Source organism: Streptomyces sedi, assembly GCF_006335015.1.
Classification (GTDB): domain Bacteria; phylum Actinomycetota; class Actinomycetes; order Streptomycetales; family Streptomycetaceae; genus Streptomyces; species Streptomyces sedi.
In genome coordinates, this window is record NZ_VDGT01000017.1 from 1 (window position 1) to 115,343 (window position 115,343).

91 protein-coding genes, 4 pseudogenes and 1 riboswitch (1 of these 96 running past the window's edge) are annotated in these 115,343 nt (G+C 72.6%); of the genes and pseudogenes, 21 read left to right on the plus strand and 74 right to left on the minus strand.

The genetic code is table 11. The features are described from left to right. The 6 genes from FH715_RS20445 to FH715_RS20470 form a co-directional block, all read right to left on the minus strand. Positions 1-10,523: type I polyketide synthase (locus FH715_RS20445; protein WP_139647476.1), on the minus strand; the 10,523-nt coding region annotated here is incomplete at its 3' end. 217 nt (positions 10,524-10,740) lie between these two features. Then, positions 10,741-12,087, minus strand: a complete 1,347-nt coding sequence (locus FH715_RS20450; RefSeq protein ID WP_139647478.1) for an NAD(P)/FAD-dependent oxidoreductase — start codon at positions 12,085-12,087, stop codon at positions 10,741-10,743. Between the two features lie 8 nt (positions 12,088-12,095). Further along, the gene (locus tag FH715_RS20455; protein WP_139647480.1) at positions 12,096-12,380 is read right to left on the minus strand and encodes an acyl carrier protein; all 285 of its coding nucleotides are present in this window, start codon (positions 12,378-12,380) and stop codon (positions 12,096-12,098) included. 62 nt (positions 12,381-12,442) lie between these two features. After that, positions 12,443-13,945, minus strand: a complete 1,503-nt coding sequence (locus FH715_RS20460) for an amino acid adenylation domain-containing protein (protein ID WP_139647482.1) — start codon at positions 13,943-13,945, stop codon at positions 12,443-12,445. Further along, on the minus strand, positions 13,942-15,084 hold the full coding sequence (locus tag FH715_RS20465; protein ID WP_139647484.1) for an acyl-CoA dehydrogenase family protein: 1,143 nt from the start codon (positions 15,082-15,084) through the stop codon (positions 13,942-13,944). The genes FH715_RS20460 and FH715_RS20465 overlap by 4 nt, the downstream gene beginning before the upstream one ends. 728 nt (positions 15,085-15,812) lie before the next feature. Further along, a complete protein-coding gene (locus FH715_RS20470; RefSeq protein WP_246108866.1) occupies positions 15,813-16,229 on the minus strand; it encodes an ArsR/SmtB family transcription factor in 417 nt (138 codons plus the stop codon). A gap of 272 nt (positions 16,230-16,501) precedes the next feature. On the opposite strand from FH715_RS20470, the gene FH715_RS20475 reads away from it, so the two are divergent. The 3 genes from FH715_RS20475 to FH715_RS29580 all read left to right on the plus strand — a co-directional run bounded on the left by FH715_RS20475 (position 16,502) and on the right by FH715_RS29580 (position 19,553). Next, positions 16,502-17,296, plus strand: coding sequence for a 4'-phosphopantetheinyl transferase family protein (locus FH715_RS20475; protein WP_139647486.1), 795 nt, complete (start codon positions 16,502-16,504; stop codon positions 17,294-17,296). Between the two features lie 547 nt (positions 17,297-17,843). Then, positions 17,844-18,209 (plus strand): ArsR/SmtB family transcription factor, encoded by a 366-nt coding sequence (locus FH715_RS20480; RefSeq protein ID WP_139647488.1) that lies wholly within the window; start codon positions 17,844-17,846, stop codon positions 18,207-18,209. Between the two features lie 933 nt (positions 18,210-19,142). Further along, a complete protein-coding gene (locus FH715_RS29580; protein WP_170184780.1) occupies positions 19,143-19,553 on the plus strand; it encodes a hypothetical protein in 411 nt (136 codons plus the stop codon). 12 nt (positions 19,554-19,565) lie between these two features. On the opposite strand, the gene FH715_RS20485 is transcribed toward FH715_RS29580, so the two are convergent. The 3 genes from FH715_RS20485 to FH715_RS20495 all read right to left on the minus strand — a co-directional run bounded on the left by FH715_RS20485 (position 19,566) and on the right by FH715_RS20495 (position 23,033). Next, entirely contained in the window at positions 19,566-20,471 is a 906-nt protein-coding gene (locus FH715_RS20485) for a recombinase family protein (protein ID WP_139647490.1), read from the minus strand. Positions 20,472-20,643: 172 nt separating this feature from the next. Then, positions 20,644-21,066 carry a (2Fe-2S) ferredoxin domain-containing protein gene (locus FH715_RS20490; protein WP_139647492.1) on the minus strand — a complete coding sequence of 141 codons (423 nt, stop codon included), beginning with the start codon at positions 21,064-21,066 and terminating at the stop codon, positions 20,644-20,646. After that, positions 21,063-23,033 carry a heavy metal translocating P-type ATPase gene (locus tag FH715_RS20495; protein WP_139647494.1) on the minus strand — a complete coding sequence of 657 codons (1,971 nt, stop codon included), beginning with the start codon at positions 23,031-23,033 and terminating at the stop codon, positions 21,063-21,065. Before FH715_RS20495 ends, FH715_RS20490 begins: the two co-directional genes overlap by 4 nt. Before the next feature lie 95 nt (positions 23,034-23,128). Between FH715_RS20495 and FH715_RS20500 the strand changes: the two genes are divergently transcribed. Further along, complete coding sequence (locus FH715_RS20500) at positions 23,129-23,518, plus strand: ArsR/SmtB family transcription factor (RefSeq protein ID WP_139647495.1); 390 nt, start codon at positions 23,129-23,131, stop codon at positions 23,516-23,518. Between the two features lie 15 nt (positions 23,519-23,533). On the opposite strand, the pseudogene FH715_RS29585 reads toward FH715_RS20500, so the two are convergent. Together FH715_RS29585 and FH715_RS29075 are read right to left on the minus strand one after the other, a co-directional pair. After that, positions 23,534-26,464: pseudogene (locus FH715_RS29585) on the minus strand (Tn3 family transposase). A 134-nt stretch (positions 26,465-26,598) separates the two neighbouring features. Beyond that, positions 26,599-26,762, minus strand: a pseudogene (locus FH715_RS29075) (SDR family NAD(P)-dependent oxidoreductase); the annotation flags it as partial. A gap of 237 nt (positions 26,763-26,999) precedes the next feature. Here FH715_RS29075 and FH715_RS20515 point away from each other — a divergent pair. Together FH715_RS20515 and FH715_RS28335 are read left to right on the plus strand one after the other, a co-directional pair. After that, positions 27,000-28,209: pseudogene (locus FH715_RS20515) on the plus strand (IS110 family RNA-guided transposase). A gap of 397 nt (positions 28,210-28,606) precedes the next feature. Next, positions 28,607-28,771, plus strand: coding sequence for a cyclophilin-like fold protein (locus tag FH715_RS28335; protein ID WP_170184781.1), 165 nt, complete (start codon positions 28,607-28,609; stop codon positions 28,769-28,771). On the opposite strand, the pseudogene FH715_RS20520 reads toward FH715_RS28335, so the two are convergent. Further along, positions 28,753-28,953 (minus strand): annotated as a pseudogene (locus tag FH715_RS20520) (transposase); the annotation flags it as partial. The gene FH715_RS28335 and the pseudogene FH715_RS20520 overlap by 19 nt on opposite strands. Before the next feature lie 175 nt (positions 28,954-29,128). Between FH715_RS20520 and FH715_RS20525 the strand changes: the two are divergent. Then, entirely contained in the window at positions 29,129-30,244 is a 1,116-nt protein-coding gene (locus FH715_RS20525; RefSeq protein ID WP_139647498.1) for a tyrosine-type recombinase/integrase, read from the plus strand. Here the strand turns inward: FH715_RS20525 and FH715_RS20530 are convergent. Next, entirely contained in the window at positions 30,222-31,601 is a 1,380-nt protein-coding gene (locus FH715_RS20530; protein WP_139647500.1) for a peptidase C39 family protein, read from the minus strand. The two genes, FH715_RS20525 and FH715_RS20530, sit on opposite strands and share 23 nt — an antisense overlap. Positions 31,602-31,803: 202 nt before the next feature. Here FH715_RS20530 and FH715_RS20535 point away from each other — a divergent pair, with 202 nt between their 5' ends. Further along, a complete protein-coding gene (locus tag FH715_RS20535) occupies positions 31,804-32,388 on the plus strand; it encodes a uridine kinase family protein (RefSeq protein ID WP_139647502.1) in 585 nt (194 codons plus the stop codon). Between the two features lie 51 nt (positions 32,389-32,439). Beyond that, a complete protein-coding gene (locus FH715_RS20540; protein WP_211367722.1) occupies positions 32,440-34,311 on the plus strand; it encodes an AAA family ATPase in 1,872 nt (623 codons plus the stop codon). A 22-nt stretch (positions 34,312-34,333) separates the two neighbouring features. Here the strand turns inward: FH715_RS20540 and FH715_RS20545 are convergent, their stop codons facing one another. Further along, entirely contained in the window at positions 34,334-35,185 is an 852-nt protein-coding gene (locus tag FH715_RS20545) for a helix-turn-helix transcriptional regulator (protein WP_139647506.1), read from the minus strand. Positions 35,186-35,284: 99 nt separating this feature from the next. Here FH715_RS20545 and FH715_RS20550 point away from each other — a divergent pair, with 99 nt between their 5' ends. Both FH715_RS20550 and FH715_RS20555 read left to right on the plus strand, forming a co-directional pair. Further along, positions 35,285-36,085, plus strand: a complete 801-nt coding sequence (locus tag FH715_RS20550; protein ID WP_139647508.1) for an SDR family NAD(P)-dependent oxidoreductase — start codon at positions 35,285-35,287, stop codon at positions 36,083-36,085. A 272-nt stretch (positions 36,086-36,357) separates the two neighbouring features. Further along, positions 36,358-37,467 carry an ABC transporter substrate-binding protein gene (locus FH715_RS20555; protein ID WP_139647510.1) on the plus strand — a complete coding sequence of 370 codons (1,110 nt, stop codon included), beginning with the start codon at positions 36,358-36,360 and terminating at the stop codon, positions 37,465-37,467. Between the two features lie 26 nt (positions 37,468-37,493). Here FH715_RS20555 and FH715_RS20560 read toward each other — a convergent pair whose 3' ends face one another. After that, complete coding sequence (locus FH715_RS20560) at positions 37,494-38,087, minus strand: TetR family transcriptional regulator (RefSeq protein WP_246108869.1); 594 nt, start codon at positions 38,085-38,087, stop codon at positions 37,494-37,496. A 75-nt stretch (positions 38,088-38,162) separates the two neighbouring features. Here FH715_RS20560 and FH715_RS20565 point away from each other — a divergent pair, with 75 nt between their 5' ends. Beyond that, positions 38,163-39,044 carry an SDR family NAD(P)-dependent oxidoreductase gene (locus tag FH715_RS20565; protein ID WP_246108870.1) on the plus strand — a complete coding sequence of 294 codons (882 nt, stop codon included), beginning with the start codon at positions 38,163-38,165 and terminating at the stop codon, positions 39,042-39,044. Between the two features lie 176 nt (positions 39,045-39,220). Here FH715_RS20565 and FH715_RS20570 read toward each other — a convergent pair whose 3' ends face one another. The 8 genes from FH715_RS20570 to FH715_RS20605 form a co-directional block, all read right to left on the minus strand. Next, positions 39,221-39,739 (minus strand): PH domain-containing protein, encoded by a 519-nt coding sequence (locus tag FH715_RS20570; protein ID WP_342782183.1) that lies wholly within the window; start codon positions 39,737-39,739, stop codon positions 39,221-39,223. Beyond that, on the minus strand, positions 39,736-40,584 hold the full coding sequence (hisG, locus tag FH715_RS20575) for an ATP phosphoribosyltransferase (RefSeq protein WP_139647513.1): 849 nt from the start codon (positions 40,582-40,584) through the stop codon (positions 39,736-39,738). The genes FH715_RS20570 and hisG overlap by 4 nt, the downstream gene beginning before the upstream one ends. A gap of 143 nt (positions 40,585-40,727) precedes the next feature. Further along, on the minus strand, positions 40,728-41,000 hold the full coding sequence (locus FH715_RS20580; RefSeq protein WP_097229946.1) for a phosphoribosyl-ATP diphosphatase: 273 nt from the start codon (positions 40,998-41,000) through the stop codon (positions 40,728-40,730). Positions 41,001-41,013: 13 nt separating this feature from the next. Continuing rightward, positions 41,014-41,520, minus strand: a complete 507-nt coding sequence (gene ribH / locus FH715_RS20585) for a 6,7-dimethyl-8-ribityllumazine synthase (RefSeq protein WP_139647515.1) — start codon at positions 41,518-41,520, stop codon at positions 41,014-41,016. Positions 41,521-41,750: 230 nt separating this feature from the next. Next, positions 41,751-43,088, minus strand: a complete 1,338-nt coding sequence (locus FH715_RS20590; protein ID WP_139647517.1) for a bifunctional 3,4-dihydroxy-2-butanone-4-phosphate synthase/GTP cyclohydrolase II — start codon at positions 43,086-43,088, stop codon at positions 41,751-41,753. Beyond that, positions 43,085-43,696, minus strand: a complete 612-nt coding sequence (locus FH715_RS20595) for a nicotinamide mononucleotide transporter family protein (protein ID WP_139647674.1) — start codon at positions 43,694-43,696, stop codon at positions 43,085-43,087. Before FH715_RS20595 ends, FH715_RS20590 begins: the two co-directional genes overlap by 4 nt. 50 nt (positions 43,697-43,746) lie before the next feature. Continuing rightward, positions 43,747-44,484, minus strand: coding sequence for a riboflavin synthase (locus FH715_RS20600; RefSeq protein WP_139647519.1), 738 nt, complete (start codon positions 44,482-44,484; stop codon positions 43,747-43,749). 345 nt (positions 44,485-44,829) lie between these two features. Next, positions 44,830-44,960, minus strand: a riboswitch (FMN riboswitch). Between the two features lie 96 nt (positions 44,961-45,056). Then, positions 45,057-46,265 carry an ROK family protein gene (locus FH715_RS20605; protein ID WP_139647521.1) on the minus strand — a complete coding sequence of 403 codons (1,209 nt, stop codon included), beginning with the start codon at positions 46,263-46,265 and terminating at the stop codon, positions 45,057-45,059. 129 nt (positions 46,266-46,394) lie between these two features. On the opposite strand from FH715_RS20605, the gene FH715_RS20610 reads away from it, so the two are divergent. After that, positions 46,395-47,654, plus strand: coding sequence for an MFS transporter (locus FH715_RS20610; RefSeq protein ID WP_139647523.1), 1,260 nt, complete (start codon positions 46,395-46,397; stop codon positions 47,652-47,654). 31 nt (positions 47,655-47,685) lie between these two features. Here FH715_RS20610 and FH715_RS20615 read toward each other — a convergent pair whose 3' ends face one another. The 3 genes from FH715_RS20615 to FH715_RS20625 form a co-directional block, all read right to left on the minus strand. Beyond that, positions 47,686-48,144, minus strand: coding sequence for a phospholipase (locus tag FH715_RS20615; protein WP_211367723.1), 459 nt, complete (start codon positions 48,142-48,144; stop codon positions 47,686-47,688). A 182-nt stretch (positions 48,145-48,326) separates the two neighbouring features. After that, a complete protein-coding gene (locus FH715_RS20620; protein WP_139647525.1) occupies positions 48,327-49,019 on the minus strand; it encodes a class I SAM-dependent methyltransferase in 693 nt (230 codons plus the stop codon). A gap of 87 nt (positions 49,020-49,106) precedes the next feature. Continuing rightward, a complete protein-coding gene (locus FH715_RS20625) occupies positions 49,107-50,546 on the minus strand; it encodes a GuaB1 family IMP dehydrogenase-related protein (protein WP_139647527.1) in 1,440 nt (479 codons plus the stop codon). A 262-nt stretch (positions 50,547-50,808) separates the two neighbouring features. Between FH715_RS20625 and FH715_RS20630 the strand changes: the two genes are divergently transcribed. Further along, positions 50,809-51,744, plus strand: coding sequence for an LLM class flavin-dependent oxidoreductase (locus FH715_RS20630; protein ID WP_139647529.1), 936 nt, complete (start codon positions 50,809-50,811; stop codon positions 51,742-51,744). Here FH715_RS20630 and FH715_RS20635 read toward each other — a convergent pair. From FH715_RS20635 to FH715_RS20650, 4 genes are read right to left on the minus strand one after another with little or no spacing between them, the layout of a single operon-like run. Next, complete coding sequence (locus FH715_RS20635) at positions 51,741-55,205, minus strand: protein kinase family protein (protein WP_139647531.1); 3,465 nt, start codon at positions 55,203-55,205, stop codon at positions 51,741-51,743. The two genes, FH715_RS20630 and FH715_RS20635, sit on opposite strands and share 4 nt — an antisense overlap. Next, positions 55,117-56,109 (minus strand): AAA family ATPase, encoded by a 993-nt coding sequence (locus FH715_RS20640; protein WP_139647533.1) that lies wholly within the window; start codon positions 56,107-56,109, stop codon positions 55,117-55,119. Before FH715_RS20640 ends, FH715_RS20635 begins: the two co-directional genes overlap by 89 nt. Further along, positions 56,106-58,271, minus strand: a complete 2,166-nt coding sequence (locus FH715_RS20645; protein WP_139647535.1) for a VMAP-C domain-containing protein — start codon at positions 58,269-58,271, stop codon at positions 56,106-56,108. Before FH715_RS20645 ends, FH715_RS20640 begins: the two co-directional genes overlap by 4 nt. 1 nt (position 58,272) lies before the next feature. Beyond that, entirely contained in the window at positions 58,273-58,587 is a 315-nt protein-coding gene (locus FH715_RS20650; RefSeq protein ID WP_139647537.1) for a trypco2 family protein, read from the minus strand. 239 nt (positions 58,588-58,826) lie between these two features. On the opposite strand from FH715_RS20650, the gene FH715_RS20655 reads away from it, so the two are divergent. Then, complete coding sequence (locus FH715_RS20655) at positions 58,827-60,131, plus strand: N-6 DNA methylase (RefSeq protein WP_170184783.1); 1,305 nt, start codon at positions 58,827-58,829, stop codon at positions 60,129-60,131. 35 nt (positions 60,132-60,166) lie between these two features. On the opposite strand, the gene FH715_RS20660 is transcribed toward FH715_RS20655, so the two are convergent. From FH715_RS20660 to fmt, 4 genes are all read right to left on the minus strand, one after another. After that, entirely contained in the window at positions 60,167-61,153 is a 987-nt protein-coding gene (locus FH715_RS20660; protein WP_139647678.1) for a sugar-binding transcriptional regulator, read from the minus strand. A gap of 108 nt (positions 61,154-61,261) precedes the next feature. Continuing rightward, positions 61,262-61,945, minus strand: a complete 684-nt coding sequence (gene rpe, locus FH715_RS20665; RefSeq protein WP_139647542.1) for a ribulose-phosphate 3-epimerase — start codon at positions 61,943-61,945, stop codon at positions 61,262-61,264. A gap of 41 nt (positions 61,946-61,986) precedes the next feature. Next, positions 61,987-63,405 (minus strand): RsmB/NOP family class I SAM-dependent RNA methyltransferase, encoded by a 1,419-nt coding sequence (locus FH715_RS20670; RefSeq protein ID WP_139647544.1) that lies wholly within the window; start codon positions 63,403-63,405, stop codon positions 61,987-61,989. Between the two features lie 97 nt (positions 63,406-63,502). Continuing rightward, positions 63,503-64,435 (minus strand): methionyl-tRNA formyltransferase, encoded by a 933-nt coding sequence (gene fmt / locus FH715_RS20675; RefSeq protein ID WP_139647546.1) that lies wholly within the window; start codon positions 64,433-64,435, stop codon positions 63,503-63,505. A gap of 310 nt (positions 64,436-64,745) precedes the next feature. Between fmt and FH715_RS20680 the strand changes: the two genes are divergently transcribed. Next, positions 64,746-65,249, plus strand: a complete 504-nt coding sequence (locus tag FH715_RS20680; RefSeq protein WP_139647548.1) for a hypothetical protein — start codon at positions 64,746-64,748, stop codon at positions 65,247-65,249. Positions 65,250-65,326: 77 nt separating this feature from the next. On the opposite strand, the gene FH715_RS20685 is transcribed toward FH715_RS20680, so the two are convergent. The 14 genes from FH715_RS20685 to pyrR all read right to left on the minus strand — a co-directional run bounded on the left by FH715_RS20685 (position 65,327) and on the right by pyrR (position 82,221). Continuing rightward, the gene (locus tag FH715_RS20685) at positions 65,327-67,489 is read right to left on the minus strand and encodes a primosomal protein N' (protein ID WP_139647550.1); all 2,163 of its coding nucleotides are present in this window, start codon (positions 67,487-67,489) and stop codon (positions 65,327-65,329) included. A 71-nt stretch (positions 67,490-67,560) separates the two neighbouring features. Then, complete coding sequence (gene metK / locus FH715_RS20690; RefSeq protein WP_139647552.1) at positions 67,561-68,769, minus strand: methionine adenosyltransferase; 1,209 nt, start codon at positions 68,767-68,769, stop codon at positions 67,561-67,563. Between the two features lie 191 nt (positions 68,770-68,960). Next, on the minus strand, positions 68,961-70,172 hold the full coding sequence (coaBC, locus tag FH715_RS20695; protein ID WP_139647553.1) for a bifunctional phosphopantothenoylcysteine decarboxylase/phosphopantothenate--cysteine ligase CoaBC: 1,212 nt from the start codon (positions 70,170-70,172) through the stop codon (positions 68,961-68,963). Positions 70,173-70,384: 212 nt separating this feature from the next. Then, a complete protein-coding gene (gene rpoZ, locus FH715_RS20700) occupies positions 70,385-70,657 on the minus strand; it encodes a DNA-directed RNA polymerase subunit omega (protein WP_097229966.1) in 273 nt (90 codons plus the stop codon). A 59-nt stretch (positions 70,658-70,716) separates the two neighbouring features. Continuing rightward, a complete protein-coding gene (gmk, locus tag FH715_RS20705; protein WP_139647555.1) occupies positions 70,717-71,268 on the minus strand; it encodes a guanylate kinase in 552 nt (183 codons plus the stop codon). A 282-nt stretch (positions 71,269-71,550) separates the two neighbouring features. Continuing rightward, on the minus strand, positions 71,551-71,868 hold the full coding sequence (locus FH715_RS20710; protein WP_097229968.1) for an integration host factor: 318 nt from the start codon (positions 71,866-71,868) through the stop codon (positions 71,551-71,553). Positions 71,869-72,208: 340 nt separating this feature from the next. Further along, on the minus strand, positions 72,209-73,057 hold the full coding sequence (gene pyrF, locus FH715_RS20715) for an orotidine-5'-phosphate decarboxylase (protein WP_139647557.1): 849 nt from the start codon (positions 73,055-73,057) through the stop codon (positions 72,209-72,211). Then, complete coding sequence (locus FH715_RS20720) at positions 73,054-74,193, minus strand: quinone-dependent dihydroorotate dehydrogenase (RefSeq protein WP_139647559.1); 1,140 nt, start codon at positions 74,191-74,193, stop codon at positions 73,054-73,056. Before FH715_RS20720 ends, pyrF begins: the two co-directional genes overlap by 4 nt. Continuing rightward, the gene (gene carB, locus FH715_RS20725) at positions 74,190-77,510 is read right to left on the minus strand and encodes a carbamoyl-phosphate synthase large subunit (protein ID WP_139647560.1); all 3,321 of its coding nucleotides are present in this window, start codon (positions 77,508-77,510) and stop codon (positions 74,190-74,192) included. The genes FH715_RS20720 and carB overlap by 4 nt, the downstream gene beginning before the upstream one ends. Further along, positions 77,503-78,648, minus strand: coding sequence for a glutamine-hydrolyzing carbamoyl-phosphate synthase small subunit (gene carA, locus FH715_RS20730; protein WP_139647562.1), 1,146 nt, complete (start codon positions 78,646-78,648; stop codon positions 77,503-77,505). Before carA ends, carB begins: the two co-directional genes overlap by 8 nt. After that, on the minus strand, positions 78,645-79,265 hold the full coding sequence (locus FH715_RS20735; RefSeq protein WP_139647564.1) for a PH-like domain-containing protein: 621 nt from the start codon (positions 79,263-79,265) through the stop codon (positions 78,645-78,647). The genes carA and FH715_RS20735 overlap by 4 nt, the downstream gene beginning before the upstream one ends. Continuing rightward, positions 79,262-80,557 carry a dihydroorotase gene (locus FH715_RS20740; RefSeq protein ID WP_139647565.1) on the minus strand — a complete coding sequence of 432 codons (1,296 nt, stop codon included), beginning with the start codon at positions 80,555-80,557 and terminating at the stop codon, positions 79,262-79,264. Before FH715_RS20740 ends, FH715_RS20735 begins: the two co-directional genes overlap by 4 nt. Further along, the gene (locus FH715_RS20745; protein ID WP_139647567.1) at positions 80,554-81,558 is read right to left on the minus strand and encodes an aspartate carbamoyltransferase catalytic subunit; all 1,005 of its coding nucleotides are present in this window, start codon (positions 81,556-81,558) and stop codon (positions 80,554-80,556) included. Before FH715_RS20745 ends, FH715_RS20740 begins: the two co-directional genes overlap by 4 nt. Before the next feature lie 90 nt (positions 81,559-81,648). Further along, positions 81,649-82,221, minus strand: coding sequence for a bifunctional pyr operon transcriptional regulator/uracil phosphoribosyltransferase PyrR (gene pyrR / locus FH715_RS20750; RefSeq protein WP_139647569.1), 573 nt, complete (start codon positions 82,219-82,221; stop codon positions 81,649-81,651). Positions 82,222-82,417: 196 nt separating this feature from the next. Here pyrR and bldD point away from each other — a divergent pair, with 196 nt between their 5' ends. Continuing rightward, a complete protein-coding gene (gene bldD / locus FH715_RS20755; protein ID WP_062215586.1) occupies positions 82,418-82,918 on the plus strand; it encodes a transcriptional regulator BldD in 501 nt (166 codons plus the stop codon). Positions 82,919-82,992: 74 nt separating this feature from the next. Here bldD and nusB read toward each other — a convergent pair whose 3' ends face one another. From nusB to FH715_RS20830, 14 genes are all read right to left on the minus strand, one after another. Next, complete coding sequence (gene nusB / locus FH715_RS20760; protein ID WP_097229976.1) at positions 82,993-83,418, minus strand: transcription antitermination factor NusB; 426 nt, start codon at positions 83,416-83,418, stop codon at positions 82,993-82,995. A gap of 2 nt (positions 83,419-83,420) precedes the next feature. Next, positions 83,421-83,987: an elongation factor P gene (gene efp / locus FH715_RS20765; RefSeq protein ID WP_139647572.1), complete on the minus strand. Its 567-nt coding sequence runs from the start codon at positions 83,985-83,987 to the stop codon at positions 83,421-83,423. Positions 83,988-84,057: 70 nt separating this feature from the next. After that, positions 84,058-85,164: a M24 family metallopeptidase gene (locus tag FH715_RS20770; RefSeq protein WP_139647574.1), complete on the minus strand. Its 1,107-nt coding sequence runs from the start codon at positions 85,162-85,164 to the stop codon at positions 84,058-84,060. 99 nt (positions 85,165-85,263) lie between these two features. Further along, positions 85,264-86,001, minus strand: a complete 738-nt coding sequence (locus tag FH715_RS20775) for an AAA family ATPase (RefSeq protein ID WP_425472758.1) — start codon at positions 85,999-86,001, stop codon at positions 85,264-85,266. Between the two features lie 71 nt (positions 86,002-86,072). Further along, the gene (aroQ, locus tag FH715_RS20780; RefSeq protein ID WP_139647575.1) at positions 86,073-86,534 is read right to left on the minus strand and encodes a type II 3-dehydroquinate dehydratase; all 462 of its coding nucleotides are present in this window, start codon (positions 86,532-86,534) and stop codon (positions 86,073-86,075) included. Between the two features lie 40 nt (positions 86,535-86,574). Beyond that, positions 86,575-87,696, minus strand: coding sequence for a 3-dehydroquinate synthase (gene aroB / locus FH715_RS20785; protein ID WP_139647577.1), 1,122 nt, complete (start codon positions 87,694-87,696; stop codon positions 86,575-86,577). After that, a complete protein-coding gene (locus FH715_RS20790) occupies positions 87,693-88,208 on the minus strand; it encodes a shikimate kinase (RefSeq protein ID WP_139647579.1) in 516 nt (171 codons plus the stop codon). Before FH715_RS20790 ends, aroB begins: the two co-directional genes overlap by 4 nt. Beyond that, positions 88,205-89,389: a chorismate synthase gene (gene aroC, locus FH715_RS20795; protein WP_139647581.1), complete on the minus strand. Its 1,185-nt coding sequence runs from the start codon at positions 89,387-89,389 to the stop codon at positions 88,205-88,207. The genes FH715_RS20790 and aroC overlap by 4 nt, the downstream gene beginning before the upstream one ends. 117 nt (positions 89,390-89,506) lie before the next feature. Then, positions 89,507-90,352 carry a shikimate dehydrogenase gene (locus FH715_RS20800; RefSeq protein ID WP_139647583.1) on the minus strand — a complete coding sequence of 282 codons (846 nt, stop codon included), beginning with the start codon at positions 90,350-90,352 and terminating at the stop codon, positions 89,507-89,509. Continuing rightward, the gene (gene mltG, locus FH715_RS20805) at positions 90,349-92,370 is read right to left on the minus strand and encodes an endolytic transglycosylase MltG (RefSeq protein ID WP_139647585.1); all 2,022 of its coding nucleotides are present in this window, start codon (positions 92,368-92,370) and stop codon (positions 90,349-90,351) included. Before mltG ends, FH715_RS20800 begins: the two co-directional genes overlap by 4 nt. Before the next feature lie 84 nt (positions 92,371-92,454). Continuing rightward, the gene (gene ruvX, locus FH715_RS20815; protein ID WP_139647587.1) at positions 92,455-92,919 is read right to left on the minus strand and encodes a Holliday junction resolvase RuvX; all 465 of its coding nucleotides are present in this window, start codon (positions 92,917-92,919) and stop codon (positions 92,455-92,457) included. Further along, positions 92,919-95,585 (minus strand): alanine--tRNA ligase, encoded by a 2,667-nt coding sequence (gene alaS / locus FH715_RS20820; RefSeq protein ID WP_139647589.1) that lies wholly within the window; start codon positions 95,583-95,585, stop codon positions 92,919-92,921. The genes ruvX and alaS overlap by 1 nt, the downstream gene beginning before the upstream one ends. Next, on the minus strand, positions 95,585-95,965 hold the full coding sequence (locus FH715_RS20825) for a DUF6167 family protein (RefSeq protein WP_139647591.1): 381 nt from the start codon (positions 95,963-95,965) through the stop codon (positions 95,585-95,587). Before FH715_RS20825 ends, alaS begins: the two co-directional genes overlap by 1 nt. After that, positions 95,962-96,375, minus strand: coding sequence for a DUF948 domain-containing protein (locus FH715_RS20830; protein WP_139647593.1), 414 nt, complete (start codon positions 96,373-96,375; stop codon positions 95,962-95,964). The genes FH715_RS20825 and FH715_RS20830 overlap by 4 nt, the downstream gene beginning before the upstream one ends. Before the next feature lie 229 nt (positions 96,376-96,604). On the opposite strand from FH715_RS20830, the gene FH715_RS20835 reads away from it, so the two are divergent. Further along, positions 96,605-98,827, plus strand: coding sequence for an ATP-binding protein (locus FH715_RS20835; protein WP_139647594.1), 2,223 nt, complete (start codon positions 96,605-96,607; stop codon positions 98,825-98,827). A gap of 58 nt (positions 98,828-98,885) precedes the next feature. Here the strand turns inward: FH715_RS20835 and rpsD are convergent, their stop codons facing one another. Beyond that, on the minus strand, positions 98,886-99,500 hold the full coding sequence (rpsD, locus tag FH715_RS20840; protein ID WP_139647596.1) for a 30S ribosomal protein S4: 615 nt from the start codon (positions 99,498-99,500) through the stop codon (positions 98,886-98,888). Between the two features lie 56 nt (positions 99,501-99,556). On the opposite strand from rpsD, the gene FH715_RS20845 reads away from it, so the two are divergent. Then, positions 99,557-100,399, plus strand: a complete 843-nt coding sequence (locus FH715_RS20845; protein WP_211367724.1) for a DUF2470 domain-containing protein — start codon at positions 99,557-99,559, stop codon at positions 100,397-100,399. Between the two features lie 406 nt (positions 100,400-100,805). Here the strand turns inward: FH715_RS20845 and FH715_RS20850 are convergent, their stop codons facing one another. The 3 genes from FH715_RS20850 to FH715_RS20860 all read right to left on the minus strand — a co-directional run bounded on the left by FH715_RS20850 (position 100,806) and on the right by FH715_RS20860 (position 103,853). Next, positions 100,806-102,155: a replication-associated recombination protein A gene (locus FH715_RS20850; protein ID WP_139647598.1), complete on the minus strand. Its 1,350-nt coding sequence runs from the start codon at positions 102,153-102,155 to the stop codon at positions 100,806-100,808. Between the two features lie 70 nt (positions 102,156-102,225). Continuing rightward, positions 102,226-102,879 (minus strand): vitamin K epoxide reductase family protein, encoded by a 654-nt coding sequence (locus tag FH715_RS20855; protein ID WP_139647600.1) that lies wholly within the window; start codon positions 102,877-102,879, stop codon positions 102,226-102,228. A gap of 257 nt (positions 102,880-103,136) precedes the next feature. Then, positions 103,137-103,853: an MBL fold metallo-hydrolase gene (locus FH715_RS20860; RefSeq protein ID WP_139647603.1), complete on the minus strand. Its 717-nt coding sequence runs from the start codon at positions 103,851-103,853 to the stop codon at positions 103,137-103,139. Between the two features lie 202 nt (positions 103,854-104,055). On the opposite strand from FH715_RS20860, the gene FH715_RS20865 reads away from it, so the two are divergent. Both FH715_RS20865 and FH715_RS20870 read left to right on the plus strand, forming a co-directional pair. Beyond that, the gene (locus FH715_RS20865; RefSeq protein WP_139647605.1) at positions 104,056-104,886 is read left to right on the plus strand and encodes a peptidylprolyl isomerase; all 831 of its coding nucleotides are present in this window, start codon (positions 104,056-104,058) and stop codon (positions 104,884-104,886) included. Positions 104,887-105,078: 192 nt separating this feature from the next. Next, positions 105,079-106,308, plus strand: coding sequence for a DUF349 domain-containing protein (locus FH715_RS20870; RefSeq protein ID WP_139647607.1), 1,230 nt, complete (start codon positions 105,079-105,081; stop codon positions 106,306-106,308). A gap of 90 nt (positions 106,309-106,398) precedes the next feature. Here the strand turns inward: FH715_RS20870 and FH715_RS20875 are convergent, their stop codons facing one another. The 8 genes from FH715_RS20875 to ruvC form a co-directional block, all read right to left on the minus strand. After that, complete coding sequence (locus FH715_RS20875; protein ID WP_139647609.1) at positions 106,399-108,843, minus strand: RelA/SpoT family protein; 2,445 nt, start codon at positions 108,841-108,843, stop codon at positions 106,399-106,401. Positions 108,844-109,068: 225 nt separating this feature from the next. Further along, a complete protein-coding gene (locus FH715_RS20880) occupies positions 109,069-109,617 on the minus strand; it encodes an adenine phosphoribosyltransferase (protein WP_139647611.1) in 549 nt (182 codons plus the stop codon). A gap of 2 nt (positions 109,618-109,619) precedes the next feature. Then, on the minus strand, positions 109,620-110,795 hold the full coding sequence (secF, locus tag FH715_RS20885; RefSeq protein WP_139647613.1) for a protein translocase subunit SecF: 1,176 nt from the start codon (positions 110,793-110,795) through the stop codon (positions 109,620-109,622). A 1-nt stretch (position 110,796) separates the two neighbouring features. Beyond that, a complete protein-coding gene (secD, locus tag FH715_RS20890) occupies positions 110,797-112,701 on the minus strand; it encodes a protein translocase subunit SecD (protein WP_425472759.1) in 1,905 nt (634 codons plus the stop codon). Positions 112,702-112,793: 92 nt separating this feature from the next. Then, complete coding sequence (gene yajC / locus FH715_RS20895) at positions 112,794-113,306, minus strand: preprotein translocase subunit YajC (RefSeq protein ID WP_139647615.1); 513 nt, start codon at positions 113,304-113,306, stop codon at positions 112,794-112,796. A 173-nt stretch (positions 113,307-113,479) separates the two neighbouring features. Beyond that, positions 113,480-114,544 (minus strand): Holliday junction branch migration DNA helicase RuvB, encoded by a 1,065-nt coding sequence (ruvB, locus tag FH715_RS20900; RefSeq protein WP_139647617.1) that lies wholly within the window; start codon positions 114,542-114,544, stop codon positions 113,480-113,482. A gap of 58 nt (positions 114,545-114,602) precedes the next feature. Continuing rightward, a complete protein-coding gene (gene ruvA, locus FH715_RS20905) occupies positions 114,603-115,229 on the minus strand; it encodes a Holliday junction branch migration protein RuvA (RefSeq protein ID WP_139647619.1) in 627 nt (208 codons plus the stop codon). Continuing rightward, positions 115,226-115,343, minus strand: the end of a protein-coding gene (gene ruvC / locus FH715_RS20910) for a crossover junction endodeoxyribonuclease RuvC (RefSeq protein WP_139647620.1). Its footprint extends 443 nt past the window's final position; the window shows 118 of its 561 coding nt (coding positions 444-561); its start codon lies beyond the right edge, outside the window; the stop codon is at positions 115,226-115,228. The genes ruvA and ruvC overlap by 4 nt, the downstream gene beginning before the upstream one ends.

Genomic DNA, 115,343 nt, shown 5'->3' on the forward strand with positions numbered 1-115,343 from the left:
AACACCCCATACAACTCACGCCCCATACCCACCCACTGCGAACCCTGACCAGGGAACATCCCCACCACACGCCCACCACCACGCACCACACCCTCAACCAGACACTCCGCAGACTCCCCCCGCGCCAAAGCACCCAACCCGCCCAGCAATTCCTCCCGACCCTCACCCCACACCACAGCCCGGTAATCCAACCGAGCCCGAGTCACCGCAAGCGAATACCCAACCTCCCCCACCTCAACGCCCGACCCCGAAGACACAAACGACACCAACCGTTCCGCCTGACCCCGCAACGCCTCCCCCGACCGCGCCGAAATCACCCACGGCACCACCGACAACGACGAACCATCCGTATGAGAAGTCACATCAGACATGTCCTCATCCACCAACTCGGGAGCCGCCTCGACAATGACGTGGGCGTTGGTGCCGCTGATCCCGAACGACGAGACCGCGGCCCGACGCGGGCGATCAACCTCTGGCCAGGGCCGCTCCTCGGTCAGCAGCTCGACGGCGCCCGCCGACCAGTCCACATGCGGCGACGGCTCGTCCACGTGCAGCGTCCTGGGCAGTAGCCCGTGCTCCATCGCCATCGCCATCTTGATCACCCCGGCGACGCCGGCGGCGGCCTGGGTGTGCGCGATGTTCGACTTGATCGATCCCAGCCACAACGGCCGACCCTCGGGCCGCTCCTGGCCATAGGTCGCCAACAGCGCCTGCGCCTCGATCGGATCGCCCAGCGTCGTTCCGGTGCCGTGCGCCTCCACGGCGTCGACGTCCGCCGCCGACAACCCGGCCGCCGCCAACGCCTGACGGATCACCCGCTGCTGCGAGGGACCGTTCGGCGCGGTCAGCCCGTTGGAGGCGCCGTCCTGGTTGACGGCCGTGCCACGCACCACCGCCAACACCCGATGACCGTTGCGCCGCGCGTCCGAGAGCCGTTCCAGCAACAGCAGGCCTACGCCCTCGGCCGGGCCGAACCCGTCGGCCGCGTTGGCGAACGACTTGCATCGTCCGTCGGCGGCCAGCCCGCGCTGCCGGCTGAACTCGACGAAGGCCTTGGGGCTGGACAGAACGGAGACGCCGCCCGCGAGCGCCAGCCGGCACTCACCCTGCCGCAGCGCCTGCGCCGCCAGGTGCAACGCCACCAACGACGACGAACACGCCGTGTCCACCGTCACCGCAGGCCCCTCAAGACCGAAGGTGTACGCCAGCCGGCCCGAGATCACGCTCGTGGCGCTCCCGGTGACCGAGTAGCCCTCAAGCGTGTGCGGGACCTGGGGCATCCCGGTGACGTAGTCGGGGGCGACGGCGCCGACATAGACGCCGGCCTGGACGCCGCCCAGCGAGAGGGGGTCGATACCGGCCCGTTCGAACAGCTCCCAGGAAGTCTCCAACAGCAGCCGCTGCTGCGGGTCCATCGCCAGCGCCTCACGCGGCGAGATCCCGAACAGATCCGCGTCGAACTCGGCCACACCCGCCAGAAACCCACCATGCCGGCTGTACGACGTACCCAGATGATCCGGGTCCGGGTGATACAACCCCTCCAGATCCCACCCACGATCGGCCGGAAAACCCGACACCGCATCCCGACCCTCGGCAACCAACTCCCACAGCTCCTCAGGCGAACCCACCCCACCCGGGAACCGACAGGCCGCGCCGACGATCACCACCGGATCGTCGTCGGCCGCCACCGGGGCCAGTGCCGGGGCTGGCGCCGGCCGGGCCGCGCGCTCCCCGACGACCTGGGTGCGCAGGTACTCGGACAGAACGGTGGGGGTGGGGAAGTCGAAGACCAGCGTGGCCGGCAGGCGCAGGCCGGTGGCCGTCTGGAGCCGGTTCCGCAGCTCGACGCCGGTGACGGAGTCGGAGCCCTGGTCCTGGAAGGAGCGGTCCGGCCGCACGGTGTCCGGAGCGTCGAAGCCGAGGACCTCGGCGGTCTGGCCGCGCACGAGGTCGAGCAGCCGATGGAGCTGTTCCCCGGCCGACAGGTCGGCCAGCTCCCGGGCCAGGGCGGAGCCGGTCGCCTCGTCGCCGGCGGGGGCGTCGTCCAGGCCGAGCACGCGGCGGACCTCGGGCAGTTCCTCCAGCAGCGGCTGGCGGCGGGCGAGGGTGAACGCGGGGGCGAAGCGGTCCCAGTCGACGTCGACCACGGCGACCGTGGTCTCGTCCCGCGCGACCGCGCCGGCGAGGGCGGCGGTGGTGTGCTCGGGTGGCATGGCGACCAGGCCGCGCCGGCGCAGCTGCTCCGCGCCCTCGCCCACGTTCATGCCGCTGTCGGCCCACGCTCCCCAGGCGATCGAGGTGGCGGGCAGGCCGCGCGCGCGGCGGTGTTCGGCGAGCGCGTCGAGATAGGCGTTGCCGGCCGCGTATCCGCCGTGGTCGGCACTGCCCCAGATGCCAGCGATGGACGAGACGAGGACGAAGGCGTCCAGGTCATCCTCGACCAACGCGTCCAGGTGTCGGGCGCCCTCGGCCTTGGCCGCGAGGTTGCCGGCCAACTCGGCGACGCCGAGGGTGTCCAGCGGGCCGAACACGCCCACGCCGGCGGCGTGCACCACGGCGCGCAGCGGCGAGCCCTCGGCACGAACGTCGGCGAGCAGCGCCCGGAGAGCCTCCCGGTCACTGACGTCGCAGGCGGCGAGGGTGACCCGGGCTCCCAACTCGGCGAGTTCCTCGCGGAGTTCCCGCGCCCCGTCGGCGTCGGGTCCGCGCCGGCTGGTGAGCACCAGGTGCTCGGCGCCGTTGGCGGCCAGCCAGCGGGCGACGTGGGCGCCGACTCCGCCGGTGCCGCCGGTGATCAGAGCGGTGCCTCGGGGCGTCCAGCCGGAGGCCGAGGCGGTGTCGTTCGCGGGGGCGCGCGTCAGTCGGCGCACCTGGACACCGGTCTGCCGGAGGGCGACCTGGTCCTCGCTGTCGGGGTGGCAGAGCGTGGCGATCAGGTGCTGGACGGTGGTGTCATCGAACGCCTCCGGGAGGTCGACCAGCCCGCCCCAGCGCTGCGGGTGCTCCAGGGAGGCCACCCGACCGATGGCCCACGTCTGGGCCTGCGCGGGGCTGCGGAGCGGGTCGGCCTGTCCGACGGAGACCGCGCCCCGGGTGGCGCACCACAGCGGGGCGTCGATCCGCGCGTCACCCAGGGCCTGGAGCAGGAGCACGGTGCCGGCGAGGCCGTGGACGACGGCCGGGTGCGTCGGGTGCGGGGTCTCGTCGAGGGCGAGCAGGGACAACACCCCGGCCAGGTCCGGGCATTCGGCTGCCGTGTCCGCGAGGGTCCGGGCGAGCTGGTCACGCTCGGCCGTGGCCGGGTCGACGGTGACGGTCCGGGTGCGGAGTCCGCCGGCATCCAGCGCGGCGGTGAGCGCGCGTGTCCAGTCTCGCGCGCCATGGTCAACGGGCACCGCCAGCAGCCAGGTTCCCGACGGCGCTTCGGCGGGTGGCACGGCGACGGGCTTCCAGAGCACGCGGTAGCGCCAGGCGTCGACGGTCGAGCCGAGCAGGTGCCGGCGTCGCCACGCGGAGAGCGCGGGCAGGATCGCGTCGAGCGCGGGGTCGGTGTCGTCCGCCGGCAGCCCGAGGGTTTCGGCGAGGGCGGCGGTGTCCTGCTGGTCCACGGCTTCCCAGAAGCCGGCCTCGGCCGGGGAGGCGGCGGGCTCGTTCGCGGGGTGCTCGTGCGGCAGTTCGACGTGCCGGAGGGTGGTTCCCGCGAACGTGGCGGGCCAGTCCACGTTCACGCCGTGGACGAACGCCTCGGCGAGGGAGGTGGTGAACCGTTCGAGGCCGCCGTCGTTGCGGCGCAGGGTGCCGACCACCACGGCGCGACTGTCGGCGTCCTCGATGGTCTGCTCGACGCCGACGGCGAGCACGGGGTGCGGGCTCACCTCGACGAACACGTCGTGGCCACGGTCGACGAGAGTGCGGGTGACCCGCTCGAACTGAACGGTGTGGCGGAGGTTGGTGTACCAGTAGTCGGCGTTCAGTCCCCGGGTGTCCACCTCGTCGCCGGTGACGGTGGAGAAGAAGGGGACGTCGCCGGACAGGGGGGTGATGTCGGCGAGGTCCGCCAGGACGCGGTCGCGGACCCTCTCGACCTGGGGGCTGTGGGAGGCATAGTCGACGCCGACGCGGCGGACCCGGACGCCGTCCTCGGCGCAGGCGGCCGTGAACTCCTCCACGGCCGCAGTCTCGCCGGAGACGACGGTGGTGCGGGGTCCGTTGACGGTGGCGATCGAGAGCCGGTCCGCCCAGGGGGCGAGCCGCCGCTCCGTCTCGGCGGGGCTCAGGCTCACGGTGGCCATGCCGCCGAGGCCGGAGAGCGCGACCAGCGCCCTGCTGCGCAGGGCGACGACCTTCGCCGCGTCTTCAAGGGACAGCGCCCCGGCGACGTAGGCGGCCGCGATCTCGCCCTGGGAGTGGCCGACGACCGCCGCTGGGACCACGCCGTGTGCCCGCCAGACGGCGCTGAGCGAGACCATCATGGCGAACAGCGCCGGCTGCACCACGTCCACACGCTGGAGCGACGCCGCCCCCGGGGCGCCGCGCACCACGTCCAGCAGTGACCAGTCGACGTGCGGGGCGAGCGCGTCGGCGCAGGCGCTCAGCTGTTCGGCGAAGGTGGTGGAGGTGTCGAGGAGACGCGCGCCCATGCCGTCCCACTGCGAGCCCTGGCCGGGGAACAGCAGCACCGGCCGCTGTCCCGAACGCGCCTGCCCGAGGAGGGCGTTGGCGCCGGGGGTGTTACGGGAGAGGGCGTGCAGGCCGTCGAGGAGGCTCTGCCGGTCGCGGGCGAGGACGACGCCCCGGTGCCGCTGGGCGGGGCCGGCCGTGGCCAGCGACCATGCGACGTCGGCGGTGGCCGGCGCGCTGTCGACGGCGGCGAAGGCCCGCAGCCGTTCCGCCTGGTCGCGCAGCGCCGTCGCGTCGGCGGCGGACAGCACGCAGGGGACCAGCGGCGCCAGGGCGGCGCCGGCCTCGTGCAGCCAGTGGCGGCGGCGCTCCCATGGGTACGCGGGCAGGCTGACGGGGCGGCGGGGCGGGGCCGTTGCGCTGGGGGCGCCGCCGGTGACCAGGAGTTCGGCCGCGCCGAGGGCGAGGCGCAGCAGCGGGTCGGCGGCCTCGACGGACAGCCCGTGCGGGCCGACCAGCCGGGCCGGGGGCTCGCCCAGGACGACGTCGAGCACGGTGTCCAGGCGCGCGGCGGTAAGGCGGTCGGCGCACCGCGCCATCCCGTCATCGGCGGGCTGGTCGGCGGGCGCGTTGGCGCGGCTCGCCAGTTCGGTGGCGGTGGCGGCTGGTTCGGCGTGCTCGGCGGAGACGACGGGAACGCGGCCTGGCAGCAGCTTGATGTCGCGGGGGGCGCCGGTCAGCAGGCGCAGGGCCTCAGCGATGGTCAGCTGGCCGGCGGCCCAGGCCGCGCTGACCTCGCCGCCGCCGAGCCCGACGGCGCCGTGCGGGGTGATGCCGACGCTGGACCAGAGCATGGTGGCGGCCACGTGATGGCAGAAGCGGTACGCGGCACGCAGGTCGGCCGGCGGCTCGGCGGTGAGGTCGTGGTCGGTGCCGGTGACCGTCTGCAACGTGTCGGCGCAGGTGGTCAGGGCGCGGGCGTACTCGGGCGCGGTGCCGAGCCGCTGCCGCACCTCGGCGGGCGGCGGCGTGGGGCCGTACCAGAACGCGACGGTGCGCGGGCGGTCGCCCTCGGCGGTACCGACCCGGACCTGCTCGACCTCGGCGTCGTGCTCGGCTGCGGCGGCCCGGCGCAGGCGGTCGGCGAGTTCGGCGGCGTCGTGCCCGACGGCGGCCAGGCGGTGCGACAGCCAGGAGCGGCGGTGGGCGGCGGTGTACACGATGTCGTCGAGTTCGTGTGGCGCGGCGTCCAGCCGGTCGGCCATGCGGGCCGCCGCGAGCCGCAGCGCCGTCGTCGTGGCGGCGGTGACCGGCAGGACGTAGGGCGTGACGCGGGGCGGGGCGGGCGCGTGGGCCGGCGGCAGCGTGGCCTGCTCCAGGAGCACATGGGCGTTGCTGCCGCTGAATCCGAAGGCGCTGACGCCGGCCCGGGCGGGACGGCCGCGCTCGGGCCACCGCCGGCGGCTCGTCGCGACCTGGACCGGGATGGTGTCCCAGTCGATCCGGGTCGACGGCCGGTCGAGCGGGTGCGGCGGGATTTCGCCGTGGTGCAGCGAAAGGACGGCCTTGAGGAGGCCCGCCACGCCGGCGGCGGCCTCCAGGTGGCCGAGATTGGCCTTGGCCGAGCCGATGAGCAGGGCGTTCGTGGCGTCACGGCCCGGGCCGAGCGACTCGGCCAGGGCCCTGACCTCGATGGGGTCGCCGAGGGGGGTACCCGTGCCGTGCGCCTCCACGTAGTCGACCTCGTGCGGGGCCCAACCGGCCCGGTCCAGCGCCTGCCGCACCACGTCGACCTGGGCGGCGGCACTGGGCACGGTCATGCCGCCGCTGGCACCGTCCTGGTTGACGGCGCTGCCGCGCACAACGGCGTACACCCGGTCGCCGTCCCGCCTGGCCGCCGCCAGCGGCTTGAGGACGAGCGCCACGGCGCCCTCGCCCCGCCCGTATCCGTCGGCGGCGTCGTCGAAGGTCTTGCACCGGCCGTCGGAGGCCAGGGCGGTGGCCCCGGCCATGGAGACGGAGACGGTGGGGGCGACGATGACGTTGGCGCCGCCGACAATGGCGACGGAGCAGTCGCCCCGCTCCAGGCCCTGGCACGCCAGGTGCAGGGCCGTCAGCGAGGCCGAGCACGCGGTGTCCACGGCGATGCTGGGGCCGCGCAGGCCCAGGAAGTACGAAACGCGTCCGGCCGTGGCGGCGAAGGACGTTCCGGTTCCGTAGTAGTGGTCGACCTGCCGCATGTCGCGGGTGATCAACTGCTGGTAGTCGGCGGTGTTCAGGCCGAGGTAGACGCCGACGGGCTGTCCTTCGAGGGAGCCGGCCGGGTGGCCCGCGTCCTCCAGCGCCTCCCAGGCGGTCTCCAGGACGAGCCGCTGCTGCGGGTCCAGGGAGCGCGCCTCCCGTGGCGCGATGCGGAAGAACTCCGCGTCGAAGCCGGCGACATCGGTCAGGTAGCCGCCCCGGGTGGGCACGTCGGTGCCGGCCTCGGCCCAGATCGGGTGGTCGCGACGGCCGGGCGGCGGCTCGGAGGTCGCGTTGCGCCCCTCGGTGAGCAGCGCCCAGTAGGCGTCAGGGGAGTCAGCGGACGGCAACCGGCAGGCCAGTCCGATGACGGCGACGCCGCTCTCGGCGGTGTCGGCCTCGGCGGTGTCGGCCTCAGCACCGCTTGAGGAGGCGCCGTCCGAGGAGGCGTCGTCGGGCGACGCGCCGCGCGCCGCCGGCCGCGGGTCCGGCTCCTCGCCCATGCCGGCCGGCGCCGCCTGAGCCGGGATCAGGCCGGCCAGATGGGTACCCAGCGCCTCGATGGTCGGGTACTCGAAGACGACGGTCGACGGCAACGCGACCTGGAATTCGGCCTCCAGCCGGGTGCGCAGCTCCACGGCGGTCAGCGAGTCCATACCCTGCTCGAACAGCCCGCGCCTGCGCGGCAGCGGCTGGCCTTCGGAGATACCGAGGATCGCGCGAACGACGAGGTCGACGCGGTCGGTAACGTGCGCTGCCGTCGGGTGATCCGCGCCGCCGGCCGGCAGTGCGGGGGCCGGAGTCGAGGGCTCGGGAAGGGCGTTGGTGTCGGGCGCCGTCGGGGCCGGCGGCGCGGCCGGGGCGTCCGGCGCCGTGGTCGCGCCGTGCGGCTGGGTGAGCATCTCGGCAATCACGCGGCCGTTCGCGTCGAGCAGGCTGAGCCGCGCGGCGGCGGGCAGGGCCGTGGTTTCCTCGTGCCGGCGGGTCTGCTGGCCGCGTTCCACGCCGGGCAGCCAGTGCCGTTCGCCGCCCCACGAGGGTGGGGGCATACGGTGGTAGCGGCGCGGTCGGCCGGTGACCCGTTCCCAGTCGACCGGCACGCCGGCGACGTGGAGTTGGGCGAGCGTCTGGTGGAGGGCGAGTGGGCCCGGTTCCGCCCGCCGCAGGGTGTGCAGCACGGGGCCGGGTCGCCGCGCGGCGGACATGGCGGCGGTCAGCGGGCGGGCGAGGACGGGGTGGCCGCCGATCTCCACCAGGGCGTGCCGGCCGTCGGCGAGCAGCCGGTCGATGGCGGGCCCGAGCAGCACCGGCTGGGTCAGGTTGCGTTCCCAGTAGGTGGCGTCCGGACGCGGCGCCTCCGTCTCCGGGTCGACCGTGGACAGCAGGCGAACGGTGGCCTGCCGCACGTCGAGGTCGGCCAGCTGGTCGCGGAGCTGGGGACCGCAGTGGGCCACGACAGGGCTGTGGAAGGCATAGTCCAGGTCCAGCCGCCGGGTGCGCAACCCGCGGGCGGATAGGGCGGCCTGGGCCAGGTCGAGGTCCGGGTGAGGTCCGGCGACGACCACGGTGGACGGGCCGTTGACGGTGGCGATCACGGCCGAGCCGCCCAGGCTGTCCAGGGCCTCCTGCACGGTGAGCGGGTCCGCCTGGACGGCGAGCATCCCGCCGGCGCCCGCCGTGCCATGCAGCAGTTCGGCACGGCGTACGACCAGGGCCATGGTGTCGGCCAGCGACAGGCTGCCGGAGACATGGGCGGCGGCGATCTCACCGACGCTGTGTCCGACGACGGCGCTCGGCCGCACGCCGCGTTCGGCGAGCCACCGGGTGACGGCGATCTGGACGGCAACGAGGGCGGGTTGGGCGTGGTCGGTGCGGTCGAGCGCGCCGTCCTCGGCGCGGCGGAGGATGTCGACGAGGGACCATGGGGCGTGGTCGCGGATCAGCGCGTCGCACTCGTCGAGGGTGTCCCGGACGGTGGGATCGCCGTCGTGGAGGTCGACGGCCATGCCGGACCACTGGCTGCCCTGCCCGGAGTACACGAACACGGGCGCGGGGACGTCGCCGGGGGTGACCGTGCCGGCGTAGCCGCCCTGCGGCGGGTCGTGCGGGTCGCCCAGGGCGGCGGCCAGCCCGCTCGGCTCGGCCGCGACAGCCGCGTAGCGGTGGCTCTCGTGGGTGCGGCGGGTCGCGGCGGACGCCAGGAGGTCGGCCAGGCGCGGCTGTTCCGGGTCGCTCACGCGGGCGCGCAGCAGCGAGACCTGCTCGGCTAGTCCCGACGGGTGGGAGGCCGAGGCGAGCAGGACCTGTGGTCCGGTGGCGGGCGCCTCGGTGGTGTCGTCGTTCGGGGGCGCCTCGACGATCACGTGCACGTTGGTGCCGCTGAGGCCGAACGAGCTGACTCCGGCCCGCGCCGGCCGGTCCCTTTCGGGCAGGTCGTAACCGGTGGTCGGCACGGCGATGCGGCTGTTCTCCCAGCTCACCGCCCTGGTGACCTGGTCGAGGTCGGGCTGGGCCGGGACGTGGGTGGCGTTGACGATCCAGATGGCCTTGAGCAGGCCGGTGATGCCGGCGGCGGCGTCGGTGTGCCCGTACACGGCCTTGCTCGAACCGATCAGCACCGGGGGCAGGGCGGTTGAGCGCTCCTGGTAGGCCTCGGCGAGGGCCATCAGCTCCAGCTGGTCGCCCAGCGGCGTGCCCGTGCCGTGCGCCTCGACGTAGTCCACGGCATCGGGGCCGAGTCCGGCGTGCTCCAGCGCGGCCCGGTGCAGGGCGATCTGCGCGACCGCGTTCGGTGCGGTCACGCCGAGGCTGCGCCCGTCCTGGTTGACCGCCCAGCCCCGGATGACGGCGTAGATCTGGTCGTGGTCGGCCACCGCGTCGGACAGCCGCTTGAGCACGACGAACCCGCACCCCTCGCCGCGTATCACGCCGTCGGCGTCGGCGTGGAAGGGGCGGCAGCGGCCGGTCGGCGAGATAGCGCCGACCCGGCTCATGAAGACGCTGAGTTCCGGGGCGACCATCACGTTGACGCCACCGGCGACGGCGATGTCGCACTCCCCGGAGCGCAGGTTCTGGCAGGCCATGTTGACCGCGAAGAGGGATGACGAGCACGCCGTGTCGACGGCGGCGGCCGGGCCGCGCAGGTCGAAGGCGTGGGCGAGCCGGCCGGCGGCGAAGCTGAACTCCATGCCGGGCGCGTAGCTCTGGCCTATCCCCTCCACGCCGAGGGTCTTGCTGTGCAGCAGGGCGTAGTCGTTGGCCAGGATGCCGGCGAACACACCCGTGCGCGTACCGTGCCACCACTCGCGGGGGCGGCCGGAGTCGGCCATCGCCTCCCAGGCCACCTCCATGATCATCCGCTGCTGCGGGTCCAACGATCCCGCCTCGCGCGGCGCGATGCCGAAGTGCGCCGGGTCGAAGCGGTCGACGTCGTCGAGGAAGGTGCCCGTGTGGCTGGAGGTGGTGCCAGGGCGCCGCCGTTCGGGGTCCCAGTACTCGGGGCCCCAGCGGTCGGCAGGCACCTGGCGGGTGATGTCGGCGCCCGTGGCGAGAACCGTGCCGAACGCGTCGAGATCGCGCACTCCGCCCGGGTACCTGCACCCGACGCCAACGATGGCGATGGGTTCGTTCTCGTGGGCCGGAACGGCTGACTCGGCAACCATGTTGTCTGTACCTCCACGGGTCACCAACGACGTCGGGTTGGCGGAGCGGTCGCGTGTCGTGTCTCCGGCGGCGCCGGGAACGCCAGGCGGGTCTGGGGGGACCTGCCTGGGGAAGTCGGATGGGACGAGGGGTTCGCGAAGAGGGGGACGTGGCCTCGCGGCCGGCGGTGCGGGCGAGGCGGCACGTCGCCCCGTCTCCTCGCGTGGGTGGAGTGGGTCAGAACGCCGGCGCTGCGGTGGGGGCGCGCAGCGAGCCCAGGTACGGGTGCCACAGGTGCGTGGGATCGTTCTCCACGGCCTGCACGGTCTCCCGCATCACGCGCAGCACCTCGGGTTCCTCGTCGTCGTACAGGTCGCCCTGCAACAGGCGGACGACGTCGAGACGGTGCTTCGGGTCCTGCACGAACGCGGTGAACAGCACGTTCAGGCGGTAGTAGACGGAGATGAACTCGTACCAGTTGCGCACGCCGTTGCGCAGCCGCTTCTCGTAGCTGCTGAACATCGCCCGGGAGAAGTCGTCGGCCTCAAAGGCCGCGACGATGTCCTGCGAGGCGAACTTCGCGCTCGTCAGCGCGACGCTGACACCGCTGGAGAAGATCGGGTCGACGAACCGCGCCGCGTCACCGATCATCACGAAACGGTCGCCGCAGATCTGCTTCATGGCGTAGCTGTAGTCCGCCTCGACCTTGAACGGGCGGACCTGCTCGGCCTTCCGCAGCTGCTCGGCGAGTTCGGGACGCGTGTCGATGAAGTCCCAGAAGAACTTGTCGCGGTCGGTGTTGGCCTCGACGAACCGGTGCTTCTGGGTCACCACACCGACGCTGGTGATCGTGTCGGTGATGGGGATCTGCCACACCCACGTGTCGTTGATGGGCAGGAAGTGGACGTAGATGTAGTCGATCTTCTCCGGGTTGGACGTCATCGCCTTCCGGTCCAGTCCCTCGAACCAGCTGTGGATGGCGTACTGGTCGAACACCGGGTCGGGGACCTTCACGCGCAGCTGCCGCCCGAGCATGGTCTGGCGGCCGGAGGCGTCCACGAACATCCGCGCGGTGACGTCGAACTCGCCGGACTCATTGCGGCAGGTGACGGTGACCTGGTCGGGGTCGTCGAAGTCCACGTTGCGCACCCGGGTGTTCTGGGTGACCTTCGCCCCGAGTTCCTCGGCGTGCTCCAGCAGGATCTTGTCGAACTTGCCACGGTCCACGTGGTACGTGAAGTCGCGGGTGACGCCGGGCTGGTCCCGTTCGCTGAACTGGATCTCAGCGGCCCCGAACTCGTGGGCTATCTTGCTGAAATCGTTGGTGACGATGTTGCGGGTTTCCTTCGAGGTCCACGCGGCCCCGTACTTCTTGGGAAATCCGGCCCGGTCGATCTTCTCCATGACGCCGGTCTCGGTCATCACGCGGGTGGTGGCGGGCACCAGGGATTCGCCCACGTGCTCCCGGGGGAAGCTCTCGCTCTCGAAGAGGGCGACGGAAAGACCCGCCTTGGCCAGGTACGCCGCTGCGGTGGAACCCGCCGGGCCACCGCCGGCGATCACGATGTCGTAGTCAGTACTCATGCCGTTCCTCACTCCGTTCCCGCGACGGTCGCCCGCTGCGGACTTCCCAGGTCGTTGACCATCTTGGTGATGCTGCGAATGTCCTTGAAGTTCTCCGCGACGATTCCCGTGGGCGGCACGACAACGCCGAGTTCGTCCCGGAGGTACATGAGCAGCAGGGCGGTGTTCATCGAGTTGAGAACGCCCCACTCAAGCAGCGGCGTGGTGTCCTCCAGCTCCTTGTTCTCGTCCCCGCTGAGAAACCTTTCCTTGATAAAGGCAGTCACTTTTGCCGATATCTCGTCAGTGGACACGTGAATTCCCTCTCTGCGCTGACTGCGTGGAGTGTCGATGCTGGAACTGGTTATCCGGCGAATCAGTCTCGTGTGCTCGCCGAATTCTCGACCGGCCTCGTGGAACGGGTCACGCGTGCCGTGAGTGCGCCTCGGTCCACTTTCCCGTTCCGGGTTCGCGGCAGCTGAGCGACCCGGTGCACCTCGTCGACCACCATGTAGCGCGGCAGCCGTTCCGCGCTGTGTCGCTTGAGGCCGAGAACGCCTGGTTCCCGTCCGGCCCGGGGGAGCACGAAGGCCACCAACCGGGCGTCCATGCCGTGCCCGACGACGACGGCGACCGCCTCGGCCACATCGGGGTGGGCGGACAGCGCCGCCTCCACCTCACCGAGTTCGACGCGGTGTCCGCGCACCTTGACCATGTGGTCGCGCCGGCCGATGTACTCGAACCGGCCGTCCGGCAGGACCCGCACCAGGTCGCCGGTGTGGTAGGGGCCCCGGTGGGCCGGCTGGCCCCAGTACCCGAGCATCACCGTCGGGCCCTTGACCAGCAGTTCGCCCTCGTCTCCGACCTCGGCCACCGCGCCGTCGGATCGCCGGGCCCACACCAGGTCGCCGCTACAGGCCCTGCCGATCGGCACCGGCCGGTCCCGCCGCAGGTCCCGGGGCTCGACCTCGTGGAAGGTACAGACGTTGGTTTCCGTCGGGCCGTAGAGGTTGAGCAGCCTGGCCCGGGTCCAGCCGGCGAGTTGGCGCACCTGGTCGATCGCGAACGGCTCGCCTGCGAAGAGCACGGCCCGCAGGCTCTCCGGCGCCGGCCTGTCGAGCATCCCGCCGGCACGCATCATCAGCGCGAGGGCCGACGGCACCGAGTACCAGACGCTGATCCGCTCCTGGTACAGAAACTCCACCAACTGGATTGGTGCGTAGGCGAGTTCGTGCGGAACGACGTGGACGGACGCCCCACTGGCGAACGCCGCGTAGAGGTCGAGCACGGAGAGGTCGAAGGTGAGCGGCGCGTGGTTGGCGAACCGGTCCTCGGGCGTCGCCCCGAGTTCGGCAACCGCCCAGTCGACGAACGCCCTCGCGTTGCGGTGGCTGATGCACACGCCCTTGGGGCTGCCGGTTGAGCCAGACGTGTAGAGGATGTACGCCAGATCGCCGATGTCGACGGCCTCGTTGACGGGGCTCGGCGGCGGCGCGAGTTCCTCGTGGAGGTCCTGGACGGGGACGCCGGGCAGGTCCTGGGCCAGCTGCGACGTGGGCTGGGCGTCGGTCACGACCGCACGGGCCCGGCAGTCGCGGGCCATGGTGGCGACCCGCTGTCGCGGAACGTTGCGGTCGGCGGGCACATAGGCGGCTCCCAGCCGCAGCGCGGCCTGCGTCGCCGCCACCGTCTCCGGAGACTTCTCGGCCCAGACCACCACACGGTCGCCCGGCTCGACGCCGAGGTCTCGTAACCTGGCGGCCAGGGCGTTGGCGCGCCGGTCCAGTTCGCCGTAGGTGTACGCGCCCGAGGGGCCGGCGACCGCCAGGTGTTCGGGGGCCGTGGCCGCGGCGTCGATGACGTACTGGTGCAGCGTCACAGTCCGGCCTCCCGGGCCACCAGCTCCCGCTGGACCTCGCTGGTTCCGGAGAAGATGGTGGTCGGGATCGCGTCCCGCAGTTGCTGCTCGATGCCGGCGGCGGAGAGGTATCCGGCGCCGCCGAATATCTGCACCGCGTCGAGGCTGTTGGCCACCGCCGCTTCAGACACCGCGAGCTTCGCCAGGGCGATCGCCCCCACGTGATCGCGGCCGTTGTCGAGCAGCCAGCATCCCCGGTAGAGGAGCAGTCGGCCGCTCTCCAACCGCTGCTTCATCTCGGCGATCCGGTGCGATATCGCCTGGAACGCGCCGATGCGTCGTCCGAACTGCTCGCGCCGCCTGGCGTGTTCGACGCAGCGGGCGAGCTGGTGCTCCATCGCGCCCAGGTAGGCGGCGAGGAGGCAGGCGCGTTCCCAGGCCATCGAGTGCTGGAACACCGCACCGCCCTGGCCCTCCGCACCGAGCCGATACGCCTCCGGGACGCGGCAGTTGTCGAATCTCACCCGCGACGCCGGGCAGCTGCTGAGCCCCATCTTCTCCATCGGCTCGCCGACGACGACCCCGGGCAGGTCACGGGGCACCACGAACCCCGTCACGCCAAGGAACCCGGCCTTCGGGTTGGTGACGGCGTAGGTGACGATGGCGTCGGCGGCGGGGGCGTTGCTGGCGAACGATTTCTCACCGTCGAGTACGTACGCCCCGTCGTCGTCGCGCCGGGCTCGGACGGCAAGCCGGCCGACGTCGGAGCCCGCGTCGTCCTCGGTCATCGCGTTGGCCGCGATGACATCGCCGCTGGCGAGGCCGGACACCATCCCGTCGCGTATCTCCTGCGACGCGAAGTCGCGGATGGGGACGGCGCAGGCCAACAGGTGGGCGCAGACGGCGAACACGAGGCCGGTGTCGCGGCAGCCGCGCCCGAACGCCTCCAGGGACAGCGCGGTGTCCAGCGCACCGAGGCCGCCGCCCCCCTGCTCCGTGGGCAGGCAGAGGCCGGTCAGCCCCAGGGACGCGGCGACCTTCCACTGCTGGCGCGTGAAGTATCCGTCCGCGCCGGACGGTGCGTCACCGAGTTGCTCCCGGGTGGCGGCAAGGGTCTCGTCGTACCGCCGCTGTTGGTCGGCGGTCAGGTCAAAGTCCACAATTCCCCCTTCAATTGTGGAATGCGCGCCACCTGTCAGTCGCACCTACCGGGCCCCTACGGAACCCGTACCAGGGCAGCCCCGAACTGCCCTTGGTGCACTGAGCGTTGAATGTCCGCATCCCCCGTGGATCGGTGCTTCACCTGGCGCTCGTCAGGCGTGTCGCCCCCCAAGGGTCACGGGGTCGACGCCGGTCGATCTCATCGGATGTTGACGATGTTGCCGTTGATCTCTGCTGTCATCGGCAAACCTAGGACGTCTCCACGGGAACCGTCAAGGACCGAGACGAGCGGATGACATCAAATGATCTCGCTAGCATCGCCACTTTGCGATGACGTGGGAGCGGTGACCTGCGGGCTCCCGGGGCGGCTGCGGCACGTCGAGGCGGGCCGGGTGCGGCCAGACGGGCGTTCCGTGAACGTCGGTGGCACGCTGTCGACTCGGCGACCGAGGGGCCGATCTTCCCTGGAGCAAAGTGCGCACACATTCGTGCGCGGGTATCGCGACCGAGTCTCCCCGCGCTCGGCACGGTGAAGCCTGGCCGACGCCGTCTCCCGCGCCGGACCGGCCCGGCCGCCCCCGAGCCGGCGAGAAAAGTCGCAGCGGAGATCAGGGGACCACGAGGAGAAGCAAGAGGAAACGAGAGGAAAGTCGAGGCAACGAGCGAGAGGCGGGCCGGTCGAGCAGGGCCGACCGCGGGGCGCTGCGCTCTGCTCGGCCAGGGTGGGTCACGCGCGCTGGCGAGCCCGCTTCCGCGCGGCGGGGCGAGGAGCCAGCGGCACTTCCTCGGCGGAGTCGTCGTCCTCGGCGGCACCGTGCTGCGGATTGAGCGCCACCGCGTTGTCGGTGGCCTCAAGCAGCGTCTCGGCGGACGCGAGGAGGTCCAGGAGTTCGGGATGGGCGAGCGAGTAAAACATCTGCCGGCCCTCGGGCCGCGCGGTGACGAGATTGCAGTCACGGAGACAGGCCAGGTGCGCCGACACGGTGGACTGGGCGAGGTTCATCGCCGTCGTCAGGTCCACAACTCGCGCCTCGCCACGGGCCAGACGCTGCAAGATCGCCAGCCGGGTGGAGTCCGACAGACCTCGGAACATAGCCGCCGCCGGCGCGAGCTCCTCCCGGAACCCGGACGCGGTCTCGCTCATTATCGACATAGAAGAATGATAACGGCAGTCAACGGTGTGTCGATGCGGGGCGAGTCATGGTTCGGCAACGTTTCGGCCGCGCCCGGCTGTTGACGCAGGTCGTCGCAGCGTGACGCCCTGGGGCGTCAACGACGGCTCCGGCGCCCCGGCACGACGTCGTGCCGCCGGCGGCCGGACGAACCCGCTACCCAACGCCGCGCGCCGATGGTAGCTTCACCTGTCGATTTCATGGACGAAGTCGGATGGCATGGTGATCGGGGGTGGCCGGGCCGATGGATGGTGGCCACGCGGCGGCGGACGGCGGACGTTCCGCGACCGCCGTGCGCGCTCCCTCAACCGCCGGGCGCCGGCCCGCCGAGCTGGACCTCGCCGCCGGTCCCGGACCGGTGCGCACGCCAGCCCCCGGCGCCCTGCCCGCGCTGTGGATCGTGGACGCCGCCCGGCACGCGGCGTCGGCCGCGATGGCGGCGCCGACGGTTCTCGACGAGGAGGAGCAGCGGCGAGCCGCCGCCCTCCGCCGCGAGCATGACCGCGCGACCTATCTGGTCGCCCATGTGGCGCTGCGGACGCTGCTGGGGGCCTACCTCGACATCCCGCCCCGCCACGTCAACCTCGTCCGCGAGAACTGTCCACTGTGCGACGAGCCGCACGGCCGTCCGGCGGTCGAGGGCGGCGCGCCCCACTTCTCCCTGTCCCACAGCGGCTCCCTCGCGCTGCTGGCGGTGGCCGCACAGCCCGTGGGCGTGGACGTGGAAGAGGTGCCGTCCGCCCGCACGACGGCGGAGGTCGTGGGGGCGCTGCACCCACGCGAGAGGGCGGAGCTCGGCCTGCTTCCCCCGGCGGAGCGGCCCTCCGCCTGCGCCAGGATCTGGGCGCGCAAGGAGGCGTACCTGAAGGGGATCGGCACCGGGCTCGCCCGCGACCCGTCGCTCGACTACCTCGGCGCGGCGCCGGGGCCGGCGTCGGTGGCGCGGTGGCGGGTCGTGGATGTCTCCGTGCCGTCGGGCTTCGCCGGGGCGGTGGCGACCCCGGGGCGAGAGCAACCGAAGGGCGCGGCCGGCGCCTGAGAACGCCCCCGGGCGCCGACCGGGCGCGCACCCGCAGGAAATGCGATGTACCGCTGCGTAAAGGGAAGTTCTCTCCGTGAGAAGTCCCGCCGAATATCGGACACGCCCTCCACTGCGACGACGTTGTGGCGTGCGATAAACACGGACTTCACGTTCCTCCTCCGAAGTCGATTCATCTTCGTTACCGAACGGGTCGACTGCTCCGGGACGGATCATCGCGCGGTCGCGCCGGACCGGGGCCCTCGTACGTTCCCCCTGGTCGGGGGGCGCCCGGGCCGATCGGTGACGCGGCCCGGCGCCGGCGCGTCGGCCCCGTGCCTCAACCTCCGGTAACTAGCGGGCACTTGCTCGGGAGACGCCTATGTGGCACGCTGTCAGAACGAAGGGGAGTAGCCCCTAATGTCGCGGTCGACATACTGACGTCTCAACAGACGTCCGGCTGCGCGGCCTCGTTATTTCGAGGCGGGCGAGACCTTCGACTCATGGCAGTAATGCCGGGGTCGGAGTCTCGCGTCTTCCGGTCCCGGCGCGACCGGAAGGAACACAAATGGCTTTCAGCTTGGACTCGTGGGGGGACGACTCCAGCAGCGAAGCACTGGCTCCCAATGTGACCCTGTTCCGTTCCCTGGCGGACACGGCCCGGCTGGCGATCCTGCATCATCTGGCCGGCGGCGAGGCACAGCCGGACGAGTTGTCCGACGCCCTGGGTCTGGCCGACTCCACCGTCTCGGCACACCTCTCGCACCTGCGTGGCTGCGGGCTGGTGGATCTGCGCATCGAGGGGGGCGCCTCGTATTACCACCTGGCCCGGCCGGAGTTGTTGGATCTGCTCATCAGCGTCGAACTGCTGCTCGTCGCGACGGAGGGCGGGGGTGCCTGCTGCCCCCACCACGCACTGCGGGAGGTGGACTGACGTCGAGAGGGCCAACGCCGGGCCCACCGGGGTCTTCACGCGCACGTCCCATGGTGCGATGGTGCTCCGCATCGTGACCGAGTGCCACAACCCGCCGATGTGGTCTCTTCGTTCGATGTGGACGGACGGTCTTCAGCAACGGGACGGCGCCGCCCCGTGCGCGGTGTGCGGAGCCGTGCGCGTGTGCGGAGCCCTGCCTCGGTGCGGGGAGGCCCGTCGGACCACGCCCAGCACCCTCGCGGTGGAGGAGGTATCCGTGCGGGCGGACGGGCGCGCCCTGCCATGGCATCCCACGCCCGACCGGTCGGGCCCGCCCTGCCTGACGGTTGGGGGTGAGGCGGCGGACGTGGGTGGCCTGCCCAGCCGCTCCTCGCCGAGGGGCCATGCGGAAGAGGGTGGGCAGGGCTAGGGACATGGAGATCCTCGATGAGCGGCGGAAGGACGCGGAGTGAGACGGATCTGGTGCGCGCCCGTCGGCGTGAACTTCGTCCTCCGTGATCGGGATTGTCCCCTTCCTCCTCCTGTGGTTCTTTCTGGCCAACTTTCCTCTCTACGATGTGGGAATCACCGAACAGGGAACCGACCGAGAACGACGGCGTTCTTCCGTGTTGTTTCCGCCCGTCTGCCTGGTCGCCCTCTGGGCCGCGTTCTGAGCTTCGCACGAGCTGACCCCGGGGTCGGCGCGGCGGGGGTCGAGAGGCGCTCTACCCGGCGGCTGGTGGTCCCGGTAGCGTGGATGTGCGATTGTGGCCCGTGTGAGCCGGGTGACCGGGATCGGCGCGTTCCCTGTCAACGCGACTCGGGATGGTGTTTCACCATGCGCATTCCCACGGCACCGGGCAGGCTTCCCGTGGTCGGGCACACGCCGGGGTTTCTTCGGGAGCCGGTGCGTTTCATGGAGTCGCTCGCTCCGGTCGGGCCCCCCTGGCAGACATGGTTCGCACCGGCCGCCATCGCGCTCTGGCCCCCGGCTCCCGCGCCGTCAGCGCCCTGCGTGTCCTGGCCACCGCCCAAACCCGCGCCATCCGCCAGCGCACCCGAGCCGTGCACCAGCTCCGAGCCTGCTTGGCCACCTCCTACCCAGCAGCCATCACCGCCTGGCCACGCCACACCAAACTCCGCCACCCCCAAGCCCGCGCGATCCTCGCCCTGGCTCCCACACCAGCAGCAGCAGCTGCCCTCACCCGGTCGCAGATCGCCGCTGCCCTACAGCGCGCAGGCCGGTGGCGCACTGTCGACGACGAAGCCGAAAGGCTCCAGAGCCACTTCCGGCATCCCAGCCTACGCACCCACCCGACCATCGAAGTCGGCCTCGGGGAACATCGGTACAGCGGTTGGCGCTGAGAAGGATCATGGTCAGGGCGTGAGCGCGCTGACCCGGTTCTCGTACTCGCGGCGGGCCTTGCGCTGGGCCGGGACGGCGGGGACGCCCTGGCCGCCGTCGAGCGGCTGGCAGCGGGCGAGGAGCTGGCGGTGCACCGCGAGGGCGGCGCTGACGCGCAGGGTGTAGTCCTGGCCGCGGCGTACGGCCACCCCTTGGTCGAGCGCGGCCCGCTCGACGGGCTCCAGCTCGGTGGTGCGGAGGTAGTCGGCGACCTTGCCCGGCATGTCGAGCGTGACCGGTAGCTCCGGGGCGGGGGCATCCTCCTCGGTGGCGGTGTGCTTGGGCAGGAGGTCGGCGACGGCGGTCCGGATCGCGCCGCGGCTGACGCCGTGGTCACGGGCGAGGGCGGCGATGGAGCGGCCTTCGAGGTACGCGGTGCGTACGCCGACGGCCGTCGCGGCCGCGACGGCGGGGCGGCGCCCGCCCTTCGCGCCCTTGGCCTCGGCGGCGCGCAGTCCGTCGTAGGTCAGCTCGCGCTGGAGTTCGCCGGCGGCGGCGAAGGTCTGCACCATGAATTTCACGGTGGACAGCAGCTCACCGGTGCGCGGGTGGCGGGCGGTGAGGTCCATTGCGGAGAACGCGCCGTCGTGGATGCGCAGGGCGAGACGGTCGCGGTGCAGGACGTCGAGCACGTCGAGGATGTGCTGGTTGCCGCGCACGAGGCGGAACATCTCGGAGATGTGCACGGTGTCGCCCGGCCGCGCGTAGGTGAGCAGTTCGCTGAACTTCGGGCGCTCGAGAGGGTGGAGGCGGCTGGAGGTGCCGGGGTCCTCCTCGAAGACGACGGGGTCCTCGATCCCGGCCTCGGCCAGGACGAGGTCCTGCCGGGCGGTGGATTGCTGGTCGGTCGACACCCGCTTGTAGACCAGGTTCGCCACCGTGGGGCCCCTTCCGTACGGAGGATCGGACCCTATCTGTCGTCAAACCCTGTCATCAATCACCATCGGATCTGATTGGATTCGCACCGCCTCGAACCCCCGGATCGCACGGGTTCATTGGACGCGTCGGCTGCCTGTCGTCAAACGATCGTTTGACGACAGGCGGGCGTGCTTACGCGTCGCCGTGGAGTTCGGCCTGGACGCGGCGGGAGGGCTGGAACCTGTACAGGTCGAGGATGTCCGGGGCGTCGGTGACGCCGGGGCCGCCGTTCTCGACCCAGGCGGTGATGTCGGCGGTGGCGTCGGGGTCGTTGACCAGGCCGAGCCAGACGGGCCGTCCGCCGGCCTTTCGACCGGCGGCGGAGGGCTGCACGACGATCACGTTGGCGCGCTCGCACGCGTCGAGGCAGTCGGTGACGCGCACGGTCGCGATGCCGTCGAGGGCCTGGCGCAGGTCCTTCAGCTGTGCGGCGTGGTCCAGGCCGGGGACTTTGAGGGTGCCGCAGCAGCAGCCGCAGCAGACGGTGACGGTGGGCCGTGCCGCTGCCGCCCCCGGCTTGGGGGCGGCAGCGGCACGGCGGCTGCGTTTGCTCACGCGGTGTCCTTGGTCAGGCGGGGCCAGGCGGCTTCGCGCAGGAGGCGCAGGCCGTTGAGGCCGACGATGACGGTGGAGCCCTCGTGTCCGGCGACGCCGAGCGGCAGGGGCAGGGTGGCGATCAGGTCCCAGGCGACCAGGACGGTGATGAACGCCCCGGCGATGGCCAGGTTCTGGATGACCAGGCGGCGTGCGGTGCGCGAGAGCTGGACGATGGAGGGGATGGTGGCGAGTTCGTCGCGCACCACGACGGCGTCGGCGGTCTCCAGGGCGAGGTCGGAGCCGGCCTTGCCCATCGCGATCCCGGAGTGCGCGGCGGCCAGGGCGGGGGCGTCGTTGACGCCGTCACCGACCACCAGCACCCGGCGCCCTTCCGCTTCCCACGCCTTGACGGCGGCGACCTTGTCCTGCGGCAGGAGTCCGGCGCGGACGTCGGTGATGCCGACCTCGGCGGCCAGGCGCAGCGCGGCGCGTTCGTTGTCGCCGGTCAGCAGGACAGGGGTGCGGCCGGTCAGCTCGGTGAGCGCGGCCACCGTCGCCGCGGCGTCGGGCCGCAGCCGGTCGGCGATCCCGAGGACGCCCACGACCGCGCCGTCCCGCAGGATTGCCACCCCGGTGCGGCCGGTGTCCTCCAGCTCGGCCACGACCTTGTCGTGCGACGACGTGGTGGTGAGCAGCCGGGAGGGGGAGCCGACCTGGACGGTGCGGCCCTCGACGGTGGCGGTGACGCCTTCACCGGGTGTGGAGGAGAAGTCGGTGGCCTCGGGCAGGTGAAGGCCGCGTTGGCGGGCGGCGTCGACGACGGCGCGGGCGAGGGGGTGTTCGCTGGGGTGCTCGGCCGCTGCCGCCAGGGTGAGCAGGCCGTCCTCGTCCAGGCCGGTGCCGGGCAGGGGGCGGATGTCGGTGACGCGGGGGGTGCCTTCGGTGAGGGTTCCGGTCTTGTCCAGGGCCACGAGGTCGATCTGGCCGAGGCGTTCCATGACGACGGCCGACTTGGCCAGCACTCCGCGCCGTCCGGCGTTGGCGATGGCGGACAGCAGCGGCGGCATGGTGGAGAGCACCACCGCACAGGGTGAGGCCACGATCATGAACGTCATCGCCCGCAGGAGCGCGGACTGGAGGGTGTCACCGAACGCGAGTGGGATGCCGAAGACCGCGAGAGTGGCGATCACCATGCCGATCGAGTACCGCTGCTCGATCTTCTCGATGAACAGCTGGGTGGGGGCCTTGGTCTCGGATGCTTCCTCGACCATCTTCACGATCCGGGCGATCACCGAGTCCGACGGGTCGCGCTCGACCCGGACCCGCAGGGCGCCGGTGCCGTTGACCGTCCCGGCGAACACCTCGTCCCCGGCCCGCTTGGCCACCGGCAGCGGCTCCCCGGTGATGGTGGCCTGGTCGACGTCGCTCGCGCCGTCCAGGACCTGGCCGTCGGCACCGACCCGCTCACCGGGCCGGACCAGGATGGTGTCCCCGACGTTGAGGGAGTCGGCGGGCACGTCCTCCTCGCCGCCGTCGGGCAGGAGCCGGGTCGCCGTACTGGGGGCGAGGTCGAGCAGTCCGCGTACGGAGTCGGCGGTCCGGGCGGTGGCGATCGCTTCCAGGGCGCCGGAGGTGGCGAAGATGACGATCAGCAGCGCCCCGTCGAGGACCTGCCCGATCGCGGCCGCCCCGAGGGCGGCGACGACCATCAGCAGGTCCACGTCCAGCGTCTTGTCTTTCAGCGCCTTCAGGCCCTCCCAGCCCGGCTCCCAGCCACCGGTTATGTAGGTGGCGGCGAACAGCGTGCCCCACAGCCACGCCGGGCCGTCCAGCAGGTAGACGGGCAGAGCGAGGAGGAACAGCACCAGGGCCGCGAGTGCCCAGCGTGCCTCGGGCAGCGCCAGCAGCCGGGTACGGCGGCGCGGAGCCGCCGTGCGCCGTGCGCCTGCGGCTGGCGTGGGCCGCTGATCCAGGACAGAAGACATGACAAAACAACCCTTCACGGGTGAACCGGGGTGACGACACCACCATACAGGAATGCCTGAACAGGTCTTCATGTGTCACCGGTATGATGGCGTGCATGGGTCACGGAACCGGCACCACCAGCAGCGCCACCACCCGCGAGCGCCTCGACGCGGTCGGCACAGCCGAGGTCGCCGCCACCCTTCAGGCCCTCGCCACCCCGTCCCGGCTCCACATCCTGGCCCGCCTCCAGGAAGGCCCCTGCTCGGTCAGCGACCTTGCCGACGCGGTCGGCATGGAAGCCTCCGCCTGTTCCCACCAGCTGCGCCTCCTGCGCAACCTCGGCCTCGTCACCGGAGAGCGTCACGGCCGGTCGATCGTCTACGCCCTCTACGACAACCACGTAGCCGAACTCCTCGACCAGGCGCTCTACCACGTCGAGCACCTGCGCATGGGCGTGCGCGACACCCCGGCCCGCGCAGCCGAACCAGCCACCGCCGGGCAGTAGCGGCCCCCGGCCGGGTCAGTCCTGCCCGGCTTCCTCGTCCTCGTCCAGTTCCGGCGTGTCCGGGTCCCGCAAAGGGCGCAGGGCGCCGGCGGCCGGGACGGTGGCGCTGAAGCTGTAGCGGCCGAGCAGGTTGAGGTTGCGGTGCTTGAGCGGGGACAGCCGGGCGATGTCCTCGTCGCGGACCTCGTGGCCCTCGGCGCGAAGCTGTTCCACGGCGTCGTCGATGTACTTCGTGGTCCACAGCACGATGGCGTTGAGGACCAGGCCGAGCGCGCCGAGCTGGTCCTCCATCCCGTCCCGGTACGCCTGGTGGATGGTGCCGCGCTTGCCGTGGCACACGTCCCGGGCGAGCTTGTGGCGGGACTCCTGCACAGTGAGCTGCCGGTTCATCTGACGCCGGTAGGTGTCGTCCACCGGGTCGACCACCCGCAGCAGGCGCTCGGTCTTCGCGATCCGCCCGTACTCCGCGAACGCCGCCCCCAGCGGCGTCGGGCGGCCGTCGCGGCCGAACATGCGCAGCAGGTCGTAGGCCCGGACCTGGTTGGTGACCAGGGAACCGGCGACCTTCAGCATGTCCGGCCAGTGCGTGATCACCTTATTCAGGTTCACCCGGTTGCGGGCCAGGTCCTCCACCGCCCGTGCCGGTCTCGATGCCGGGCGTCGTGGCCCGCTAGAACCGCTGGTCGTCCAGGTCGCGGAACCGCAGGCTGAAGTTGTAGCCGAGGATCTTGAACAGGCCGAACACCATGTCGGAGTACGAGGCGTTGTCGGTCGCCACCATCTCCGGCTTGACCCCGCCGTCCAGGTTCAGCAGGGCGTCCAGGATGTGCAGGGAGTCGCGCGAGGTGCCGGGGACGACCATCTGCCCGATGCCCGCGACCTGGTCATTGACGGCGTTGAGCCAGGTGATGCCCCGCTTGAACCCGAAGTGCTTCGGCGACGGGGCGGCGTTGATGGTGCGCACCGGCACCTGGAAGCGCAGCCCGTCCACGGAGGCGAGCAGCCCGTCACCCCAGTACCGCACGATCGGGATGCCGGCCTAGGCGGCGATCAGAGCTGCGTTCGCGGCGGCGATGGTGTCGGCGCGCAGGTAGTACTGGTCGACGTGCACGAGCCGGGCCCTGGTCAGGGCCTCGTAGCCGGGGAGGGACTTCGGCTCGCCGAGCGCGCCGAGCTTGTCGACGTTCAGCTTCACCCGCCCGTCGTCCTGTACCTCCATGGAAACCTTCGCCGCCGGCCCCGCCTCCTCCGGGCGCGTCGCGAGCTGCTTCCATCCGGCGTCCAGGCCCCGCACCAGCTCCGCCAGGTGCTCGGTGACGGGCATGTCCAGGCTCAGGGCCGCCAGGACGTCCTCCTCGACCGCGTCCAAGTCGGGCCCGTCCAGCAGCCAGGCGCGCGGGTTGGACCAGCGGTGCGACGGGGCGGCGAACATGTCGCGGTTGTTCAGGGCCCGGTGCAGCTGCTCCAGCACGCACACCACGTAGGCGTCCCGGTCGACCGCGCCCTGCGGCAGATCAGGGTTGGCGTACACCGCCTTGCGCCACGCCAGCGGCACCAGCTTGTCGTCCACCTCGCGCGGCAGCAGCGGCTTCACCCCCACCTTCCGCCGGGCCAGCGCCGGAAGACCCCGCACCCCGGCCAGGACTCGCTTCCCGGCGCTCGCCGCGTCCAGCGCCTTCGACTCGCCCAGCAGCGCGAGGAACGGGCGCACCGTGGCGTGCCGGTTCGCGAGCGCGGCCCGCATGGCGACCTCGGCCGAGTTCTCGTCCTCGGGCACCAGGGTCACCACGGTCGCCGCCGCGCTCATCACGGCGGCGCGCGGGGCGACCTCCTCCACGGCTGCCCAGAGCGCGGCCACGTCCAGGTCCGTCTCCTGCTCCTCGACCAGCTCCAGCTCCAGCTCCTGAAGCAGCACCTTCGCCGCCCGCGCGAGCACCCGTGACGCCTTCTCCAACTGCGGCAGCGTCGACAGCCGTTCCTTCTCCGTCTTGCGCTTCGCCGTGTTCAGCAGGCGGGTGGCCATGAGGACCTGGAACAGGTCCAGGGCCTCGTCGATCGCCTTCGTCTCCAGGTGCCGCATCACCGCGGTGAGCATCGCTGTGCGCTTGGGTTCCGCCGCCCGCTCCAGCAGCGGCGCCTTCGACCCCAGCGCGTACCGGGCCAGCGCCGCCATCCGGTTCGGCGGGATCTGCGACAGCCTCAGCCGACCGAGCCAGTACGCGCCGATCTCGTCCACCCGCTCCAGCGCGCGAGCGAACGCCGTGCCCGTCGTCCGCGTCGGCGGCCGGCGCAGCCGCTCCAGCTCCGAGAACCGCGAGCCCACCGGCGTCGTCAGCGTCGCCACCAGATCCCCGGGCAGCGCCGGGTCCGCGCGGCGGGCGGCGCCCGCGACCGTGGCGTGCAGCCGCTTCTCCGCGACCGTCCGCGCCTCCGACACCTGCCGGGCCAGCACGGACACCCCAGGCAGCAGGACCCGGTGACGGCGCAGCCAGCCCACCGCGTGGTCGAACAGCGCCTTCGGGCCCTCGGCGTGCGTCCACGCCCGCCCGTGCAGGAAGGTGCGGAACCGCCGGGATCACTCCGGGTCGTCGTACTCGTGGTACTCATGGCGTCCCGGATCTCCCACGCGTGCTCGTACGTCGTCTTCGGCCGCTCGGTGTACCGTTTCACCACCGACGGGTCCTCGATGCCGAGCTGCGCGGCCAGGTGCTCGACCACCGGCCAGGGCGTGTCCAGCGGGTCGTCGGGGAGGAACCGGCCGATGTAGCGCACCGTGCACATCTGGAGCGCGAAGCCGAGCTGGTGGTGCGCGGAGCGGCGCCGGGCGATCAGATCGCGGTCGACGTCGTCCAGGAAGAAGAACCGCTCCAGCTCGGGGCGGGTCGGCTCCTCGGCGAACTTCCCGTACGTCTCGGCCTGCTCATCAGTCAAAAACTCCACCGGCACGAGCGGACGGTAGCCAGCCCCGGCACCCGCCCGGCGATCTTTCCGCGAACCCCAGCGGAGCCCGCAGCCGGTGTGCTAGCCGACCATGATCGTTCTCAGCGCCAACCGCTGTACCGATGTTCCCCGAGGCCGACATAGCCACGCGCCCGAACGCCGTCGGCCACCAGGTCGGAGACCAGCCGGTCGAGCCGGTCCCGACCGCGCGCGACCAGCGCGACGGAGAACCCTCACGCCCGAACCGCCGGGCAACGGCGGCGCCGAGCCCCGGCCCGGCCCCGATGATCGCGATCGTCGTCATGACGTTCCATACCTTTCTTCGTGGGTTGATCCGGATCATTCGTGAGATCGGGACACCCAGGGATGCCGGGTGTGGCTGTCATGCGTGTGCCGCGTTCGTGGCTTGAGAGGATTGGCCGCCCGGCATCCCGCGACGATTCGACTGCTGATTGGGATGCGCGAACCAAATCGCTTGTATGGACGTGACAGCGAGGTTGTCTGCTGGGACAGCACAGGGAGAACGACGAAGGAGGGTCCGGTGCCCGAACTGTGGGCGGGGACGGACGCGGGCCAGGCCGAACACCACTGCACCGTGATCGACGCGGAGGGCGCCAAGGTGCTCTCGCGCCGGGTGCCGAACAACGAGGACGAGCTGCTGCGGCTGCTCGGTGACGTCCTGGACATGGCCGACGACGGTGCCCTGGTGACGTCGGCGGTCGACCTCAACGCCGGCGGGGCCGCGCTGTGGATCGCCCTGCTGGTCAACCACGGGCAGTGGCTCTTCTACATCCCCGGCCGGACCGTCCATCACGCCTCCGGCTCCTACCGGGGCGACGGCAAGGACGCCTTCGTCATCGCCGACCAGGCCCGCATGCGGCGCGACCTCCAGCCGCTGCTGGAGACCAGCGAGATCGCGGTCGACCTGAAGATCCTGACCGCCCGCCGCATGGATCTGTCGACCGACCGCACCAGGGCGATCAACCGGCTCCGGGCGCAGATGCTGGAGTACTTCCCCGCCCTGGAGAGGGCCTTCGACTACAGCACATCCAAGACCGCGCTCATCCTCCTGCTGACCGGGTACCAGACCCCGGCCGCGCTGCGTCGGATCGGCCGGGCCCGGCTGACGGCCTGGCTCAAGAACCACGGCGTTCCGCACACTCAGCACGGCCAAGAGCGCCGCCGACGCCGCGGTGACCGCCGCCGAGGCCCAGTTCACCGTTGTCCCCGGGGAGAAGACCGCCGCGAAGATGCTCCGTACCCTGGCGAGGGAGGTGATGGCCCTCGATCAGGAGATCGCAGAACTCGAAGTCCTCATCGAGGGCCGGTTTCGTGAGCATCCCGATGCCGAGGTGATCACCAGCATGCCCGGCATCGGTGACATGCTCGGTGCGGAGTTGATCGCCGCGACCTGCGGTGACATGTCCGCCTTCGGAAGTGCGGACCGGCTCGCCGGCGTCGCCGGGCTCGCCCCCGTTCCGCGCGACTCCGGAAAGGTCTCCGGCAACCTGCGCAGGCCACGCCGCTACAGCCGACGCCTCCTGCGCATGTTCTATCTCTCCGCCCAGGCCGCCGCCATGCACTGCCCCGAGTCCAAGCGGTTCTACCAGCGCAAACGAGCCGAGGGAAAGAAGCACAAGCAGGCCGTCCTCGCCCTGGCCAGACGCCGCCTCAACGTGCTCTGGGCCCTCATACGCGACCACAGGACCTTCGAAGCCAGCACATCCCAACCCACTGCCACAACGGCATGACACCCTCACAAGGCGTCACCATCCCGGCTTGACAACGTCATTGGGAATCCTCTTTCCAGTCCGACGCCGACCTTTGGCTGCCCCGTCCGACCTCGGAAGTCCCTACGAGTACCCCTCCCAGCAGGAACTCCCACCCGCCAGCGTCCCCAGGTCGATGGGCACCGACCGTCCCCTGTGGAAAGGCTTCGCCCACCGATGCGCCCCACCCAGCTCGCCAGCGCGGCCTCGATCGCCTCGCACTCCTGCTCACCGGCTGTAGTGCTTCCTCGGACGAGCCCACATGCCCTGCCTCGGCCAGCACAACGTCCAACGGCCCTGCCGCCAACGAGCCTGAGGAGACAGCGCTGAACGGGACCTCGTCGGCACCGTCGTCCGGTTCACGGCCGGTTCCACGACGGTGGACGTCACGATCGGGGAGGACAGCCCCGCTAGCCGGGACTTCCTCGACATGCTGCCGCTCAGCCTCACGCCCGAGAAGTTCAACGGCCGCGAGAAGATCGCCTACCTGGAGCGCGAACTCGACCACGAGGGTTCTCCCGGCTCCGACCCGGCGGAGTGCTGATGGGCACGGCAAGACGTGGAGTCCAGGCTCACCATGGACCAGTCGATCCGGTTCTGGGCGTGGGCGTCCACTAGGACGGCCGCGAAGATCTTGTCCCAGGTGCCATCCGCCGACCAGTGCCGGTGCCGTTCATACACGGTCTTCCACGGGCCGAAACGCGCGGGCAGGTCCCGCCATGGGGAAGGGGCTATGGCCCGCACATCCGCCGATCACACTCAATCTCGGGGTTACGAATTGTAGCGACACAAACACTCTCACCTGCCTTCGGTGATTTGGACACACCGCGAACCAGAGTTACAACAGGACCCGCTCGACAAACCCGTCGAACGCATGAGACAGACGCGGGCGGAATCCTGAATGGCGACCATCATCGACAAAGGCGTCTCCTCGCCGGGGAAGCGGTGGCTCGTGCGGTATCGCGAGCCAGGAGGGCGAAGTGCGCGCCAGCGCGAGAAGTCGTTCGCCCGCCGGAAGGACGCCGCCGATTTCGCGACCAGGGTGGAGCACGACAAGCGCTCCTTCACCTATGCCGATCCCAATGCGGGCAACAAGCCACTCCACGTCTTTGTCGACGAATGGTTGGACGCGCTCCACCACGTGACCGATGGCACGTGGGAGAGCTACGAGCGCATCTGGCGACTTCACGTTCTCCCCCACCTCGGGGAGAGGACGTTGAGCCAGGTCAGCATGACCGACGTGGAGAGGCTCTTCGCGACATGGAGCAGCGGCGGGGCGCCCCGCAACACGGTCGAGTCACGGCGGATCGCGGTCTCGTCGGCCTTCACCTATGCCGTCCGCCACAAACTCGTCCCCCTCAATCCCGTGAGGGGCGCGGAACTCCCAGGCCGCTCGGTGACAGCGATCGACGAGCACGCTCTGCCGTCCATGGAGGAAGTGCAAGCGATCGCCGAATCGATCGGCTCTCGACTCGCACCGGCGATATGGCTGATGGCCTGTTGTGGACTTCGCATAGGCGAGGTGCTGGGACTACACGAGACGGATTTCCACGGCGATACAGTTCGCCTCAGGCGTCAGGTGACACGCACCAAGGCGCGAAACGGAATCTATGTCGTTCGCTACGCGCCGCTCAAACACCGTAGCGAGGGGGAATGGCGGGATGTCCCTCTTCCGGAATCCGTCGCACCGTTCGCCCAAAGCTTTCCGATCCTCACCGAGAAGGGAACAATCCCCTACCCGGATCTCCTGAGGCGGTCCTGGAACCGGGCCATCAAACGCCTGGGCCTCCCCCACTACACACCACACGATCTGCGGCATCTGTGGGCGACCATGACCCTGACCAGGAATGTCTCCATCCACGAGGTTTCTCGTTGGTTGGGGCATCGCTCGATCAAGGTCACGGTCGACCGCTACGGACATCTGACGCGGGACGGTCACCAGCGGTGCCGCGAGGTGGTGGGGGCTCTCTGTGCCCCCTTCGTGGGGTCCGCGCTCAGCGGAGCCCCAGCCGCCTGAGGACGCGGTGCTGACGTGGTGCTGGGTTCGCCGGGAAGTACAGGTAGCACACCCCGCCCGTGCCACTTCTGACCTGGCCGTTCTCGTCGTAGCGCTGGGTACGCAGCCAGATGTTCTCGAACTGCCGTCGGGGGTAGACACGTCGGACCTCGGCGTTGTTGTCGCCCGCTGGGTCGTTGGCGATGATGTCGCCGTCCTCGGTGAAGCCGACGACGGTCATCAGGTGGCCCGAGGTGCCGTAGCCGGAGCCGTCGAGTTCGGCCTCGTAGAAGGAGACCGAGGTGATCAGCGGGATGCCGGCGGTGATGAGTTCCTCCGCCTCCTCCAGGGAGGCGACGCGGGTGACCAGTCCCTCCATGTCGGGGTAGGTCGCGGCGTAGGCGGCGTTGAACGGCCAGTTGCCGCAGCCGCCGTACTGGTAGTCGAAGGTGAAGCGCGCCGCGTGGCAGACCTGCGGGTCGTCGTAGTCGGGGTTCACCCAGGCGAGGTCGTCCGGGTCGGCGGCGCGGCCCCAGGACTCGATGATCATCTGCGAGGAGGTCGGGCTGCACCAGGCCTCGCCGCCGTTGTCGTACTCGGGGTAGCGGCCGACGTGGATGTTCTGCGAGTAGGTGGGCGCGGTCAGCTCGACGCCGCTGGCGGCGCCCGGCTCGCTGGCGGGGACCTCGAAGCGGGCCGGCACGTCGGAGGTCATCGCGCCGACGCGCCAGACGGTGGGGGTGGCGTCGCCGCCGGCGACCCGGTGGAGCGTCAGCCGCAGCTGGTAGGAAGCGATCCGGGTGCCGGTCTCGGTGTCGTCGATGGCGAGGGTGTCGGTCCAGACGGAGCTCTTGCCGTCCTCCTGGCCGTCGACGGAGGTGCGGTGGATGTCCTCGTCGCCGGAGGCCCAGATGCCCATGGTGTACCAGGGCGACTGGGTGCCGTCGGCGTAGTCGGCGCGCGCCTCGACCTTCACGAAGGTGCCGGCCGGGGTGTCCGCGTTCCAGGAGGCGATCAGCTCGCTCCCGGGGGCGGCCGGGGTGTGGGCCGGCGAGACCCAGGTGGCGTAGTCATAGCTGACGGTCGTACCGAGGTGCGGGTCGGTGTAGTCGACGGTGCCGGCCGGGGCGTCCAGGGCGACGCCGGGGCGGTCGCCGGCGACCACGGTGACGCCGTCGGCGCTGCCGGCCGCCCAGTCGTCGGCCGAGGTCCAGCCGTGGTACTCGATGGTGGAGGCGGCGCGGTTCCGCCCGCCCCGCCCGGCCGTGCCGGCGCCCCCGCCTGCCGCCAGGGCGCCGGGCGCGGCGAGCGCGGTGACGGTGCCGGCTGCCGCGACGGCGGCTGCGGCCAGTACGGTGCGTCGAGATGTGAGGGCCACTTGTGGGTCTCCCGAGGGTGTCGAGGAACGCCCCGCCCGCTGGCGGGGCGGCGCGGCCGGGCTGCGGCCGGGCGCGGGGACGCGCGAACCCTCACCACTATCCCGACTGGACACGTTGACGGCCAGTCACGCGACCCGAACGGCGGCCATCAAGATTGGTCTGACCTGTGGCGATTGCCGCCGGGGCGCTACCCTCGGGGCCATGATCGACGACGGTGGCGCGCCCGGCGCCCCCGAGGCGCTGGCGGCGCGGCTGCCCCTGCTCACGCCGTCCGTCGGCCCGGTGCGGCTGGTGGGCGTCGACGGGCACGCCGGCTCGGGCAAGTCCACGCTGGCGCGCCGGCTGGCGACCGCGCTGCCCGGCACCCCGGTGCTCCGGCTGGACGATCTGGCCAGCCATGACGCGTTCTTCGGCTGGACGGACACGCTTCTCGACACGGTGGTGGCGCCGTTCGCGCGCGGCCGGGAGGCGCGTCACCCGGTCTACGACTGGCACCGGCGCGCGTTCACCGGGAGCGCGACGCTGCCACCCGCGCCCGTGGTGTTGGTGGAGGGGGTGGGAGCGGGACGGAGGGCCGTGCGCCCCCATCTCGCGCTGTTGATCTGGATGGAGATGGATCCCCAAGTGGCTTGGCGCCGTGGACGGTTGCGGGACGGTCCGGAGCAGGCGACGTTCTGGGAGGCGTGGGAACGGGCGGAAGCGCACCATTTCGCCGATGACCCGTCAAGACCCTTTGCGGATATCCTGATGACTTCGGGGGGAGACAGTCACCATGCCTGCGAATGAGGTCCACCGGATGGCAAGGGCGGGCGAGGGCACCCGCGTTGTGAGGAGTTCATGAGCGCTGGCGATTCCGCTTCCCCCTCTCCGAGCCCCTCCCCCATGGCGGATCTCGCCTGGCTGAGGGGGGTCGACGCCTACACGGCGGCGGCCTATCCGGAGGCGGAGGAGGAGTTTCGCGCGGCGGTGCGGGAGGACCCGGGCATGGCGGACGCCTGGCTCGGGCTGCACGCGCTGCGGACGGACGTGCCGACGGCGTTACGCCAGATGTACCGGAACCGGTCCCGGTTCGGTGAGCAACGGAAGCGCCACGGGCGGCCGTTGAGCTCCTGGTACTGGCTGGGCTGGTGGGTGCAGCCGGTGTTGGAGACCGAGCGCGACCTGATACTGGCCCACGCCTCGCAGCTGCTCGACGGGCGGCGGATGACCGAGCTGGACCGCGCGCTGGCGGAGTGCCCCGCGCCCGAGTCGGATCCCTACGCGCGTTTCCTGCACGCCTGCCGCTGCTATCTCTCCAAGGACTGGGAGGGGCTTTTCCGTTACACCTCCACCCTCACCAGTGACCCCCAACTCGGCGTGGAGGCCGGCTTGTTCGCGGGGATGGCCCGCGTTCGGCTGGAGATGTTCGACCAGGCGGAGCCGCTGCTGACGGCGGCGCTGATGCGATGTCGCAGCGAGCATCCGCAGCGCAAGGAGCTGCGTTACTGGCTGGCGCGGGCCCGTGAGGGCAGCGGGCGGAGCGCGGCGGCGATCCCGCTCTACCGGGCGGTGCAGCACGCGGACCCGGAGTTCATGGACACGGCGGTGCGGCTGACCGCGTTGACCACGGACGAGTCGGAGGGGCTGCTGCTGGGCGGGTTCGAGGACCGGGTGGACGACGAACCGTCGACCGACTCCCCGGCCGGGCCGCCCTACCCCGACCTGCGGGTACCCTCGCCCGCCACCCCAGCCGAGGGCGAACGGCCCGGCGAGCAGGGCGGGTTACTCCTCGGCGCCGGCGGCAGGGGCGCGCAGGGCACGCCGCCGGTCGCCGACCAGGCGCTGCTGGCCACGACGTTGGCGGAGCTGGACCGGATGGTGGGGCTGGAGCCGGTCAAGGAGCAGGTGCGCGCGATGTCGGCGCAGCTGCGGATGGCCAGGCTGCGCTCCGGGCAGGGGCTGCCGGTGCAGCCGCCGAAGCGGCACTTCGTCTTCTCCGGCCCCTCGGGCACCGGCAAGACCACGGTGGCCCGCATCCTGGGGCGGGTCTTCCACGCGCTGGGCGTGCTGGCCAACGACCGGCTGGTGGAGGCCCAACGCGCCGATCTGGTGGGCGAGTTCCTCGGCCAGACGGCGGTGAAGGCGAACCGGCTGATCGACTCGGCACTGGGCGGGGTGCTCTTCGTCGACGAGGCGTACAGCCTGGTGCACTCGGGCTACAGCAAGGGCGACGCGTACGGCGACGAGGCGCTCCAGGTGCTGCTGAAGCGGGCCGAGGACAGCAGGGAGCACCTGGTGGTGATCCTGGCCGGCTACCCGGAGGGGATGGACCGGCTGCTGTCGGCCAACCCGGGGCTGGGGTCGCGGTTCGCCGCCCGGATCGAGTTCCCCAGCTACCGCCCCGCCGAACTCACCGCGATAGGTGAGCTGTTGGCGGCCGAGCACGGCGACGCCTGGGACGCGGAGGCGCTGGAGGAGCTGCGCAGCATCAGCGACCACGTGGTGGCCGAGGGGTGGATCGACGACCTGGGCAACGGGCGGTTCCTGCGGACGCTCTACGAGTCGAGCTGCGCCTTCCGCGACGTGCGGCTGTCGGACTCGGTCAGCTCGCCGACGCGGCAGGAGCTGTCGACGCTGCGGCTGTCCGACCTGATGCTGGCCTACGGCGAGGTACTGGCGGGACGGGGGCGTTCGCTCCCGACGGACGACGAACTCCCGCCGCTGACGTGAGCCATGGCGCGCTGAGGCCCCGTCAGCCCGGCACGTCCATCCGCTGGGTGCCGATGACGGAGAGCAGCCGCAGCGCCTCCTCGGAGGGGGATCCGGGGTCGGCGGTGTAGATCACGACCCGCTGGTCGCGGTCGGTCACGTCGAGCACGTCGCAGTTGACGGTGATCGGCCCGATCGACGGATGGTCGAACGTCTTGCGCAGCACCGCCTCGGAGTGCACCTCGTGCGCGGCCCACAGCCGGGCGAACTCGGGGCTTCCGGCGTGGAGTTCGTCGACGAGCGAGGCCAGCTCCCGGTCGTCGGGGTAACGGGCCGCGGTGGCCCGCAGCTGGCGTGCGGTGGTGCGGGCGAACGCGTCGGCGTCGGTGAGGCAGTACAGCGGCCGGCCCGCCGGGTGCGGGCCGAGGAAGACGCGGCGCACCAGGTTGCGGTCGCGCCGGGACAGGGCGGAGAAGTCCTCCAGCAGCGCGGCGGCCAGGTCGTTCCAGGCGATCACCTCGTAGCTGGCGGAGAGCACGATCGCGGCGGCGTTGGGCAGTCGGCGCAGCAACTCCAGGATGCTGGGCCGCACTTCGCGGGAGGGCCCGGCCGGCGGTCCCGGCGGGGCGCCGGCGAGATGGTGGAGGTGGTCGCGTTCGACGCCGGTCAGCCGCAGCGCGCGGGACAGGTTGCCCAGCACCTCGCGCGAGGGCCGGGGGCCGCGTGCCTGTTCCAGCCGGGTGTAGTACTCGGTGGAGATGAACGCCAGCTGGGCCACCTCCTCCCGGCGCAGGCCCGGCGTGCGACGACGCGGCCCGGCGGGGAGCCCGATGTCGGCGGGGGTGATGCGCTCGCGCCTGCCGCGGAGGAAGTCGGCCAGCTCTCGTCTGTCCATGGTCCTCAGTGTGCGCGGAGGCGGACGGACACGCCAGGTGGCGATCCAGGTACCGGCAGTGCCTGGATGCGTCGGGGCGCCCGCACCACCATGGTCGTCATGGACACCACTCGGAGGACCGACCCCACCACCCCCGCGTCCGGACTGCTGGCCGGCAAGGTCGCCTTTGTCACAGGTGCCGGCCGCGGCATCGGCGCCGCCGCCGCGAGGCTCTTCGCCAGGGAGGGCGCCCTGGTGCTGCTCGCCGCCCGGACCGAGGACCAACTCGCCGCCGTCGCCAAGGAGATCAGAGCCGCCGGCGGCACCGCCGACCATGTGCGGTGCGACCTGTCCGACCCCTCCGACGTCCGCGCCGCCGTCGACCACGCCGTCACGCTGCACGGGCGGCTGGACGTCGCCTTCAACAACGGCGCGACCGACGTCACGCCCGGGCCGCTGGACGGCGTCACCGAGTCCGACTTCGACCATGTCTACGCGGTGAACCTCAGGGGCGCCTGGGCGGCGATGGTCGCCGAGGTCGCCGCCATCCGCGCCACCTCCGGCACCGGCGCCATCGTCAACAACACCTCCGTCGGCGGGCTGCGCGCCAACCCCACGCTGCCGGCGTACGGCGCGACCAAGCGCGCCGTCAACAGCCTCACGGAGTCGGCGGCGGCGACCTACGGGCCGGAGGGCATCCGGGTCAACGCGGTCGCACCCGGCACGACGTTGACCGAGATGATGCGCACCTGGGACGACCGCGCGCCCGGCGTGATCGACCACCTCAACTCCCGCACGCCGCTGGGCCGCGCGGCCGACCCCGAGGAGATCGCCCAGGCCGCCGCGTGGCTGCTGAGCGACCGCGCCTCCTATGTCACCGGCACGGTCCTCCCGGTCGACGGCGGGATGCACGTGGTCTAGAGCGTGTTGTCGACGGCGGGACGCACGTGGTCTGGAGCGTGTCCCGGAAGTGACCTTCTGGGTGCGGGCCCTCGCTGGTGCCGATGACGATGTGGCTTGGCGGCTCGGCGCGCGGAATCTCGGTTGTCCACGGGCGCGGGCGTTGGATGCAATAGCCCGATGATCACCCGGGCGCGCCTGCCTCGGCGGGACGTGATGACCGCGCACCGTCAGCGGCCGGCGCGCGATCCGGGCGGACCGCGACCGCATCGTCCCAGGGGAGACACCACCCGATGAACACGCCACCATCGCCGTCCGGAGCGGAGCACACAGACGGGTCATCCGTCCGCCTGGGTGCTCTCGTCCCGCTGACGCGGCCCGGCTGGGTCGAGGCGGGCCGACACCTGCTCGCAGGACTCGACCTGGCCGTCCGCGAGGTCAACGACGCCGGGGGGATCGACGGCAGACCACTGGAGTTGGTGGTCCGGGACACCGCGGCCGATCCGGAGCGGGCCGCGGCGGCCGTGGACGAACTGGCCCACCTGGGCGTGGCCGCCGTGGTGGGTGAGTATCACAGCGTGGTCGCCCGCGCCGCCGCCGCCCGAGCCGACGCCCTCGGCGTGCCGTTTCTCTGTTCGTCCGCGGTGCTCGACGCGCTCACCGAGGAGCCGACGGAGTGGGTCGCGCGTCTGGCCCCGGCCCAGTCCCACGGCTGGCGGATCTACGCGGACTTCCTCCTCCGCGCGGGCCGGCGTCGGATCGCCGTGGCGACCCAGCCGAGCGTCTACTGGGCGTCCGGGACCCGCGTCCTGCGGGACCACCTCGCTCCCCGCGGCGGCACCGTCCTCGAACTCGACGCGACGCTCACGCCCGAGGCCCTGTGCGACGCGCTCGTCGACCATGGCGCGACGGCGCTCCTCCTGCTGGTCGGCCATCCGGAGCCGGCGGTGCCGATCGTCCGGGCCGTCCGGGGCGACCGGCGGCTCGCGGAGATCCTTGTCGGCGCTCCGGCCGGACAGCCGGAGTTCGCCGAATGGGCCGCGGCGCTGGGCGGGGACGGCGCCGGGATCCCGTTCCTGCGCTACCTGCCCGAGCGTCTCGGTCCGCTCGGTGAACGCGTCGGGAAGGAGCTCCGCGAGCGGCTTGGCGAAGCGCCCTCCTTCGTCGCCTTCGAGGGCTGGGACACCGTCGCCGTCCTCGCCGCGGTGCTGCGTTCCCACGGCACGGACCGGGCGGCCGTCGCCGAGTCATGGCCGCGCGTGGCGGTCGAGGGCACCCGCGGGCCGATCCAGTTCTCCCGCACGCCGGGCATCAGCGTGTGGCAATGGACTTGGACACCCATCCACGTCGCTGACCGGGACCCGGCGGAACCCGATCGCTTCCGGATCCTCCACGCCGGCTGAGTGAGCACGGAGGCGGGTAGCGCGACTCACGCCCGCCCTGTGCCGAGTGCGACGCGGACCTGGTCGAACCCCCGGTCCAGCAGGGCCCGGCGGTCCGCGTCTCCGTCCGCTCGCGCCCACTGGCCGGACACGGCGTCGAGTACGGCCGTGGCGGCGTTGGTGAGCAGATCCGCGGTGTACGGGTCGAGTTCGGCCCCCGGCCGACTCCGGAGCGCGTCGCTGACGCGCCGGCGCCATTCCGTTCTGCGTTGGAGGAGACGCGCTGTCAGGGCGGGCGTCGCCTCGATCAGGCGCATGGTCGCGAGCGCCCGCTCACTGGCGTGGATCTCTTCCTGCCAGGCCCGCAGGACCTGGTGCAGACACTCCCACGGCCCCTCGTCCGCCGGTCGTGCCGCGATGTCGGCGACGACGCTCTCCCCGGTGAGGTCGATGCCGTCGAAGACGACGTCCTCCTTGGTCGGGAAGTAGCGGAAGAAGCTGCGCTTGGTCATGCCGGCCGCCTGGGCGATGTCCTCGACGGTCGTCTCGTCGAAGCCCTGCCGGGCGAACAGGTCGGTGGCCATCGCGGCGAGCTCCGCCCGCACCGCTCGGCGGGTCCGTTCACGCAGTCCCTCTTTCATGCACCCAGTCTACTTCGTGTCACCTGGTGTCTATCATGTCTTCGAGTGACACGTCGACGGAGTGGAGTGGTGACGGTGGAAGGCAAGACCGTGCTGGTGACAGGTGGCACCGGCGGCATCGGCAAGGAGACCGCGCGGCAGTTGGCGGCGCTCGGCGCACGCGTGATCCTCGTGGGACGGAACGGGGACCGCGCCGGCGCCGCCGTGGCGGACCTCCGTCGCTCCAGCGGGAACGACGACGTCACGGCGATCACGGCGGACATGTCCCGGCTCCGCGACGTCCGTCGCCTCGCCCAGGAGGTCAGCGGCCGGGCCGGCGGCATGGACGTGCTGATCAACAACGCCGGAGCGACCCGGCCCCACCGCCAACTGACCGAGGACGGCGTCGAGACCACGTTCGCGGTCAACGTGGTCGCGCCGTTCTGCCTCACCCACTGGCTGATGCCCGCGCTGACCGCGTCGGGCCGTGCCCGCGTCATCAACATCACCGGCGGCGTCCCGCGGGGGCGGATCGACCTGGACAACCTGCGGGGCGAGAAGTCCTATGTCGGGCTGTCGGTCTACAACCAGACCAAGCTGGCGCAGATGGCGATGAGCTACCGCTTCGCCCAGGAACTCACGGCCACGCCGGTGACGCTGAACGTCGCCTACCCCGGACACGCTCACACGTCGATGAACAAGGACCTCGCCATCGGCACCTACCCGCCGCTGGCCCGACCGATCGTGCCGCTGCTGCGGCTGGCGACGCCGATCGTCCTCGGCCGGCGGGCGCTGCTGAGGGCCACGCGCTCCAGCGTGTATCTCGCCTCCAGTCCCGAAGTGCGCGAGACGAACGGGACCTACTTCAACAGCGCGGCCAGACCGACCCCGTGGCCCGACGCGGCCCTGGACCGCACCACCCGCGACACCGTCTGGGAGCTGTGCGCAAGAGAGCGCGACCGCCCGGCCACGGCGTGACTGCCGCCACCGGCGCGTTCACGGTCGTGGGAGCCCTCGGGGACGGGCGGTGTCCCACGCCGCGCTCCGCCCGATCGACGGCTGCCCGCGGCGCGCGTGCGCCGAGGCGCTGTTCCTCGCACGCGCCTGGGGCCGGCCCGCCGCTCCGCCGCCGGTGCCAGTGCCGGCTTCAGGGCCTAACCGTCGGTGTCCGCCGCCGATCCCCGGGACTCGACCAGCGCGCGCAGGGTCCGCGCGTCGGCGAGGGACCGTTCCCTGGAGACGCCCGGCTGGATGGCCATCACGGGCAGCACCGTGCCGTCCGCCAGGTCGAGCGTCACCCAGGGGTCGCCGGGGCGGAGCGTGACGCGAACGATCTCGGGCCAGGCGAGCCGGCGCACGGTGGTCAGGTTGACCACGGTGACGCCCTCGTCGTCCGCGGTGAGCCGGGGCCTGGCGAGCAGGACCAGGACGCCGAGGACCAGCAGCCCGCTGGCGACGATGGCCAGCCGGTCGCCCGTTCCCCAGCTGATCGCGCCGCCGGCCGGCAGCAGCACGGCGATCAGGGCGAGTACCCCGACGACCACCGCCCCCGAGCCGAGCAGCACCGCGCGGGTGAGGTTCGGCCGGATGGTCATCGGCAGCGTCGGGCCCTCGGGCCGCGCCGGCTGGTCGGGGTGCACGCTCGCCTCCGGACGGACGTTCGAAGCGGTCACAGCCGGGCCGCGTGGATGCCGGTGGTGAGGATGGCGCGGGCCCCCAACTCGTACAGCTCGTCCATCACCCGCTGCGCGTCCTGCACCGGCACCATGGAGCGGACGGCGGCCCAGCCCCGGTCGTGCAGGGAGGAGACGGTCGGGGATTCGAGCCCCGGGGTGAGGGCGACGGCCTTCTCCACCAGCTCGGCCCGGATGTCGTAGTCCATCATCACGTAGCGGCGGGCGACCAGGACGCCCTGGAGCCGGCGCAGGAACTGCTGGACCCTGGCCTCCTCCTCGGTGTCGCCCCGGCGGCGGATGACCACGGACTCGGACTCCAGGATGGGCTCGCCGATGATGGCCAGCCCCGCGTTGCGCAGGGTGGTGCCGGTCTCGACGACATCGGCGATCACCTCGGCGACGCCCAGCTGGATGGCGGTCTCCACCGCGCCGTCCAGGTGGACCACGGAGGCGTCGACGCCGTGCTCGGCGAGGTGCGCGCTGACCACACCGGCGAACGAGGTGGCCACGGTCAGTCCCTCGAACTCGCGGACGTCGGCGACCGTGCCGGGGGTGGTGGCGTAGCGGAGGGTGGAGGAGGCGAAGCCGAGCCGCATGATCTCCTCGGCCTGGGCCCGGGAGTCCAGCAGCAGGTCGCGGCCGGTGATCCCCAGGTCGAGCCGCCCGAGGCCGACGTAGACGGCGATGTCGCGGGGGCGCAGATAGAAGAACTCGACCTGGTTCTCCGCGTCGAGCAGCACCAGCTCCTTGCGGTCCTTGCGCTGGCGGTAGCCGGCCTCATGGAGCATGGCCGCCGCAGGCTCGGCGAGGGAACCCTTGTTGGGAACGGCGATGCGCAGCATGGGTGAGCTTTCCTTCACGGGGCGAGGGAACGGGAAGCGGGAACGGAACGGGGTGAGGCGGACGGAACGGGGTGGAGCGGGTGGGGCAAGGCGGAACGAGGCGGAGCGGTGTGCGGCCGGAGGCGGCGGGATGAGGCGGTCGGTCAGAGATGGGCGTAGACGTCCGAGAGGCTGAGGCCCCGGGCGAGCATCATCACCTGGAGGTGGTAGAGGAGCTGCGAGATCTCCTCGGCGGTGCGCTCGGCGCTCTCGTGCTCCGCGGCCATCCACACCTCGGCCGCCTCCTCGACGACCTTCTTGCCGATGGTATGGACCCCGGCCCCGACCAGCTCGGCGGTGCGGGAACTGGTCGGGTCGCCGGTGGCGGCCTTCTGCTGAAGCTCAGCGAAGAGCTCGTCGAAAGTCTTGTTGGCCATGGTGACCCTCAGCCTACGGCGTCGGCGGCACCGGCCAGCGTCCGGGTTCCGCGGCGGCCCGCAGCACGGCCGCGGTGGCGACGGCGGCCGAGACCGCCTCGTGGCCCTTGTCCTCCGAGGACCCCTCCAGGCCGGCACGGTCCAGGGCCTGGGCCTCGGTGTCGCAGGTGAGCACCCCGAAACCGATGGGGACTCCGGTGTCCACGCCGACCCGGGTCAGCCCCTGGGTCACGCCCTGGCAGACATAGTCGAAGTGCGGGGTGCCGCCCCTGATGACCACGCCGAGGGCGACCACGGCGTCCGCGCCCTGGCGGGCCAACACGCCTGCGGCGACGGGGAGTTCGAAACTGCCGGGGACCCGGACCACGGTCGGGGCCGCCACCCCGAACTCCGCCAGCGCGCGCTCGGCGCCGGCCAGCAACCCGTCCATCACCGTCCGGTGCCACTGGGCGGCGACCACCGCGACCCGCAGGTCGGTGGCGTCGGAGATGGTCACCTCGGGGGCGCCAGTACCGCTCACGACTCACTCCTCTTGCTGTTGTTGCCGTTGTTGCCGTTGTTGCCGTTGTCGCTGTGGTGGCTCATGGGGTTCGTGGAACGCGGCGGGCCCGCGGGAACGCTTCGACAACCACCGTGAAGCACCGCGCACCGCCACGCACCGCCGCGTACGGCCATAGGGCGCCGGGCGACCCGCGTTCCCCCCGGAACGCGCGCTCCCCCGCCGGCCCCGCGCCGCCCGGCCCGTTCGCGCTACTGGTTGGCGCAGGCCGAGACCGGCGCCGGGTCGAGCCAGGGCAGGTCGTGCCCCATCCGGTCCCGCTTGGTACGCAGGTACCGAAGGTTGTGCTCCCCGGGCGAGACGGGCAGCGGAAGCCGGGCCCGCACCCGCAGGCCGTGGCGGGTCAACGCGTCGGCCTTGTCGGGGTTGTTGGTCATCAGCCGCAGCGAGCGCACCCCGAGATCGGCGAGGATGCGGGCGCCCACCGCGTAGTCGCGCGCGTCGGCCGGCAGGCCCAGCTCCAGGTTGGCGTCCAGGGTGTCCCTGCCGTGCTCCTGCAACTCGTAGGCGCGCAGCTTGGAGAGCAGTCCGATGCCCCGCCCCTCGTGGCCGCGCAGATAGAGCAGCACGCCGCGCCCCTCCTCGGTGAGGCGCTCCATCGAGGCGGTGAGCTGGGGTCCGCAGTCGCAGCGCTGGGAACCGAAGATGTCGCCGGTGAGGCACTCCGAGTGGACGCGCACCAACACGTCCTCGCCGTCGCCGAGGTCGCCGGCGACCAGCGCGAGGTGCTCCACCCCGTCGGCCGCGGCCCGGTAGCCGTGGGCGCGGAAGGCGCCGTGCGCGGTGGGCAGCGAGGTGACCGCCTCGCGGCGCACCTCGGGCGCGGGGAGCGTCCGCGCGGACTCCGCCTCCGCGTCCTCCGCCTCCTTCCGCGCCCGGTGGGCGACCAGGTCGGCGATGGAGACCAGGGTCAGCCCGTGCCGGCGGGCGAAGGCGCGCAGCTGCGGCAGCCTCAGCATCGTCCCGTCCTCGCCGGCGATCTCGACCACCACGGCGGCCGGCCGCAGCCCCGCCAGGGTGGCGAGGTCGACACCGGCCTCGGTGTGGCCGGGGCGGACCAGCACCCCGCCGTCGCGGGCGCGCAGCGGGAAGACATGGCCGGGCCTGGCGAAGTCGGCGGCGACCGCCTTCGGGTCGGCGAGCAGCCTGATGGTGGCGGCCCGGTCGGCGGCCGAGATGCCGGTGGTGACGCCGTACCCGGGGCCGGCGTCGACCGAGACGGCGAACGCGGTCGCCATCGACTCGGTGTTCTTCTCCACCATCTGCGGCAGTTCGAGCCGGTCGAGTTCGTCGGCGACCATCGGCACGCAGATCAGTCCGCGGCACTCGTTCATCATGAACGCGATCGTCTCGGGCGTGACCAGCTCGGCGGCCATCACCAGGTCGCCCTCGTTCTCCCGGTCGGCGTCGTCGACGACGACCACCGGGCGGCCGGCCGCGATGTCGGCGACGGCGCGCTCGATCGGGTCGAGGGGGGCGGCGGTGTCGCGGGGGCCGAGGGCGGGCTCGGCCGGCTCGGTGACGGTCATGCCGGGGCTCCTTCCAGACGTTCCGTCGAGGGCGCGGACGCGCGGCGCGCGGCGGAGCGCAGCCACCAGTCCCGCATCCCCCACAGCACGAGGAACAGGTAGACGACGTAGACGAGGCCGGAGAACGGCAGCCCGCTGCTGAAGGCGAGGGGGACGCCGACGAGGTCGACCAGCAGCCAGGCGATCCAGAACTCGACCAGCCCCCTGGCCTGGGCGACCATCGCGACCAGGGTGCCGACGAAGATGTAGGCGTCGGGCCACGGGTTCCAGGACAGGTCGGGGAACGCGGTGAAGAGCGAGCCGACCAGCAGGGTGCCGACGACCGCGCCGGCCGCCAGCGCGGCGCGCTCGCGCCAGCTGGCGAAGCGGACCTCGATCTGGCCGTCGCCGCTGTCCTGCCTGCCCGCCGACCACTGCCGCCAGCCCCACACCGCGACGGTGATGACCAGCAGTTGCTTGCCCACGCCGCCGCCGAGGTCGGCCGCGCCGTAGGCGGCGACCAGGATCAGCCCGGACAGCAGCTGGACGGGCCAGGTGAGGAGGGAACGCCGCCAGCCGAGGGCGAGCGCGGCCAGCCCGGCGAGGTTGCCGACCATGTCCGACCACATCACGTGCTGGCCGAAGACCTCGAAGGCGGTGGCATTCAACTGGTCAACGCTCACCGGATGTCCACTCCCCCGAGCACCGCCTCATCGACCTGACCGGTAGGGACCCGCTCCGTGGTGACCTGACCAGTGGTGACCTGACCAGTGGACGGCTCGCCCGTGGTGAACTGACCAGTTGCCACCTGACCAGCCGCCACCTGACCACCGTGGGCCAGCAGCCGTTCCACGTGCTTGGCCAGCAGGTCGACCTCCAGGTTGACCAGATCACCCGGACGGCGGCGGCCGAGCGTGGTCAGGTCCAGGGTGGTGGGGATCAGCCCGACCGCGAACCGGTCGGGGCCCGCCTCGACGACCGTGAGGCTGACGCCGTCGACGGTGATCGAGCCCTTCTCCACCACGTAGCGCGCGAGGCGGGACGGCAGCGTGAAGGTGACCGACTCCCAGCGTTCGCCTGGCTCCCTGGTCAGCACCTCGGCGGTGCCGTCCACGTGCCCCTGCACCAGGTGGCCGCCCAGCCGGCCGCCGAGCGCCATCGGGCGCTCCAGGTTGACCACGTCACCCGGGGCCAGGCCGGCGAGGTTGGAACGGTCCAGGGTCTCCGCCATCACGTCGGCGGTGAATCCCGCGTCGTCCCACTCCACCACGGTCAGGCAGACCCCGTTGACGGCGATCGAGGAGCCGTGGGCGGCGTCCTCGACGACCGTCGCGGCGCGCAGGCGCAGCCGCGCCGAGTCGCCCAGCCGCTCGACGGCGACGACCTCACCCAGCTCTTCGACGATTCCGGTGAACATTCACGACTCCTCGGTGCTGCGGCGGACGGCGTGCGGCGCGGCGCGGCCACTCCCCCGCGCGGGGGACGAGGGCCGCCGGCAGGGGCAACACCGGGAGGAGAACGCTGATTCCACGCCGTTCCGGGGTCGCCGGACGGAGCTCGGCACGGCACGGCTGGGGCGCCGAGGGGGCGCGTAAGAGGGGGCCACCGGGTCTCCTGCCTCGTCGGGCACGACTCCGGGGCGTCCTGAGGAAGCTCAGGACCGTCGGAACGACGTGAACACGCCACCGCACACCCGCACGCGCGGCCCACCCCCGCGAGGGTGACCCGACGACGAGGCGAAACGGCGCTTCCGCCGTGTCCGCCGCGCACTGCCTCCCATCCGGACTTTCACCGTCGGTCCAGGAATCCCACCTGGTCAACCGGCCGCTGGCTGCGGACGGGTCGCGGACTATAACCGCCGGTTCGGATTTTCACCGACCCCGGAGTGCGCTACGTCACTGGTACTCCCCACCAGTCTGCCACGCCGTCCCGCCGGCCACGCGGCGCTGTGGGGCGCATCACAGCGGCCCGCCCCCGTGGCGGCGGCGGTCAGCGGTCGGTGGCGAAGAGCTCGGCGCGCGCCGCACCCAGCGCGGTGACCAGGGCGCCGCCCAGCACCGGGTTGCCGCCGACCGTGGCGGCCCTGACCTCCGTGTCGAGCGGCGACAGCTCGCGAAGCCGGCGTTCCACCCGTTCGGCCAGCGCCCGGCCGCCGGCGCGCCCGACCTCACCGCCGAGCACCACGCACCCCGGGTCGAGCACGGCCGCCGCCGAGGCCGCGCCCAGCGCGACCCGGCCGGCCAGCTCGTCCAGGAAGGCGCCGGCCGCCTCGTCCGTCCGGGCCGTCGCCCCGGCGACCAGCCGCTCGGCGGCCAGGCCCTCCGCGCCGTCGTCCCGCAGGCCGTGGCGCTCGGCCAGCGCCCGCACGGCCGCGCCGGAGACCAGGCCGTGCAGCCCGCCCTCGCACTCCACGGCCGACGGCAGCCGCCCGGTGCCGGGCACCGGCAGGAACCCCAGCTCGCCCGCGCCGCCGGAGGCGCCCCGGCGCAGCGCGCCGTCCAGCACCACGGCCGCGCCGACGCCGACGCCCAGCCACAGCAGCACGAAGGTGTCGCGGTCGCGGACGGAGCCGAGGCGGTGTTCGGCGATGCCGGCCAGGTTGACCTCGTTCTCCAGCAGCACGGGGGCGCCGACGGTGTCGCGCAGCGCCGCCACCAGCTGGCGGTGCCAGGCGGGCAGCGCGTCGGAGACGCGCAGGGCGCCGGTGGCCGGGTCGGCGAGGCCGGGGGCGCCGAGGGCCACGGTGTGCAGCTCGGCGACGCCGGCCTCGGCGCCGGCCGCCCGCAGCGTCGTCAACACGGCGGTGACCATGGGGTGTTGGCCGGGGTGCCCCGCGGGGTCCGGCGCGGTCGTCAGCGGCACCGAGCGGCTGGCGACGGTGGCGCCGGCGAGGTCGGCCAGCGCCAGACTCACGCCCTCCACCCGTACGTCGAGCGCCGCGACATGGGCGCGGCCCGCGACCAGGCCGTAGACGCGCGCGTTGGGCCCCCGGCGCTCGGCGCCGGCCTCCCCCACGACGTCGACCAGCCCGCCGCGACCGAGGCGGCCGAGCAGCTCGGCGACGCTGGGGCGGGAGAGCCCGGTCAGCTCGCGGAGCCTGGCGGCGGTCAACGGGCCGTGTTCGGTGAGGAGTTCGAGCGCGATCCGGTCGTTGATCGCCCGGGCCGTCTGGGGGGTGGCGGTGCGCACGTTGCTCATGGTCGGGATTGTATTCACTTTCTATTAGGCAACCTTCCTGATACTTTCTGGGCGGCGCGTCGGCGCCCTGCCCCCACTCCCCGCACCACGACCCCCTCCCCTCGCGGCCCCCAGGGAAGTGTCACTCACATGCCTCACCCCCCCTCCCCCGACGTGCCGTTGAACGTCGACGCGACCCGGGTGCGCCGGGCCAGGGTCGCCGTCGGCGTCGTCTTCCTGCTGCACGGCGCGGCGGCCGGCGGCTTCGTCACCCGCATCCCCTGGCTCCAGGACCGACTCGATCTGAGCACCGCGACGCTGGGCCTGGCGCTGGCCTTCCCCGCGCTCGGCGCCTCGGTGGCGATGCCGCTGGCCAGCCGCGTGATCCACCGCCACGGCGCCCGCGCGGCGGTGCGCGGGCTGCTGGCGCTGTGGGTGCTGGCCTCGATGCTGCCGGTGATGGCGCCGAACCTGCCGGCGCTGTGCGCGCTGCTCTTCCTGTTCGGCGCGACCTCCGGCATGGCTGACGTGGCGATGAACGCCCAGGGCGTCGAGGTGGAGGAACGTTACGGCCGCTCCATCATGTCCGGGTTGCACGGCCTGTGGAGCGTCGGCACGCTCAGCGGCTCGGCGCTGGGCGTGTGCGCCGTCGCGCTCGACCTGGACGCACGGGCCCATCTGCCGGTGGCCACCTGCCTGTTGCTGCTGGCGGTGGCGCCGGCCTGCCGGTGGGTGATCGACGTGCGGCCGTGCGGCGACGAGGCGGCGCCGCCGCGGTTCGCGCTGCCGCCCCGTTCCGCGCTGCTGATCGGCGCGGTCGGCATCTGCGCGGTGCTGGCCGAGGGCGGGAGCATGGACTGGTCGGGCGTCTATCTGCGGGATCTGACCGGCGCCTCGGAGACGGTGGCCGCCGCCAGCTACACGGCGTTCTCCGCGACCATGGCGTTCGCCCGGCTGCTGGGGGACGCGGTGGTGCGCCGGATGGGACCGGTGCGCACGGTGCGCTGCGGCGGTGGAATCGCCACGCTGGGCGGGGTGTTGGTGGTGACGGCGACCGTTCCGGCGCAGGGCGTGGCGGGGTTCGCGCTGATCGGGGTGGGGATCGCGGTGGTGGTGCCGCTGGCGTTCGCCGCCGCCGGGCACAGCGGCCCCAACCCCAGCCGGGCCATCGCCGGTGTCGCCACGATCACCTACACGGCGAGCCTGATCGCGCCGACGCTGATCGGCGCGGTCGGCGAACTGCTGTCGCTGCGCGCCTCGTTCGGGGTGGTCACGGTCGCCACCGCGCTGCTGGTGGTCGGCGCCGGGGTGCTGGGGCGCGGCGGGCGCGGGCAGGCGCCGGTGGCCGCGGCGCCCGGCGTCGACCCGGGGGCGCTGCCGGCGCCGCGCCCCGAGGGCCGGCGGGAGTGAGTCCGCCGCCCCTCGGGGCGCGTTCCCCGGCTCAGCCGAGCAGCTTCACGGCCTGGTAGTAGGTCCAGGCGGTGCCGTCGCACGCGGTGTGCTGGGCGCCGGAGTAGCGGTCGCAGACCCGCAGCAGGTCCTGGTAGAACGCGTTGTCCAGGCGGGTCTTGTTGGCGTCGAAGGTGCCGGCCGCCTTGTAGTTGCGATAGCCGAAGTCATGCCGCGCACATGACAAGCTGAAGGGGAAGCCGAAGGGGTTGTCGGGCGAGGAGGAGCACAGGTCGGTGCTCCAGTCGAAGCCGTAGGAGGCCCAGGAGCCCTGGTTGTTGCGGGCCGAGAGCCAGGCGTTGTAGCTGCTGGCGCTGGTCTGCGTCCAGCTGCTCAGCACCTGCGGCTTGTCCGCCGGTGCCGCCGCGGCGGGAGAGGCCGCGACCGCGACCGCGCCCAGGCTGAGGGCGAGGGCGGAGAACAGGGTGGTGATCCGGTGACGCAGGCGCATGGGCGCATTCCTCCCAGGAGAACGCGGCCCGCCCCCCGTTGGGCGGACCGGCACTTCGGGAGGAGAACCTATGCACCCCGACAGGAATGCTCAACCCCTATCTACGCGCGGGGAACTGACGGGTTGACCAACGGCGGGCCAACCCGTCGTGAGGCGCCCGCGCCACCGAACGCCGGGAAGGCTCAGGCGGGCCGCGCCAGCACCCAGGTGCGATCCAGGGTGAGATACCGCTCGACGGGCAGTCCGGCCCCGCTCAACGCCGACTCGAAGCCGTCCTTGCTCCACCGGTAGGAGGGGAAGGTGTGGCTCCACTCCGCGTCCGGGAACTCGTACTCCACCCGGAACTCGGTCAGTTCGTCGCTGATCCGGGTGGCGGCGGCGACCCGGATCAGCCCGCCGTCGCCGGTCTTCGCCTCCCTCGGCACCCGGGTGTGCCAGTTCTCGCCCTCCCGCTGGATCAACACCGCCCCGCCGTCGGCGACATACCGCCGGCAGGTGCGCAGCATCGCGGCACGCACCTCGGGGTCACCGTTGTGGATCAGGAACGAGGCGAGCAGCACGACGTCGAACCGCTCCTCGCCCAGCTCCAGTTCCTCGATGGCCGCGCACACCGTGCGCGCCCCCCGCACGTGCTCCAGCATCTCGGGGGACTCGTCCACGGCCGTCACCACGAAGCCCCGCTCGACCAGCGCGTGGGTCACCCGGCCGACGCCGCAACCCAGTTCGAGGATGCTCGCGCCGGCGGGAACGGCGCGCTCGATGATGTTGGGCTCGCGCCCCACCGGCAGCCGCAACCAGCGCTCCACCGCGCAGCCGTCCGGGGTGATGGGCCCCGGACCCGTTCCGCTGTATCCCTCACGGGTGCGTCCACTCATGGCATCATCAGATCACGGTCCCTGTGGTCCCGAGGAATCTTTCCGCCATCCGAAGCGCCTCCCGAACGGGCCCGAGCCCCGCCGCGCTCACTGCCAACTGGCGTGCAGCGGCTTGCCCTCCGCGTACCCCGCGGCGCTCTGCACCCCGACCACGGCCCGCTCGCCGAACTCCGCGAGGTCGGCGGCGCCCGCGTAGGTGAACGAGGAGCGCACACCCGCCACGATCGAGTCGATCAGGTCCTCCACACCCGGCCTGGTCGGGTCCAGGAACATCCGCGAGGTGGAGATCCCCTCCTCGAAGAGCGCCTTGCGCGCCCGGTCGAACGACGACTGCTCGGCGGTCCTGCTGCGCACCGCGCGCGCCGACGCCATCCCGAAGCTCTCCTTGTACAGCCGGCCCTCGGCGGACTGCTGGAGGTCGCCAGGCGACTCGTGGGTGCCGGCGAACCAGGAGCCGACCATCACGTTGGACGCCCCGGCGGCCAGCGCCATCGCCACGTCCCTGGGGTGGCGCACCCCGCCGTCGGCCCACACGTGCCCGCCCAGCCGGGCCGCCTCGGTGGCGCACTCCAGCACGGCGGAGAACTGCGGGCGCCCCACCCCGGTCATCATCCGCGTGGTGCACATGGCGCCGGGGCCGACGCCCACCTTGACAATGTCGGCGCCCGCCTGGAGCAGGTCGCGGGTGCCCTCGGCGGAGACCACGTTGCCCGCGACCACGGGCACGGTGGGGTTCAGCGCCCGCACCGCGCGCAGCGCCGCGATCATGGACTCCTGGTGGCCGTGGGCGGTGTCCACGACCAGCGTGTCCACCCCGGCCGCCAGCAGCGCCTCGGCGCGCGCCGCCACGTCGCCGTTGATCCCGACGGCGGCGGCGATCCGCAGCCGGCCGGCGGCGTCGACGGCCGGCTGGTAGAGGGTCGCGCGCAGCGCGCCCTTGCGGCTGAGGATGCCGGCCAGCCGCCCGTCGGGGCCGACAGCCGGCGCGATCTTGCGGTGCGCGGAGTCCAGGGTGGTGAACGCCTCCCGCGGGTCGAGGTCGGCGGCCAGCACCAGCAGGTCGCGCGACATCACCTCGCCGACCTGCGAGAACCGGTCCACGCCTGTCAGGTCGGCCTCGGTGACGATGCCCACGGGGCGCTCGTCGGAGACCACCACGCCCGCGTTGTGCGCCCGCTTGGGCAGCAGCGCCAGGGCGTCCGCCACGGTCTGGGTGGGCGCCAGCGTGATCGGGGTGTCCAGCACCAGGTGGCGCTTCTTCACCCAGGCGATCACGTCGGTGACCACGTCCAGCGGGATGTCCTGCGGGATCACGACGAGACCGCCGCGCCGCGCGACCGTCTCGGCCATCCGGCGGCCGGCAACGGCCGTCATGTTCGCCACGACCAGGGGGATGGTCGTCCCCGAGCCGTCCGGCGACGAGAGGTCGACGGCCATCCGGGAGCCCACCGAGGAACGGTTGGGGACCATGAACACGTCGTCGTAGGTCAGATCATGCGACGGTCGGGCGTCGTTGAGAAACTTCATGCGCGCGCTCTCACCTGCTGGGAATCGTAGGTCGGTGGGAGGCTGCGGCTCCTGTGTCATTATCACCCAATCGTTCTCACTTCACGCGCCCCCACCACGCGCGACGCGCCCCCGGGGGGAGCGCGCGGCGAGCCGGGCACCACCAGGCGTGCGTTCTTCCGCCGGGTGAAACGCCCCGTTCACCCGCCGGGGACCCGGTTCCGGCTGCCACGATGACCCCGGAAGGACCGCCGACGGCGGTACCAGCGAGGACGGGGGCCGGATGGCCGAAGGAACGAGGCTCGGGCGCCGGATCAGTTTCGGCATCAAGACGACGCCGGCGCACACCGACTACGCGGAGGTGCTGCGCGTCTGGCGGGAGGCCGACCGGATCGACCGGATCGAGCACGCCTGGCTGTGGGACCATCTGCCGCCGCTCTTCGGGCCGCCCGCCGGGCCCACGCTGGAGGGCTGGACGACGCTCGCCGCGCTGGCGGCGGCCACCGAGCGGATCGGCCTGGGGCTGCTGGTCTCCAACAACCGGCTCCGCCCGCCGGCCCTGCTCGCCAAGATGGCGGCGACGGTGGAGGCCGTCTCCGACGGCCGGCTCACCGTCGGCCTCGGCATGGGCCCCACGGCCCCCGCCGCCGGCCGCCCGCCCGCCTCGGGCCCGGCGGCCAGGGCGCTCGCCGGCTACCGCGCGCTCGGCATCGAGCCGCCGAGCCCCGGCGTCGGCCTGGCCCGGCTCGCCGAGAGCTGCCAGGTCCTCCGCGCCCTCTGGGAGAACGCCGCCCCCACCGACTTCGCCGGCCACCACTACCGCCTCACCGGCGCCCGCGCCGCGCCCCGCCCGACCCGGCGGCTGCCGCTGCTGATCGGTGGCGCGGGCGACGGGCTGCTCAAGGTCGCCGCCGAGCACGCCGACCTGTGGAACATCTCCGGTCCCCCGCACAGCGACGTGGAGCGGATCAGGGAACGCGCGGGCAAGCTCGACGCCGCCTGCGCCGAAGTCGGCCGCGACCCACGGGAGATCACCCGTTCGGTGCAGACCCATGTCTCCTACACCGACCCGGCCGCCACCCGCGCCACCGTCGAGGCCCTGCTGACCACCGGCGCCACCCACCTCGTGCTGAGCCTCCCGGCGCCCTTCCCGCCGAACGTGGCGCACTGGGTCACCGAGCAGATCATCGAGCCGGTGCTGGCGAGAACGGCCGGTTAGCCCTCCAGCCATGTCCGGACGCGGAGCGAGTGCGCCAAGTCCTCCTCATGGAGTCGGTGTCCGCCATCGACTAATTGGCGACGCAGCGCAATGGCCTCGTCAAGCATCGAGAGGGCCGCCGCGCGCCGGTCCAAGGCGCCGAGTCGGATGGCGAGATTGTGCAGGCCAGTCGCGAGCAGCGGGCGAGCGCCAGTTGCCGCTTCCGAGTCCATCTCGCGGTAGAGCCCCACGGCCTCGGTGATCGCGGCCAAGGCCTCCTCATATCGCCCCTGCTCACCCAGACGGTTCGACAGATTATTGAGCCCCATGGCAAGGCCCGGGCGGTGGGTGTCAGCCCGCCGATCAACCAACTCTCGCCACAGGCCCACTGCCTCGGTGATCGCGGCCAAGGCCTCCCCTCCCTGTCCCGATTCGGCCAGGCTGTTGGAGAGGTTGTTGAGCACCGTCGCCAGATCGGCGCGGTGGAGGTCGCGGTGTTCCGTCGGTTCCCGGCGGATCTCCACGGCCTCCATGATCGCCGCAAGAGCTTCTTCGTGCCGCCCCGTCTTCTCCAGCCGCACGGAGAGGTTGCTGAGACATCGGGCGAGCTGGGGCCGGTGGATCTCACGTGGCGCATCCGCGTCCGCCAGGCCCCGGTAGATCTCCACGGCCTCTGCGACAGCGGCGAGTGCCTCCGCGTGTTCTCCGGCGTCTGCCAAACGGTTGGAAAGGTCGTTTAGTCCCTCTCCCAGGAGAGGGCGAGCGCCGACGCCGTTCCGGGCAGCGGCCCTCAGCCCGTCGACGCGCTCGGCCGTCGACCTCAGCGCGCCGGACGACGACGCGTCCGCCAAGCTGTAGGAGACCCGCGTGAACAACTCCACCAGGTGCTCGGCTGTCGGCCGCTCGGCGGGGCTGCGGTCGAGGCAGCGCAACAGCCCGTCAGCGACCTCCCGTTCGAGCCCGGAGGCACGGAGAGCGCTGGTCATCCCGACCTCCCCTCGCGCGAAGCCCCATTGCCCGGTGGCACACGCGGCCAGGAGCGCGCCAAGTGAGTACATGTCGCCCTCGGGAGTCGGGCCGGTTCCGCTCTCAGGGGCTATGAACTCGGACTCCGCCCGTGCGAACAGATCGAGATGAGGACTGCGCTCCTCGTCCCGCGTCGCAGTGATCCATCCGATCAGTCGCACACCGTGGTCGGTGACAAGCACGGCTTTCGGCACGAGTGCGCCATGGGCTAGACCGAGACGGTGTGCTCGGGCCACCGCGGTAACCAGATCACGCGCGACACGTCGGAAGAGTGCGAGATCGACGCCTTTTCCCGCGTGTTGGGCTCCGAACACAGCCCGCAGGTTGGGTGCGGGCCCGGACTCCTCGTCCAGTTCACGGCGGCTGACATACGTGGCGGCCAGCCAAGGAGGACCGTCGGCGTCCTCGTCCCAGAGAGCCAACAGGCGAGGCGCATGGATCCCATCCATACGCGTAAGGCAGTCCGCCTCCGTGCGCAGGAGCTCCTTTGCCATGAAGACGGGAAGGGAAGGAGCCGCGGAGCGCAAGGTCACCGCCGCCCCTGTGTCGTCGCGAGCGAGGTACATACGCAGAGCGTTCCAGCCGGATTCGCTGCGGGCGACCAGCCTGTAGCGGCCTAGCCTTCCTGGATCTCCCGGTCGAAGCGGCGACCAGCCAAGAGGTGCCCTCAAGCTGAGGTGCCCGGGTCCGCTCCTCGACGTCAGTACGGCCTCCCGAGGGGTGGGGCGCTCAGTCGACAGGGGGTGCGACTCCGCACCGGCTGGTCGGAGATCGGCCCTCGGCACGCCGAGCCGGCGTAGCAGCCGATCCTCCATCCAGCCGAAGGGCTGGTCGGCCTCCCCTACCGCCGCGGAACCTCGCGGATGTCCGGCCCAGGCCCGGAAACTCGGAGAACGACCCGCGCCGTCCTTCAACAAGTCGGCCACGATCCGGGTGGTACGCAGCAGCTCAGGTGTGGGGACCGCTCCGAGCAGAAGACGGCGTGCCTCTCCGGTGAAGTCGAACAGCCGTTGGTGGGGCAGACGGGTCTCGGCATCCGGTTCTTCCACCGAGCGCATCAGCCCGCCCAGGAACACCTCGACCACATGCCCCTCGTCAGTGGGCGGCCCCAACGCCGACTGGATCAGCCGCATCACCGGCGGACTGAGGGGAGCACATGCCGCGAGATGCCCGGCCAACCGATACGCCTCGGGAGACGCCAGGTCCCGGAACCGCAGAACGGACGCCGCTTCGTCCTCTTCCCACGGGGCGTCGGAAGAAGGAAAGCTCGTCCCACGTACCGCGCCGCTCCAAAGGGGAAGAAGGGTACTCGCTCCGGGTGATGCGATGAGGGAGGCCCAATCAGCGAAGGATTCGGGGGTCGGCGAGAGGACCGGCACCGGTACGGAATCGAAACTGGCTAGCTCGGCAGGCAACACCGGATCAGCCAGGTGCCAGGCGGCATTGGGGCCGCCGCGGCGGAGGCTGGTGACGCGCCATCGTTGCGTCTCGATACCGGAACCCGACCAGAGCCGGGCGGGTAACGCGTGCACGATGGCGACAGGGCCTCGGCGCGCGCAGAACTCCGTCACCGCACGCATCCTGCCGTCCCACCAGGCAGCACCAACACCGTCGCTGACGATGAGCACGAGCGCGTCCCCTGTTGGATCGCTCACGCTCGTCATGGGCTGGTGCGGCCCGCGCCTGCCGAAGGGGCGGGAGTGCAGGCGCGGAGCTTGGGGACCACGAGTTTCGAGCCCGTGAACCCTGATGTGACGGAAGGCCCCCACGCGTTCCATCAGAGTGCGCACCTCGGCTGCGAGACGCTGCCACAGCACCATGGACACGCCGTCGTCGACAAGCAGTGTGAGGGAGAGCCAACGGCTCCGGCTGGGCCGGGTGACGGTTTCGGGGAGTCCGGTCTCGGCCATGGCAGCGACCGTCCCCGCGACGTCCAGCTCACGTTGCCGAGGGTCCGGAAATCGCTGCCTCAGGGGGCGGAGAGCCTTGCCCAGGGGGCGTGCTCCGGATCGGAGGGCGCGGCCGTCCGAGACTCGGACCGGCAGGACCCTGCGCTCCTCAGTCTCAGACTCTGGTACCGCACCCGCTCGTGCCCTCGCGGCAGCGTGCAGGGGCCGGCCGGGACCAGGAGGAGTCTCGGGCCGCGCGAGTGACCTCGGAGCCTCGCGTGCGTGCGGCAAGGACTCAGCCGTCGGTTTCCGGTGGTTGGGTTCGGTCTGCCGGGGGGAAGAGGTCCGCGCGACGGCCCGGACCAACGGCACGTCCGCCGGCAGCTTCGCGGCAAGCCACAGGACGTCGAGGAGTTCTTCCTCGGAGAGCTCCACCCCTGCGGCGCTCATGACTTCCCTCAGTCGCCCCGGCATAGCCTCACACTGCCCCACCAAGTTCGTGCAGGACGGCGTCAAGCAGCGCCTTCGCGTCGAGTTCCACGCCTCCCTTGCGGAGGAAGACGGCATTCAGCAGCTGGTCGGTGGCCAGCTCGCCGGCGGCCCGGCGATTGAGAAACGACTCCAGCAGGTCGTCCACCCCCTCCAGCGCGTCGCCGCCGAGGTGTGCCGCGACGATCTCGCGAAGGCGGTTCTCGTCGGGCTCCGGGATGTCCAGTCGGACACAGCGCCGGAGAAAGGCGGGGGGAAAGTCCCGTTCCCCGTTGCTGGTGATGACGACGACGGGAAACTCCCGACAGCGCAACCGACCGCGTAGGACGGGAGTCGGAGCATCCGGGTCGTCGGTCTGCACGAGAACGGGCGTGCGGTCCTCCGAAAGCCGGGTGAGTTCCGGGATCGAGAACTCACCCTCCTCGAACACCGTGAGCAGGTCGTTGGGTAGGTCAACGTCGCCCTTGTCCAGTTCGTCGACCAGCAGCACCCTGGGACGTTCGCGGGGCACGAGTGCGTTGCCCAAGGGGCCGAGGCGCACGTACTGTCCGATGCCCGGCTCCGGGGATGTCGCGTCACGGCGCAGGTTCGCCTCCCGGAGTCGACCGACCGCGTCGTACTGGTAGAGGCCGTCCTGCAGAGTCGAGCGGCTGTTCACCGGCCAGCGCAGCACACGGCCGAGCGCTAGTTCGTGCGCGATGGCATGTGCCAGCGACGACTTACCAGTGCCGGGGTGGCCGGTGACCAGCAGAGGCCGTCGCAGGTGGAGAGCCGCGTTGACGATGTCGGCCTCGTCCCGGCTGATGAGATACGGCATGGGGTGAGTACCGCGGCGGCCGTCCCCCGGTTCTTCGGGCGCGAACTTGCGCCACGGCGGTGCTTCCGGAAAAGGAGTCTCGTGTGAGCTTCCGTCTCCACGGAAGAGCCGCCATGAGTCGTCACCAGGACCCCGGCGGCCACCGTTGCGGGGCTCTGTCGTCATGAGAGGTGACTTCCCTTCTCGGGGTCCCTGAGTCGCAGGATTCGCGGTTCAGGTGAGGACTCCTGCTCCCACACCAGGGCGGGGCGGGGCAGGTTCACCGCCGGGGCGTCGAAAGCCTCGCCCCGTGCCTTCCGTACCCGTTCGGGCAGATCGGCCAACGGGCCAGTGGGGTCGAGTGTCCGTAGCCTCGGGGCGTCCTCGTACGAGTCGGCCTCACGATCCCAGAGGACGACCGGGACCCCCAGCGCCAGACAGACCTGGAGCAGCGAAGTCCGCTGCTCACGGGTGCCGTGGAGCACGACCCGTGTCGCGTCCCGGTGACCGTGCTGCAGCACCCGGGTCAGCTGTCGTGAACTGGCGCAGGACGGGTCCGTGACCAGCGTCCTCGACCGGCCACCGGCCCAGCGACGTCGCTGGTCCCGATCGCGGGTTGCCACGAGTTTGCTCATCTCGGGGCAGCTCAACGTCAGTCGGTACTCGACTCCGATGGGCTGCTCGGGGACGAACTCATTGGGTGGCCCCGGATTCCACTCGTCCACGGCCAGCCGCAGCCCCTCCCGGCCGACCAGGATCGTCACCCAGGGAACGTGTTCCTCCTGACCCGGCTCGCTGGTCACGCCCTCGACCGCGTCCCGCAGCCGACGCGCGACCTCCTGTGGCGTCCGTGAGACGGTCTCAGGCTCCCGAAGCACGGTGTGGGTGCCATCGTGTCGTGCCAGGAGGATCCGGGAAAGGTAACGCTCGTCCGCGGCCTCCTCGTCGGCGCTCAGCTCCAGAACCACCCGTATCACCGGAGGCAGCTGCTGAAGCGCCCAATCCTCGGCGTCGGCGCGACGCTCGTCGAGGGCTTCCGGGCGAATGCCCATCCGGTCCGCCACACCGTTCGCCCACGACCGCAGGGCAACGGTCCGCTCATCCGCCACGGCCGCCGCGATGTGCTCGGTGAGGCGCAGCAGGGCGGGCACCGGCGAACTTCCGCTCCTCACGCCGCTGCTGTCCGGCAGCGTCTCCCCAGCCTCGACGGCCGTCTCCAGATCCTCGACCCGAAGCAGTGGGTGAGAGAGCACCTCCGGCAGGCAGCCGTACCGGAGGGCTTCCCGCGCACAACGCGGGATCAGGGACGGCTGCTCCGCGCAGATACCGCGCAGCAGGTCCAGCAGTTGTTCGTGCTCCTCGTACGACAGCATGGCACCGAATCCGAGCGCCCGAACCCGCGCCAGCAGAGCCGTCAGCCGCGCTCTCTCGACATCGTTGCCGAGGACGGGAGACAGGCTGCCACTCAGAGTGGCGAGAGCCCGGGGATGAGCCGCGATCAGTGCCAGCAGGTCGTCCAGGGAGGGGGCGTAGCCGGCGGGAACTCTGGCCCCCAACTGGTGCGCCAGAGCGCGTCCGTGGGCCGCACAGGTCTCAGGACCGCCGAGCATGGGCCACAGCACCTGCTCGATCATCTTTCCGACCCGGGCGAATTCGCCCGCAAGCGGAGCCTTCGGCAGCGGTGCACCGACCTCCACAAGGCGGGGTGGCTCCCCGCCGTATCGCTGAAGGCATTCGTGGAACTCCCTCTGCCCCAGCAGAGCCTTCGCGGAGCAGGCGAGCAGACGGCGTGTGCCGTAAGACCGGTAGTTCTCGACTACGACTCCGACAAGATGGTCGTCGCAGAAGATCGCCGCACCCGAGACTCCCGCCCAGGCGGCCCGGCCGTCCTCGCGAGGCTCCGGCACCGGATCCTGGTCGAGTACGTGGCAGTCACGGACCCCCGAGGAGAGCGGCGGTAAGTCCCCCCGGAGATGTTCCGCGTCGCGCCTCCCGTTCGAGCTGGCCAGAGGAAAGCCGAGTCCTTCGTACCGCAGCGGTGTCCGCCCCACGGGATGCCCCCATCGGACGCTTCCCGGTACCTCCACCGGGTCATCCAGTCGAAGGAGGGCGACGTCGGGGTCGTCCTGCGGCATCCACGCGACGCGTGCCCTGGTCCGAGCGGTGTCCCCGGCGCCGGGATGCCCCGTCGTGACATGGATCTCCGGCCAGGTGACGCCCGTATGTCTGTCCACCAGGACATGCCTCGCGGTCAGTACCAGTCGTGGCGCGACCAGGTAGCCGGAACCGGTGCTGTGACGCTGCCGCGCTGTGCCGCAGCGGAGGAGCGCGAGCCTACGCGGGTCCATCTCACTCCTCGTCCCAGGACCCAGCGAGGTCGTCGCCGATCTCCGGCCCGGAGCCGCCGATGGCCCGGTCGTGGACCGACAGCCTCAGGGTCAGTCTGTGGGTACGTGCTGTGGAACGCTCACCGCTCACCTCCGCGGACGCGACGCCGAATGCGAGCTTGCCGTCGCCCTTGCCGCTGTCGCGTAACTCCAGAAGCAGTTCGAGCTCGACGTCCTCGATCCCGAACGCGAACTGTTGGCCGGACCCGACGGTCTGCGCCTCGTACAGCTCCTGCCGCAACTCCTCGATGGCCGCCGCCAGTCCGATTCCCGCCATCCCGCACTCCCCGCAGCGCTAGCCTTGATGGACCGAATTCACCGACACCCGTCACCGTACCGCTTCCGGAAGGGTACCGAGAGTGAGAGGAGTTGGTCCGCCCGATGTCACCCCCCGCGCAGGGGCCAATCATCCCGGCAGAACCGCCGGGCTCCCCCGCACACACTGAGGCCGCGGGGCTCTGGGACACCGTCGAGCGGGCGCGCGGCAGTGTCCCTCCGCCCCGGTACAAGGAGTTCGTGCTTTCCCTGCTCTTCCTCAGGGGTGCCTCCGAGATCCTCCGGAGGAGACGCGGCGAGGAACCCTCCTCTCAGGTACAGGCCACCAGCGTGACCCCCTGGTCCTCGCTCGCTGCCGACGCACGGAGAAAGGGCCTCGGCCAACGAGTCGACGCCGCGATGGACGGACTCGCCCGGGTTGATGCCTCCCTGAGCGGCGTTCCACTGACACGCTTCGGACACCGCTCCATCGAGGAACGACAACTGGCGGAGCTCGTCGCCATCGTCGACGGCCCGGACTTCGGCGATACAGCCGAGGCCGCACGGGAGAAGCTGGCTTCCCTCTTCGAGTACCTCCTCGAAAGACTCACCCGCGCTGAGGCCCGAAGAGCCGACGACATCTCCGTTCCTTCCTCGATTCCCCGCCTGGTCGTGAACCTTCTTGAGCCACGCTCGGGCCAGGTGTACGACCCGATCTGCGGCACAGGGGAGATGCTGGTGCGGGCCGCGGCCTTCGACGCCGTCAGGACCGTGCGCTCTCAGGCCGAGGTCTCGATCTACGGGCAGGAAGCCCGACGCTCGGCGTGGGGCCTGGCAAAGCTACGCCTCGCCGTCCACGGTATCGACGGCGATCTGGGCCACCGGGAGGCCGACGCCGCCGTCGACGACCTGCATCCCGATCTGAGGGCCGACTTCGTCCTGGCCGCGCCCCCTGTCCCACCCGTAGGCCGGTGGCCCGATGGCGGGCACAGCGCGTTCCGCACCAGCTCCGCCTGGCTCCGGTTGGCGGTCTCGAAGCTCAGCGAGCGCGGCACCGCCGGCGTTGTGCTCGCCGCCCCCTCCTCAGCCGCTGAACAGCGAGAGGAGGAAGCAACTGGCCGTGCCCTGGTCGAGGAGAACCTCGTGGACTGCGTGGTGGCGCTCCCCCCGCGGCTCTTCTCCACCACCGGCGTTCCGGCGCGTCTGTGGGTGCTTTCGAAAGGGCGGCAGCCACAGCACGGCATCACGCGCGACAGCCGCGAGCGAACGATCCTCTTCATCGATGCCACGGAACTCGGCTCAGTGGCCCCTGGAGGGCAGCTGTTCCTGAACGACACGGCACTCGACACGATCACGCGCGCCTACCACGCCTGGCGTGGCACCCCCTTCGGCAGCCTTCGTCAGCAGGGCTACGAGGACATCCCCGGCCTCTGCGCGTCGGCGGACCGGGAATCGGTGCGAGGCAACGGATACCGGCTGACACCCGCGCTCTATGTCCGCCCCGCCGCGGCCCCCGTCATGCGGCAGGAGCGTCGGACCAAGGATCTCTACGGCCTGTTCCGCTAGGGCACGTCCCCGCCGGCCCCCGCCCGCGGCGGCCCTCAGCGGTCGGGGTCGGCGCGGTCCAGGGCCGGGCAGGCCGGGGCCGGGGCCGGGGTGGAGAGCAGCAGGTCGGCGGCGGCGGCGTCGGTGACCAGGCTGGTGACCAGCCCGGAGCGCAGGACTGCGTCGATCGCGCCCGCCTTGCGGCGACCGCCGGCGATCGCGACCACCTCGGGCACCCGGCGCAGCCGCTCCGGCTCGACGGTGATGCAGCGTTCCCCCAGGTCGCGGCCGATGCGTCGGCCGTCGGACGAGAAGAGGTGCGCCGACATCTCGGCCGCGACGCCCAGCGAGGCGTAGTGGTCGCGCTCCTCCTTACCCAGCATGTCGTGGACGGTGGAGATCCCGGCCTCCCAGGTGCCGATGGAGACGGCGGCGATGGTGACCTTGTCGAAGTAGTCGAAGGCGGCGGCGATGCCCGGCTGGGCGCGGAGCGCCGCCGCGGTGCCGGCGTCCGAGAGCAGCATGGGCGCGTAGATGGGGTGGGCCTCGCCGCCGGAGACGTCGGCCGCCCTGCGGACCGCCTCGACCGAGCCGCGCTCGGCGCCCGCGTCGTAGACGCCGGTCAGCTGCACCACGGTGCACGGCGCCAGCTCGCGCAGCGCCGCCGCCATGTGGATGGTGGAGCGCCCCCACGCCAGGCCGAGCACGTCGCCCTCGGCGACCAGCTCCTCCAGCAACTCGGCGGCCACTTCGCCCAGATGCTCCGGGTCGGGGGTGTCGTCCGGTGCCTCCGTCGGTGACTCGGCGACCACGACGTGCCGCAGCCCGAAGTGGGCGCGCAGCGCGTCGGAGCGTTCCGCGTCCAGCTCGGACGGCACCCGGATCTCGATCCGGACCAGCTCCTGCTCGACGGCCGACTCCAGCACCCTGGCGACCTTGAACCGGCTGACCCCGAACTCGTCCGCGATCTGGATCTTGGACTTGCCCTCAAGGTAGAAGCGCCGTGCCATCGCCGCCGCCTGCATCAGCTCGGCGGGCCCCATCCTCGTGGCGGACCTTCCGGTCGGCACCGCACTCACCTCACTGTTCGTCGGACACTGTGTCCCCGGTCACGTTCCGCGTTCATCCTCGCAGAAGAAAGGCCGCCCCGTTCACCGGCCTTGGGCGTCCTCCCGGCTCCCGGCGGCGCGTTCGGCGGCGGCGCGCAGGCCGCGCACGGCGGCGGCCGGGTCGTCCGCGCCGTAGACGGCGGAGCCGGCGACGAAGACGTCGGCGCCGGCCTCGGCGCAGCGCTCGATGGTCTCGGCCGAGACCCCGCCGTCGACCTGGAGCCACATCGGCAGCCCGTGGCGTTCGATCAACGCCCTGGTGCGGCGGATCTTGGGGAGCATGATGTCGAGGAACGCCTGGCCGCCGAAGCCCGGTTCGACCGTCATCACCAGCAGCATGTCCAGCTCGGGCAGCAGGTCCTCGAACGGCTCGATCGGCGTGGCCGGCTTGAGCGCCATCGAGGCGCGCGCGCCCAGCGCGCGGATCTCCCTGGCCAGCCGCACGGGCGCGGCGGCGGCCTCGGCGTGGAAGGTCACCGACCCGGCGCCCGCCTCGACGAAGGCCGGGGCCCAGCGGTCGGGGTCCTCGATCATCAGATGGCAGTCCAGCGGGATGCCGGTCGCCTTCCGCAGGGACTGGACCACGGGCACGCCCAGCGTCAGGTTGGGCACGAAGTGGTTGTCCATCACGTCGACATGGAGCCAGTCCGCGCCCTCGACGGCGTTCGCCTCGTCGGCGAGGCGGGCGAAGTCGGCGGACAGGATGCTGGGGTTGATCTGGGCCATGCCCCCAGTATTCAACATCGGCCGGCCGGGGCCGGGCGCCGTCACCCCACCCTGCGCAGCAGCGCCAGATACATCGCGTCCGTGCCGTGGCGGTGCGGCCACAGCTGCACGTCGGGCCCGTCGCCCAGCTCGGGAACGCCGGGCAGCAGCGGGCGGGCGTCGACGCGTTCGACCGCGATGTCGGTCAGTCCCTTGAGGACGTCGGCGACGACCAGCCGGGTCTCGCTGAGGTGCGGGGAGCAGGTGGCGTAGCCGAGGACCCCGCCGGGGCGCAGCGCGGTGAGCCCGGCGCGCAGCAGGTCGCGCTGCTGGCCGGTGAGCCGGTCCAGGTCCTCCGGGCGGCGGCGCCAGCGGGCCTCGGGGCGGCGGCGCAGGGCGCCGAGGCCCGTGCAGGGCACGTCGAGCAGCACGCGGTCGAACGTGCCCGGCCGCCAGGCGGGGCGGGCGGCGTCGGCGACCAGCACCTGGTGGGGGCCGGGGTTGCCGGCCAGCGCGCGGGAGACCAACCGGGCGCGGTGTGGCTGGATTTCGCTGGCGACCAGGGCGGCGCCGCGTTCGGCGGCGAGGGCGGCGAGGAGGGCGGCCTTGCCGCCGGGTCCCGCGCAGCCGTCGAGCCAGCGGCGGTCGGGCCCCTCGGCGAGCGGCGCGTTGGCCAGGGCCAGGGCGACCAGCTGGCTGCCCTCGTCCTGGACGCCAGCGCGGCCCTCGACGACGGCCGGCACGGCGCCCGGCTCGCCGCCCTCGGCCAGCCGCACGGCCTGCGGCGACCAGCGTCCCGGCTCGGCGCCCTGGCCGGCCAGCAGCTCCTCAGGGGTGCTGCGCCCGGGGCGCGCGGCGAGCGTGACACGGGGGCGCTCGTTGTCGGCGACCAGCAGGCGTTCGACCTCCTCGCGCTCCCCGCCCAGCGCGTCCCACAGGGCGCCGACCACCCAGCGCGGGTGGGCGTGGCGCAGTCCGAGGTGGCCCTCGGGGTCGCGGTCGTAGGGGGGCGCCAGCAGCGTGATCCAGCCGTCCAGGTCGTGGGCGGTGACGCGGCGCAGCACGGCGTTGACGAACTTGGCGCGGCCGTCGCCCACCACGCAGCGGGCCAGCTCGACGGTCGAGCTCACCGCCGCGTGGGTCGGGACGCGGGTGGCCAGCAGCTGGTGGGCGCCGAGCGAAAGCACGTCGAGGACGGGCGGGTCGACCTCGCGCAGCGGCCGGTCCACGCACTCGGCGAGGACCGCGTCATAGGTGCCCTGGTGGCGCAGGGTGCCGTAGACCAGCTCGGTGACGAAGGCGGCGTCCCGGTCGTCGAGGGTGCCCTCCCGCTTGGCGCGGGCGAGCAGCGGCGGCAGCGCCAGGTTGGCGTAGGCGTCGCGTTCGTCCACCGCGCGCAGCGCCTCGAAGGCGAGGATGCGCGCGGGGTCCCGCTGGGGACGGTGGTAGGGCTTGGACGGGCGGCGCTGCCGACTGCTCACGGAACGTTGACTCCGACGGTGTGCGGGGAACGGGGTTCGCGGGCCCTCCGCGCGGGTGGCGGACGGCCGTTTGTCCAGGGTACGGGGCGCGGGCCGGTCAGCCGCCGAGTCGTTCGCCCTCGGTGACGCGCACCCCGCGCGCCCAGTCGGCGGCCGGCATGGGCCGCTTGCCCTGCGGCTGGACCCAGGCCAGCTCGACGGGGTGGGAGCCGGTGCCGACCCGCACGGTGCGCTTGTCGGCTCGCAACTCGCCCGGCTCCAGGGCGGGTTGGTCGGGGAGCTGGCTGACCTGGCGCAGCTTGATCCGTTCGCCGCGGAACGTGCTCCAGGCGCCGGGCGCCGGGGTGCACGCGCGCACCACCCGGTCGACGCGGACGGCGGGTGCCGTCCAGTCGACCTCGGCGTCGGCGACGTGGAGCTTGGGCGCGAGGCTGACGCCCTCGGCCGGCTGGGGTCGCGGGACGAGGGTGCCGTCCTCGATGCCGTCCATGGTGGCGGCCAGCAGCCCGGAACCGGCGAGCGCCAGCCGGGTCAGCAGGTCACCGCTGGTGTCGAGAGGGCGGACCTCCTCGGTGACCACGCCGTAGACGGGTCCGGAGTCCAGGCCCTCCTCGATCTGGAAGGTGCTCGCGCCGGTCATCTCGTCGCCGGCGAGCAGCGCGTGCTGCACGGGCGCGGCGCCGCGCCAGGCGGGCAGCAGCGAGAAGTGGAGGTTGACCCAGCCCCGGGCCGGCACGTCGAGCGCGGCCCTGGGCAGCAGGGCGCCGTAGGCGACCACCGGGCAGCAGTCGGGGGCGATCTCGGCCAGCCTGGCCAGGAACTCGGGCTCCTTGGGGCGGCGGGGGCGCAGGATCTCGATCCCGGCCTCGGCGGCCCGGTCGGCGATCGGGCTGGCGACCAGCCGGCGGCCACGGCCGGCGGGAGCGTCGGGGCGGGTGACCACGGCGACGACCTCGTGCCGGTCGGACGCCAGCAGGGCGTCCAGCGCGGGAACGGCGACCTCGGGGGTGCCTGCGAAGACCAGCCTCATTCTGCGCTCCTCAGCGGTGGTGCGAGCCTCATCGTGCGTGGGTGACCTCTCGGACGAATCTCCAACGGAACCCCGGCGAACGGGGTGAGCGCCCGCAGAGTCTACGTTCCACGGCGAGGTGGTGCGCCCGGGGGCATCGGGGGGCGCAGGGTCGGTGGGCGTGCGCTCCGCCGTGTTGACGATGCGCGGCGAGGGCGTGACCCCGGCGCCTTGTGACGCGTTGGGCAAGGGAGTCGGTCAATGGATGTTGACCGTCGGCGGGGCCGCCACGCCCTGTCCCTTCCTTTCCGCCGGTTCGAGAGGCTTGTTCATGGCCGACCACGCCACCCCTGACGCTCAGGCGCGGGCCAGCCTGCATCTGCTGGTACGCGATATCGAGCGGGTACGCCGCCAGGTGGACGCCCTGCGTACGCTCACCGCGCAGTTGGGCAACGTCTACCGACCACGCCGCACCGGCCCCTCGGCCGGTTTCGTGGTCTACGGCCGCGCTCCCGCGCCCACCGTGCGACTGGCGCAGGAGTTGCGCGACAGCGTCGAGGCGCTGGTCACGGCGGCGGTCGACTTCGACCGTTCGCTGGGCTTCTCCTGGGACGCGGTGGGTTCGGCGCTGGGGGTCACCAAGCAGGCGGTGCACCGGCGTTACGGCGCGCGGCGGCCGGTGTCGCCGCCGCCGGCCGGGGGACGGGAGGCCCCGGTCGGCACGGTGAGCGCCCCCGCGGTCCCGGCGGCGCGCCGGGCCCAGCCGGCGCCGACCGCCGCCGCGCAGGCGTCGGGGTCCGAGGCGCACAGTCTTCCCGGCCAGCGCGGCGGCTGACCGCGCTCGGCGCGGACCGGTCCCGGCCGGCCGGGAGCCGCCGTCGTCCCGCCCGCCGGCGCCCGGCCGGTGGGCGGTCAGCCGATGTCGTCCGGGTCCATCCGGACCCAGGCCGGGGGCCCCTCGCGGTGGGTGAGGCGGTGGGCCCGCGCCGTCTTCAGCGCGGCGGCCAGCGCGCCGCCCTCGTCGGGGGGGACGCGGACCAGCACGCGGTCCCACTGCTCGCCGGCCGGCGGCTCCCCCGTCCTGCGGGGGCGCCCGGCCGGGGGTACCGGCAGCGGCACCGGGCCCAACACGTCGGCGGTGGAGGGGAGTTCGGCGACGGAGAGCAGCCCGGCCACCGCCTCGGGCGGCCCCGTGACCGCCGCCATCCGGGAGACCGGTGGGAAGCCGAGCGCCTCCCGGTCGGCCAGCTCGCGCAGCGCGTGCCCGGCCGGGTCCCAGCGGACCAGCGACTGCACCGGCCGCAGCGTCGGCTCCGCCAACGCCACCGCGACGCCGCCCGCTTCCCGCCCCCTGGCCAGCGCAGCCGCGTTGAGCCAGCGGCGCAACGCCTCCTCGCCGGCCCGCAGGTCGGGGCGGCCCAGCAGCGCCCAGCCGTCGAGCAGCAGCACGGCCGCGTAGCCCGGGCCCTCGGCGACCGGCTCGGCCCCGGGGGTGCTGACGACCAGCGCCGGCTCGTCCGGCACGGTGGCCAGCACATGGTCCCGGCCCGAGGTGCGCACCGGCACACCGGGGAAGGCGCGGCCCAACTCCTCGGCGGTGCGCCGCGCGCCGATCACCACGGCCCGCAGCCGCGGCCCGCCGCACTCCTCGCAGTGCCAGTCCGCCCGGGCCGTGCCGCACCAGCCGCAGCGCAGCTCCTCCCCCTCGCCGACCGACACCAGCGGCCCCCGGCAGCCCGCGCAGCGCGCCGGCTCGCGGCAGCGGGCGCAGGCCAGCCGGGGCGCGTACCCGCGGCGCGGCACCTGGACCAGCACCGGCCCGCTGGCCAGCCCGTCGCGCAGCGCCCGCCAGGCCAGCGTCGGCAGCCGCGCGAACCGCGCGCCCTCGTCCCGCGCCTCGTCCTCCTCCGCGACGGTGCGCAGCAGCGGGGCGGCCGTGCGGAGGGTCTCCCGCGCCGGCGCCAACGGCCTGGCCCAGCCGCCGCGCACCAGCCGCGCCGCCTCGGCCGAGTGGGCGTGGCCGCCCAGCAGCAGCCCCGCGTCCTGCTGGGCGGCGCGCAGCAACAGCACGTCGCGGGCGTGCGGTTGGGGCGCGTGCACGTCGCGGTGTGCCGGGTCGCCGTCGTCCCAGAGGGCGACGAGCCCCAACGAGCGGACCGGCGCGAACATCGCGGCCCTGGTGCCGACGACGCAGCGCACCGCCCCCCGGTGGAGGGTGAGCCACCGCCGGTAGCGCGCCTCGGGGCCGGAGTCGGCGGTCAGCAGCACATGGTGGCCGGCGCCGAGCAGCGCGGTCAGCGCCTCGTCGACGCGGGCGGCGGCCCGGCCGTCGGGCAGCACGGCGAGCGCCCCGCGCCCGGAGGCGAGGGTGGTGGCCAGCGCGGTCGCCAGCTCCGCCGGCCACCCGGGGCCCGGGAGCGCGCTCCACACCGCTCGGGGCACGCGCCCCTCGGCGAGCGCCGTCAGAAAGGCAGCGCCGTGCGGGTAACGCGTCCATCCGCCGGGCTCGGGCAGCTCGGGCGGCGGGGCCGGCTCGGGCGTCGACGCGCGTTCGGCCCTGGCCATCCGGGGCGGGATCGCCAGCCGCACCACGTCGGCCAACGCCCCGGCGCAGCGGTCGGCGACGGCGCGGCAGAGCGCCAACAGCTCGGGGGTGAGCACCGGTTCGGGCGAGAGCACCTGCGCCAGCGGGGCGAGCACCCCGGTGAAGTCGCTGTCGGCGCGGCGCTCCACCACGTACCCGTTGACCAGGCCGCCGCCCTCGCGTCTCCCCTCGCGCTGGCCCGCGCCGAACCGGACGCGGACCCTGACGCCGGGCCGCGCGTCGGCGTCGAGCGCGGCGGGAACCGCGTAGTCGAAGCAGCGGTCGAGATGGATCAGCCCCTTGTCGACCAGGACGCGGGCGACCGGGAGCCGCTCGGCGAGCGGGGCGTTCCGCCAGGTCCTGGGCCTGGCCCGGGGCAGCGCGCGCTCCCGGACGGCGGCCCTGATCAACGCGAGCTGCTCGGGCCCCTCCTCGGGGTGCGACTTCTCCGGACGGTCCTCCGGACGCGACGAAGCGCCGGCCTCACTCATCCGGCCAGTACATCAGACGGCTCGGACAGTGCGGCCGGCGCTTCGCCGGCGAAGGCCCCGGGGCCGCCGGCTCAGAGCCCGGCGGCGGTGCGCAGCGCGTCCACGCGGTCGGTGCGCTCCCAGGTGAAGTCGGCCAGCTCACGGCCGAAGTGGCCGTAGGCGGCGGTCTGGGCGTAGATCGGGCGCATCAGGTCCAGGTCGCGGATGATCGCGGCGGGGCGCAGGTCGAAGACCTCCGTGATGGCCTGCTCGATCCGCTCGGCCGGGACGGAGGCCGTGCCGAAGGTCTCGACAAAGAGGCCGACGGGCTCCGCCTTGCCGATGGCGTAGGCGACCTGCACCTCGCAGCGGGTGGCCAGGCCGGCGGCGACCACGTTCTTGGCGACCCAGCGCATGGCGTAGGCGGCGGAACGGTCCACCTTCGACGGGTCCTTGCCGGAGAAGGCGCCGCCGCCGTGGCGGGCCATGCCGCCGTAGGTGTCGATGATGATCTTGCGTCCGGTCAGCCCGGCGTCGCCCATCGGGCCGCCGATCTCGAACCGGCCGGTCGGGTTGACCAGGAGGCGGTAGTTCTCCGTGTCGAGCTTGATGCCGTCGGTGAGCAGCGCCTTGAGCTCGGGCTCGACCACGAACTCCTGGATGTCGGGCGCCAGCAGCGAGTCGAGGTCGATGTCGGAGGCGTGCTGGCTGGAAACCACCACGGTGTCCAGGCGGGCGGCCTTGTCGCCGTCGTACTCGATGGTGACCTGGGTCTTCCCGTCGGGGCGCAGGTAGGGAATGGTGCCGTTCCTGCGGACCTCGGAGAGGCGGCTGGAGAGGCGGTGCGCCAGCCGGATGGGGAGCGGCATCAGCTCGGGGGTCTCGTCGCAGGCGTACCCGAACATCAGGCCCTGGTCGCCCGCGCCCTGCTTCTCCAGGTCGTCCTCGGTGCCGCCGACGCGGGACTCGTAGGCGTCGTCGACGCCCTGCGCGATGTCGGGAGACTGGGCGCCGATGGACACCGAGACACCGCAGGAGGCACCGTCGAAGCCCTTCTTCGACGAGTCGTAGCCGATCTCCAGGATCTTGTTCCGCACCAGGGTGGCGATGTCGGCGTAGGCCTTGGTGGTGACCTCACCCGCGACATGGACCAGTCCGGTGGTGATCATGGTCTCGACGGCGACCCGGGAGGCCGGGTCCTCGGTGAGAAGGGCGTCCAGAATGGTGTCGCTGATCTGGTCGGCGATCTTGTCCGGGTGGCCCTCGGTCACGGACTCTGAGGTGAACAGACGACGGGACACAACGCTCCCTGGGGTTGCAGCGGCTGCTGACTATGCTTCCGAGCCCGGTGGGACCCGACTCGGCATCGCACAGTGTATCCGCAGAGGGCTCCTCGGGCAGAGTGATCCACGGATGGATTCCGGCGCGCACCTCGGACGCGCACCCCGGCGTACGCGCCGGCGAGCGCCGGCGGACACGCCGCCGGGGGCGTTCAGCGCGTCGGGGAACGGCGCAGCACGGCGTCCCAGAGCCGGTCGGCGAGGGCTTCCTTGGGTCCGAGCGGGACGGGGGTCTCGCCGCCGTCGGCGTCCAGGATGACGGCCTCGTTCTCGTCGGTGCCGAACGCGAGCCCGCCGCCGACCTCGTTGACCACCAGCAGGTCGCAGCCCTTGCGGGCGAGCTTGGCGCGCCCGCCGGCCAGCACGTTCTCCGTCTCGGCGGCGAAGCCGACGACCAGCTGTCCCGGGCGGCGCTCGGCGGACAGCTCGGCCAGGATGTCGGCGTTGCGCACCAGCGCGATGGGGTCGGGCTCGACGCCGTCGCGCTTCTTGATCTTCTGCCCGACGGTGTGGGCCGGACGGAAGTCGGCGACGGCCGCCGCCATCACCAACACGTCGGCCCCGGCAGCCTCCCGGCGCATCGCGGCGCGCAACTCCTCGGCGCTGCCGACGCGTTCCACCCGGACGCCGGCGGGGTCCGGCAGCGCGGTGTTCGCGGCGACCAGGGTGACCTCGGCGCCCCTGGCCTGGGCGGTGCGGGCCAGGGCGTAGCCCTGCTTGCCCGAGGAGTGGTTACCGAGATAGCGGACCGGGTCCAACGGCTCCCTGGTGCCGCCCGCGCTGATCACCACGCGGCGGCCGGCCAGGTCGGCGGTCTCGGCCGCCGCGCCGCGCGCCAGCACGCGGCGGGCCACGTCGAAGAGCGCGGCCGGGTCCGGCAGCCGGCCCTTGCCTGTGTCGGCGCCGGTCAGCCGGCCGACGTCCGGCTCCACGACCAGCGCGCCGCGCTCGCGGAGGGTGGCGACGTTGGCCACGGTCGCCGGGTGCTCCCACATCTCGGTGTGCATGGCGGGGGCGAGGACGACGGGGGCGCGGGTGGTCAGCAGCACGTTGGTCAGCAGGTCGTCCGCGCGCCCGGTGGCCGCCCTGGCCAGCAGGTCGGCGGTGGCGGGCGCGATCACCACGAGGTCGGCCTCCCGGCCGATCCGCACGTGCGGCACCTCGGCCACGTCGTCCCAGACCTCGGTGTGGACGGGGCGCCCGGAGAGCGCCGCCCAGGTGGGGGCGCCGACGAAACGCAGCGCGGAGGCGGTGGGCACCACGCGCACCGCGTGTCCCGACTCGGTGAACAGGCGCAGCAGCTCGCACGCCTTGTAGGCGGCGATGCCGCCGCCCACGCCCAGCACGACCTCGGGCCGACCCATGGCCTGTCCCCTTTCCCTGGAGTTTTCCCTGGAGTCCGGAGCCCCCGCGCGCACGGCGAGGGAAAGGCCCGGTGAACGGGCCACTCGCGCGGATCCCCGCGCCCCCGGGCTTCGGGGACACGGGGAACCGCGCGCGTCACGAGTGGCGGACCGCCGACGGCAACGGCGCCGAGGCCCGTGGAACGGGCACGGGGCCGCGCTCCGGAAGAGGGCTAGTCGGTGGCGCCCTCGATGGCCTCGGAGGTGAGCAGACCGGCGTTGATCTCGCGGAGCGAGATGGACAGCGGCTTCTCGTGGACATGGGTGTCCACCAGCGGCCCGACGTACTCCAGCAGGCCCTCGCCCAGCTGCGAGTAGTACGCGTTGATCTGGCGGGCCCGCTTGGCCGCGTAGATCACCAGGCTGTACTTGGAGTCGGTCGCCTCAAGCAGCTCGTCGATCGGCGGGTTGATGATGCCCTCGGGCGTGGTGATGGAAGAGGACACGCTCTGCCTTCCGGTGGGTTTCGGGGGACCTCGGCCGATGGACGGCGCGGCCCCCGGGATCAGCGAATCAAGGCTAGCAGCTCGGCGGAGACCTCCTCGACGGAGGTGTTGACGAGCGTCACGTCGAACTCCGTCTCGGCCGCCAGCTCGGTCCTGGCCGCGGCCAGCCGGCGCTCGACGACCTCGGGCGCCTCGGTGCCCCGGCCGGTGAGCCGGCGGACCAGCTCGTCCCAGCTGGGCGGGGCGAGGAAGACCAGCCGGGCCTCGGGCATGGACTCCCTGACGAGTCTCGCGCCCTGGAGGTCGATCTCCAGGAGCACCGGCTCCCCGGCCTCCAGCCGCTCGACGACGGGGCGGCGCGGCGTGCCGTAGCGGTTCCCCGCGAACTCGGCCCACTCCAGCAGCTCGCCGTTGGCGACCAGCTTGTCGAACTCCTCGTCGCCGACGAAGAAGTAGTGGGTGCCGTGCCGCTCCCCCGGCCGCGGATGGCGGGTGGTGGCGGAGACGGAGAGCCACACCTCCGGGTGAGCCTTGCGCATATGAGCGACGACCGTGCTCTTGCCGACCCCCGAGGGGCCGGAGAGCACGGTCAGTCGCGGACGATCGGTCATACCGACGATTATCCCGCTTCCCGCGTCGATGAGGAAAATCCCGTCACCGAGCGCGGAGGGATCGGCCGGGGTGTGGAGACTGGGCACGTCGTCGGGATCCTCGTGGATCGGCGCGCGACCTCACCGGCCGCACGGCCGGGGCGGTCCCCCCGCGGCGACTCGGTGCGTCCCCGAACCCGCCGGGCCCGGGGGAACCGAGTCGCGCCCCGGACGCGGTTCCGGGGCGGGGGTCACCCCCGGGCGACACCCGGGGGGACCACGAAGAACCGAAGGACGCGCGACCTACGCGCTGCCGAACTCGCGTTCCAGGGACGCGATCTGGTTGGAGCCGAGCCCGCGGACCCGGCGGCTCTCGGAGATGCCGAGCCGCTCCATGATCTGGCGGGCGCGGACCTTGCCGACGCCGGGCATCGACTCAAGAAGGGCGCTCACCTTCATCTTGCCGATCACGTCGTTCTCCTGGCCCTGCTTGATGACCTCTTGCAGGGAGGCGCCGGAGTGCTTGAGCCGATTCTTGACCTCGGCGCGCTCCCGGCGAGCCGCGGCGGCCTTCTCAAGCGCGGCTGCGCGCTGTTCAGGGGTAAGGGGCGGAAGAGCCACGCCTACGTCACCTCGGGTGTCGAACTGGTCGGATACGGAACGGTGAGGAACCTAGTGGCCCTTCACCAGCGGAGCAACGAGCAACGCGCTCGGCTGCTCCGCTCTCGACGGAGACTAGCGGCCGGGACGGCAATAAGTCAGGGAGAATCGACAAAAAGTCCAGGTCAGCTACAGAGCTTCAGCGACATGTCGGACATATACCCACGGTTTTCGGTGGAGTTGACGCTCCCAGGAACGTTTCGGCGGCTCTTTCGTTGACCCCGGAGCACCCCCGGCGACGGGTGGCGGGGCCGCGGCCTGCCCGTTCCGTCCCGTTCGCCCCACCCGGGCCGGGCCCGGGTCAGCCCAGGACCCGGGCCAGCGCGACCGCCTCGCGCTCCGCCGCCGCGCGCAGTCCCGCCTCCGAGGGGCCCTCGCGCAGCACCGAGCGGCTGGCCGAGGGCAGCACCTGGCCGAGCGCGGCGCCGAAGACCCGGGGCAGGTCCTCGGCGGTCGCGCCCTGCGCGCCGAGGCCGGGCGCCAGGAGCGGGCCGTTGATGGTCAGTTCGAGGGATGAGTCCAGGTTCGTCGCGCCGACCACCGCGCCGAAGGAACCCCAGGGCTCGGCGCCCGCGTTCTCCCGCGCGAGCCGGTCCAGGACCGCCTGGGCCAGCGGCCTGCCGGAGGCGGTGCGGGCGGTCTGCGGCTCGGCGCCCTCCGGGTTGGAGGTGCGGGCCAGCACGAACGCCCCCGCGCCGTCCGCGCGGGCGCGTTCCAGCGCGGGACGCAGCGACTCGTAGCCCAGATAGGGCGTGAGGGTCACCGCGTCGCAGCGCAACGGGGCGCCCGCGCCGAAGTACGCGCCGGCGTACGCCGTGACGGTGGAGCCGATGTCGCCGCGCTTGACGTCGAGCAGCACCAGCGCGCCGGCCGATCTGGCGTCGGCGACCGCGCGCTCCAACACGGCGACGCCGCGCGACCCGTGGCGCTCGTAGAAGGCGGACTGCGGCTTGAACACCGCCACGCGGTCGGCGAGGGCCGCCACCACGGTGTCGGTGAACCGGGCGAGCCCCGAGGCGTCGTCCTCAAGACCCCAGGCGGCCAGCAGCTCGGGGTGCGGGTCGATGCCGACGCAGAGCGGGCCGCGCCGGTCCATGGCCTGGCGCAGCCGGGCGCCGAACGGTGCGGGCGGGGAGGCGGGAGGGGTCATGGACGGGCGCTCCTCACGTCAGCGCCGACCGCGTCGGCGAGTGTGGTGTGCGGGCTGGCCGCCAGCCGCCGGGCCAGGCCCCGGTGGAGGGCGCTGGTCCAGCCGGGACCGGCGTAGACGAAGCCGCTGTAGCCCTGCACCAGGGTGGCGCCGGCGAGCACGCGCTCCCACACGTCGTCGGCGTTCTCCACGCCGCCGACGCCGACCAGCGTGACGCGGTCGCCGACGCGGGCGTAGAGCCGGCGGAGCACGGCGAGCGAACGTTCCCGCAGCGGGGCGCCCGAGAGGCCGCCGGCGCCGAGGGCGGCGACCGCCTCGGGGCGGGCGCGCAGGCCCTCCCGGGAGATGGTGGTGTTGGTGGCGATGATCCCGTCCAGGCCCAACTCCACGGCCAGGTCGGCGACCTGGTCGAGGTCCTCGTCGGCGAGGTCGGGCGCGATCTTCACCAGCAGCGGCACCCTCCGGTCGGGAACGGAGCGGTCGGCCGCCTCCCGGACCGCCGTCAGCAGCGGACGCAGCCGGCTGGTGGCCTGGAGGTCACGCAGCCCGGGGGTGTTGGGCGAGGAGACGTTGACGACCAGATAGTCGGCATGGCGGGCCAGGCGTTCGGTGCTGGTGACGTAGTCCTGGACGGCATCCGATTCGGGGACGGCCTTGGTCTTGCCGATGTTGACGCCGAGCGCGGGGCGGTCGGGGCCGAGGGCGGCGAGCCGGGCGGCGACGGCGGCCGAGCCCTCGTTGTTGAAGCCCATCCGGTTGAGCAGCGCGCGGTCGGTGGGGACGCGGAAGAGGCGGGGCGTGGGGTTGCCCGGCTGAGGCTGGCCGGTGACGGTGCCGATCTCGACGAAGTCGAAGCCGAGCAGCGCCAGGCCGCGGACACCCACCGCGTTCTTGTCGAAGCCGGCGGCCAGGCCGAACGGTCCCGGCAGCCGCATCCCCAACGCCTCGACGGCCAGCGCCGGATGCGGGGGCGCGAAGCGGGCGGCGACGGCGGCGCGCAGCCCCGGCACGCGCGCCGCGAGCCGGATCAACGCGAACGCGCCGTGGTGGGCGCGCTCCGCGTCGATCCGACGCAGCACCGTGCGGTAGGCCAGCCGGTAGAGACGGTGGTCGCGTGGGTCGCGTGCGGTGCTCATCGGGTGCGCGCCGCGATCAGCTTCTGGGCGTGCTCCTGGAGCGAGGCCACGCCGACGTCGTCCCGCAGCAGCGCGTCGATGCCCTGCACGGCGGCGGCCAGCGCCTGCACGGTGGTCAGGCAGGGCACGCCCCGGGCGACGGCCGCGGTGCGGATGTCGTAGCCGTCGAGCCGGCCCCCGGTGCCGAAGGGGGTGTTGACGATGAGGTCGACCTGCCCGTCGTGGATCAGCTGGACGATGGTCGGCTCGCCCTCGGGCCCGGTGCCCTCGCTCTGCTTGCGGACCACGGAGCAGTCGATGCCGTTGCGCCGCAGCACCTCGGCGGTGCCCGACGTGGCCAGCAGCTCGAAGCCGTGCTCCCGCAGGGCGCGCGCGGGGAAGACCACGGCGCGCTTGTCGCGGTTGGCGACCGAGACGAAGGCGCGGCCACGCAGCGGCAGCGCGCCGTAGGCGCCGGCCTGGGACTTGGCGTAGGCGGTGCCGAAGACCGAGTCCACGCCCATCACCTCGCCGGTCGAGCGCATCTCGGGGCCGAGGACGGTGTCCACGCCGCGCCCGTGCACGTCGCGGAACCTGGCCCAGGGCAGCACGGCCTCCTTGACGGAGATCGGCGCGTCCAGCGGCAGCGCCCCACCGTCGCCCTGAGCCGGGAGCATCCCCTCGGCGCGCAGCTCGGCGACGGTGGCGCCGAGCGAGATCCGGGCGGCGGCCTTGGCCAGCGGCACGGCGGTGGCCTTGGAGGTGAACGGCACGGTGCGGGAGGCGCGCGGGTTGGCCTCCAGCACGTAGAGGATGTCGCCGGAGAGCGCGAACTGGATGTTGATCAGGCCGCGCACCCCGACTCCCCTGGCGATGGCCTCGGTCGAGGCGCGCAGCCGCTTGATGTCGTGGCCGCCGAGGGTGATCGGCGGGAGGGCGCAGGCCGAGTCGCCGGAGTGGATTCCGGCCTCCTCGATGTGCTCCATCACGCCGCCCAGGTACAGTTCCTGGCCGTCGTAGAGGGCGTCGACGTCGATCTCGATGGCGTCGTCGAGGAACCGGTCGATCAGCACCGGGTGTTCGGAGATCAGCCCCGCGTGGTGGCGCAGGTACTCCTCCAGCGCCGGCTCGTCGTAGACGATCCGCATCCCCCGGCCGCCCAGCACGTAGCTGGGGCGGACCATCACGGGGTAGCCGATGCCGGCGGCGATGGCGCTGGCCTCCTCGAAGGAGAACGCCGTGCCGTACTTGGGCGCGGGCAGCCCCGCCTCGGCCAGCACCCGGCCGAAGTGGCCGCGTTCCTCGGCGAGGTTGATCGCCTCGGGCGAGGTGCCGACCACCGGCACGCCGTTGTCCTTGAGCGCCTGGGCCAGGCCGAGCGGGGTCTGGCCGCCGAGCTGGACGAGGACGCCGGCGACGGGGCCGGCCAGGGTCTCGGCGTGCACGATCTCCAGGACGTCCTCCAGGGTGAGCGGCTCGAAGTAGAGCCGGTCGGAGGTGTCGTAGTCGGTGGAGACGGTCTCGGGGTTGCAGTTGACCATGACCGTCTCGTAGCCGGCGTCGCTGAGCGCGAAGCAGGCGTGGACGCAGGAGTAGTCGAACTCGATGCCCTGGCCGATGCGGTTGGGCCCGGAGCCCAGGATGATCACGGCGGGGCGTTCGCGCGGGGCGACCTCGCTCTCCTCGTCGTAGGAGGAGTAGAGGTAGGGGGTGCGGGCGGCGAACTCGGCGGCGCAGGTGTCGACGGTCTTGTAGACCGGGCGCACGCCCAGCGCGTGGCGCACCTCGCGCACCACGTCCTCGCGCAGGCCCCTGATGCCGGCGATCTGGGCGTCGGAGAAGCCGTGCCGCTTGGCGTGGGCGAGGAGCGCGGGGTCGAGTTTCTCGGCGTCGCGCAGCTCGTCGGCGATCTCCCTGATGAGGAAGAGCTGGTCGACGAACCAGGGGTCGATGCGCGTCGCCTCGAAGACCTCCTCGGGGGTGGCGCCGGCGCGGATGGCGCGCATCACGGTGCCGAGCCGCCCGTCGGTGGGGGTGGCGGCCAGCCGCAGCAGCCGCTCCCGGTCCTCCTCGGGGGCGGGCGCGCCGGTGAAGTCGAAGGGCGCGTCCTTCTTCTCCACGGAGCGCAGCGCCTTGTTGAGCGCCTCGGCGAAGTTCCGGCCGATGGCCATGGCCTCGCCGACGGACTTCATGGTGGTCGTCAGCGTGGCGTCGGCGGCGGGGAACTTCTCGAAGGCGAACCGCGGGACCTTGACCACCACGTAGTCGAGCGTCGGCTCGAAGGAGGCGGGGGTCTCCCGGGTGATGTCGTTGGGGATCTCGTCGAGGGTGTAGCCGACGGCGAGCCGGGCGGCGATCTTCGCGATCGGGAAGCCGGTCGCCTTGGACGCCAGCGCGGAGGAACGGGAGACCCGCGGGTTCATCTCGATGACGACGACCCGGCCGTCGTCCGGGTTGACCGCGAACTGGATGTTGCAGCCGCCGGTGTCGACGCCGACCTCGCGGATCACGGCGATGCCGATGTCCCGCAGCACCTGGTACTCGCGGTCGGTCAGCGTCATCGCGGGCGCGACGGTGATGGAGTCGCCGGTGTGCACGCCCATCGGGTCCAGGTTCTCGATGGAGCAGACGACCACCACGTTGTCGTTGCGGTCCCGCATCAGCTCCAGCTCGTACTCCTTCCAGCCGAGGATGGACTCCTCAAGGAGCACCTCGGTGGTCGGGGAGAGCGCGAGGCCCTGGCCGGCGATGCGGCGCAGCTCGTCCTCGTCGTAGGCGAACCCGGAGCCGGCGCCGCCCATGGTGAAGGACGGGCGGACCACCACGGGGTAGCCGCCGAGCCCGTCGACGCCGGCCAGCACCTCGTCCATGGTGTGGCAGATCACCGAACGGGCGGACTCGCCGTGCCCGGTGCGCTCGCGGACGGCGGCGACCACGTCCTTGAACCGCTCGCGGTCCTCGCCCTTGTGGATGGCCTCGACGTTGGCGCCGATCAGCTCCACGCCGTAGCGCTCCAGGGTGCCGTCGCCGTGCAGCGCGACGGCGGTGTTGAGCGCCGTCTGGCCGCCGAGGGTGGCCAGCAGCGCGTCGGGACGCTCCTTGGCGATGATCTTCTCGACGTACTCGGGGGTGATGGGCTCGACGTAGGTGGCGTCGGCGATCTCGGGGTCGGTCATGATCGTCGCCGGGTTGGAGTTGACCAGCACGACCCGCAGCCCCTCGGCCCGCAGCACGCGGCACGCCTGGGTGCCCGAGTAGTCGAACTCGGCCGCCTGGCCGATGACGATCGGGCCGGAGCCGATGACCAGGACGGACTCGATGTCGGTGCGCTTAGGCACGCTGGCCCTCCATCAGGGAGACGAAGCGGTCGAAGAGATAGGCGGCGTCGTGCGGCCCGGCGGCGGCCTCCGGGTGGTACTGCACGCTGAACGCGGGCCGGTCCACCAGCCGCAGCCCCTCGACCACGTCGTCGTTGAGGCAGACATGGGAGACCTCGGCGGCGCCGAAGGGGGTCTTCGACGTGCCCTCCAGCGGGGCGTCGACGGCGAAGCCGTGGTTGTGCGCGGTGACCTCGACCCGGCCGGTGGACAGGTCCTTGACCGGCTGGTTGATGCCCCGGTGGCCGTACTTGAGCTTGAAGGTGGGGAAGCCGAGGGCGCGGCCGAAGACCTGGTTGCCCAGGCAGATCCCGAAGAGCGGGGTGCCGCGCTCCAGCACGCCGCGCATCAGCTCGACCGGGTGGTCGGCGGTGCCGGGGTCGCCCGGGCCGTTGGAGAAGAACACCCCGTCGGGGCCGGACGCGTAGACCGTCTCCAGGTCGGTGGTGGCGGGCAGCACGTGCACCTCGATGCCGCGCTCGGCCATCCGCCGGGGGGTCATGCCCTTGATGCCGAGGTCGACGGCGGCGACGGTGAACCGCCGGGGGCCGACGGCCTCCACCACGTAGGGCTCCTCGGTGGCGACCTCGTCGAAGAGCGGGGCGCCGACCATCGCGGGCGCCGAGCGGACCCGCTCCAGCCGGGCCCCCGGCCCCTCGGCGAGCGCGTCGCCGGAGAAGATCCCGCACCGCATCGCGCCGCGTTCCCGCAGGTGGCGGGTGAGGGCGCGGGTGTCGACGCCCTGGATGCCGACGACGCCCTGGGCGGCCAGCTCCTCGTCAAGACCCCGGCGTGAACGCCAGTTGGAAGGGGTGCGGGCGGGGTCGCGCACCACATAGCCGGCGACCCAGATCCGGCGGGACTCGGGGTCCTCGTCGTTGACGCCGGTGTTGCCGACGTGCGGGGCGGTCATGACCACGATCTGGCGGTGGTAGGACGGGTCGGTCAGGGTCTCCTGGTAGCCGGTCATGCCGGTGGAGAAGACGGCCTCGCCGTGGGTCTCGCCCACCGCGCCGTAGGCCAGGCCGGTGAAGACCCGGCCGTCCTCCAAGACCAGCTCGGCGGGGGTCCTTCCGCCGGGCCGGGTGGTGGCGTTCATCGTGCGCCCTCCGGTTCGTTCGTCTGCGAGGGCCGGGCGGCGTCGGCCGGCGGGTTCGGGTGGTGGTGGCCGAGTGCCTCGACCCAGGCGGCGTGCTCGGACGCCAGGTCGGAGCGGAAGCCTGAGTCGAGTACCCGCTCGCCCAGCCGCCAGGTGATCACCAGCAGGCCGCCCTCGGTGAGGACCTTGCCCGCGATGCCCTTGTCGAGGCGGGCGCCGAGCACGTGCTCGGCGGGGATCAGGAAGTCGCCGGCGCCGGGCCTGGCGACGGTCACGCCCCGCTCGGTCAGGGCGACGTCGGCGCGGCTGCGCACGCCGAGTCCGTGGGCCACGATCCGCTCCAGCCACTGGCCGGCGACGGTCGAGCCGTGGTAGCGGCCGGTGAACGACAGCCGCGGCGCGCCCGGCTCGCCCGGGAGCGGCTCGGGCTCCGGCAGGTCGCTCTGGAGGGTGGCGCGCCACTTCCAGCCCTGCCGCATCAGCCAGTAGACCAGGGCGACCAGCAGCAGCAGGCCGATCACCCAGCCGATGCGCTCGGCCCAGTCGGTGACCGGCTGGGAGCGCCGCTCCCCGTCCTCGGCGGCGAGCGTGGCCAGCAGGGTTGCTCCGGGGGTCATACCAGGGCTCCGTTCCGCAGCGTGGCCCGGCCGCGCAGCCAGGTGTCGGTGACCCGGCCGGGGAGTTCCAGGCCACGGTAGGGGCTGTTGCGGCTGCGGGAGGCGAAGGCCCCCGGCTCGACCGGGGCGCGGTGGTCCGGGTCGACGAGCGTCAGGTTCGCCGGCTCGCCGGGGGCGACCGGGCGGCCGTGTCCCGGCAGCCTGCCGATGGTGGCGGGGCGGGCCGACATCCGGTCGGCGACCTGCGACCAGTCGAGCAGCCCGGTGTCGACCATGGTGTGCTGCACGACGGAGAGCGCGGTCTCCAGGCCGACCATCCCCATGGCCGCCGCGCCCCACTCGCAGTCCTTGTCCTCGTGCGGGTGCGGGGCGTGGTCGGTGGCGACGCAGTCGATGGTGCCGTCGGCGAGCGCCTCGCGCAGCGCGAGGACGTCCTGCTCGGTGCGGAGCGGCGGGTTGACCTTGTAGACCGGGTCGTAGGAACGCACCAGCTCGTCGGTGAGCAGCAGGTGGTGCGGGGTGACCTCGGCGGTGACCCGCCAGCCCTTGGACTTGGCCCAGCGGACCAGCTCGACGGAGCCGGCCGTGGACAGGTGGCAGACATGCACCCGGGAGCCGACGTGCGCGGCGAGCAGCACGTCCCTGGCGATGATCGACTCCTCGGCGACGGCCGGCCAGCCGGTCAGCCCCAGCTCGGCGGAGACGACGCCCTCGTTCATCTGGGCGCCCTCGGTCAGCCGCGGCTCCTGGGCGTGCTGGGCGATGACGCCGTCGAACGCCTTCACGTACTCCAGCGCGCGCCGCATGATCACCGCGTCGTCGACGCACTTGCCGTCGTCGGAGAAGACGACGACGCCGGCGGCCGACTCGTGCATCGCGCCCAGCTCGGCCAGCTGCCTGCCGCCCAGTCCGACGGTGACGGCGCCGACGGGCTGGACGTCGCAGTAGCCGGAGGCGCGGCCGAGCCGCCAGACCTGCTCGACGACGCCGGCGGTGTCGGCGACGGGGAAGGTGTTGGCCATGGCGTGCACGGCGGTGAAGCCGCCGGAGGCCGCCGCCCTGGTGCCGGTGAGCACCGTCTCGGAGTCCTCGCGGCCCGGCTCCCGCAGATGGGTGTGGAGGTCGACGAGCCCGGGCAGCAGCACGCGGCCCTCGGCCTCGACCACGGTGGCCCCCTCGCCGGTCAGGCCGGTGCCGACCTCGGCGACGGTCTCGCCGTCGACCAGCACGTCGGTGGCCGGCCCGCCGAGGAGCCTGGCGCCTCGGATCAGGGTCCGCTGGGTGTCGCTCATGCTCGGTTCCCTCGTGTCGCTTCGGCGCCGCGCGGCGTGGCGCCCTTCGGTTCTTCGTCGCCCGGGCCCGCGCCGCCCAGCAGCAGGTAGAGGACCGCCATCCGCACGTCGACGCCGGCGGAGACCTGCTCGACGACGGTGCAGCGCGGGGAGTCGGCGACCTCGGCGGTGATCTCCATGCCCCGGTTCATCGGGCCGGGGTGCATCACGACGGCGTGCTCCGGCATCCGCGCCATCCGCTCCCCGTCGAGGCCGTAGCGGCGGGCGTACTCCCGCTCGGTGGGGAAGTACGCCGCGTTCATGCGCTCGCGCTGGACGCGCAGCATCATCACCGCGTCGGAGTCGGGCAGCACGGCGTCCAGGTCGTAGGAGACGGCGCACGGCCAGCTCTCGACGCCGACGGGCACCAGTGTCGGCGGGGCGACGACGGTGACCTCGGCGCCCAGCGTGGTCAGCAGCCGCACGTTGGAGCGGGCGACCCGGCTGTGCAGGATGTCGCCGACGATGGTGACGCGCCGGCCGGCGAGGTCGGCGCCCAGCGCGCCGTCGGCCAGCCGGCGGCGCAGCGCGAACGCGTCCAGCAGCGCCTGCGTCGGGTGCTCGTGGGTGCCGTCGCCCGCGTTGACCACGTGGCCGCCGATCCATCCCGAGGTGGCCAGGCGGTGGGGGGCACCGGAGTCGTGGTGGCGGATGACGACGGCGTCGGCGCCCATGGCCTGGAGCGTGAGCGCCGTGTCCTTCAGGGACTCGCCCTTGGAGACCGAGGAGCCCTTGGCCGAGAAGTTGATGACGTCGGCGGAGAGCCGCTTGGCGGCGGCCTCGAACGAGATGCGCGTCCTGGTGGAGTCCTCGAAGAACAGGTTGACCACCGTTCGGCCGCGCAGCGTGGGGAGTTTCTTGATCGGCCGGCCGGCGACGCGGGACAGCTCCTCGGCGGTGTCGAGGATCAGCACGGCGTCGTCGCGGGTGAGGTCGGCGGCCGAGACGAGGTGGTGCTTCATCGTGGGTGAGCCTTCCTGAAGGCAGGAGGGTGCCGGTGTGCGGGGTGGGAGTCGCCGGGGCTGGCCCGGGGTGGCGCGCGGACCGGGGCGCTATCGGCCGGTCTCGGGGGCGCGGGTGCCGAGCAGCACGCCGTCGCGGCCGTCCTCCTCGGTGAGCCTGACCTTGACGGTCTCGCGCAGCGAGGTCGGGATGTTCTTCCCGACGTAGTCGGCGCGGATCGGCAGCTCGCGGTGGCCGCGGTCGACCAGGACCGCCAGCTGCACGGCGCGCGGCCGGCCGATGTCGCCGAGCGCGTCCAGCGCGGCCCTGATGGTGCGTCCGGAGAAGAGCACGTCGTCGACGAGGACGACCAGCCGTCCGTCGACGCCGGACTCGGGGATCTCGGTGCGGCCCAGCGCGCGGGCCGGGCGCAGCCGCAGGTCGTCGCGGTACATCGTGATGTCGAGCGAGCCGTGCGGGACCGGGTGCCCTGTGATCTCGCGGAGCCGGTCGCCCAGCCGGCGGGCCAGGAAGACCCCCCTGGTCGGGATGCCGAGAAGCAGCACGTCGTCGGCGCCCTTGGCGCGCTCGACGATCTCGTGCGCGATGCGGGTCAACGCCCGCGCGATGTCCGGCGCCTCCAGGACGGAACGGGCCGGGCTCGTGTCGTGGTCACCACTCATGGGTGTGCGGACCTCCTTGACCGCCTCACGGGACGGACGTTAAAGGATGTCGGGTGGAACGGCGTCGACCCTACCAGGGCAATCCGCACGCTCCGCATCGTCCCAGGTCAGAGGAAACTCTCCGGTCTCGGCTTGACGAGAGATATCACGCTGCGTAACCTCACAGTGAGTTACGAAAAGCCGTCCGGGGAGACACATGTCCAGCGAATACGCCAAACAGCTCGGAGCCAAGCTCCGGGCCATCCGCACCCAGCAGGGTCTGTCGCTTCACGGGGTCGAGGAGAAGTCCCAGGGCCGCTGGAAGGCCGTGGTGGTCGGTTCCTACGAGCGCGGCGACCGGGCCGTGACCGTGCAGCGCCTCGCGGAGCTGGCGGAGTTCTACGGAGTGCCGGTCCAGGAGCTGCTGCCGGGCTCGACGCCCGGTGGCGCCGCCGAGCCGCCGCCGAAGCTGGTCCTGGACCTGGAGCGCCTGGCCAACGTGCCGAGCGACAAGGCCGGCCCGCTCCAGCGCTACACGGCCACCATCCAGAGCCAGCGCGGCGACTACAACGGCAAGGTGCTCTCGATCCGCCAGGACGACCTGCGCACCCTCGCCGTGATCTACGACCAGTCGCCCTCGGTCCTGACCGAGCAGCTCATCAGCTGGGGCGTGCTGGGCGCGGACGCGCGGCGGGCCGTGCAGGCCGAGGAGGGCTGAGCGCGCGAACGGGGCGGGGCCGGTCCCCCGTGAGGGAGATCCGGCCCCGCCCCGTTCCGCCGTCGTGCGTCGCGTCAGCGGCGCAGGGTGGGCTTGAGGTCCTTCAGCCGTCCGAGCAGTCCGTTGACGAAGGTCGGGGACTCCTCGGTGGAGAACTCCCGCGCCAGCTGGACCGCCTCGTCGAGCACCACGGCGTCCGGCGTCTCGTCCTCCCAGATCAGCTCGAAGGCGCACAGCCGCAGGATGTTCCGGTCGACGACCGGCATCCGGTCCAGCGGCCAGCCCACGGTGTACTGGGCCAACAGCTCGTCGATGCGCTCCGCCCGCTCGACATAGCCCTCGACCAGCCGCCTGGTGAACTCGCTGACCGGCGGCTGGCGTTCGTCCGTGGTCGCCAGCCTGGCCCAGTCGGCGAGCACCTCGGTGGGCTTGGCGCCGCGCTGGTCGGCCTCGAAGAGGATCTGAAGGGCTCGTTTGCGCGCCTTGCTGCGGGCAGCCACGGTTAGCTGTTCACCCGGCCAAGGTATTCGCCGGAGCGGGTGTCGACCTTGATCTTCTCACCGGTGGTGATGAAGAGGGGGACGCCGATCTCGTAGCCGGTCTCCAGCTTGGCCGGCTTGGTGCCGCCGGTGGAGCGGTCGCCCTGCACACCGGGCTCGGTGTACTCGATGACCAGCTCGACGGCCGCCGGCATCTCCACGAAGAGCGGGTTCTCCTCGTAGATGGCGACGGTGCAGTCCTGGCCCTCCAGCAGGTAGTTCGCCGCGTCGCCCACCGTCTCGGGGTTGATCGGCAGCTGGTCGTAGGTCGAGGTGTCCATGAAGACGTAGTCGGCGCCGTCCTTGTAGGAGAACTGCATCGACCTGCGGTCGACCGTGGCCGTCTCGACCTTGGTACCGGCGTTGAACGTCTTGTCCACCACCTTGCCGGAAAGCACATTCTTGAGCTTGGTACGTACGAAGGCGCCGCCCTTGCCGGGCTTGACGTGCTGGAACTCGACTACGGACCAGAGCTGGCCCCCGTCGAGCTTGAGCACCATGCCGTTCTTGAGGTCGTTCGTGGTGGCCACGGTCGTGGATTCTCCTGAGGCTGCCGCAAGTGGACCGACCCGTCACTCCCGGTCCGCTGCCGCCTGGGCTTCACAGAGCCAGGAGTTCCTTGGTCGTGATGGTGAGTAGCTCGGGCCCGCCGTCCGCCGGAGGACGGACGACGAGTGTGTCGTCGATCCGGACTCCGCCCCGGCCCGGGAGATGCACCCCCGGCTCGACGGTGACCGGAACACAAGCGCTCAGTCTACCCATGGCCGCCGGCCCCATCCGAGGGTCCTCCCCCATTTCCAGCCCCACCCCGTGCCCGGTGACCGGCCCCAGGGCCTTGCCGTGGCCCGCGGCGGTGAGCACCTCGCGGGCCGCGCGGTCCACCGCGCGGTACTCCACGTCCGGGGCCAGCGCCTCGCGAGCGGCCCGCTGGGCGGCGAAGACGACGTCGTACAGCTCGATCTGCCAGTCCGCCGGGCTGGTGCCGATCACGAACGTCCGCCCGATCCGGCAGCGGTAGCCGCGGAAGCGCGCGCCCAGCCGCACCGTCAGGAAATCGCCCTCCTCGACCCTGCGGTCCGTCGGCCGGTGCCCCGCGAGACCCGAGTGGCTGCCGGTGGCCACCGAGGTGGGGAACGCCGGTCCGTCCGCGCCGTGGTCGACCAGCCGCCGCTCCAGCTCCAGGGCCAGATGCCGCTCGGTGCGGCCCACCAGGATCGACTCCAGCAGCTCCCCCAGCGCCCGGTCGGTGATCTCGGCCGCCGCCCGCAGCGCCGCGATCTCGTCGTCGTCCTTGACCACCCGGCGCCCCTCGACCGCGCGCCCCAGGTCCGTCAGCCGCACCCCGGGGACGGCGGCCAGCACCGCGCGGTGCCTGGCGACCGTCACCTGGTGCTCCTCGACCGCGACCTCGCCCGCGCCCTCCTCGACCGCCAGCGCGACGGCGGCCTCCACCGGATCGGCCTCGCCGTCCAGCGCCACCACGCGCGGCCCGCCCAACTCCCCCAGCGGGCCGCCAGGACTCTCCGCCGGGTCCCAGTGGCCGAGCAGCACGTCGCCGCCGGAGCGGCGCACCAGCAGCGCCGCGCTCGAAGGGGCGGGCCCGACCAGATAGCGGACGTTGGCCGGCCCGGCGACGACGGCGGCGCCGTTCCTCGGGGAACAGCGGGCGCGCAGCCAGGATCGTCGAGCCGCGTGAACCTCGGACATGGGTCGAGCCTACGCAGCCGGCGGCAGACCGGCCGCCTGGAGAGGGCCTAACGAGCGGCGCCCGCGCCGGGGCGCGTCCCCGGGGTCACCGGCGCGCGTTCACCACTGCGGGGGGCTGTGCAGACTGCGGGTGACCGCCTCGTCCAGCATCCGGGCGGTGGTCGCCACGTCGTGCCGGGAGTTGTCGATGATGGGCAGCCCCGAGCCGTACCAGCCGGCCATCCGGCCGTGGATCGTGGCGACCTCCTCGTCGGAGAGCCGCCGGGTGCCGCTGCGCTCCGCGTTCCGCTCCAGCACCACGTCGAGGCCGGGCAGCAGCACCACGGGGATCAGGCCCGGGCCGACGTGGCGCTTCCACCCCCCGAGGCCCACGGCCGGGCGGTCGGGGAAGACCGCGTCGTCGAGGATGCAGGAGATGCCGTTGGCGAGGTAGTTGCGCGCGGCGAAGCCGCAGGTCCTGCGCGCCAGCCGGTACTGGGCCTCGGACCTGTCGTCCCACCCGGTGCGGGGGTCGGCGAAGCCGGAACGCACCCACTCCCGCACGTCGTCCAGGCTGATGTGCGCGGTGGGCACCTGGCGGCGGTCGGCCCAGTAGCGGGCGACCGTCGTCTTGCCGGCGCCGGCCGGCCCGATCAGCAGCACCGCGACGCCCGCGTGGTGCACGTCGGGCAGCACCGTGGCGGGTGCCGGGGCCGGAACCGTGTGGCCCGGTGGCAGTCGGAGGTGCCCGGCAGTGCCGCCGTCGAGCGGCGCGGGCGGTGGTGAGGGCATTCCACCGGGTTGTTGCATCCGCTCCCCACTCCGTTTTCTCCCCTGCGCGAGCCCCGGCTCGCGCACCCGTTCCGGTGTGACACACGGTACCGCTCCCCGGGCGAGGTCCGGGAGGCGGCAGCCGTTCGACGGGCGCCTCAGCCCGCCGGCTCCGCCACCAGCGCGCGCAGCGCCAGCAGGTAGGAGTCGATGCCGAAGCCGGCGACGGTGCCGGTGGCCACCTCGGCGACCACCGAGGTGTGCCGGAACTCCTCCCGCCGGTGCGGGTTGGAGATGTGCACCTCGATCAGCGGCGCGGTGAGCTGCGCGGCGGCGTCCCGCATCGCGTACGAGTAGTGGGTGAACGCGCCCGGGTTGAGCACCACGGGCACCGCGCCGTCGGCCGCCTCGTGCAGCCAACGGACCAGCTCGCCCTCGTCGTTGGTCTCCCGCACCTCGACGGCCAGGCCCAACTCGGCGCCCAGCGCGGTGCAGCGGGCGACCAGACCCGCGTAGGAGGTGCTGCCGTAGACGTCGGGCTCGCGGGAGCCCAACCGGCCCAGGTTGGGCCCGTTGAGCACCAGGACCCGGCGGTCGGTGCTGGTCTCGGCTCCGCTCACGCCGTCAACTCCCCTTGCCGTGCCGTGCGTACGTCGTGCATCAGTCGGCGATCTCCGCGTGCGCGGCCAGCAGCGCCGCCGGGTCGGGGCCCTCCAGCACCGTGGGCCTGGCGAGCCCGTCCAGCACGATGAAGCGCAGCAGGTCGCCCCTGGTCTTCTTGTCGACCCGCATGGTCTCCAGCAGCCGGGGCCACTGGTCGCCCCTGTAGGTCACCGGCAGGCCGACGGAGGCCAGCACCTCCCGGTGCCTGGCGGCCGTCGCCTCGTCCAACCGGCCGGCGATGCGGCCCAGCTCGGCGGCGAAGACCATGCCGACGGAGACGGCGGCGCCGTGCCGCCAGCGGTAGCGCTCGTTCTTCTCGATGGCGTGCGCCAGGGTGTGGCCGTAGTTCAGGATCTCGCGGCGGCCCGACTCCCTCAGGTCCTCGGAGACCACCTCGGCCTTGACCCGGATCGAGCGCTCGATCAGCTCGGCGGTGTGCGGGCCGGCCGGGGTCCTGGCGGCCTCCGGGTCGGACTCGACCAGGCGCAGGATCTCGGGGTCGGCGATGAAGCCGGCCTTGATCACCTCGGCCAGGCCCGAGACGTAGTCGTTGACCGGCAGCGAGTCCAGCGCCGCCAGGTCGCACAGCACGCCGGCCGGCGGGTGGAAGGCGCCCACCAGGTTCTTGCCCTCGGCGGTGTTGATGCCGGTCTTGCCGCCGACGGCCGCGTCGACCATGCCGAGCACCGTCGTCGGCACGGCGATCCACCGCACCCCGCGCAGCCAGGTCGCCGCGACGAAGCCGGCCAGGTCGGTGGTGGCGCCGCCGCCGACGCCGACGACCACGTCGCTCCGGGTGAAGCCGGTCTGCCCCAGCGCCGACCAGCAGTAGGCGGCGACCTCGGCCTGCTTGGCGTCCTCCGCGTTGGGCACCTCGACGGTGATCGCCTGGTACCCCTGGGCGGCCAGGTCCTCGCGGAGCGCCTGCCCGGTCTCGGCCAGCGCCTCCGGGTGCAGCACCGCGACGCGCTGCGCGGTGCCGATCAACGACGGCAGCTCGCCGAGGAGTTGACGCCCGATCAGCACCTCGTAGGGGGCGGTGCCCGCGCTGCCGCCGACGGTGACCCGCAGGGGCGCTACCGGCTCGGCGGAGGGTTCGGGGGTGGTGCCGCTGCTCATGCCGGGTGGTGCTCCAATGCGTCGATGACGGCCGTGGCGACCTCGTCGGGGGTGCGTTCCGCGGTCTCCACCACGGCCCTGGCGACCTCGGTGTACCAGGGCCTGCGCTCCTCCATCAGGGCGCGCCAGCGCTGCCTGGGGTTGATCGCGAGCAGGGGGCGCGGCACGTCGAGGCCGACGCGGTGGACCGCCTCGGCCAGCGCCACGTCGAGGAAGACGACCGGCAGCCCGGTCAGCAGCGCGCGGGTCTCCGGGTCGTGGACCGCGCCGCCGCCGAGGGCGAGCACCCCGTCGTGCTCGGCGACCGCGCGGCGCACCGCCGCGGCCTCCAGCGCGCGGAACGCCGGCTCGCCGTCGTCCAGGAAGATCTCGGGGATGGGCTTGCCCGCCTCGGCCTCCACGTCCGCGTCGGTGTCGCGCAGGGCGACGCCCAGGCGCTCGGCCAGCAGGGTGCCGACGGTGGTCTTCCCCGATCCCGGCGGGCCCACCAGGACCACGGCCGGGGCGCTCACCTGATCTCCAGGTGGGCGAGGTAGGACTCGACGTTGCGGCGGGTCTCCGCCACGTTGTCGCCGCCGAACTTCTCCGCGAGCGAGTCGGCGAGGACCAGCGCCACCATCGCCTCGGCGACGATCCCGGCCGCCGGCACCGCGCAGACGTCGGAGCGCTGGTGGTGAGCGGCGGCGGCCTCGCCGGTGGCGGTGTCGACCGTGGCCAGCGCGCGGGGCACGGTCGCGATGGGCTTCATCGCCGCCCGCACCCGCAGCACCTCGCCGGTGGAGAGCCCGCCCTCGGTGCCGCCGGAGCGCCCGGAGGCGCGGCGGATGCCCTCGGGGGTGGCGTGGATCTCGTCGTGCGCCTGGGAGCCGGGGACGCGCGCCAGGCCGAAGCCGTCGCCCAGCTCCACGCCCTTGATGGCCTGGATGCCCATCAGGGCGCCGGCCAGCCGGGCGTCCAGGCGGCGGTCCCAGTGCACGTGGGAGCCGAGGCCGACCGGGACGCCGTACGCGACGACCTCGACGACCCCGCCGAGGGTGTCGCCGTCCTTGTGCGCCTGGTCGATGACGGCCACCATCGCCTCGCTGGCCTCGGCGTCCAGGCAGCGCACCGGGTCGGCGTCGAGCGCCGCCACGTCCTCGGGGCGCGGCAGCGAGCCGGCGGGCGCCTTGGCGCCGCCCAGCTCGACCACGTGGGAGACCAGCTCGATCCCGGCGGTCTCCCGCAGGTAGGAGCGGGCGACGGTGCCGAGCGCGACGCGGGCCGCGGTCTCCCTGGCGGAGGCGCGCTCCAGGATGGGGCGGGCGTCGTCGAGGCCGTACTTCTGCATCCCGGCGAGGTCGGCGTGGCCGGGACGGGGGCGGGTCAGGGGCGCGTTGCGCGCCAGCTCGGCCAGCTCCGCCGGGTCCACCGGGTCGGCGGCCATCACCTTCTCCCACTTGGGCCACTCGGTGTTGCCCACCATGATCGCCACGGGCGAGCCGAGGGTGCGGCCGTGGCGCACGCCGCCGAGGAAGGTGACCTCGTCCCGCTCGAACTTCATCCGGGCGCCCCGGCCGTAGCCGAGCCGGCGGCGCGCCAGGGCGTCGGCCACCAGCTCGGTGGTGATCGGCACCCCGGCGGGCAGCCCCTCCAACGTCGCGACCAGTGCGGGGCCGTGTGACTCCCCCGCGGTCAGCCAGCGCAGCCTGCTCAACGGTGCTCCTCGGATGCGAAAACCCTGCGTGTCACCCCGATCTTGCCACGCCCCACCGACAGCCGGCTCACCCGTCTGCCTCGCGAGACGGCGTGCGGGGGCGGGCGCGGCGGGCGCTCAGCGGGCGGCGAGCGCCGCCTCGCCCGCCGCGCGCATCGCGGCGACCGGCGCCGGCGCCAGCCCGGTCATCAACTCGACCTGGCAGACCGCCTGGTGGACCAGGAGGTCCAGGCCGCCGACCACCCGCCCGCCGGCCGCCGACCAGGCCCCGGCCAGCGCCGTCGGCCACGGCTCGTAGAGCACGTCGAAGAGCACCCCGGGGCCGGCCGGCACCGCGCCCGCCAGGGCGTCGGTCGCCCCCGCCGGGGTGGTGGCGACCACCAGCGGCGCGTGCAGCGCCTTCTCCGCCTCGGCCCAGGGCGCGGCGACCACGCGCACGCCCAGGCGCTCGCCCCAGGCGCGCATCTCGTCGGCGCGCGCCTCGCTGCGCACACAGGCCGTGACCTCGCGCGCCCCGAGCCGGCCGAGCGCGGCCAGCGCCGAGGCGGCGGTGGCGCCGGCGCCCAGCACGGTGGCCCGTTCCACCTCGGTCACGCCGCGCTCGGCGAGCGCGGCGACCAGGCCGGGGACGTCGGTGTTCTCGCCGAGGGCCCGCCCGTCGTCGGTGAGGAGCACGGTGTTCACGGCGGAGACCGAGGCCGCGGTCTCGCTGACCTCGTCCAGCAGCGGGATCGCCGCCCGCTTCAGCGGCATGGTCAACGACAGCCCGGCCCACTCCTGACCCAACCCGCCCAGGAACGGGGCCAGTTGGTCCTCCCCGATCTCGAACCTGTCGTAGCTCCAGTCGGTCAGCCCCAGCGCCCGGTAGGCGGCCAGGTGCAGCGTCGGGGAGAGCGAGTGGGCGATCGGCGAACCGAGCACGGCGGCGCGGCGGACGCCGGCGGGGCGGAGGGTGGCCGTCATCCGCCGTTCTCCTCGCGGTTGCGGGACTGGACCTCGTTGAAGTCCTGGACGTTGCGTTCGTGTTCCTCGTGGTCGGCGGTGAAGCGGGTGTCGCCCGACTCGACGGTGACGAAGAACAGCCAGTCGCCCTCGGTCGGGTTGAGCGCCGCCTCCAGCGCCTGGTGGCCCGGGTTGTCGATGGGGCCCGGCGGAAGCCCGTACTCGACATAGGTGTTGTAGGGCGAGTCCAGGTTGGTGTCGTCGAGGGAGACGTCCAACGTGGAGCGGCCGAGCGCGTAGTTGATGGTGGAGTCGAACTGCAACCGCATGTCGATGTCCAGCCGGTTGTAGACCACCCGCGCGACCTTGCCGAACTCCTCGTCCTCCTGCGCCTCGGCCTGGATCAGCGAGGCGATGGTCAGCACCTCGCGCGGGGTGTGGCCGAGCTGTTCGGACGCGGTCTCCAGGCTGATGCCGTCGAACTCGGCCTCGGCGCGGTCGACCATCTCGGTCAGGAGCTCCTCGGCGCTGACATCCCCGCCCACGTCGTAGCGGGAGGGGAAGAGGAAGCCCTCGGGGTCGCCCTCGGCCCAGTCGGGCAGGCCCAGGTCGGCCGACTCGGCGACCTCCTCGGTCTCGCCCTCGCCGAGCCCGAGGCGTTCGTCGATCAGCGCGTAGATGTCGGTGGCGCGTTTGCCTTCGGGAATGGTCAGGGTGTTGAGCGCCTCGGGGTCGGTCATCGCGGCGACGGCGGCCTCGGCCGACATCTGCTGGCGGAGCGTGTAGACGCCGGGCTGGATGGACGCCTCGGCGGACTCGGCGGCCTCGACGAAGGCGTCGTGGCTCTTGACCACGTCGGCGCCCTTGAGGATGTTCCCCATGTCGGAGAGGACGGAGCCGGCCGGGATCTCGACCTCGACCTCGCCCGTGCCCTCGCCGGCGTAGTCGGGCGCCGGGCCGAAGCGGTCCTGGTAGAAGCCGTAGCCGTACCAGCCGGCACCGCCGACGCCGGCCACGATCACGGCGGCCAGCACCAGACAGCCGCAGCCGCCCCTGCGCTTGGAGCCGCGCTCGCGCCGCCCGCCGTCGTCGCCGCGGTCGTCCTCGTCGTCGTCCCCGCGGCGGAAGAAGTCGGACTCCCCGGCGTCGGGGCCCGGGTCCCAGCCGGTCTCGGGGTCGGGCCCCGGGTCGTCGCCGCTCCTGGCCCTGGGCACCTCGACCGAGGGCATCGCCTGGGTCGCGCCGTGGCCCTGCTCGGGCGGCTGGGGGTGCTGGGCCTGGGGGTGGCGCTGGCCCGGTGGGGAGAGGTCGTGCTGGGCGGTGCCCTGCTCGGGGTAGGGCGCCCCGCCTCTGGCCTGGGTGTCGTAGCCGGGCGAGGCGAAGCCGCCGGTGTCGTAGCCGCCGGCGCGGTAGGAACCGGTGTCGTACCCCCCGGTGTCGTAACCGCCGGTGTCGTAGCCACCCGTCTGGTAGCCGCCGGTGTCGTAGGCGCCGGAGTCGTAGCCTCCCGAGCCGTAGCCCTGCCCGCCGTAGCCGCCCCGTTGCTGACCGCCGCCGTAGCCCTGTCCGCCGTGGGCACCGGTGTCGCCCGTGTCGTAGCCCTCCGAGGGGTATCCCTGCCCCTGGGGAGAGTGGCCCTGGTGCCCCTGGTTACCCGGGTACTGCTGCGAGGGAACGCCGGAGTCCCAGCCCTGCTGACCGCCCTGCGCGCCCTGGTAGCCCGGGTCCTGGTAACCCTGCTGCTGGTATCCCTGCCCCTGGTACGAGGGGTCCTGATAGGAGGGGTCCTGATAGGAGGGGTCCTGATAGGAGGGGTCCTGGTACCCCTGCCCCTGGTAGCCCGGGTCCTGGTAACCCTGCGGATAACCCGCCGCCTGCTGACCGCCCGGCCCCCGGCCGTACGCGTCGAAGTCCCCGGCGCCCTGCGGCTGCTGGCCCTGCCCGGGGGGCGGGTACCCCTCCGGCCAGTCGCGCTCGCCGTAGAGCGGGTCGTCCGGGTACCACGGTTCGGAGCCGGAGCCCCGGCCGTAATCAGTCATCGATCCCCTAGTGCAGCAAGGTGGCAGCCCCGTACCCCCCAAGCAGCAAACTGCCGTGTCGCGCGGAACGTTACCGTATCGCGATCAGACAACCACTTCGACGCACTGCCCCGGCGGTCGCCCCGCACCGCGCTCCGTTTCCAGCGCGCTCTGCAGGATCACCACCGCCGCCGCCTGGTCGATGCGGGAGCGTCCCTTCTTCGCCGAGACACCCGAGGCACGCATGTCGCGCGCCGCCGCCACGGTCGACATCCGCTCGTCGACCAACCGCACGGGAACGGGCGCCACCTGGCGCGCCAACTCCCCCGCGAAGGCGCGCACTCGGCCGGCCGCCGGGCCCTCGCGTCCGTTGAGCGAACGCGGGAGCCCGACGACGACCTCGATCGGCTCGTACTCGGCGACCAGCTGTCCGAGACGCCGCCTGGCGGCCGGCAGATCGCGCCCGGGGACGGTCTCCACCGGCGTCGCCAGCAGCCCGTCGGGGTCGCAGGAGGCGACCCCGATCCTGGCGTCGCCGACGTCGACCGCCAGCCGCCTGCCGCGTCGCATCAGGCGACGTCCGCGACCTGGCGCTCCACCGCGGCCAGCGCCTCGTCCACGGCGTCCGGGTTCTGGCCGCCGCCCTGCGCCACGTCGGGCTTGCCGCCACCGCCGCCGCCCAGCGCCTTGGCGGCGGTGCGGACCAGGTCACCGGCCTTCAGACCGCGTTCCCTGGCCGCCTCGTTGGTGGCCACCACGGTCAGCGGGCGCCCGCCGGTCACGGTGAACAGCGCCACCACGGCGGGGCGGTCGCCGGCCAGCCGGCCGCGCACGTCGAGCACCAGCCTGCGCAGGTCGTCGGCGGTGGTGCCGTCGGGCACCCGGCCGCTGGCCAGCGCGACACCGCGCACGTCGCGGGCGCCGGAGGCCAGACCGCCCGCGGCCTGGAGGACCTTCTCGGCGCGGAACCGCTCGATCTCCTTCTCCGCGTCCTTCAGCCGCCCCAGCATCCCGGAGACCCGCTCCGGCAGCTCGTCGGGCCGCCCCTTGAGCAGCTCGGTCAGCTGGGCGACCACCGTGTGCTCGCGCGCGAGGAAGCGGTAGGCGTCGACGCCGACCAGCGCCTCGACCCGGCGCACCCCGGAGCCGATGGAGGACTCGCCCAGCAGCTTGACCAGGCCGAGTTGGGAGGTGTTGTGGACGTGGGTGCCGCCGCACAGCTCCTTGGAGTAGTCGCCGATGGTGACCACCCGCACGCGGTCGCCGTACTTCTCGCCGAACTCGGCGATGGCGCCCTGCTTCCTCGCCTCGTCCATCGACATCACCTCGGCGGAGACGTCGAGTTCGCGGCCCAGCACCTCGTTGATCTTCTGCTCGACGTCGGCCAGCACGGAGCCGGGCACGGCCGTCGGCGAGCCGAAGTCGAAGCGGAACCGGCCGGGGGCGTTCTCCGAGCCGGCCTGCGCGGCGGTCGGGCCCAGGGCGTCGCGCAGCGCGCGGTGGGTGAGGTGGGTGGCGCTGTGGGCGCGGGCGATGGCGCGGCGGCGCTGGACGTCGATCTCGGTCTCCACGGAGGCGCCGACCGCCACCTCGCCGACGAGCACGACGCCCTTGTGCGAGATCACTCCCGGCACGGGCTGCTGCACGTCCCGCACCTCGACCACGGCGCCGCTGTCGGTCCTGATCCGCCCGGTGTCGGCGAGCTGCCCGCCGCCCTCGGCGTAGAACGGGGTGCGGCTGAGCACCACCTCGACCTCGTCGCCCTCCACGGCGACGGGCGCGGAGGCGGCGTTGACCAGCAGGCCGACGACGTTCGACTCGCCGCTGACGCTGGTGTACCCGATGAACTCGGAGGGACCGGCGGCGTCGGCGAACTCGCGGTAGGCGGTGAGGTCGGCGTGGCCCTGCTTCTTGGACCTGGCGTCGGCCTTGGCGCGCTCGCGCTGCTCCTTCATCAGCCGGCGGAAGCCGCTCTCGTCCACGGACAGCCCCTGCTCGGCGGCCATCTCCAGGGTGAGGTCGATCGGGAAGCCCCAGGTGTCGTGGAGCAGGAACGCCTGGTCGCCGCCGAGCACGCTGCCGCCGGCGGCCTTGGCCTCGCTGACCGCGGTGTCCAGGATGTTGGTGCCGGCCCTGAGGGTCTTCAGGAACGCGGCCTCCTCGGCCAGCGCCACGGTCTCGATCCGGCCGCGCTCGGTGCGCAGCTCGGGGTACTGCTCGCCCATGATGCCGATGACGGTGTCGACCAGCTCGCCGACGACCGGCCCGTCGGCGCCCAGCAGCCGCATGTTGCGGATCGCGCGGCGCATGATCCGGCGCAGCACGTAGCCGCGGCCCTCGTTGCCCGGGGTGACGCCGTCGCCGATGAGCATCACCGAGGTGCGCATGTGGTCGGCGACCACGCGCAGGGCGACGTCGCTCTCGTCGGCGGCGCCGTAGCGCACGTCGGTGAGGGCGGCGGCCTTGTCGATGACGACGCGCAGGGTGTCGGTCTCGAACATGTTGTGGACGTCCTGGAGGACCATCGCCAGGCGCTCCAGGCCGAGCCCGGTGTCGATGTTCTGCGAGGGCAGGTCACCGATGATCGGGTAGTCCTTGCCGCCGCCGGGACCGCGCTCGTACTGCATGAACACCAGGTTCCACAGCTCGACATAGCGCTCGTCGTTGACCTCGGGGCCGCCCTCGGGGCCGAAGGCGGGGCCCCGGTCGTAGTTGATCTCCGAGCAGGGGCCGCAGGGGCCCGGCACGCCCATGTCCCAGAAGTTCGGCCCCTTGCCGAGGCGTTGCACCCGCTCGGCGGGGACGCCCACGCCCTCGGTCCAGATGCGGTAGGCCTCGTCGTCCTCCTCGTAGACGGTCACCCACAGCCGCTCGGGGTCCAGGCCGTAGCCGCCCTCGTCCTGGGAGGTGGTCATCAGCTCCCAGGCCAGGGTGATGGCCCGCTCCTTGAAGTAGTCCCCGAAGGAGAAGTTCCCGCACATCTGGAAGAACGTGCCGTGGCGGGTGGTCTTGCCGACCTCCTCGATGTCCGGGGTGCGCACGCACTTCTGGACGCTCACGGCCCGCTCGTAGGGCGGGGTGGCCTGGCCGAGGAAGAACGGTTTGAACGGCACCATCCCTGCGGGGACCAGCAGCAGCGTCGGGTCGTCCGCGATCAGCGACGCCGAGGGCACCACGGTGTGCCCGCGCTCCTCGAAGAAGCTGAGCCAGCGGCGGCGGATTTCAGCCGACTCCATCAGTGGTCCTCATTTCCCGTCAGTCGCTTCGGTGCGTTCGGTCGGATGGTTCGTTCGGTGCGGGCGGCGCGGACCACGCGGGGCCGCGCGGGCGCGGCGGCGGGCAGTTCGTCGTAGGCCGCCTCGCGGGGCAGCACGCGTGCGCCGTCCGGGGGCGTCGACAGGCCGAGCGCGTCGTTGAGTTGGTCCTCGCGCTCGACCATGCCCGCCCTCACGTCGCCGGCGAAGAGCCGCAGGCGCTTCCCGCCGGCGACGGCGCGGTCGGCGGCGCGCAGCGCGAGGCTGTCGGGTGCCAGGGCGCGCAGCTTGCGCTGGACCCTGGTGGTGGCCCACACACCGGCGGCGGCACCGGTGGTGAACCAGAACGCGCGGCGGATCATCGGCGGTCGGTCCTTCCCTGACGACGGCGGGGCGCGGGCACGCCCCGGGGTGGCGGCTCGGGCGCCGCTCTGCGGCCCAACGCGCGACGCACCCCGTACCCGAAGGCCGCGACCTTCACGAGCGGCCCGCCGAAGGTGCTGGCCACCGTGGTGGACAACGCCGAGGCGTTGGCGGCGACATCGCGCACGTCGGCGGTGATGTCGTCGACCCGCTCCAGCTGCGACTGGGCGCTGCGCACCGTGCGGGACGCCTCGCCCAGCAGCGGCACGACGCGTTCGGTGAGCGAGCTGACCAGCTCGGTCGCCGCCCGCAGCGTCCGGGCCAACCGGTACAGCACCACGGCCAGGAACGAGACCAGGATCGCCCAGAAGACAGCCACCAGCAGGCCGGCCACTTCGCCACCGGACACGAACGCACCGCTTCCCTCGGATGGGTAGTTTCGCCGCCTCGGGGTCGACGGTCGGCCGGCCGGAACCGGCCGGGAGGGCATTCTCCTCCCCACCGTTCTCCCCGCTCGACGGCAGGTCCCGACCCTATCGCGCTCCCCGCGCGGGCTCGTACCGCATTCCTTCGCGTCTGCCAAGAGGGACCGGCGACAATTGTACGTTCTGCTTACCTACGCGTACCCTGCGTGTCTTATGCGAGGCTTTCAGGGGTCCGAGCCTCCGGCTCGGGAGACGGCCGGGGGGACCCGTCCGGACGGCTGCCGTCCGGGCAACCTTCCGACGGAGCTGACGAGGTTCATCGGGCGCAGCGCCGAAGTCAGCGCGCTCACGGCCGCGCTGGCCGAGGAGCGGCTGGTCACCGTCACCGGCGTCGGCGGTGTGGGGAAGTCGCGGTGCGCGCTCCAGGCCGCGCGCATTCTGCAGGAACGCTTCTGCGATGGCGTGTGGCTGGTGGAGCTCGCGGGGCTGCGCGATCCCGAACTGCTGGAGCACGCCGTGGTCGAGGCGCTCGGCGTGACCGACCAGTCGGGCCGGCCACCGTTGACCGTGCTCCTCGAACAGCTCGCCGGACGGCGGATGTTGCTGGTGCTGGACGGGGTGGAGCACCTGGTCGAGCCGTCGGCGGCGCTGGCGCACGAGCTGCTGCGCCGGGTGCCGGGGCTGCGGGTGCTGGCCACCGGGCGGCGGCCGTTGGGCATCGTCGGCGAGCGGCTCTACCCGTTGGCGCCGATGACCGCGCCGGTGCCGACCTGCCCGGAGGCGGCGCGGGTGCCCCTCGGCGAGGCGGCCTGGCTCTTCGCCGACCGGGCGGCGGCCGTGCTGCCCGGCTTCACCATCACCCCGGAGAACCGGCGGGTGGTGGCCGAGCTCTGCCACCGGCTGGACGGCATCCCGTTGGCGCTGGAACTGGCGGCCGGCCGGCTGCGCACCCTGTCGCTGGAGCAGACGCTGCAACGACTGGACGACCGCTTCCGGCTGCTGGTCGGCGGCGGCGCGGGGGCGCCGCCGCAGCACCAGACGCTGCGCACGGCGATGGGCTGGAGCCACGAGCTGTGCACCCCGCAGCAGCGGCTGCTGTGGGCCCGACTCTCGGTCTTCGCCGGCCACTTCGACCTGGACGCCGCCGAGTACGTCTGCTCGGGGCCCGACCTGCCGGCCGACGAGGTGCTCGACGTGCTCACCGAGCTGGTGGCCCAGTCGGTGGTCAGCCGGGAGGAGGCGCCCTCCGGGGTGCGCTACCGGATACTCGACACCGTCCGCGCCTACGGGGCGGACTGGTTGGGCGCCACCGGCGACACCGACCGGCTGCGCCGCCGCCACCGCGACTGGTGCACCGGACTGGTCACCTGGTGCGAACTGGAGTGGTTCAGCCCGCGCCAGTCCGAGGTCGCGCGCCGGGTCCACGACGAACTCCCCAATCTGCGGGCCGCGTTCGAGTACGCGATGGAGGAGGACGAGGACGGCAGGTTCGGGCTGTATCTGGCGGCGACGCTCTGGTTCTGCTGGGTGGCGTGCGGCCGGCTGGCCGAGGGCCGGCACTGGTTGGACCGGGCGCTGGCGCTGGGCACCGACCACGAGGAGACCAGGCTGCGCGCGCTGTGGGCGGTCGGATACGTGGCGGTGCTCCAGGGCGACACGGTCGCGGCCCTGACCGCGCTGAACGAGTGCCGCCAGGCGGCGGAACGCACGGGCGACGCGCGCGCCCTGGCCTACTCGCTGCACCACAGCGGGGCGTTGGCGCTGATCAACGACGAGGCGGGCGAGGCGGAGTCGCTGCTGCGCGCGGCGATGGAGCGCTACGAGGAGATCGGCGAGCTCAACAGCAACGTGCTGATAGGGCGCGTGAAGCTGTCCATGGCGATGGCCTTCCAGGGCGACATCGCGGGCGCGGCGGCGCTCTGCGAGGAGGTGCGCGACGTCTGCGAGGAGCACGGCGAGCAGTGGGCGCGCTCCTACGCGCTGCACGTCCTGGGGTTCGCCGCCTGGTCGGACGGCGACACGGCGGGGGCGCGACGGATCCTGGAGGAGTCGCTGCCGGTCAACTACGCGTTCCGCGACCTGGTGGGCACGGTCTTCGCGCTGGAGCTGCTGGCCGGGATCACCGCCAGCGAGGGGGACGCGGCCGAGGCGGCCGTGCTCCAGGGGGCGGCGGCGCGGCTGTGGCGCTCGGTGGGGATGCCGCTCTTCGGGTCGGAGTACTTCAACGACCCGCACGCGCGCAGCGCCGAGCAGGTGGCCGAGCTGCTGGGCAAGACGCGCTTCCGCGAGTGCCTGCGGGAGGGCGAGCGGTTGGACACGGATGCCGCCGTGGCCAGGGCGCTGCGGGTGCGGGGCGGCGCGTCGGCCGCCCCGCGGCCGGTGCTGGCCGGCCCGCCGCCTCCGCCGGGGGCGGAGCGGCGGGCGGCGCCGCAGTGAGCGCGGGGGCCGTGCGTCCCGTGGAACGCGGCCCGTCGTGCGCGCCCGCCGAACGGCGTCAGCGGCCGGCGTAGTACTCGACGACGAGCTGCTCGTCGCAGATGACCGGGATCTCCCCGCGGTTCGGGTTGCGGTCCAGGCGGAACGCCAACGCCGGCAGGTTCACCTGGAGGTAGCGCGGGGTCTCGCCCTCGCCCGCGTAGCCGCCCTCGCGCGCCACCTGGAAGGGGTGCTTGTCGCGGCTGCGCTCGCGCACGCTGATCACGTCGTCGGGCCTCACCCGGAAGGAGGGCTTGTCGACCTTGCGGTCGTTGACGGCGATGTGGCCGTGGACGACCATCTGGCGGGCCTGGTAGATCGTGCGCGCCAGGCCCGAGCGGAGCACGAGGGCGTCCAGCCGCCGCTCCAACTCGACGATCAGCGCTTCGCCGGCCTTGCCGGTGACCTTGCGGGCGCGGTCGTAGGCGCGCACCATCTGGCGCTCGCTGATGTCGTACTGGGCGCGCAGGCGCTGCTTCTCCAGCAGCCGGACCTTGTAGTCGCTGTTCTGCTTGCGCCCACGGCCGTGCTCACCCGGCGGGTAGGGGCGCTTCTCGAAGTACTTGACCGCCTTCGGGGTGAGCGCGATGCCGAGTGCGCGCGACTTCTTGACCTTGGGACGCGACTGGTTCACGTGGAACGAACCTCCGTAGTAAGTTAGGTGAGCCTTACCTTAGCTGAGGAGCGCGCATGATTCGACCTGGGAGTCCCCTGCCCGACACCGGAAACCGGAGCCGGGAGACGGGCCAGCCGCGTCCCACGGAGGATGCCCGACAGCCGACGGCCGCCGAGCGGGTGCGCACCCTGGTGGAGTCGAACGCGTCGGCCACCCTCACCATTCCGGGCGCTGAGCGGGACACCTTCGACAATCCAGTCCCCAGTGTGCCGGAGGCCCGGGCCGTCACCCCACGCGGGGACGTCCTTCTGCTGGTGCCGGCGGACTCCCTGGCAGGCCGGACGGCGGTACACGCCCAACACGACGAGATGACCGCCGTGATGGAAATCACAGACGTCGCGCCGGTTTCGGTGCCCCAGCGCATCAGAGGGAAGGCGTGGGTCGCCGGCTGGCTGACGGCGGTGCCGGCCGAGGAGAGCGGCGCCTGCCGCCGGCTACTGGCCAGGGCCCATCCGGCCGGGCCGACGCCGGGGGCCGCGTGGACACTGCTGCGGCTGGAGCCCGGCGAGGCGTATGTCGACGACCTGTGGGGCCAGGAGCCGGTGGAGCCGGACGAGTTCGCCGAGGCCACCGCCGACCCGCTGGCCCGCCACGAGGCGGAGCTGCTGCAACACCTGGCGGCCAGCCACCAGGACCAACTCGGCTCGCTCTGCCGCCTGCTGGGCGACGCGGCGCCGGACGCCCCCCGCGACGCCGGGCTGAGCGTCGCCCCGCTCAGCCTGGACCGCTTCGGCCTCCGGCTGCGCTGCCGCGCCGCGGAACGCTGCTTCGACGCACGCTTCGACTTCGCCGAACCGGTCACGGACCTGGGCCAGTTGCGCCGCGCCATGCGCTGGCTCTTCGAATCCGCGGGGTAGCCCTCCGGGCGGGTTGGGGACGACCACGGAGCCGCGTGGCGCGGTGAGTCGTCGACCGCGACACACACCCGGCCACCCGCGCAGTTCCCCGCGCCCCCAAGCACCCGACCGCCGCCACCAACACGCGGCAACGAACCAGCACGACAGGCACCCCCACAGGGGCGCGGGGAACTGCGCGGTGCACCCACGACGAGCCGCAGACGACCACGGAGCCGCATGGCGCGGTGAGTTGTCGACCGCGCCCGGCCCGCGGGAAAAACGACCACAGCACCACGCCAAGCCCCCCGCAGGGGGCCTGGGGGCGCGGGGAACTGCGCGGTGCGTCCACGACGGGGGAAAGACGACCACGACACCAGCACCGACCGCCGCCACCACCGCGCGGCAAGCGCCCCAGCGCCTCAGCGCCTCAGCGGTCGGAGAGACGCTCGCGCACCCGCTCCAGAACGTCCGCGTAGCGGGCCTCCGCTCCGTGGCGGGTGGGTTGGTAGTACCGCTTGCCGTCCACCGCGTCCGGAGCGTACTGCTGGGCGGCGATGCCGCCCGGCAGGTCGTGCGGGTACTGGTACTCCGCACCGTGGCCGAGCTTCTGGGCGCCCTTGTAGTGGCTGTCCCGCAGGTGCGCGGGAACCGGGCCGGCCAGGCCGGCGCGCACGTCCGCCTGGGCCGCGCCGATGGCGACCACCGCCGCGTTGGACTTGGGGGCCAGGGCCAGCGCGATGGTCGCCTGACTCAGCGTGATCGCCGCCTCGGGGAAGCCGATCAACGCCACGGCCTGCGCGGCGGCCACCGCCGTGGTCAGCGCCGTCGGGTCGGCCATGCCGATGTCCTCGCTGGCCGAGATCATCAGTCGGCGGGCGATGAACCTCGGGTCCTCCCCCGCCTCGATCATCCGCGCCAGGTAGTGCAGCGCGGCGTCCACGTCCGAGCCCCTGATGGACTTGATCAACGCGCTGGCCACGTCGTAGTGCTGGTCACCGTCCCGGTCGTAGGCGACGGCCGCCCGGTCCACCGCGGCCTCCAGCGTGGTGAGCGCGATCTCGGACTCGCCCTCCGAAAGCGCCGCACCCGCCCCCGCCTCCAGCGCGGTCAGCGCCCGGCGCGCGTCCCCGCCGGCGATCCGCAGCAGGTGCGCCTCCGTCTCCTCCGGCAGCGTCACCGCCCCGCCCAACCCCCGCTCGTCGGCGACCGCGCGGCGCAGCAGCCCCCGCAGGTCGTCCTCGGTCAGCGGCTCCAGCGTCAGCAGCAGCGAGCGGGAGAGCAGCGGGGAGATCACCGAGAAGTAGGGGTTCTCCGTGGTGGCGGCGATCAGCGTGACCCAGCGGTTCTCCACGGCGGGCAGCAGCGAGTCCTGCTGCGCCTTGCTGAAGCGGTGGATCTCGTCGAGGAAGAGCACCGTCTCCTTGCCGAAGCCGCCCGAGCTGCGCCGCGCGCCGTCGATGACGGCGCGGACCTCCTTGACCCCCGCGGTGATCGCCGACAGCTCGACGAAGCGCTTCTCCGTGGCCTGGCTGACGACGTACGCCAGCGTCGTCTTCCCCGTCCCCGGGGGGCCCCAGAGGATGACGGAGGAGGGTCCCGCGGGACCGCCCCCGCCCTCGCCGACCAGGCGGCGCAACGGCGAGCCGGGGCGCAGCAGATGGTGCTGCCCCAGCACCTCGTCCAGGCCCCTGGGACGCATCCGCACGGCCAACGGGCGGGCCGCGGGGACCCGCTCGGCGCGGTCCTCGGCGGCGGCGGTGAACAGATCGTGCTCCACGTCTCCCGACCCTAAGCCACGGCACCGACAACGGCCGAGGCCGGACGGCCGGGACCCGGAAGGCCGCGGGTCAGCTGGTCCAGAAGTCCCACCAGCGCGTCAGGATCAGCATCCCGATCACGCCGACGTGCACCGTCGGGAAGAGCCAGTGGAACTCCTCCAGCACGCTCCGCACGCCGCGCGGCGCGGGCAGGAAGCCCTGACGCACGTTGAACCAGGTCGTGTACCAGAACATCACGATGGTGGCGACCCAGGCGAGGCAGCACCACAGGCACAGCGCGTTGATCTCGTAGAGCGACTGGTACATCAGCCAGGTGCAGAAGGCGACGCCGAAGAGCGTGCCGGCCTGGAGGCCGAGCCAGAACCAGCGCCGGTACCGCGCGCCGGCCAGCAGCCCCATGCCGATGGCGATGACCATGCCGTAGGTGACCATCCCCAGCATCGGGTTGGGGAAGCCGAAGACCTCGGCCTGGTCGCTCTCCATGATCGAGCCGCAGGAGACCACCGGGTTGAAGCTGCACGCCGGGGTGAAGTCGGGGTCTTCCAGCAGATGGAACTTGTCGAGCGTGATGACCCAGGCGGCCAGCAGGCCGGCGAAGCCGGCGACCACCAGCGTCAGGGCGAACGCGCGCCCCGCGCCGACGGGTCCCTCGCCGCCGTCCCCTTCGCTCCGCGCGGGATCCTCGTCCGCGCGCACCTCGTCCACCGCCGAGTCTGCTGCCATGTCGCCTATCCGCTCCGTCGTCCGCGCTGCCTGGCCAGGGGCCCACCATTCTGTACCAGTCAACCGGGCCCGGCGTAAGGGCGCCGTCAAAGTCCCGGGCCGCGGAGGCCACTTCCGCCCCGGTACGCCCCGTGATGCGCCCTGGGACGGACGGTCACCGAATTCGCCTCCGCGGAGGAACGCCGAGGCGTGAGGTTGACCCGCGAACGCCCGGAGTGCGCCCGCGGCGCGCCCGGTAGGGAACGGCACGCTTCCGGTCACAGCCCCCTGCGGGGCGGCGCCTCCGTGTCGGGCCGGGCGAGCCCGGCGGCGGCCTGGCGGAGGAACGGGTTGGCCGCGCGCTCCCTGCCGATGGTGGTCTGCTGGCCGTGCCCGGCCAGCACCACGGTGGAGTCGTCCAGCGGCAGGCAGACGCGGGCCAGCGAGCGCATGATCGCCTCGGAGTCGCCCCCCGGCAGGTCCGTGCGCCCGATGGCGCCGGCGAAGAGCAGGTCGCCGGAGAAGAACACCGGGGGCACGTCGGCCCGTTCGGGGGTCTCGAAGGTCACCGAGCCCGGCGTGTGGCCCGGCGCGTGCGCCACCGTGAAGTCCAGGCCGGCGAGCGAGAGCGTGGCGCCGTCGGTCAGCTCCCGCAGGTCGTCGGGCTCGCCGACGGTCAACTCCCCCAGCAGCGGCTGCCCGATGGTCGCGCCGAGCGCCTTCTCCGGGTCGCCGAGCATGTAGCGGTCGTCGGGGTGGATCCACGCCGGCACGTCGTGGGCGCCGCAGACCGGGATGACGGAGGCCACGTGGTCGAGGTGTCCGTGGGTGAGGATCACCGCCGTCGGCTTCAGCCGGTGGCGGGCGATGGTCTCCTCGACGCCGGGCGCCGCGCGGTGCCCCGGGTCGATGATCACGCACTCCTCGCCGGCGGCGGGGGCGACCAGATAGCAGTTGGTTCCCCAGGCGCCTGAGGGGAAGCCTGCGATGAGCAAGGGTGGCCCTCTCGATGGGTCGTCGGGCGGATGCGCCCGAAGCCTACCGGCGGCGGTGCGCGACGGGCGAACCCGTATACGGTGACGCCTGGCGCGGGGTGCGCGCGTTCGGCGGGTTCTTTACGCCGAAGGCGTCTTTCGAGATGGCTTCTGAACAAGTCTCTGAACAAGTCTGAGTGACTTCTGAACAAGGGAGAGCGCGGTGTCCAGCAAGGAGCGGCGGCGCAAGGAGCTCGCACGGGCCAAGTACGAACGCCAGCAGCGGCGCCGGGCGGAACGGGCCAGGCGCGGGCGCAGGTACCGGGTGGTCGCCGCCGTGGTCGGCGTCGTGGTGGTCGCCGGCGGTGCCACCGGGCTGGCGCTGTGGCTGGGGGGCGACGACGACTCCCCCTCGGACGCGGCCTCCTCGCCGAGCGACGGGCCCACCGAGGAGGCGCCCGAGGTGGAGGACCCCTGCGCCGAACCCGCCGCGGGCGAGCCGTCCGGCGACCAGTGGGACGAGGAGCCGGAGCTGACGGTGGACACCGGCGCCGAGCAGCTGATGACGTTGGCCACCACCTGCGGCGACATCCAGCTGACGCTGGACCCGGAGGCCGCGCCGCGCACGGTCAACTCGTTCGACTTCCTCGCCGGCGAGGGCTTCTTCGACCACACCCCCTGCCACCGGTTGACCACCGAGGGCATCTACGTGCTGCAGTGCGGCGACCCGACCGGCACCGGCCAGGGCGGTCCCGGCTACGAGCTGCCGGACGAGAACCTGGACGCGCCCGAGGTCGGCGAGGGCGTCTACCCGGCCGGCACGGTGGCGATGGCCAACAGCGGACCCGACACCGGCGGCAGCCAGTTCTTCCTGGTCTACCAGGACAGTGAACTCCCCCCGAACTACACGCCGTTCGGCGAGGTGACGGGCGGGCTCGACGTGCTGGAGAAGATCGCCGAGGCCGGCGCCACGGCGCCGGACCCGACCAGCGGGAACACCGCGCCGAACGCCACGGTCGTGATCGACGAGGCGACGGTGGAGCCCGCGGCCTGACCCACGCGCCCCCGGCCAGCGGCAATTTCCGCCCGGCAAGGTGCGGACAGCCGGGCGGGCTGTCGCCTATGTTTGGGCCTGTGCGGGGTCAGGCGCTTGGGGGCGCGGGCCCGGCAGCCCGGGTCTGGGCCGGTGAGAACTGTGGACGATGCCGGGGGTGTTGACCCCGTCGTGCATCAAAGAGGAGGCGCTGTGAGCAGCGAGCCGTGGGGCCGTGTGGATGAGTCGGGGACCGTCTACGTGCGGACACCCGACGGGGAGAAGGTCGTCGGCTCCTGGCAGGCGGGCTCTCCCGAGGAGGCACTCGCCTACTTCGAGCGGAAGTACGAGCGCATGGTGGTCGAGATCGGGCTGTTGGAACGGCGCGTGAAGACCACCGACCTCTCCGCCAAGGACGCGAGCTCCGCCATCGAGAGCCTGCGCGCGCAGGTCGACGAGGGCAACGCGGTGGGCGATCTGGCGGCGCTGGTCAAGCGCCTCGACGCGCTGGTGGCCTCGGTCGACTCGCGTCGTGAGGAACGCAAGGCGGCCAGGGCGCGGCAGTCGGAGGAGGCGCGGGAGGCCAAGGAGGCGCTGGTCACCGAGGCCGAGGAGCTGGCCGGCAGCGACCAGTGGCGCCCGGCGGGCGAGCGGCTGCGCGCGCTGGTCGACACCTGGAAGGGGCTGCCGCGGCTGGACCGCAAGACCGACGACGAGCTGTGGCACCGCTTCTCGCACGCCCGCTCCGCGTTCTCCAAGCGGCGGAAGTCGCACTTCGCCGCGCTGGACGCGCAGCGGGAGGAGACCAGGCGCCGCAAGGAGAAGCTGATCGGCGAGGCCGAGGCGCTCTCCGGCTCGACGGACTGGGGGCCGACGGCCTCCCGCTACCGGGAGCTGATGCGGGAGTGGAAGGCGGCCGGGCGTGCGCACCGGGACGCCGAGGAGGAGCTGTGGGCCAGGTTCCGCGCGGCGCAGGACGTGTTCTTCCAGGCCAGGAGCGCGGTCTTCGAGGAGCGCGACGCCGAGCAGCGGGAGAACCTGACCCGCAAGGAGGAGCTGGCCGCCGAGGCGGAGAAGCTGCTGCCGATCACCGACCTGAAGGCCGCCAAGGCCGCCCTGCGGTCCATCGGTGAACGCTGGGAGGCCGTCGGGCACGTGCCCCGGGACGCCAGGGCCGGCATCGAGGGCCGGATGGGCGCCGTCGAGCGGGCCGTGCGCGAGGTCGAGGAGGCCGAGTGGCGCCGCACCAACCCGGAGGCGCGTGCCAGGGCGGCGGGGCTGACCGGGCAGTTGCAGGACGCGGTGGACCGGCTGCGTGAGCAGGCGGGCAAGGCCAGGGCCGCGGGGAACACGGCGAAGGCCGAGAAGCTGGAGCAGGAGCTGGCCGGCCGGCAGGCGCTGCTCGACCAGGCGCTCAAGGGCCTTCAGGAGTTCGGCGGCTGAGCGGCTGAGTTGCTGAGCGGCTGAGAAAAGGGGCCGCGGTCGACAACTACCCCGGGCTGACCGGGGGTTGTCGATCGCGGCCCCTTCCGTTCACGGGCGGCGGGAGGTCACCCGGTAGACGTCGTAGACGCCCTCGACCCTGCGGACCGCGCGCAGCACGTGGCCCAGGTGCTTGGGGTCGCCCATCTCGAACGTGAACCGCGAGGTCGCCACCCGGTCCCGGGACGTCTGCACGGCCGCCGACAGGATGTTGACGTGCTGGTCGGAGAGGACCCGTGTGACGTCCGAGAGCAGCCGCGAGCGGTCCAGCGCCTCGACCTGGATGGCGACCAGGAAGACGGAGGACTGGGTGGGCGCCCACTCGACCTCCAGGATGCGTTCCGGTTCCCTGGAGAGCGAGTCCACGTTGACGCAGTCCGCACGGTGCACGGAGACCCCGTTGCCCCGGGTGACGAAGCCGATGATGGGGTCGCCGGGGACCGGCGTGCAGCAGCGGGCCAGCTTGACCCAGACGTCGTCGACGCCCTTGACCACCACGCCGGGGTCGGCTGTGGAGCGCCGCCTGGCTCCGGAGGGGACGGGGGACGCGGTCTCGGCGAGGTCCTCGCTGGCCGCCTCCTCACCGCCGACCGCCTGGACCAGTTTCTGGACCACGCTCTGGGCCGAGACGTGTCCCTCACCGATCGCGGCGTACAGCGAGGAGATGTCGGGGTAGCGCATCTCGTGGGCGAGGGTGACCAGCGAGTCGCCGGTGAGGACGCTCTGGATCGGCAGGTTCTGCTTGCGCATCGCGCGGGCGATGAGGTCCTTGCCCTGCTCGATCGCCTCGTCCCTGCGCTCCTTGGAGAACCAGCCGCGGATCTTGTTGCGCGCCCGGGGCGACTTGACGAAGCCCAGCCAGTCCCGCGAGGGCCCGGCGCCGTCCGCCTTGGAGGTGAAGATCTCCACGGTGTCGCCGTTGTCGAGGGTGGACTCCAGCGGCACCAGCCGCCCGTTGACCTTGGCCCCTATCGTGCGGTGGCCGACCTCGGTGTGCACGGCGTAGGCGAAGTCGACGGGCGTCGCGCCGGCGGGCAGGGCGATCACGTCACCGGTGGGCGTGAAGACGAAGACCTCGTTGCGCGAGAGGTCGAAGCGCAGCGACTCCAGGAACTCCCCGGGGTCCTCCGTCTCCTTCTGCCAGTCGAGCAACTGCCGCAGCCAGGCCATGTCGTTGACCGCGCCGTTCTTGTCACCGGAGCGCTTGGCGCCCTCGGTGCGGACCTTGGAGGAGCCGGCGACGGCCTGCTGCTTGTACTTCCAGTGCGCCGCGATGCCGAACTCGGCGCGCCGGTGCATGTCGAAGGTGCGGATCTGCAACTCGACGGGCTTGCCGCCCGGTCCTATGACCGTGGTGTGCAGCGACTGGTACATGTTGAACTTGGGCATCGCGATGTAGTCCTTGAACCGCCCCGGCACCGGGTTCCACCGGGCGTGGACGGTGCCGAGCGCCGCGTAGCAGTCGCGGACGGTGTCGACCAGGACGCGGATGCCCACCAGGTCGTAGATCTCGGCGAAGTCGCGACCGCGCACGATCATCTTCTGGTAGACGCTGTAGTAGTGCTTGGGCCGCCCGGTCACGGTCGCCTTGATCCGGGCGCCGCGCAGGTCGGACTGGACCTCGTCGATCACCGTGGCCAGATACTCGTCGCGCTTGGGCGCGCGCTCGGCCACGAGGCGCACGATCTCGTCGTACATCTTGGGGTAGAGGATGGCGAACGCCAGGTCCTCCAGCTCCCACTTGATCGTGTTCATCCCGAGCCGGTGGGCCAGCGGCGCGTAGATCTCCAGCGTCTCGCGGGCCTTCTGCTCCTGCTTCTCGCGCTTGAGGAAGCGCATGGTGCGCATGTTGTGGAGCCGGTCGGCGAGCTTGATGACCAGGACCCGGGGGTCCTTGGCCATGGCGACCACCATCTTGCGGACCGTCTCGGCCTGCGCGGCCTCGCCGAACTTGACCTTGTCCAGCTTGGTGACGCCGTCCACCAGCAGCGCGACCTGGTCGCCGAAGTCGCGGCGCAGGGTCTCCAGGCCGTACTCGGTGTCCTCCACCGTGTCGTGCAGCAGCCCGGCCATCAGCGTCGCCGAGTCCATGCCCAGCTCGGCGAGGATGGTGGTGACGGCCAGCGGGTGGGTGATGTACGGGTCCCCGCTCTTGCGCTTCTGCCCCCGGTGCCAGCGCTCGGCGACCTGGAAGGCGCGCTCTATGGTGCGCAGCGCCGCGGTGTCGGCCTTGGGGTCGTTGGCCCGGACGACCCGCAGCAGCGGTTCGAGCACCGGGTTGTAGGGCGTGGAGCGCTGGACGCCGAGCCGGGCGAGCCGGGCGCGGACGCGGTTCGACGAGCCCGAGCGGCCGGAGACCCCGGAGACCGCGGGGGTGGCGCCCTGGGCCGCGGGGGGCTGTGCGCGGCCCTCGCCGCCGCCTTCGCGCCTGAGGGCGGTGGCCGGCTTGCTGTTCTTCCGCTGCGTCGAGGTGAGCGGCTGGGCGTCGTCGGGCAAGGGCACTCCTTGTGCGGCCCCCCGTCGGTGCCGGCATCGACGCCGGCGTCGGCGGGGAGAACGGTCCTCCGGGCCTTTTCGGACAGCTTGGGCTCGGAGAAGAGTCCGGCCGAGGAACGATCGGACTGCCATGGTAACGAGCCCGGGCGAAGCGTTCCCGTTCAACCGGCACACAGGCGGGGGCGCCCGCCTTCCCGGCGGGCGCCCCCGTGTGAACGGCTGGAATCAGACGGTGAGGAGCGCCTGGTAGGGGACCTCGCCCAGGGCGTCGCGCACGCGCGTGCCGCCCGGAAGGAATCCCAGCTCCATCAGGACCGCCAGCCCCACCAGGCGCGCCGGGGTGCGGCGCACCAGGCCGATCGCGGCCTCCGCTGTGCCGCCGGTGGCGAGCACGTCGTCGACGATCAGCACCCGGTCGTCGGCGGTGAGGTCCTCGGCGTGGATCTCGATCTCGGCGCTGCCGTACTCCAGGTCGTACGACTGGGACAGCGTGGCGCCCGGGAGCTTGCCGGCCTTGCGGACCGGGACGAACCCGATGCCGGCGGCCAGCGCGACCGGGGCGCCGAGGATGAAGCCCCTGGCCTCCAGGCCGACGACCTTGGTGGCGCCCAGCCGTCCTGCCGTGGCGGCGAGCGCCTCGGTCAGCGCACCGAAGGCCACCGGATCGGCGAGGAGCGGGGTGATGTCCTTGAAGACGATCCCCGGCTTCGGGTGGTCGGGGATGTCCCGCACCCGGGAGCCGAGCAGCTCGGCCAGCTCGTCGTGCGTGGACACGGTCACCGCCGCTTGCCGGAGGGGCGCCCACGGCCGCGGCCACGGGAGACCGGCTGGCGCCGGGGCCCCCGACGCTCGCCGCCGGCGCCGACGCCCGCCGTCTCGTCCCGCTCGTCGTCCGGGTCGTCCGCGGTGTCGGCTCCGGCCCGCCGCTCGGCGCCCGGCTCGTCGTCCCCGTCCTCGTCCTCGCCGGACTCACCGGCCTCGGCCCGCTTGGCGCGCTTGTTGAGCACGCGGCGGTCGTTGGCGGCGATCTCCCGGTCACGCGACTTGAAGTCGGCCACCAGCGGGGTGGCGATCATGATCGAGGAGTAGGCGCCGGCGGCGAGGCCGACGAAGATCGACAGCGCGATGTCGTTGAGCATCCCGCCGCCCAGCACGCCGCCGCCGATGAAGAGCAGCCCGGCGACCGGGAGCAGCGCCACCACCGAGGTGTTGATCGACCGCACCAGCGTGCTGTTGAGGCTGCGGTTGGCCAGCTCGGAGTAGGTGTAGCGGGACTGCCGGGTGACGTTGCGCGTGGTCTCCTTCAGGCCGTCGAAGACCACCACCGTGTCGTACAGCGAGTACCCGAGGATCGTCAGCAGACCGATCACCGTGCCCGGGGTGACCTCGAAGCCCACCAGGGCGTAGACGCCCACGGTGATCGTCAGGTCGTGGATCAGGGCGATCAACGCGGCCAGCGCCATGCGCCACTCGAAGGCGATGGCCAGGTAGACCACGACCAGCACCATGAAGACCGCCAGGCCCTGCCAGGCGCGGTTGGCGATCTGCTTGCCCCAACTGGGGCCGATCACTTCCGCGTTCAGCTCCTCCGTGGGGATGCCCAGCTCGGAGGCGAGGGCCTCCCTGGTCTCGTTGGAGGTCTCCGTGTCCAGGCCGCTGACCTGGATGCGCATCGTGCCGTCGTCGCCCAGGGTCTGGACCAGGGCGGCACTGCCCGAGGTCTCCTCGGCGACGTCCCTGACGTCCTCGACCGAGGCGTTGTTCGGCGGGGTGGTGTACACCGCGCCGCCCTCGAACTCGACGCCCATGTGCAGCCCTCGCACCAGCAGCGCGGCGAAGGCGAGGACCGTGATGAGGACGGAGACCGTGTACCAGAGCTTCCGCGCGCCGACGATGTCGAGGCTGACGTCGCCGCGGTAGAGCCGGGCGCCGAGATCACCGAGCCGTGACATCTCAGGCCTCCTTCGGGTCGGAGGGAACGACGGGCGCGGGCCGGCGACCGCGCCGCAGCGGCGGGGGCGCCCCCAGCCTCTTGGGGTCGAGGCCGGACCACGGGTGACCGCCGTAGAAGAACTTCCGGCGGGCCACCAGCGTCATCAGCGGCTTGGTGAAGAGGAACACCACGACCACGTCCAGGGCCGTGGTCAGCCCGAGGGTGAACGCGAAGCCCTGCACCTTGCCGACGGTGACCACGAAGAGGACCGCGGCGGCGAGGAAGGAGACGAAGTCGGAGACGAGGATGGTGCGTCGGGCGCGCGGCCAGGCCCGCTCGACCGCGGGGCGCAGCGAGCGGCCCTCGCGGATCTCGTCCCTTATCCGTTCGAAGTAGACGATGAAGGAGTCCGCCGTGATGCCGATCGCGACGATGGCGCCGCAGACGGCCGGCAGGTTGAGCGCGAAGCCGATCGCCGGGCCGAGCAGGGCCATGATCGAGTAGGTCATCGCCGCCGAGACCAGCAGGCTGACGATGGCGAGCACGGCCAGCCCGCGGTAGTAGACCAGCATGTAGAGCACGACCAGCGCGAGCCCGATGCCGCCGGCGATCAGGCTGGCGCGCAGCTGCTCGCCGCCGAGCATCGGGGAGACGGTCGAGACCGACGACTCCTCGAAACTCAGGGGCAGCGCGCCGTACTTGAGGATGTTGGCCAGCTCCTCGGACGACTCCTGGTCGAAGGTGCCGGAGATCTCGGCACGACCGCCGCCGAGGCGCTCGGAGACGCTGGGGGCGGAGACGACCTCGCCGTCCAGCGCGATGGCGAACTGGTTCTGCGGCTGGGGCTGGCTGGAGAGCTGCTGCGTGATGTCGGCGAACTTGCCGGTGCCGGCGCCGGTGAACTCCATCTGCACGATCCAGCCCTGGCCGCGCTGGGTGTCGTATATGGCGCTGGCGTCCTTGACGTCGGTGCCGGGAACGGCGACCGGGCCGAGGGCGTACTTGGCGGTGCCGTCGGCGTCGCAGGCGACGACCGTCTCCTCGTCCTTGGCCTCGGAGGCGGCCCGGCTGGCGTCCAGCCTGGCCCCCTCGGTGGTGCAGTCCAGCGCGGCGAGCTGGGCCTGGAGCGCGGCGGCGTCGGCGGCCGGGTCCTGCTCGTCCCCGGTCCCCTCCTCGCCTTCCTGCTGCTCCTCGGAGGGCTCCTCCGTCGGCTCGTCGGTGGCGTCGTCGGCCGGCTCGTCGCTCGACTGCTCCTCGTCGCCCTCGTCGGTGCGGTAGGAGGCGGGCGAGAGGCCGCCGGCGTCGTCGCGGGCCTCGGGGGCGGGGGCCGACTGGTTCTCGGTGGAGTCGTCGGTGGCCTCGTCGGTCGGCTCGTCGGTCGGCTCCTCGCCGTCCGTGGGCTCGTCCGTCGGCTCGTCGCCCGGCTGCTCCTCGCCGTCCTCGGCACCCTCCTCACCGCTGCCGTCCTCGGCGCCCTCCTCGGCCGGCGGGGTGGCGGCCCCGACGCTGAGCACCGGGCGGAAGCCGAGCTGGGCGGTGGTGCCGACCTGCTCGCGGGCGGCCTGCTCGTCCGTGCCCTTGGGGATGTTGACGATGATGTTCTCGTCGCCCTGGGTCTGGACCTCGGCCTCCTGGACACCCAGACCGTTGACCCGGCGCTCGATGATCGAGACCGCCGTGTTCAGGTTGGTCGGGTTGACCGCGTCCGCGTCGTCCGCGTCGGGGCGGGCGGTCAGCGTGATGCTGGTGCCGCCGGCGAGGTCGATGCCGAGCCGGGGGGTGGTGTATCCCGACGCGAACATCCCCGCGGTGAGCGCGATCACCATCAGCAGGATCAACGCCAGCGCCCGTCCCGGGTTGCCCTGGCCCCGGGACTTCACATCCCGCTTTCGTGAGGACCTGAGGTCCTTCTTCGGTGTCGCCACCTTGTCGTCTTCTTCCTGTCCAAAGACCCGCGCGCCCGCTGCTCGCGGCGAGGCTCAGCGGGATGACTGACGGACGGCCGGTGCCGTCGCCTTCACGCCTTGGAGCCGCCGCCCTCGCCCTCGTCACGCCGGCGGGAGGTCGCGTCCTCGGACTCGGCGGTCGCTTCCTCGTCCGCCCGGTCCCCGTCCTCCCGCTCGTCGTCCGCGCGCTCGGTGTCCTCGCGGTCGGACTTCTCCAGCCCGACCGGCTTCCCCTCGTCGTCCGAGGTCAGCGAGGACGCGTCGTCGGGAACGACCACGCCGTCCTCCTCGTCCTCGGGAAGGTCGCCGTCGATGATCCGCTCGAACTCCTCGGGGTCCAGCACCGCGCCGATCGCGTTCTTCGCGTAGATGGCTTGCACCCCGGGGGCCACCTCCAGCAGCACCGTGTCCTCACGGACCTCCTTGACCTCGGCGTACATGCCGCCGATGGTCCGGACGCCCGAGCCGGGCTCCATCGAGTCCCGCATCTCCAGCGCCTGGCGCTGACGGTTCTTCGCGGAGCGCGTCATCAGGAACATGACGCCGATGAGCAGGATGAAGGGGAAGAGAAACGCGATATCCACGGCGGAGGAGTTTCCTTTGTTCGGCCGCTGAGACGGCCGGGATGTCGGGGGTCAGGGTGCCGTCCTGGGGGCGGATGGCATCGGCGGAGTCTAAGCGAGGCTTCGCCGGGGGAACAACGTCCTGGATGCTATCGAAGTTCCACGCGGTGTGATTCGCCGGGCGCGAGGCGGCATCACGTCCCGAACAGTCCCCCTTGTCCGCCGGCGGCCGGCTCCGGGGGCGTGCGGCCCAGGTGGCGCCAGGCCGCCGGGGTGGCGACGCGGCCCCTGGGGGTGCGGGCCAGCAGGCCCTCCCGGACCAGGAACGGCTCGGCCACCTCCTCGACGGTCTCCCGCTCCTCCCCCACGGCCACCGCGAGCGTGGACAGTCCGACCGGACCGCCGCCGAAGAGGTCCAGCAGGGCGTGGAGCACCGCCCGGTCCAGCCGGTCCAGGCCCCGCGCGTCCACCTCGTAGACCTCCAGGGCGCGGGCCGCCACCTCCCTGTTGACCACGCCGTCCGCCCTGACCTGCGCGTAGTCCCTGACCCTGCGCAGCAGGCGGTTGGCGATGCGGGGGGTGCCCCGGGAGCGGGAGGCGATCTCGGCGGCGCCCTCGGCGCTGACCTCCACGGCCAGCAGCCCGGCGGAACGGTGCACCACCCGCTCCAGCTCCGCCGGCTCGTAGAACTCCATGTGCCCGGTGAAGCCGAACCTGTCGCGCAGCGGCGGTGGCAGCAGCCCGGCCCTGGTGGTGGCGCCGACCAGGGTGAATGGCGGCAGCTCCAGCGGGATGGCGGTGGCGCCCGGGCCCTTGCCGACGATGACGTCGACCCGGAAGTCCTCCATCGCCATGTACAGCATCTCCTCGGCGGGCCTGGACATCCGGTGGATCTCGTCCAGGAAGAGCACCTCGCCCTCGGTCAACGAGGAGAGGATCGACGCCAGATCACCCGCGTGCTGGATGGCGGGACCCGAGGTGATGCGGATGGGGGCCGCCATCTCGGCGGCGATGATCATCGAAAGGGTGGTCTTGCCGAGCCCGGGTGACCCGGAGAGCAGCACGTGGTCGGCGGTGCCGCCCCTGGCGCGCGCGGCGGCCAGCACCAGGTCGAGCTGCTCGCGGACCCGGCTCTGGCCGATGAACTCGTGCAGGTCCCTGGGGCGCAGCGCGGCCTCGACGGCCAGGTCCTCGCCGTCGGCCACCGCGCCGACCAGCCGGTCGGCGCCACCGGGCACGCCGTCGTCGTCCGGGCTCACGTGGGCATCCTCCTGGGTGCTGCGGCTGGCTGGTGGGGAACGGGCGCGAACCGCGGTGTCAGCGGGCGCGGTTGAGCGACTGGAGCGCGGTGCGCAACAGCGTGGGGACGGCTGGCGTGCCGCCCTCGGCGAGCTTTGCCTCGGCCTCGGGGCGCACCGCCTCGACGGCGCGCTCCGCCTCGCGCGGCTGGTAGCCCAACCCCACGAGAGCCTCGTGCAGTTGCTCGCTCCAGCCGGCGGGGGCGGCGGCGCGCGCCGCGGGGAGGGGCGCACCGGTGTGAACGGGGGCGCCCAGCCGGTCCTTCAGCTCCAGCAGGAGCTTCTGCGCGCCCTTCTTCCCGATGCCGGGGACGGCCGTCAGCGCCTTCTCGTCCCCGGTGGAGACGGCCAGCCGCAGCGCGTCGGGCGAGTGCACCGCCAACATCGCCTGCGCGAGCCGCGGTCCGACGCCGCTGGCCGTCTGGAGCAGCGTGAAGACCTGGCGCTCGTCGTCGTCGGCGAAGCCGTAGAGGGTGAGGGAGTCCTCCCTGACCACCAGCGCGGTGGCCAGCCTGGCGGGCTCGCCGACCCGCAGCCCGGCGAGGGTGCCGGGGGTGCACTGGACGGTCATGCCCACGCCGCCGACCTCGACCACGGCGTGGTCGGGCGCGACGGCGGCGACGGGACCCGAGACAAAGGCGATCATGTGTGGGCGCTGCCCTTCGGCGGGGTGACGGCGGTGGACGGGCGGCCGGCGGCGCGAGCCCGCGCGGCGGCGAAGCGCCGCTGGGCCGGGGAGCGCCAGATATGGCAGATCGCG

Excerpts from the sequence above, each read along its gene's own strand:
- FH715_RS20450 (WP_139647478.1), bottom strand. The coding sequence starts at position 12,087 with ATGAGTACTGACTACGACATCGTGATCGCCGGCGGTGGCCCGGCGGGT.
- FH715_RS20470 (WP_246108866.1), bottom strand. The coding sequence starts at position 16,229 with ATGAGCGAGACCGCGTCCGGGTTCCGGGAGGAGCTCGCGCCGGCGGCG.
- FH715_RS20475 (WP_139647486.1), top strand. The coding sequence starts at position 16,502 with ATGGATGGTGGCCACGCGGCGGCGGACGGCGGACGTTCCGCGACCGCC.
- FH715_RS20480 (WP_139647488.1), top strand. The coding sequence starts at position 17,844 with ATGGCTTTCAGCTTGGACTCGTGGGGGGACGACTCCAGCAGCGAAGCA.
- FH715_RS29580 (WP_170184780.1), top strand. The coding sequence starts at position 19,143 with ATGGTTCGCACCGGCCGCCATCGCGCTCTGGCCCCCGGCTCCCGCGCC.
- FH715_RS20495 (WP_139647494.1), bottom strand. The coding sequence starts at position 23,033 with ATGTCTTCTGTCCTGGATCAGCGGCCCACGCCAGCCGCAGGCGCACGG.
- FH715_RS20500 (WP_139647495.1), top strand. The coding sequence starts at position 23,129 with ATGGGTCACGGAACCGGCACCACCAGCAGCGCCACCACCCGCGAGCGC.
- FH715_RS20525 (WP_139647498.1), top strand. The coding sequence starts at position 29,129 with ATGGCGACCATCATCGACAAAGGCGTCTCCTCGCCGGGGAAGCGGTGG.
- FH715_RS20535 (WP_139647502.1), top strand. The coding sequence starts at position 31,804 with ATGATCGACGACGGTGGCGCGCCCGGCGCCCCCGAGGCGCTGGCGGCG.
- FH715_RS20540 (WP_211367722.1), top strand. The coding sequence starts at position 32,440 with ATGAGCGCTGGCGATTCCGCTTCCCCCTCTCCGAGCCCCTCCCCCATG.
- FH715_RS20545 (WP_139647506.1), bottom strand. The coding sequence starts at position 35,185 with ATGGACAGACGAGAGCTGGCCGACTTCCTCCGCGGCAGGCGCGAGCGC.
- FH715_RS20550 (WP_139647508.1), top strand. The coding sequence starts at position 35,285 with ATGGACACCACTCGGAGGACCGACCCCACCACCCCCGCGTCCGGACTG.
- FH715_RS20555 (WP_139647510.1), top strand. The coding sequence starts at position 36,358 with ATGAACACGCCACCATCGCCGTCCGGAGCGGAGCACACAGACGGGTCA.
- FH715_RS20560 (WP_246108869.1), bottom strand. The coding sequence starts at position 38,087 with ATGAAAGAGGGACTGCGTGAACGGACCCGCCGAGCGGTGCGGGCGGAG.
- hisG (WP_139647513.1), bottom strand. The coding sequence starts at position 40,584 with ATGCTGCGCATCGCCGTTCCCAACAAGGGTTCCCTCGCCGAGCCTGCG.
- FH715_RS20580 (WP_097229946.1), bottom strand. The coding sequence starts at position 41,000 with ATGGCCAACAAGACTTTCGACGAGCTCTTCGCTGAGCTTCAGCAGAAG.
- FH715_RS20590 (WP_139647517.1), bottom strand. The coding sequence starts at position 43,088 with ATGACCGTCACCGAGCCGGCCGAGCCCGCCCTCGGCCCCCGCGACACC.
- FH715_RS20595 (WP_139647674.1), bottom strand. The coding sequence starts at position 43,696 with ATGTGGTCGGACATGGTCGGCAACCTCGCCGGGCTGGCCGCGCTCGCC.
- FH715_RS20600 (WP_139647519.1), bottom strand. The coding sequence starts at position 44,484 with ATGTTCACCGGAATCGTCGAAGAGCTGGGTGAGGTCGTCGCCGTCGAG.
- FH715_RS20605 (WP_139647521.1), bottom strand. The coding sequence starts at position 46,265 with ATGAGCAACGTGCGCACCGCCACCCCCCAGACGGCCCGGGCGATCAAC.
- FH715_RS20610 (WP_139647523.1), top strand. The coding sequence starts at position 46,395 with ATGCCTCACCCCCCCTCCCCCGACGTGCCGTTGAACGTCGACGCGACC.
- FH715_RS20615 (WP_211367723.1), bottom strand. The coding sequence starts at position 48,144 with ATGCGCCTGCGTCACCGGATCACCACCCTGTTCTCCGCCCTCGCCCTC.
- FH715_RS20620 (WP_139647525.1), bottom strand. The coding sequence starts at position 49,019 with ATGAGTGGACGCACCCGTGAGGGATACAGCGGAACGGGTCCGGGGCCC.
- FH715_RS20625 (WP_139647527.1), bottom strand. The coding sequence starts at position 50,546 with ATGAAGTTTCTCAACGACGCCCGACCGTCGCATGATCTGACCTACGAC.
- FH715_RS20630 (WP_139647529.1), top strand. The coding sequence starts at position 50,809 with ATGGCCGAAGGAACGAGGCTCGGGCGCCGGATCAGTTTCGGCATCAAG.
- FH715_RS20635 (WP_139647531.1), bottom strand. The coding sequence starts at position 55,205 with ATGCCGTCTTCCTCCGCAAGGGAGGCGTGGAACTCGACGCGAAGGCGC.
- FH715_RS20640 (WP_139647533.1), bottom strand. The coding sequence starts at position 56,109 with ATGACGACAGAGCCCCGCAACGGTGGCCGCCGGGGTCCTGGTGACGAC.
- FH715_RS20645 (WP_139647535.1), bottom strand. The coding sequence starts at position 58,271 with ATGGACCCGCGTAGGCTCGCGCTCCTCCGCTGCGGCACAGCGCGGCAG.
- FH715_RS20650 (WP_139647537.1), bottom strand. The coding sequence starts at position 58,587 with ATGGCGGGAATCGGACTGGCGGCGGCCATCGAGGAGTTGCGGCAGGAG.
- FH715_RS20660 (WP_139647678.1), bottom strand. The coding sequence starts at position 61,153 with ATGGGGCCCGCCGAGCTGATGCAGGCGGCGGCGATGGCACGGCGCTTC.
- rpe (WP_139647542.1), bottom strand. The coding sequence starts at position 61,945 with ATGGCCCAGATCAACCCCAGCATCCTGTCCGCCGACTTCGCCCGCCTC.
- fmt (WP_139647546.1), bottom strand. The coding sequence starts at position 64,435 with ATGAGGCTGGTCTTCGCAGGCACCCCCGAGGTCGCCGTTCCCGCGCTG.
- FH715_RS20680 (WP_139647548.1), top strand. The coding sequence starts at position 64,746 with ATGGCCGACCACGCCACCCCTGACGCTCAGGCGCGGGCCAGCCTGCAT.
- FH715_RS20685 (WP_139647550.1), bottom strand. The coding sequence starts at position 67,489 with ATGAGTGAGGCCGGCGCTTCGTCGCGTCCGGAGGACCGTCCGGAGAAG.
- coaBC (WP_139647553.1), bottom strand. The coding sequence starts at position 70,172 with ATGGGTCGGCCCGAGGTCGTGCTGGGCGTGGGCGGCGGCATCGCCGCC.
- gmk (WP_139647555.1), bottom strand. The coding sequence starts at position 71,268 with ATGACCGATCGTCCGCGACTGACCGTGCTCTCCGGCCCCTCGGGGGTC.
- pyrF (WP_139647557.1), bottom strand. The coding sequence starts at position 73,057 with ATGACCCCTCCCGCCTCCCCGCCCGCACCGTTCGGCGCCCGGCTGCGC.
- FH715_RS20720 (WP_139647559.1), bottom strand. The coding sequence starts at position 74,193 with ATGAGCACCGCACGCGACCCACGCGACCACCGTCTCTACCGGCTGGCC.
- carA (WP_139647562.1), bottom strand. The coding sequence starts at position 78,648 with ATGAACGCCACCACCCGGCCCGGCGGAAGGACCCCCGCCGAGCTGGTC.
- FH715_RS20735 (WP_139647564.1), bottom strand. The coding sequence starts at position 79,265 with ATGACCCCCGGAGCAACCCTGCTGGCCACGCTCGCCGCCGAGGACGGG.
- FH715_RS20740 (WP_139647565.1), bottom strand. The coding sequence starts at position 80,557 with ATGAGCGACACCCAGCGGACCCTGATCCGAGGCGCCAGGCTCCTCGGC.
- FH715_RS20745 (WP_139647567.1), bottom strand. The coding sequence starts at position 81,558 with ATGAAGCACCACCTCGTCTCGGCCGCCGACCTCACCCGCGACGACGCC.
- pyrR (WP_139647569.1), bottom strand. The coding sequence starts at position 82,221 with ATGAGTGGTGACCACGACACGAGCCCGGCCCGTTCCGTCCTGGAGGCG.
- bldD (WP_062215586.1), top strand. The coding sequence starts at position 82,418 with ATGTCCAGCGAATACGCCAAACAGCTCGGAGCCAAGCTCCGGGCCATC.
- FH715_RS20770 (WP_139647574.1), bottom strand. The coding sequence starts at position 85,164 with ATGTCCGAGGTTCACGCGGCTCGACGATCCTGGCTGCGCGCCCGCTGT.
- aroB (WP_139647577.1), bottom strand. The coding sequence starts at position 87,696 with ATGAGCAGCGGCACCACCCCCGAACCCTCCGCCGAGCCGGTAGCGCCC.
- FH715_RS20800 (WP_139647583.1), bottom strand. The coding sequence starts at position 90,352 with ATGACGGCCACCCTCCGCCCCGCCGGCGTCCGCCGCGCCGCCGTGCTC.
- mltG (WP_139647585.1), bottom strand. The coding sequence starts at position 92,370 with ATGACTGATTACGGCCGGGGCTCCGGCTCCGAACCGTGGTACCCGGAC.
- ruvX (WP_139647587.1), bottom strand. The coding sequence starts at position 92,919 with ATGCGACGCGGCAGGCGGCTGGCGGTCGACGTCGGCGACGCCAGGATC.
- alaS (WP_139647589.1), bottom strand. The coding sequence starts at position 95,585 with ATGGAGTCGGCTGAAATCCGCCGCCGCTGGCTCAGCTTCTTCGAGGAG.
- FH715_RS20825 (WP_139647591.1), bottom strand. The coding sequence starts at position 95,965 with ATGATCCGCCGCGCGTTCTGGTTCACCACCGGTGCCGCCGCCGGTGTG.
- FH715_RS20835 (WP_139647594.1), top strand. The coding sequence starts at position 96,605 with ATGCGAGGCTTTCAGGGGTCCGAGCCTCCGGCTCGGGAGACGGCCGGG.
- FH715_RS20845 (WP_211367724.1), top strand. The coding sequence starts at position 99,557 with ATGATTCGACCTGGGAGTCCCCTGCCCGACACCGGAAACCGGAGCCGG.
- FH715_RS20855 (WP_139647600.1), bottom strand. The coding sequence starts at position 102,879 with ATGGCAGCAGACTCGGCGGTGGACGAGGTGCGCGCGGACGAGGATCCC.
- secF (WP_139647613.1), bottom strand. The coding sequence starts at position 110,795 with ATGTCACGGCTCGGTGATCTCGGCGCCCGGCTCTACCGCGGCGACGTC.
- ruvA (WP_139647619.1), bottom strand. The coding sequence starts at position 115,229 with ATGATCGCCTTTGTCTCGGGTCCCGTCGCCGCCGTCGCGCCCGACCAC.